At 63.3% G+C, this 114260-nt stretch carries 102 protein-coding genes; 46 read left to right on the forward strand and 56 right to left on the reverse strand.

All coding sequences use genetic code 11. The annotated features are described in order from the left end of the window. Window positions 1-146: 146 nt before the first annotated feature. A complete protein-coding gene (xdhC, locus tag N5A92_RS22285) occupies window positions 147-959 on the forward strand; it encodes a xanthine dehydrogenase accessory protein XdhC (RefSeq protein ID WP_260906429.1) in 813 nt (270 codons plus the stop codon). A gap of 110 nt (window positions 960-1069) precedes the next feature. Here the strand turns inward: xdhC and N5A92_RS22290 are convergent, their stop codons facing one another. Then, entirely contained in the window at window positions 1070-1258 is a 189-nt protein-coding gene (locus N5A92_RS22290) for a BrnA antitoxin family protein (protein WP_260906431.1), read from the reverse strand. 1 nt (window position 1259) lies between these two features. After that, a complete protein-coding gene (locus N5A92_RS22295) occupies window positions 1260-2180 on the reverse strand; it encodes a LysR family transcriptional regulator (protein ID WP_260906433.1) in 921 nt (306 codons plus the stop codon). Between the two features lie 348 nt (window positions 2181-2528). Here N5A92_RS22295 and N5A92_RS22300 point away from each other — a divergent pair, with 348 nt between their 5' ends. From N5A92_RS22300 to N5A92_RS22315, 4 genes are all read left to right on the forward strand, one after another. After that, window positions 2529-3743 carry a urate hydroxylase PuuD gene (locus tag N5A92_RS22300; RefSeq protein WP_260906434.1) on the forward strand — a complete coding sequence of 405 codons (1215 nt, stop codon included), beginning with the start codon at window positions 2529-2531 and terminating at the stop codon, window positions 3741-3743. Window positions 3744-3753: 10 nt separating this feature from the next. Beyond that, window positions 3754-5058, forward strand: a complete 1305-nt coding sequence (guaD, locus tag N5A92_RS22305) for a guanine deaminase (protein ID WP_260906435.1) — start codon at window positions 3754-3756, stop codon at window positions 5056-5058. 122 nt (window positions 5059-5180) lie between these two features. After that, on the forward strand, window positions 5181-6449 hold the full coding sequence (locus tag N5A92_RS22310) for a glycerate kinase type-2 family protein (protein WP_260906436.1): 1269 nt from the start codon (window positions 5181-5183) through the stop codon (window positions 6447-6449). Window positions 6450-6490: 41 nt separating this feature from the next. Then, entirely contained in the window at window positions 6491-7009 is a 519-nt protein-coding gene (locus N5A92_RS22315; protein ID WP_260906437.1) for a GrpB family protein, read from the forward strand. Between the two features lie 18 nt (window positions 7010-7027). On the opposite strand, the gene N5A92_RS22320 is transcribed toward N5A92_RS22315, so the two are convergent. The 3 genes from N5A92_RS22320 to N5A92_RS22330 all read right to left on the reverse strand — a co-directional run bounded on the left by N5A92_RS22320 (window position 7028) and on the right by N5A92_RS22330 (window position 9802). Continuing rightward, complete coding sequence (locus N5A92_RS22320; protein ID WP_260906438.1) at window positions 7028-7648, reverse strand: UdgX family uracil-DNA binding protein; 621 nt, start codon at window positions 7646-7648, stop codon at window positions 7028-7030. A gap of 71 nt (window positions 7649-7719) precedes the next feature. Beyond that, complete coding sequence (locus N5A92_RS22325; RefSeq protein ID WP_260906439.1) at window positions 7720-8688, reverse strand: WD40 repeat domain-containing protein; 969 nt, start codon at window positions 8686-8688, stop codon at window positions 7720-7722. A gap of 49 nt (window positions 8689-8737) precedes the next feature. Further along, entirely contained in the window at window positions 8738-9802 is a 1065-nt protein-coding gene (locus tag N5A92_RS22330) for a CobW family GTP-binding protein (protein ID WP_260906440.1), read from the reverse strand. A 165-nt stretch (window positions 9803-9967) separates the two neighbouring features. Here N5A92_RS22330 and N5A92_RS22335 point away from each other — a divergent pair, with 165 nt between their 5' ends. Beyond that, the gene (locus N5A92_RS22335; protein ID WP_313958446.1) at window positions 9968-10678 is read left to right on the forward strand and encodes an intradiol ring-cleavage dioxygenase; all 711 of its coding nucleotides are present in this window, start codon (window positions 9968-9970) and stop codon (window positions 10676-10678) included. Between the two features lie 7 nt (window positions 10679-10685). Here N5A92_RS22335 and N5A92_RS22340 read toward each other — a convergent pair whose 3' ends face one another. Beyond that, window positions 10686-11423 carry a creatininase family protein gene (locus N5A92_RS22340; protein WP_260906611.1) on the reverse strand — a complete coding sequence of 246 codons (738 nt, stop codon included), beginning with the start codon at window positions 11421-11423 and terminating at the stop codon, window positions 10686-10688. A 205-nt stretch (window positions 11424-11628) separates the two neighbouring features. Between N5A92_RS22340 and N5A92_RS22345 the strand changes: the two genes are divergently transcribed. Continuing rightward, window positions 11629-12099, forward strand: a complete 471-nt coding sequence (locus N5A92_RS22345) for a MarR family winged helix-turn-helix transcriptional regulator (RefSeq protein ID WP_260906441.1) — start codon at window positions 11629-11631, stop codon at window positions 12097-12099. A 133-nt stretch (window positions 12100-12232) separates the two neighbouring features. After that, window positions 12233-13252 carry a LacI family DNA-binding transcriptional regulator gene (locus N5A92_RS22350; protein WP_260906612.1) on the forward strand — a complete coding sequence of 340 codons (1020 nt, stop codon included), beginning with the start codon at window positions 12233-12235 and terminating at the stop codon, window positions 13250-13252. Window positions 13253-13427: 175 nt separating this feature from the next. Here N5A92_RS22350 and N5A92_RS22355 read toward each other — a convergent pair whose 3' ends face one another. After that, window positions 13428-14336 (reverse strand): LysR family transcriptional regulator, encoded by a 909-nt coding sequence (locus tag N5A92_RS22355; protein ID WP_260906442.1) that lies wholly within the window; start codon window positions 14334-14336, stop codon window positions 13428-13430. A gap of 572 nt (window positions 14337-14908) precedes the next feature. Further along, window positions 14909-15337: a MerR family transcriptional regulator gene (locus tag N5A92_RS22360; protein ID WP_260906443.1), complete on the reverse strand. Its 429-nt coding sequence runs from the start codon at window positions 15335-15337 to the stop codon at window positions 14909-14911. Between the two features lie 80 nt (window positions 15338-15417). On the opposite strand from N5A92_RS22360, the gene N5A92_RS22365 reads away from it, so the two are divergent. Continuing rightward, the gene (locus tag N5A92_RS22365) at window positions 15418-17598 is read left to right on the forward strand and encodes a heavy metal translocating P-type ATPase (RefSeq protein WP_260906444.1); all 2181 of its coding nucleotides are present in this window, start codon (window positions 15418-15420) and stop codon (window positions 17596-17598) included. Between the two features lie 511 nt (window positions 17599-18109). After that, window positions 18110-18760, forward strand: a complete 651-nt coding sequence (locus N5A92_RS22370; RefSeq protein ID WP_260906445.1) for a glutathione S-transferase family protein — start codon at window positions 18110-18112, stop codon at window positions 18758-18760. 105 nt (window positions 18761-18865) lie between these two features. Here N5A92_RS22370 and N5A92_RS22375 read toward each other — a convergent pair whose 3' ends face one another. From N5A92_RS22375 to N5A92_RS22410, 8 genes are all read right to left on the reverse strand, one after another. Beyond that, a complete protein-coding gene (locus N5A92_RS22375; RefSeq protein WP_260906446.1) occupies window positions 18866-19792 on the reverse strand; it encodes a metal ABC transporter permease in 927 nt (308 codons plus the stop codon). Window positions 19793-19803: 11 nt separating this feature from the next. Continuing rightward, a complete protein-coding gene (locus N5A92_RS22380; RefSeq protein WP_260906447.1) occupies window positions 19804-21015 on the reverse strand; it encodes a metal ABC transporter permease in 1212 nt (403 codons plus the stop codon). A 138-nt stretch (window positions 21016-21153) separates the two neighbouring features. Beyond that, window positions 21154-21966 carry a metal ABC transporter ATP-binding protein gene (locus tag N5A92_RS22385; RefSeq protein ID WP_313958447.1) on the reverse strand — a complete coding sequence of 271 codons (813 nt, stop codon included), beginning with the start codon at window positions 21964-21966 and terminating at the stop codon, window positions 21154-21156. 14 nt (window positions 21967-21980) lie between these two features. Further along, the gene (locus N5A92_RS22390) at window positions 21981-22955 is read right to left on the reverse strand and encodes a metal ABC transporter solute-binding protein, Zn/Mn family (RefSeq protein WP_260906448.1); all 975 of its coding nucleotides are present in this window, start codon (window positions 22953-22955) and stop codon (window positions 21981-21983) included. 579 nt (window positions 22956-23534) lie between these two features. Next, window positions 23535-24950 (reverse strand): mannose-1-phosphate guanylyltransferase/mannose-6-phosphate isomerase, encoded by a 1416-nt coding sequence (locus N5A92_RS22395; protein ID WP_260906449.1) that lies wholly within the window; start codon window positions 24948-24950, stop codon window positions 23535-23537. Window positions 24951-25092: 142 nt separating this feature from the next. Beyond that, window positions 25093-25752 carry a DUF599 domain-containing protein gene (locus N5A92_RS22400; protein WP_260906451.1) on the reverse strand — a complete coding sequence of 220 codons (660 nt, stop codon included), beginning with the start codon at window positions 25750-25752 and terminating at the stop codon, window positions 25093-25095. Between the two features lie 75 nt (window positions 25753-25827). After that, window positions 25828-27186, reverse strand: a complete 1359-nt coding sequence (locus tag N5A92_RS22405) for a GH1 family beta-glucosidase (RefSeq protein WP_260906453.1) — start codon at window positions 27184-27186, stop codon at window positions 25828-25830. A gap of 53 nt (window positions 27187-27239) precedes the next feature. Further along, window positions 27240-28322 carry a substrate-binding domain-containing protein gene (locus N5A92_RS22410; protein WP_313958451.1) on the reverse strand — a complete coding sequence of 361 codons (1083 nt, stop codon included), beginning with the start codon at window positions 28320-28322 and terminating at the stop codon, window positions 27240-27242. A gap of 312 nt (window positions 28323-28634) precedes the next feature. On the opposite strand from N5A92_RS22410, the gene N5A92_RS22415 reads away from it, so the two are divergent. The 5 genes from N5A92_RS22415 (at window position 28635) to rlmN (ending at window position 35037) form a co-directional block, all read left to right on the forward strand. Continuing rightward, a complete protein-coding gene (locus tag N5A92_RS22415) occupies window positions 28635-29990 on the forward strand; it encodes an ABC transporter substrate-binding protein (protein ID WP_260906456.1) in 1356 nt (451 codons plus the stop codon). Window positions 29991-30295: 305 nt separating this feature from the next. Further along, window positions 30296-31303 (forward strand): carbohydrate ABC transporter permease, encoded by a 1008-nt coding sequence (locus tag N5A92_RS22420; RefSeq protein WP_260906614.1) that lies wholly within the window; start codon window positions 30296-30298, stop codon window positions 31301-31303. Next, on the forward strand, window positions 31300-32436 hold the full coding sequence (locus tag N5A92_RS22425) for a carbohydrate ABC transporter permease (protein ID WP_260906457.1): 1137 nt from the start codon (window positions 31300-31302) through the stop codon (window positions 32434-32436). Before N5A92_RS22420 ends, N5A92_RS22425 begins: the two co-directional genes overlap by 4 nt. Window positions 32437-32603: 167 nt before the next feature. After that, window positions 32604-33692, forward strand: a complete 1089-nt coding sequence (locus N5A92_RS22430) for an ABC transporter ATP-binding protein (protein ID WP_260906458.1) — start codon at window positions 32604-32606, stop codon at window positions 33690-33692. 118 nt (window positions 33693-33810) lie between these two features. Beyond that, window positions 33811-35037: a dual-specificity RNA methyltransferase RlmN gene (rlmN, locus tag N5A92_RS22435; protein ID WP_260906459.1), complete on the forward strand. Its 1227-nt coding sequence runs from the start codon at window positions 33811-33813 to the stop codon at window positions 35035-35037. Window positions 35038-35141: 104 nt separating this feature from the next. Here the strand turns inward: rlmN and N5A92_RS22440 are convergent, their stop codons facing one another. Then, window positions 35142-35783 (reverse strand): LysE family translocator, encoded by a 642-nt coding sequence (locus N5A92_RS22440; protein ID WP_260906460.1) that lies wholly within the window; start codon window positions 35781-35783, stop codon window positions 35142-35144. A gap of 197 nt (window positions 35784-35980) precedes the next feature. Between N5A92_RS22440 and N5A92_RS22445 the strand changes: the two genes are divergently transcribed. From N5A92_RS22445 to N5A92_RS22460, 4 genes are all read left to right on the forward strand, one after another. Then, window positions 35981-37108: a TRAP transporter substrate-binding protein gene (locus N5A92_RS22445; RefSeq protein WP_260906461.1), complete on the forward strand. Its 1128-nt coding sequence runs from the start codon at window positions 35981-35983 to the stop codon at window positions 37106-37108. Between the two features lie 71 nt (window positions 37109-37179). Next, entirely contained in the window at window positions 37180-37800 is a 621-nt protein-coding gene (locus N5A92_RS22450; protein WP_260906462.1) for a TRAP transporter small permease subunit, read from the forward strand. Beyond that, window positions 37797-39212 carry a TRAP transporter large permease gene (locus N5A92_RS22455; protein WP_260906463.1) on the forward strand — a complete coding sequence of 472 codons (1416 nt, stop codon included), beginning with the start codon at window positions 37797-37799 and terminating at the stop codon, window positions 39210-39212. The genes N5A92_RS22450 and N5A92_RS22455 overlap by 4 nt, the downstream gene beginning before the upstream one ends. Window positions 39213-39224: 12 nt before the next feature. Beyond that, window positions 39225-39395, forward strand: coding sequence for a hypothetical protein (locus N5A92_RS22460; RefSeq protein WP_260906464.1), 171 nt, complete (start codon window positions 39225-39227; stop codon window positions 39393-39395). 3 nt (window positions 39396-39398) lie between these two features. Here N5A92_RS22460 and nagA read toward each other — a convergent pair whose 3' ends face one another. Together nagA and N5A92_RS22470 are read right to left on the reverse strand one after the other, a co-directional pair. Beyond that, window positions 39399-40559: an N-acetylglucosamine-6-phosphate deacetylase gene (gene nagA / locus N5A92_RS22465; protein ID WP_260906615.1), complete on the reverse strand. Its 1161-nt coding sequence runs from the start codon at window positions 40557-40559 to the stop codon at window positions 39399-39401. Next, entirely contained in the window at window positions 40556-41587 is a 1032-nt protein-coding gene (locus N5A92_RS22470; protein WP_260906466.1) for an SIS domain-containing protein, read from the reverse strand. The genes nagA and N5A92_RS22470 overlap by 4 nt, the downstream gene beginning before the upstream one ends. Window positions 41588-41765: 178 nt before the next feature. Between N5A92_RS22470 and recQ the strand changes: the two genes are divergently transcribed. After that, complete coding sequence (gene recQ / locus N5A92_RS22475) at window positions 41766-43568, forward strand: DNA helicase RecQ (protein ID WP_260906468.1); 1803 nt, start codon at window positions 41766-41768, stop codon at window positions 43566-43568. Here recQ and N5A92_RS22480 read toward each other — a convergent pair. The 6 genes from N5A92_RS22480 to bhcA all read right to left on the reverse strand — a co-directional run bounded on the left by N5A92_RS22480 (window position 43565) and on the right by bhcA (window position 50416). Further along, a complete protein-coding gene (locus tag N5A92_RS22480; RefSeq protein WP_260906470.1) occupies window positions 43565-44614 on the reverse strand; it encodes a polysaccharide deacetylase family protein in 1050 nt (349 codons plus the stop codon). The two genes, recQ and N5A92_RS22480, sit on opposite strands and share 4 nt — an antisense overlap. Before the next feature lie 282 nt (window positions 44615-44896). Further along, window positions 44897-45616 carry a hypothetical protein gene (locus N5A92_RS22485; RefSeq protein WP_260906472.1) on the reverse strand — a complete coding sequence of 240 codons (720 nt, stop codon included), beginning with the start codon at window positions 45614-45616 and terminating at the stop codon, window positions 44897-44899. Between the two features lie 466 nt (window positions 45617-46082). Continuing rightward, window positions 46083-47048, reverse strand: a complete 966-nt coding sequence (gene bhcD, locus N5A92_RS22490; RefSeq protein WP_260906474.1) for an iminosuccinate reductase BhcD — start codon at window positions 47046-47048, stop codon at window positions 46083-46085. 10 nt (window positions 47049-47058) lie between these two features. Then, entirely contained in the window at window positions 47059-48213 is a 1155-nt protein-coding gene (locus N5A92_RS22495; protein WP_260906475.1) for a DSD1 family PLP-dependent enzyme, read from the reverse strand. Between the two features lie 31 nt (window positions 48214-48244). Next, the gene (bhcB, locus tag N5A92_RS22500) at window positions 48245-49198 is read right to left on the reverse strand and encodes a beta-hydroxyaspartate dehydratase BhcB (RefSeq protein ID WP_260906477.1); all 954 of its coding nucleotides are present in this window, start codon (window positions 49196-49198) and stop codon (window positions 48245-48247) included. A 15-nt stretch (window positions 49199-49213) separates the two neighbouring features. Further along, window positions 49214-50416: an L-aspartate--glyoxylate aminotransferase BhcA gene (bhcA, locus tag N5A92_RS22505; protein ID WP_260906479.1), complete on the reverse strand. Its 1203-nt coding sequence runs from the start codon at window positions 50414-50416 to the stop codon at window positions 49214-49216. A 229-nt stretch (window positions 50417-50645) separates the two neighbouring features. Here bhcA and bhcR point away from each other — a divergent pair, with 229 nt between their 5' ends. Beyond that, window positions 50646-51470 carry an HTH-type transcriptional regulator BhcR gene (gene bhcR / locus N5A92_RS22510; RefSeq protein ID WP_260906481.1) on the forward strand — a complete coding sequence of 275 codons (825 nt, stop codon included), beginning with the start codon at window positions 50646-50648 and terminating at the stop codon, window positions 51468-51470. A gap of 17 nt (window positions 51471-51487) precedes the next feature. Here the strand turns inward: bhcR and N5A92_RS22515 are convergent, their stop codons facing one another. The 6 genes from N5A92_RS22515 to N5A92_RS22540 all read right to left on the reverse strand — a co-directional run bounded on the left by N5A92_RS22515 (window position 51488) and on the right by N5A92_RS22540 (window position 57911). Continuing rightward, on the reverse strand, window positions 51488-52780 hold the full coding sequence (locus N5A92_RS22515) for an NCS2 family permease (RefSeq protein WP_260906483.1): 1293 nt from the start codon (window positions 52778-52780) through the stop codon (window positions 51488-51490). A 342-nt stretch (window positions 52781-53122) separates the two neighbouring features. Further along, window positions 53123-53977, reverse strand: a complete 855-nt coding sequence (locus N5A92_RS22520; RefSeq protein WP_260906485.1) for a sugar phosphate isomerase/epimerase family protein — start codon at window positions 53975-53977, stop codon at window positions 53123-53125. Window positions 53978-53979: 2 nt separating this feature from the next. Then, window positions 53980-54753 (reverse strand): ATP-binding cassette domain-containing protein, encoded by a 774-nt coding sequence (locus N5A92_RS22525; RefSeq protein WP_260906486.1) that lies wholly within the window; start codon window positions 54751-54753, stop codon window positions 53980-53982. Beyond that, the gene (locus N5A92_RS22530) at window positions 54750-55742 is read right to left on the reverse strand and encodes an ABC transporter permease (RefSeq protein WP_260906487.1); all 993 of its coding nucleotides are present in this window, start codon (window positions 55740-55742) and stop codon (window positions 54750-54752) included. Before N5A92_RS22530 ends, N5A92_RS22525 begins: the two co-directional genes overlap by 4 nt. A 57-nt stretch (window positions 55743-55799) precedes the next feature. Beyond that, complete coding sequence (locus N5A92_RS22535; protein WP_260906490.1) at window positions 55800-56777, reverse strand: sugar ABC transporter substrate-binding protein; 978 nt, start codon at window positions 56775-56777, stop codon at window positions 55800-55802. Between the two features lie 75 nt (window positions 56778-56852). Beyond that, entirely contained in the window at window positions 56853-57911 is a 1059-nt protein-coding gene (locus tag N5A92_RS22540) for a LacI family DNA-binding transcriptional regulator (RefSeq protein ID WP_260906492.1), read from the reverse strand. A gap of 124 nt (window positions 57912-58035) precedes the next feature. On the opposite strand from N5A92_RS22540, the gene N5A92_RS22545 reads away from it, so the two are divergent. The 7 genes from N5A92_RS22545 to N5A92_RS22575 all read left to right on the forward strand — a co-directional run bounded on the left by N5A92_RS22545 (window position 58036) and on the right by N5A92_RS22575 (window position 65859). Continuing rightward, window positions 58036-59067 carry a hydroxyacid dehydrogenase gene (locus tag N5A92_RS22545; protein WP_260906493.1) on the forward strand — a complete coding sequence of 344 codons (1032 nt, stop codon included), beginning with the start codon at window positions 58036-58038 and terminating at the stop codon, window positions 59065-59067. 95 nt (window positions 59068-59162) lie between these two features. Then, entirely contained in the window at window positions 59163-60272 is a 1110-nt protein-coding gene (locus tag N5A92_RS22550; protein ID WP_260906495.1) for an NAD(P)/FAD-dependent oxidoreductase, read from the forward strand. Between the two features lie 272 nt (window positions 60273-60544). After that, entirely contained in the window at window positions 60545-61027 is a 483-nt protein-coding gene (locus N5A92_RS22555) for a MarR family winged helix-turn-helix transcriptional regulator (protein WP_260906497.1), read from the forward strand. A gap of 10 nt (window positions 61028-61037) precedes the next feature. Then, window positions 61038-62750, forward strand: coding sequence for a thiamine pyrophosphate-requiring protein (locus tag N5A92_RS22560; protein ID WP_260906498.1), 1713 nt, complete (start codon window positions 61038-61040; stop codon window positions 62748-62750). 181 nt (window positions 62751-62931) lie between these two features. Further along, window positions 62932-63969, forward strand: coding sequence for a TRAP transporter substrate-binding protein (locus tag N5A92_RS22565; RefSeq protein ID WP_260906500.1), 1038 nt, complete (start codon window positions 62932-62934; stop codon window positions 63967-63969). 44 nt (window positions 63970-64013) lie between these two features. Next, window positions 64014-64517, forward strand: coding sequence for a TRAP transporter small permease (locus N5A92_RS22570; protein ID WP_260906502.1), 504 nt, complete (start codon window positions 64014-64016; stop codon window positions 64515-64517). Between the two features lie 19 nt (window positions 64518-64536). After that, the gene (locus N5A92_RS22575) at window positions 64537-65859 is read left to right on the forward strand and encodes a TRAP transporter large permease (RefSeq protein WP_260906504.1); all 1323 of its coding nucleotides are present in this window, start codon (window positions 64537-64539) and stop codon (window positions 65857-65859) included. A 7-nt stretch (window positions 65860-65866) separates the two neighbouring features. Here N5A92_RS22575 and N5A92_RS22580 read toward each other — a convergent pair whose 3' ends face one another. Further along, a complete protein-coding gene (locus tag N5A92_RS22580; RefSeq protein ID WP_260906506.1) occupies window positions 65867-66766 on the reverse strand; it encodes a LysR family transcriptional regulator in 900 nt (299 codons plus the stop codon). A 204-nt stretch (window positions 66767-66970) separates the two neighbouring features. Here N5A92_RS22580 and N5A92_RS22585 point away from each other — a divergent pair, with 204 nt between their 5' ends. From N5A92_RS22585 to N5A92_RS22595, 3 genes are all read left to right on the forward strand, one after another. Continuing rightward, window positions 66971-67909, forward strand: coding sequence for a DMT family transporter (locus N5A92_RS22585; protein WP_260906507.1), 939 nt, complete (start codon window positions 66971-66973; stop codon window positions 67907-67909). 50 nt (window positions 67910-67959) lie between these two features. Continuing rightward, window positions 67960-68598: an NAD(P)-dependent oxidoreductase gene (locus N5A92_RS22590; protein WP_260906508.1), complete on the forward strand. Its 639-nt coding sequence runs from the start codon at window positions 67960-67962 to the stop codon at window positions 68596-68598. Between the two features lie 135 nt (window positions 68599-68733). Continuing rightward, a complete protein-coding gene (locus N5A92_RS22595; RefSeq protein WP_260906509.1) occupies window positions 68734-69819 on the forward strand; it encodes an NAD(P)H-dependent flavin oxidoreductase in 1086 nt (361 codons plus the stop codon). Between the two features lie 17 nt (window positions 69820-69836). On the opposite strand, the gene N5A92_RS22600 is transcribed toward N5A92_RS22595, so the two are convergent. Continuing rightward, window positions 69837-70916 carry an ornithine cyclodeaminase gene (locus tag N5A92_RS22600; RefSeq protein ID WP_260906510.1) on the reverse strand — a complete coding sequence of 360 codons (1080 nt, stop codon included), beginning with the start codon at window positions 70914-70916 and terminating at the stop codon, window positions 69837-69839. 4 nt (window positions 70917-70920) lie between these two features. Further along, window positions 70921-71841 (reverse strand): arginase, encoded by a 921-nt coding sequence (rocF, locus tag N5A92_RS22605; protein ID WP_260906511.1) that lies wholly within the window; start codon window positions 71839-71841, stop codon window positions 70921-70923. A gap of 132 nt (window positions 71842-71973) precedes the next feature. Between rocF and N5A92_RS22610 the strand changes: the two genes are divergently transcribed. After that, window positions 71974-72411, forward strand: coding sequence for an Lrp/AsnC family transcriptional regulator (locus N5A92_RS22610; RefSeq protein WP_260906512.1), 438 nt, complete (start codon window positions 71974-71976; stop codon window positions 72409-72411). Window positions 72412-72442: 31 nt separating this feature from the next. Continuing rightward, window positions 72443-74203 carry a M14 family metallopeptidase gene (locus tag N5A92_RS22615; RefSeq protein WP_260906513.1) on the forward strand — a complete coding sequence of 587 codons (1761 nt, stop codon included), beginning with the start codon at window positions 72443-72445 and terminating at the stop codon, window positions 74201-74203. 4 nt (window positions 74204-74207) lie between these two features. Here N5A92_RS22615 and xylB read toward each other — a convergent pair whose 3' ends face one another. The 6 genes from xylB to N5A92_RS22645 form a co-directional block, all read right to left on the reverse strand. Next, window positions 74208-75686 carry a xylulokinase gene (gene xylB / locus N5A92_RS22620; protein WP_260906514.1) on the reverse strand — a complete coding sequence of 493 codons (1479 nt, stop codon included), beginning with the start codon at window positions 75684-75686 and terminating at the stop codon, window positions 74208-74210. Between the two features lie 7 nt (window positions 75687-75693). Then, window positions 75694-76683 (reverse strand): sugar-binding transcriptional regulator, encoded by a 990-nt coding sequence (locus N5A92_RS22625; protein ID WP_260906515.1) that lies wholly within the window; start codon window positions 76681-76683, stop codon window positions 75694-75696. Continuing rightward, window positions 76680-77480: an HAD-IIB family hydrolase gene (locus N5A92_RS22630; RefSeq protein WP_313958448.1), complete on the reverse strand. Its 801-nt coding sequence runs from the start codon at window positions 77478-77480 to the stop codon at window positions 76680-76682. The genes N5A92_RS22625 and N5A92_RS22630 overlap by 4 nt, the downstream gene beginning before the upstream one ends. After that, window positions 77477-78307: a carbohydrate ABC transporter permease gene (locus N5A92_RS22635; protein WP_260906516.1), complete on the reverse strand. Its 831-nt coding sequence runs from the start codon at window positions 78305-78307 to the stop codon at window positions 77477-77479. The genes N5A92_RS22630 and N5A92_RS22635 overlap by 4 nt, the downstream gene beginning before the upstream one ends. Window positions 78308-78310: 3 nt before the next feature. Next, a complete protein-coding gene (locus N5A92_RS22640; protein WP_260906517.1) occupies window positions 78311-79237 on the reverse strand; it encodes a carbohydrate ABC transporter permease in 927 nt (308 codons plus the stop codon). A 247-nt stretch (window positions 79238-79484) separates the two neighbouring features. Further along, on the reverse strand, window positions 79485-80828 hold the full coding sequence (locus N5A92_RS22645) for an ABC transporter substrate-binding protein (protein WP_260906518.1): 1344 nt from the start codon (window positions 80826-80828) through the stop codon (window positions 79485-79487). A 157-nt stretch (window positions 80829-80985) separates the two neighbouring features. Here N5A92_RS22645 and N5A92_RS22650 point away from each other — a divergent pair, with 157 nt between their 5' ends. The 5 genes from N5A92_RS22650 (at window position 80986) to N5A92_RS22670 (ending at window position 85488) form a co-directional block, all read left to right on the forward strand. Beyond that, window positions 80986-82116 (forward strand): ABC transporter ATP-binding protein, encoded by a 1131-nt coding sequence (locus tag N5A92_RS22650; protein WP_260906519.1) that lies wholly within the window; start codon window positions 80986-80988, stop codon window positions 82114-82116. Window positions 82117-82228: 112 nt separating this feature from the next. Continuing rightward, the gene (locus tag N5A92_RS22655) at window positions 82229-83533 is read left to right on the forward strand and encodes a sn-glycerol-1-phosphate dehydrogenase (protein ID WP_260906520.1); all 1305 of its coding nucleotides are present in this window, start codon (window positions 82229-82231) and stop codon (window positions 83531-83533) included. 25 nt (window positions 83534-83558) lie between these two features. Continuing rightward, window positions 83559-84125, forward strand: coding sequence for a 6-phospho-3-hexuloisomerase (gene hxlB, locus N5A92_RS22660; protein WP_260906521.1), 567 nt, complete (start codon window positions 83559-83561; stop codon window positions 84123-84125). 46 nt (window positions 84126-84171) lie between these two features. Next, the gene (locus N5A92_RS22665; RefSeq protein ID WP_260906523.1) at window positions 84172-84942 is read left to right on the forward strand and encodes an SDR family NAD(P)-dependent oxidoreductase; all 771 of its coding nucleotides are present in this window, start codon (window positions 84172-84174) and stop codon (window positions 84940-84942) included. 189 nt (window positions 84943-85131) lie between these two features. Continuing rightward, on the forward strand, window positions 85132-85488 hold the full coding sequence (locus N5A92_RS22670; RefSeq protein WP_313958449.1) for a DUF2231 domain-containing protein: 357 nt from the start codon (window positions 85132-85134) through the stop codon (window positions 85486-85488). A gap of 61 nt (window positions 85489-85549) precedes the next feature. On the opposite strand, the gene N5A92_RS22675 is transcribed toward N5A92_RS22670, so the two are convergent. After that, window positions 85550-86482: a polysaccharide pyruvyl transferase family protein gene (locus N5A92_RS22675; RefSeq protein ID WP_260906524.1), complete on the reverse strand. Its 933-nt coding sequence runs from the start codon at window positions 86480-86482 to the stop codon at window positions 85550-85552. Window positions 86483-86715: 233 nt separating this feature from the next. On the opposite strand from N5A92_RS22675, the gene N5A92_RS22680 reads away from it, so the two are divergent. Further along, window positions 86716-87531 (forward strand): metallophosphoesterase, encoded by an 816-nt coding sequence (locus N5A92_RS22680; RefSeq protein WP_260906527.1) that lies wholly within the window; start codon window positions 86716-86718, stop codon window positions 87529-87531. Here the strand turns inward: N5A92_RS22680 and N5A92_RS22685 are convergent. The 11 genes from N5A92_RS22685 to N5A92_RS22735 all read right to left on the reverse strand — a co-directional run bounded on the left by N5A92_RS22685 (window position 87510) and on the right by N5A92_RS22735 (window position 98791). Next, window positions 87510-89792, reverse strand: coding sequence for a Wzz/FepE/Etk N-terminal domain-containing protein (locus tag N5A92_RS22685; RefSeq protein ID WP_313958450.1), 2283 nt, complete (start codon window positions 89790-89792; stop codon window positions 87510-87512). The two genes, N5A92_RS22680 and N5A92_RS22685, sit on opposite strands and share 22 nt — an antisense overlap. Before the next feature lie 75 nt (window positions 89793-89867). Continuing rightward, the gene (locus tag N5A92_RS22690) at window positions 89868-90764 is read right to left on the reverse strand and encodes a UTP--glucose-1-phosphate uridylyltransferase (RefSeq protein WP_260906530.1); all 897 of its coding nucleotides are present in this window, start codon (window positions 90762-90764) and stop codon (window positions 89868-89870) included. Between the two features lie 16 nt (window positions 90765-90780). Further along, the gene (locus N5A92_RS22695) at window positions 90781-91752 is read right to left on the reverse strand and encodes a glycosyltransferase family 2 protein (protein ID WP_260906531.1); all 972 of its coding nucleotides are present in this window, start codon (window positions 91750-91752) and stop codon (window positions 90781-90783) included. Next, window positions 91742-92686 (reverse strand): glycosyltransferase family 2 protein, encoded by a 945-nt coding sequence (locus N5A92_RS22700; protein WP_260906617.1) that lies wholly within the window; start codon window positions 92684-92686, stop codon window positions 91742-91744. The genes N5A92_RS22695 and N5A92_RS22700 overlap by 11 nt, the downstream gene beginning before the upstream one ends. 14 nt (window positions 92687-92700) lie before the next feature. Next, window positions 92701-93729: a glycosyltransferase family 2 protein gene (locus tag N5A92_RS22705; RefSeq protein ID WP_260906532.1), complete on the reverse strand. Its 1029-nt coding sequence runs from the start codon at window positions 93727-93729 to the stop codon at window positions 92701-92703. After that, window positions 93726-94898, reverse strand: coding sequence for a glycosyltransferase (locus tag N5A92_RS22710; RefSeq protein ID WP_260906533.1), 1173 nt, complete (start codon window positions 94896-94898; stop codon window positions 93726-93728). Before N5A92_RS22710 ends, N5A92_RS22705 begins: the two co-directional genes overlap by 4 nt. Window positions 94899-95022: 124 nt before the next feature. Beyond that, entirely contained in the window at window positions 95023-95808 is a 786-nt protein-coding gene (exoK, locus tag N5A92_RS22715) for an endo-1,3-1,4-beta-glycanase ExoK (protein WP_260906534.1), read from the reverse strand. Between the two features lie 127 nt (window positions 95809-95935). Continuing rightward, window positions 95936-96349 carry a hypothetical protein gene (locus tag N5A92_RS22720; RefSeq protein ID WP_260906535.1) on the reverse strand — a complete coding sequence of 138 codons (414 nt, stop codon included), beginning with the start codon at window positions 96347-96349 and terminating at the stop codon, window positions 95936-95938. Window positions 96350-96388: 39 nt separating this feature from the next. After that, a complete protein-coding gene (locus tag N5A92_RS22725) occupies window positions 96389-97219 on the reverse strand; it encodes a sulfotransferase family protein (protein WP_260906536.1) in 831 nt (276 codons plus the stop codon). Between the two features lie 68 nt (window positions 97220-97287). Next, on the reverse strand, window positions 97288-98283 hold the full coding sequence (locus tag N5A92_RS22730) for a glycosyltransferase family 2 protein (protein WP_260906619.1): 996 nt from the start codon (window positions 98281-98283) through the stop codon (window positions 97288-97290). A gap of 211 nt (window positions 98284-98494) precedes the next feature. Beyond that, window positions 98495-98791 carry an exopolysaccharide production repressor protein gene (locus tag N5A92_RS22735; protein ID WP_260906538.1) on the reverse strand — a complete coding sequence of 99 codons (297 nt, stop codon included), beginning with the start codon at window positions 98789-98791 and terminating at the stop codon, window positions 98495-98497. Window positions 98792-99387: 596 nt separating this feature from the next. Between N5A92_RS22735 and N5A92_RS22740 the strand changes: the two genes are divergently transcribed. From N5A92_RS22740 to N5A92_RS22750, 3 genes are read left to right on the forward strand one after another with little or no spacing between them, the layout of a single operon-like run. Next, window positions 99388-100068 (forward strand): sugar transferase, encoded by a 681-nt coding sequence (locus tag N5A92_RS22740; RefSeq protein WP_260906540.1) that lies wholly within the window; start codon window positions 99388-99390, stop codon window positions 100066-100068. Window positions 100069-100072: 4 nt separating this feature from the next. Continuing rightward, a complete protein-coding gene (locus N5A92_RS22745; RefSeq protein WP_260906542.1) occupies window positions 100073-101362 on the forward strand; it encodes a polysaccharide biosynthesis/export family protein in 1290 nt (429 codons plus the stop codon). Window positions 101363-101394: 32 nt separating this feature from the next. Beyond that, entirely contained in the window at window positions 101395-102633 is a 1239-nt protein-coding gene (locus N5A92_RS22750; RefSeq protein ID WP_260906545.1) for an O-antigen ligase family protein, read from the forward strand. A 105-nt stretch (window positions 102634-102738) separates the two neighbouring features. On the opposite strand, the gene N5A92_RS22755 is transcribed toward N5A92_RS22750, so the two are convergent. Together N5A92_RS22755 and N5A92_RS22760 are read right to left on the reverse strand one after the other, a co-directional pair. Beyond that, on the reverse strand, window positions 102739-104343 hold the full coding sequence (locus N5A92_RS22755; protein ID WP_260906546.1) for an ABC transporter transmembrane domain-containing protein: 1605 nt from the start codon (window positions 104341-104343) through the stop codon (window positions 102739-102741). Then, window positions 104322-105404 carry a P-loop NTPase family protein gene (locus tag N5A92_RS22760; protein ID WP_260906547.1) on the reverse strand — a complete coding sequence of 361 codons (1083 nt, stop codon included), beginning with the start codon at window positions 105402-105404 and terminating at the stop codon, window positions 104322-104324. The genes N5A92_RS22755 and N5A92_RS22760 overlap by 22 nt, the downstream gene beginning before the upstream one ends. A 695-nt stretch (window positions 105405-106099) precedes the next feature. On the opposite strand from N5A92_RS22760, the gene N5A92_RS22765 reads away from it, so the two are divergent. After that, window positions 106100-107308: a PqqD family peptide modification chaperone gene (locus N5A92_RS22765; RefSeq protein WP_260906549.1), complete on the forward strand. Its 1209-nt coding sequence runs from the start codon at window positions 106100-106102 to the stop codon at window positions 107306-107308. Window positions 107309-107327: 19 nt separating this feature from the next. Here N5A92_RS22765 and N5A92_RS22770 read toward each other — a convergent pair whose 3' ends face one another. Together N5A92_RS22770 and N5A92_RS22775 are read right to left on the reverse strand one after the other, a co-directional pair. Continuing rightward, the gene (locus tag N5A92_RS22770) at window positions 107328-108119 is read right to left on the reverse strand and encodes an anti-sigma factor family protein (RefSeq protein ID WP_260906550.1); all 792 of its coding nucleotides are present in this window, start codon (window positions 108117-108119) and stop codon (window positions 107328-107330) included. Further along, entirely contained in the window at window positions 108119-108652 is a 534-nt protein-coding gene (locus N5A92_RS22775) for an RNA polymerase sigma factor (RefSeq protein ID WP_260906551.1), read from the reverse strand. The genes N5A92_RS22770 and N5A92_RS22775 overlap by 1 nt, the downstream gene beginning before the upstream one ends. A 114-nt stretch (window positions 108653-108766) precedes the next feature. Here N5A92_RS22775 and N5A92_RS22780 point away from each other — a divergent pair, with 114 nt between their 5' ends. From N5A92_RS22780 to N5A92_RS22790, 3 genes are all read left to right on the forward strand, one after another. Next, complete coding sequence (locus tag N5A92_RS22780; protein ID WP_260906553.1) at window positions 108767-110308, forward strand: S8 family serine peptidase; 1542 nt, start codon at window positions 108767-108769, stop codon at window positions 110306-110308. Between the two features lie 77 nt (window positions 110309-110385). Further along, window positions 110386-112296, forward strand: coding sequence for a putative bifunctional diguanylate cyclase/phosphodiesterase (locus N5A92_RS22785; RefSeq protein WP_260906556.1), 1911 nt, complete (start codon window positions 110386-110388; stop codon window positions 112294-112296). A gap of 319 nt (window positions 112297-112615) precedes the next feature. Then, window positions 112616-114259, forward strand: a complete 1644-nt coding sequence (locus tag N5A92_RS22790) for a tetratricopeptide repeat protein (protein WP_260906557.1) — start codon at window positions 112616-112618, stop codon at window positions 114257-114259. The last annotated feature ends 1 nt before the right edge of the window (window position 114260 follow it).

Here is a 114260-nt window from a genome sequence, read left to right on the forward strand (position 1 = left end):
TTGGCGAAAGAGGATGCGACGGCTGATCTCCCCCCTCGTGAGGGAGATGGCCGGCAGGCCAGAGGGGCGCTCGAAGGGGCGCCGATTTGTCCGCACAAAGCTGGCACGCAAGTTGACGCCAAAAATCTCTGTCGGCCCTTCCCATTATGACCTTCCTCGCCAAATCCCTCTCGACCTTCCTGAAAGGCGCGCCTGCCGCGGCCATCGTGGAAGTGCGCGAGGCCAAAGGCTCCACCCCCCGCGAGAAGGGCGCCTGGATGCTTGTCGCGCCCGACGCCATCTTCGGCACGATCGGCGGCGGGCAGTTGGAGTTTCTGGCGATCGCCAAGGCACGCGAGCTGATCGCCGAAAATGTTGCCAGCGGTGCGCTTGATATTCCGCTGGGGCCGGAGATTGGCCAATGCTGCGGCGGCCATGTGGCGCTCGACATCCGCATTGCCGGCTCTGACGATCGCACCGAACTCCTGAAACGTGCCGGGGAGGAGGATGCCGGGCGCCCGCACGTCTATCTCTTCGGCGGCGGCCATGTGGGCCACGCGCTCGCTGCGGCGCTGTCGCTTCTTCCCGTGCGCACGATCGTCGTGGAGACGCGAGCGGAAGCGCTGGAGGGCATGCCGGAGGAGGTGGAGAGGCGGCTGACAGCCGTGCCCGAGGAAGCCGTTCGCGAGGCGCCCGCGGGCGCGGCCTTCGTCGTGCTCACCCACGACCACGCGCTGGATTTTCTGATCGTCGCCGAAGCGCTAAGGCGCGACGACGCTGCCTATATCGGTATGATCGGCTCGAAAACCAAGAAGGCGACCTTCAAGAGCTGGTATCTGAAGAACGGCGGCGAAGAAGCCCGCCTCCCCCGCCTGGTGACGCCCATCGGCGGGGAAGAGGTGCGCGACAAGCGCCCGACGGTCATCGCGGCGATGACGGCGGCGGAGGTGATGCGGGCAGTGGCATCGCACGAGGCCTGAGAGAAACGGAAGTGCGTGCCTTCACCCTCGTGGTTCAACAAGCTCACCACGAAGGCAAGGCGACCGCAGTGCAAAGCTCGACGGGAATGGGTAGGCGCAAGTGGAAGCCCTCATGGTGCGCTTGTCGAACCACCAGGGCGGGATGTCGGCTTCTCGTCTCTGCCATCCTCGGCCTTTTCATCAACCCGCACAAACCGGAGAGGTTTGAACTGGCTGAGATCATACTCGGTCAGATCGGCGTTCTCGATGAACGCCTCCACCTCCTCGTCTGTCTTGAAAACAGGAATCTTCTTCTTCATCTCACCGCCCCTCCAATATCTCGCCGATAATCCGCTGGCAGCGTGTGGCCATGAAGTCCAAGAGCAGGCGCACCTTGGGGTCCTGGAATTTTTTGTGCGGGTAGACGGCGGCAAGCTTGACGGAGGGGGGTGGCGTGTCCGGGAGGATGATTTTCAGCCGGCGGTCGCGCAGGAAGGGCTCGATCTCAAAGCGCGGCTTGTTGATGATGCCGTGGCCGGCCAGCGCCCAACCCGTGATCACGTCGCCGTCGTCGGAATCGAATGGGCCGCTCACCTCGAATTTCTTGGGCCCGTCGGCGGTCTGAAGCGTCCAGAAATATTCGCGCGCGCCGGGAAAGCGCAGCAGAAGGCAGTCGTGCCCATCATCCACGAGCTGCTCCGGCCGCTCCGGCTCGCCGCGCCGCTCGAGATAGGCGGGCGCTGCCGCCAGCACGCGCTCGCAATCCATGATGCCGCGCATGCGCAGACTGGAATCTTCCAAAAGCCCTAGCTTGAAGCCGACATCGATGCCCTCGCGCATGATGTCCACCTCGTGGTCGGAGAGCCTAAGGCGCACCTCGATATGCGGATAGAGCTGGTGGAACTCGGGAATGCCGCCGGCGATCAGCCTTTTGCCGATGCCGAGAGGCGCGGTGACGCGGATCGTGCCGCGCGGCTGGCCGGAAAGCGCGGCCACGGAAGCCTCCGCCTCCTCCACTGCTTCCAACACCTTTTTCGCGCCACCATAGAAGGCGCGCCCGTGCTCGGTCGGCGTCAGTTGCCGTGTCGTGCGGTTCAGGAGTCGCACGCCGAGGTACTTTTCCAGTTCCTTGACACGATTGGAGGCGACCGCAGCCGAGATGCGCATGTCGCGCCCGGCCGCCGAAAGGCTGCCAAGTTCCACCACGCGCACGAAGACAGAGATGTTATCGAGATAGGCCATAAGGAATTTCGAACCTCCCGCGCCATTATTTTCCAGAAAATTTTGAAAGTCATCGTGCCCGGCGTCCCTTTTTCTTTAGAGTGGAAGCCGTATTACGATGACCCGAAAGATTGACCGTCGGCAAAGGGTCGATGTTCAGGCATGGATCCTCGGGTCAAGCCCGAGGAAGACGACGGCAGGGGCGTTTCCGCCAATCGCCGAGGTCTGAGATTTGCGGGGGGACATCCCCACTTCGTCATCCTCGGGCTTGACCCGAGGATCCATGCCTGAACAGTCCCGACGGCAACGGCGGATTGGATTTAAGGCGGCTATAGCAAGACAGGCTTTAGGCCGAAGCGGAGAACGGGAATGAACGATTTCGCCGTTATGTGGGACTGGCTGTCCTTCGCCGTGCGCTGGCTGCATGTGGTGACGGCCATCGCCTGGATTGGTTCGTCCTTCTATTTCATCGCCCTCGACCTCGGCCTCGTGAAGCGTCCCGGTCTGCCCGAAGGCGTCTCCGGCGAGGAGTGGCAGGTGCATGGCGGCGGCTTCTACAACATGCGGAAGTATCTGGTGGCGCCGGCCTCGCTGCCCGAGCACCTCACCTGGTTCAAATGGGAATCCTACGCCACCTGGCTGTCAGGTTTCGCGCTGCTTGCCATCATCTACTACGCGGGCGCCGACCTTTATCTGATTGACCGCAATGTGCTCGACGTTTCCGTCCCTGTCGCCATCCTCATCTCGCTTGCCTCCATAGGCATCGGCTGGCTCATCTACGACGTGCTGTGCAAGTCGCCGCTGGGCAAGAACGATACCGCCCTGATGCTGGTGCTCTATGTCGTGCTGGTGGCGATAAGCTGGGGCTATACGCAGCTTTTCACCGGGCGCGCGGCCTTCCTGCATCTGGGCGCCTTCACCGCCACGATCATGACGGCGAACGTCTTCCTCATCATCATTCCCAACCAGAAGATCGTGGTGGCGGACCTGAAGGCGGGACAGGCGCCGGAGCCGAAGCTGGGGGCGCAGGCGAAGCAGCGCTCGCTGCACAACAACTACCTCACCCTGCCGGTGATCTTCCTGATGCTGTCGAACCACTATCCGCTGGCCTTCGGCACCAGGTTCAACTGGATAATCGCCGCGCTCGTCTTCATCATCGGCGTGCTCATCCGCCATTATTTCAACACGATGCACGCCCGCAAGGGCAACCCGCACTGGACGTGGGGGCTTTCCGCCTTGCTCTTCGTCATCATCATGTGGCTTTCCACCGTGCCGGAGGTGCTGACGGGCGAGCGGCGCGTTTCGGCGGTTGAGGAGCGCTTCGTCGCCTCCACCCACTTTGCCGCCGTGCGCGACACGGTGATGGGGCGCTGCGCCATGTGCCATGCGGCCGAGCCCGCCTATGAGGGCATCCGCATGCCGCCGAAGAACGTGGAGCTCGACACCGACGAAGCCATTGCCGCGCATGCCCGCGAAATCTACCTTCAGGCGGGCCAGAGCCATGCGATGCCGCCGGGCAACGTCTCCGGCATGACGGAGGACGAGCGCCGCCTGCTTGTCACCTGGTTTGAGGAAGCGCGATGAGGCGACGGACATGAAGAAGACGCTCATTCGCGGGCGGCTGCTCACCTTTCTGGCCGAGCCACGGGCGGTCGACGACCATGGCTCCTATGTTTACGAGGGGGACGGCGCCTTGCTGGTGGAGGACGGCGTCATCGTCGCCTCCGGCGCCTATGCGGAGATCGCGCCAGACGCAGGCGGCGCCAAGACGATCGACCACCGTCCGCATCTCCTGTTGCCGGGCTTCGTCGACGCCCATGCCCACTTCCCGCAGATGCAGGTGATCGCCAGTTTCGGCACCGAGCTGCTCGACTGGCTCAACACCTACACCTTCCCGGCGGAGACGAGGTTCTCCGATCCCGCCCATGCGGCCCGCATCGCCGGTCTCTATCTCGACGAGTTGGCCAGCCACGGCACCACCACGGCGGCCGTCTACTGCACTGTGCATCCCGAGTCGGCGGAGGCTCTGTTCGCCGAGGCTGAGCGACGCAACATGTGCATGATCGCCGGCAAGGTGATGATGGACCGCAACGCGCCCGAGGCACTGACCGACACCGCGCAAACGAGCTATGACGACACCAAGGCGCTGATTGCCAGGTGGCACGGTAAGGGGCGGCTCAACTATGCCATCACCCCGCGCTTCGCCATCACCTCCAGCCCCGAGCAGATGGAGATGGCGCAGGCGCTGGCGGCCGAGCATCCGGACCTGCATATCCAGACGCATCTTTCCGAGAACCACGCCGAGATTGCGTTTTCACAAGAGCTTTATCCCGACTGCACGGATTACACCGGTATCTATGAGGCTTACGGCCTGTTGGGCGCCACGAGCCTGTTCGGCCACTGCATCCACCTTTCCGAGCGTGAGGCCGACGCGCTCTCGGACTCCGGCTCGGTGGCCGTCTTCTGTCCCACCTCCAACCTCTTCCTCGGCTCCGGCCTGTTCGATTACCAGCGCTACCGCCGGCGGGAGAAGCCGTTGCGTATCGCCGCGGCAACGGATGTCGGCGGCGGCACCAACTATTCCATGCTGCGCACCATGGACGAGGGCTATAAGGTGATCGCGCTCAAGGGCGAGAAGCTGAATCCCCTCGCCTCCTTCTGGCAGATCACGCGCGGCAACGCCGAGGCGCTGTCCCTGGACACCCGCATCGGCACGCTGGAGGCCGGCACCGATGCCGACCTCGTGGTGCTCGACGCCCACGCGACGCCGGCGATGCGCCTGCGCATGGAAACGGTCGAGACCCTTGCGGAAGAGCTCTTCGTGCTGCAAACCCTTGGCGACGACCGCGCCGTGGTGGAGACCTACGTCGCGGGCGGGGCGGTGAAGAGCAGGCTTTAGCGGCCCCCGAAGGCGACACCAACATCTTACCTGGAACAACGCGGAAGCTAAGTGTTAGAACCGCAGCCAAGAAAGACCCTCGCATGCGACTGCCTCGTGCATGTGGGGATCGGGAACAGTTTATGGCAACACTCGACTCAAAACCCCTCTTCGAAAGCCTCTTCCGCGCCGCCATCGCCGCCGCCGACCCGCGGCAGATCATCCCTGCCTTCCTGCCCCCTCGCCCCAGGGGCCGCACCATCGTCGTCGGTGCCGGCAAGGGGGCGGCGCAGATGGCGCGGGCCTTCGAGGAGGCGTGGGACGGCGCGCTGGAAGGCCTCGTCGTTACCCGCTACGGCTACGGCGCGCCGACGGAGCGTATAGAGGTCGTCGAGGCGGCGCACCCGGTGCCCGATGCGGCGGGACTGAAGGGCGCACGGCGGCTCCTGAAGCTCGTGGAGGGGCTGACGGCGGACGACCTCGTGGTGGCGCTTATCTGCGGCGGCGGTTCCGCGCTTTTGCCCGCCCCACCGTCCGGAATGACGCTCGAGGACGAGATCGCCATCAACGAAGCGCTGCTTGCCTCCGGGGCGCCCATCTCGGCCATGAACACCGTGCGCAAGCACCTCTCCGCCATCAAAGGCGGCCGGCTGGCGGCGGCAGCGCACCCGGCGCGTGTCGTCTCGCTGATCGTCTCCGACATTCCGGGCGACAACCCGGCGCTCGTCTCCTCCGGCCCCACCGTGCCAGATGCGGCGAGCCGGCAGGACGCGCTCGCCGTGGTGGAGGCGTGGCGATTACGGCTGCCTCCGGCAGCGCTCCGCCATCTGCATTCGTCGCAGGCGGACGCGCCGAAGCCCGAAGACCCGCACTTTGCCGGCAACGAGGTGCGCATCGTCGCCTCCGCCGCGCGCTCGCTCGAGGCCGCAGCGGCGGCCGCCCAAGCACACGGCATCACACCGGTGATCCTCTCCGACGCCATCGAGGGCGAGGCGCGCGAGGTGGGACGGGTGCATGCGGCAATCGCCCGCGAGGTGGCGCTGCGCGACCGGCCGTTCAGGAAGCCGGTGTTGATGCTCTCGGGCGGTGAGACGACCGTAACCATCCGCGAAAAGGGCGGGCGCGGCGGGCGCAATACGGAATTCCTGCTGGCGCTGGCGCTGGGGGTGGAGGGCGTGGCCGACATCGCCGCCTTCGCCGCCGACACGGACGGCATCGACGGATCGGAGGACAATGCCGGCGCCTTCGCCGACCACACTACAGCCGTCCGGCTGCGCGCGGCAGGTCAGGATCCGAAGGCACTGCTTGCGAAACATGATGCCTGGGGCGCCTTCGATGCGCTGGGCGACCTTTTCGTGCCGGGGCCGACGGGGACGAATGTGAACGATTTGCGGGCGGTGCTGGTAAGGTGAGGTATTAAATTCCTCCGTCACTCGCTCGAACGGACGGCGAAATGCTGGGGTTGAAGCACAACACGAATATCCTCGTGGACTATGATCCGGGTTGGGAAACGGAGTTCGCCGGGGAGCGTGATCGCCTCGCCAGTGCCCTGGGTTCCGTCGCGCGCGGGATAGAGCACTACGGCTCGACTGCGGTGAGGGGAATGCGGGCCAAGCCTATTCTGGATATCCTCGTAGGGGTTGCGCCACTATCCGACTGGCGCAAATGCCACGATCCTCTCCTCGACCTGGGCTACGATTATGCCGAGCATGCCGGTGTGCCGGGGCATTACATCTTTGGCAGGGGCCGAGATCGGACGGAGCGGACGCATCTCGTGCATGTGGTCGAGTTCGAGGGTGAATCCTGGCGCACGAACCTTGCATTCAGAGACGTCCTTCGCCGCGATGCCGGCTTGCGTGGGGCCTATATCGAGGAAAAGGAGCGCGCTGCGGCCGCCGCGCCTGACGGCCGCGCTCGCTATAACGAACTCAAGCGGGCCTTTATCGACACTGTCAAAACCGGGCTGAGGTGAATGCGGGCGAGCGCCTGCTCAATCCTTCATCAGCTTCTTCACCTTGCGCATTTCTTCGGCAAAGCGCGCGCGTTCGGCATGCCGGGCTTCCCGATCAGGGATGCGCAGGAGCGACGACGGGTGCACGGTGATGAAGACCGGCACGCCCTCCGCGCTTTCCACCGTGGTGCCGCGCAGCTTGGTAACGGGCACCGGCTTGCCGACGAGCGCGCGGGCGGCGGTCGCGCCGAGCGCCACGGCCACGTCGGGCCGGATCGCCGTCAGCTCCTGGTCGAGCCACCAGCGGCAGGCGCGGATTTCGCCGGCATTGGGCTTGGAGTGGATGCGGCGCTTGCCACGCGGCTCGAACTTGAAGTGTTTTACGGCGTTGGTGACGTAGGTCTTCTTGCGGTCGATGCCCGCTTCCTCGAGGATCGTGTCGAAGAGCCGGCCTGCCGGCCCGACGAAGGGCCGCCCTTCGATATCCTCCTTGTCGCCCGGCTGCTCGCCAACGAACACCACCCGCGCCTCGCTGCCGCCCTCGCCGAAGACCGTCTGCGTGGCGTTCTTGTAGAGGTCGCAGCGCGTGCACCCTTCCGCCTCCTCACGGACGTCGTCCAGCGGAGCGGGGTTGGTCCTTTCATCAGTTTCCGCTGCCATCGGATTCCCCTTTCACCGCCCTTGCCAAAGGCGAAAGGGGGAGAAAGGTTCCCGGCACTGCTGGCGAACCGCTACGCCGAGATATCCACCACGCCGCATTCTCCCGTCTCAGAGCCGAAGGCGAGGCGGCGGCCTTCCGCATCCCAGCTCATCGCGGTGACGGCGCCCTTGCCGGCGCGGCGCAGGAGCACTTCCTTTGAATCGGCGAAGCGGGCGGCGAGCACCATGCCGTCGGCATAGCCGATCGCTACGATCTCCTCGACGGGGTGGCAGCAGACCTGGGTGACCATCGTGTCGCCGCGCGTGCCGAGTTCCAGCGGCGTCTTGCCCATGGGGCCGTCCTTTGCCTGGAAGGGCCAGACGATGGCCGCCGGCGCGCCGGATGTGGCGAGCCACCTGCCCTTTGAGCTCCATGAAAAGCTCTTCACCTTGACGGGGTAGCCGGCCATGCGCATGTGCTTGCCGTCGGCAAGCTTCCAGCCGTGCAGCGCGTTTTCCTGCATGGTGGTGACGAGGAACCGGCCGTCGGGCGAGAAGGTGATGCCCATGTGGGCCCCCGCCCATTCGAGCTCGGCCGGCTTGCTCTCGGTGGCGGGGAAATGCAGAGTGGCGCCGTTGTAGCGCGCGACGGCGAGGCGCATGCCCTTGGGCGCAAAGGCGAGGCCTTCGACCGAGCGCGGGTGCTGGAATTCGCGCAGGCGCCCATCTGCGAAGCGTACGTAGGCGATACGGCCGCTGGCGAAAGCCACCGCGCCCTGCGGCCCGGCGGCGACGCTGGTGATCCACTTGCGGCCGATCTCCGCCAGAAGCTCGATCGAGCCGTCGGGTGAGACGGCGGTGACTTTGCCGTCCTCGCCGCCCGTGAGGAGCCGGCCGCCGTCGCAGGCCGCGGCGAGAAGGCCGTCATGGGCCTCCACCCGTTTGTGGCCATGGTCGAGCCGGTGGACGACACCGTCGGCGAGCGCGAAATGGGGGATGTCCTTCAGCCAGGCAGTGGCGACGCAATGGCCGTCGAGATCAAGTGGGGCGACGGTGGGCATGGGTCAGGCCTGCAATTGAAGAGAAGGCATAGAGGACAAAATCCGTGCTCTAGACTTGGCACGCCTCAAAGCCGTGCTTCAGCCGCTCCGTGTCGAGTTCCCGCCCGATGAAGACGAGCCGGCTTTCGCGCTTCTCGCCTTCCTTCCAGGGGCGCTGGTGATCGCCTTCGACGATCATGTGCACACCCTGCACCACGTAGCGCTCGGGATCGTCGGAAAAGGCGATGATGCCCTTGAGGCGCAGGATGTTTGGGCCGTCGATCTGGGTGGTCTGCTCGATCCAGGGGAAGAACTTCTTCGGGTCCATTTCGCCGCCGCGCAGCGAGATCGAGGTCACGCCGACATCGTGAATGGCGGAGAGTTCGCCATGATGGTGATGATGATGGTCGTGCCCATGATCATGGTCGTGATGATCGTGGTCGTGATCGCAGTCCGGCCCGCAGACGTGGTCGGGATGGTCGTGGTCGAGGAATTGCGGGTCGTTGTCGAGCGCACGCTGAAGATCAAAGGCGCCGCGGTCGAGCACGTCCGAAAGCGCCACGCCGGCGCGCTCGGTCTTGTGGATGCGGGCCGACGGGTTGATGGCGCGGATGGCCGCTTCCACCGCCGCCAACTCCTCCTCGCTAACGAGGTCCGTCTTGTTGAGGACGACCACGTCGGCGAAAGCGATCTGGTCTTGCGCCTCGTTGGAATCGGCAAGCCGGAGCGGCAGGTGCTTGGCATCGACCAGCGCCACCACGGCGTCGAGCTTGGTCTTGGCGCGCACGTCGTCGTCCATGAAGAAGGTCTGCGCCACGGGCGCGGGGTCGGCAAGGCCCGTGGTTTCGACGATGATGGCGTCGAAGCGGCCGGGACGGCGCGTCAGCCCCTCCACCACTCGCACGAGGTCGCCACGCACCGTGCAGCACACGCAGCCATTGTTCATCTCGTAGATTTCCTCGTCGGACTCGACGATGAGGTCGTTGTCGATGCCGATCTCGCCGAACTCGTTGACGATGACGGCATAGCGCTTGCCGTGATCTTCCGAGAGAATGCGGTTCAGGAGCGTGGTTTTGCCGGAACCGAGATAGCCGGTGAGCACCGTGACCGGGATTTGCGCAAGCTGTTCGGACATAAATTCCCTCGGGGGCGATGAGTGGTCGTTGCCGCCCATATAAGACCATGCGGCGCATTTTGCACGTGCCGGATCGGCCGGCGCACCTAACGAAGAGTTCATTCGTCTTCGCCGCACCCCGCCGCTATTGTCCATTACGGGAAGCGGGTAGCAAGCAGCAATGGTATGGCGACCATGACGACGATCACCAGGCGAAGGGCCTTCGCCCTTCTTGCCGTCACAGCCGGCGGCGGCACGTTCCTCTCCGCCGATCTGTTCCTTCGTTCGCGGCCCGGGGCGGCCGCCCAACCGCTGATCACCGGCGCCGGCGTCTGCTCGATCATGCCGGAGACGACGGAGGGTCCTTTCTATTTCGATCCCGACCTCGAGCGGGCCGATGTCACGGAAGGCCGCCCCGGCCTGCCGCTCACCGTGCGGCTGCAGGTGGTGGACGCCTCCTGCGCGCCCATTCCCGGCGCGCGCGTCGACATCTGGCATTGCGACGCCGAGGGCGCCTATTCGGGCTACCCGCGCCAGCCGGGCGGCCGCGATATGACGGGCGAGACCTTTCTGCGCGGCACGCAGTTTGCCGACCAACAGGGCGTCGCCGCCTTCTCGACCATCTATCCCGGCTGGTATCCGGGGCGCACGCCGCACATCCATTTCAAGGCGTTCCCGGATGAGCGCAGCGTGCTGACGGGACAGATGTTTTTTCCCGACGATTTCAGCCGCGCCGTCTACACCGAGCTTGCGCCCTACAACGCCCGCCCCCTCGACGGCGCGACCTTCAACGACCGCGATGGCATCGCCCGGCGCGCCGGCTCTGCCGCACACGCAGAGATGGCGCGATCGGGCGGCGCGGCAGAGGCCGCGCTTGTGGTCGCGGTGGCGGCGTGAGGCTGGGCTATTTCAGGAGCGCCAGGTCGAAGCGGTCGACATCGGCAAGGAGTTCGAGAACGCCGGATACGGCGTGATCGAGGATCTTCTCGCCGGCCTCTGCCGTGGCGGTGGCCGCGTTGCCGACCGCGCCCTTCGAAGAGAGATCGCGCATCATCCAGCCGAAGGCGTGTGGGCCGTAGGCGCGCAGGTGGGTGAAGTCGCGCTGGAAGCGGGCCTGCGCGGAAGGGAAGCCCGCCGCCTTCTCCATCGCCACGAGGTCAGGCCTGAGCGCCAGCATGACTGAGGTTTCGATGAAGCCGCCATGGATGCCCAGCGCCCGCTCCTCCTCCGAAACGAGGCCGGACGGGTAGCCGAAACGCGTCCAGCTTGTGGCGACCGCCAGCATGCGGCGGCGTGAACGAAGCTCGGTGGCCACGACCGTCATCAGCGGAGAATTGCCGCCATGGGCGTTGAGCATGACGAATTTGGGTATTCCCGCTTGGGCAAGGTCCTCACCAATACCGATCCAGCGCCGCACGGCCTCCTCGAAGCCGAGCGAGACGGTGCGCGGATCGTCCGCATGTTCGATGGAGTAGCCGACTTTCTCCACCGGCAGGATGTCTATCGGCAGGCCGCCCGCCCGCGCCTCGACACGGGCGGCGACCGCCTTGGCGATCATCCAGTCTGTCTCCGGCGGAAGGTGCGGCCCGTGCTGCTCGGTCGCACCCAGCGGCAGGACGGCTATTCTTTCACGCTTGGGCAGAGCGCATCTCCCTCTGTCATAAGATTGATATGCCAGTTTGGCATTAGCCCGGAAACGATTTGGCGAGTGGACCAAAGTACCGCGCCCCGTGCGATGCGACAAGCCGAGGGCCCGTTGTCAAGATCGTTTGCCGGACTATCTTTTCATAAAGGGGACGGAGCCGGTGCGGCGGAAGCACGCCGGCTAAGGGTATAGGAAAGAGCAGATGTCGAAATCTTCGAAAGGTTCGATCATCGGCCGGCTACAGGCTGCGGCACGCCTTTCGCGCACCGCCCTCGCCGAACGGCTTCTCGACCAGGGTCTTTACGCCGGGCAGGACAAGATCATGCTTGCGCTCAGCCGCGAGAACGGCCAGACGCCGAGCCAACTCGCCGAGAAACTGGGTGTTCGCCCGCCGACCGTCACAAAGACCATCAACCGGCTGGCCGCGCAGGGCTTTCTGGAAAAGCGCGCGTCGGATGAAGACGCCCGGCGCGCCCATGTTTTCCTCACCGCAAATGGCGAGCAGGCGATCCGCGCCATTGAAAAATCGGTACGCAGGACGGAAAAACAGGCCCTGAAGAGCCTCGACAAGAAGGAGCAGAAGGCGCTCCAGAAACTTCTGGAGCGCATCGAGGCGAACCTGTCGAAAAACGGCCCCCCTCTGGGGGAAGAAGACGTCGAGGAAGAGGCGTAGCGCACTTCTTCCATGACGTTCCCGGCGAGCGTGGCAAAAAAGCTTTGACCTTGGCGGCGGCGATGGCATAAGCGGTTCTTAAACAGTTTAAAGAGCCGTGAGTGGGATATGTCCCAAGGCCGGGAGGCGCGCGCTGGCGCAGAAGATCAAGCTTTCGACGATTGCCGACGCACTTGGGGTTTCGACGGCAACCGTCTCCCTGGCGTTGCGGGATAGCCCACTTGTGGCGGACGCGACGCGCCAGCGCATCAAGGAGCATGCGCGCACCATCGGCTATATCTACAACCGGCGTGCGGCAAGCCTGAGAACCTCGCGTTCCGGCATCGTCGGCGTTGTCGTGCACGACATCATGAACCCCTTCTTCGCCGAAATTCTGCGCTCCATCGAGAGTGAGCTGGACCGCTCGCGCCAGACCTTTCTTCTGTCGAACCATTACGACCAGCTCGAGAAGCAGCGCACTTTCATCGACACGCTGCTGCAGCTCGGCGCCGACGGCGTCATCATGTCGCCGGCGATCGGCACGCCGCCCGAGGACATCATGCTGGCCGAGGAGAATGGCCTGCCCGCCGTGCTGATCGCCCGCTCTGTAGACGGGGCGCGGGTGCCGGTCTTCCGTGGCGACGACGCCTATGGCATCGGGCTTGCCACCAACCACCTGATCTCACTCGGCCATACGCGCATCGCCATGGTCGGCGGCACAGACCACACCTCGACCGGCCGCGACCGCTATCGCGGCTATGTGGTGGCGATGCAGAAGGCGGGGCTGGAGGTAAAACCGGAATGGCGCTTTCCAGGCCCGCGCACGAAGCAGGCGGGCTTTGAGATGACGGGTGCCTTCCTGGCACTCAAGGACAAGCCGACGGCGGCGGTGTGCTGGAACGATCTCGTGGCCATCGGCCTGATGAACGGCATCGCCCGCGCCGGCCTCACGCCCGGCGTGGACATCTCGGTGACCGGCTATGATGATCTGGAGGAAGCCGCCATCGCCACGCCGGCGCTGACCACGGTATGGAACGGCCAACGCGAGGTCGGCCGCCGCGCCGCCCGCGTGCTGCTCGACCGGCTGAACGGCGTCGAGGTTGACCCCACCCAGGTGCTCATTAAGCCGGAGTTGCACGTGCGCCAGTCTTCAGTGCGGCCGGTGGAGCGGTAAGGGGCGGCGCCCTTCACTCCCCCTCGAGGGTGGGGGGACCGAAGCGGTAGCGACGAGACGAGTGGGGTTCTCGCGGCCGGATGCCGGCGTTTGAGTGCTCTGATATTGGAACGGCGGCGTACGGTATGGACCGAGCCCGCCGGCAAGCCGACGGGCCCAACCTCCCCTCACGCAGTTACTGATGCGCGGCCAGGCTTGGCCGGGCGACCTCGAGCAGCGGCGGCACGCGTGCGAGCTCGTCCTTGAGGAGCTCGAAGATGTCGAGCGCGGCGCGCAGGTTGAAACGGCGCTCGTCGAAGAACATGCCGTAGCGGGCGTCCAGTTGTCCCGGCAGGATCTGCGCGCAGCCGTTGAGGTTCACAGACGGGCTGTCGCGCACATATGCAGGCAGCGGCGATAGCGCGATGCCGCTGGAGACGAGGCGGATGGCCGTCATGATGTCGTCGACCTCGCCGACCACGTCGTAGACCACCTCCTGCCGGCGCAGCCACTCGCGCGCCACCCCGCCAGGCGGCGAGTGCGGCGAGGGAAGGACGAGCGGCAGGCCCTGCCCGTCATGCTTCATGAAATCGAGCAGGTGCTTTTCGCCCACCCATTTCATGGAGAACTCGGTGGTCAGGTCCGGTGCGATCTCCGACGGGTAGAGGGCGCGGAACACGGCGTCGAGCTCGCCCTGCTCGTACATCTCCTCCAGCCGCCGCGAATCGGCGATGCGCAAGGTCAGGCTCTCCCTCATCTTGCCGAGCGTGTTCCGGCGCTCCACCAGGAGCGGTGCGCAGTAAGTGCAGATGCCGACCTTGAGCTTGGACATGTTCCTCTCGTAGCCGACGGTTTTCAGCCGTCTTTCCAGATCGAGCACCTGGCGGATAAGGCGCGAGATCTCCTCCTTGACGATGATCTTGTTGCCGACCTTCTTGATAAGCGAGGTACCGATCGCCCGTTCGAGCCGTCCCAGATGCATGCTGATGGCAGGCTGGCTGATTCCCAGCTTCAGCGCCGCGCCGGTGAGGCTCTTTGTCTCGATCACCGCCTCGGCGGCGCGCAGCGTTGCAAACGATAGTCCATCCTGTCTGTGGCCGCTCATTTCCCGCCTCTCTTTCCATTGGGAGTGAAGGATTCTTCCCTCGTTGCGCCTGTGCTTTTGGTTCCCTGTTTCACGCCTTTTCCTCTTGCTTCACGATGCCCGCAGACATGCGGGGTCCCTTCCTGCGGGCGCCGAGCGCCCGAAGGTTGTGAATTTCGACTATCGTTGCCGTTTAACTGCACCGCCGATACGAACGCCGGCAGTCCCCTTGTCTCTCCCGTCTAGCAGCGGGAGAACAACTATTGGTAGAATGCGCGGCTTAGCTTTCCGCCTCACTCAGAACTGTTTCACACCCAAGCGCCCCCTTTGCTCACCCACGGAATTTAGGGAAATTAACGCAAGAGTTGTGTAATTACAACCTAAACGGGCATACAGCGCGGCACGCCCTGGCCGAAAGTGGTCGGAACTATGATAAATGTTTGATATGTTTGAAAAAACTTCCTGTGGAAATAAGGTGTAGAAAGCATCTCCCAAAGGGTAAATGACGCCCAAATGAAGGCCGGGAAATGCAACTTTTACGTTTAGTATACGCGCTCGGGAGGAGTACTCTCAGGGTATGATTCGCCCACAATTCAATGGGTATCGCTTCGGCATTTGCCGTGGTCGGCCAAGACGTGGATGACCTGGCACTCGCACACCTTCCCGTGGCCGCACTCCTCCACCATGCGCCGCAACTCGCCGCTGAGTGCCTGCAGCTTGGCAATGCGCATTTCGATCTCACGCAGGTGGCGAATAGCGATGCTGTCGGCTTCGTGGCAGGAACGCTGCGGCTGTTCCGTCAAGGCAAGGAGCTCGCGGATGTCGTCCATCTCGAAGCCCAGTTCCCGCGCGTGACGGATGAAGCTGAGGCGGCTCAGGTCCTTCTCGTCGAACTGGCGCCGGTTGCCCTCGCTGCGCGGCGGCGCGGGCATGAGGCCGATCTGCTCGTAGAAACGGATGGTGGGGACCTTCACTCCGCTCTGCCGGGCGGCTTCACCGATGGAAATGGCTCGCGCTGTCACTTTTTCGCTTGCTCCTATAGTCGCTAGAGGAAGTAAGGCTTTGCTTGGACGCAATCAAGGATTTCACAGGGACCAGGTGAATGGCCGAAACGACGAGCAGGAGCCGCTATCGGGTCGACGGCATGGATTGCGCCGGCTGCGCGCGCAAGATCGATACGGCGGTGCGCCGTATCAGCGGCGTGGAGGACGTCGCCGTCTCCGCCACGACCGGCACGATGACGGTGGACCATGCTGACCTCGCCGAGGTGCGCCCGGCGATCGAAAGGCAGGTTACGCGGCTGGGCTACGGGCTTCGGCCGGCGGCCGGGAAGGACGGAGCGGGTGCCGGTGATACGTGCTGCGGCGGCTCGGCCCAGACCGTCTCCACTCCTCGCCCCGACGACACCGCCGAAGCGCCCTGGTGGAACCAGCCGCGCGTCCGGCTGACGGCTTTCTGCGGCCTCGCACTGGTCGCGGCCTTTGCCGCGGCACATTTCTTCCCCGAGTTGAACGGCTGGCTTTACGCGGCGGCCATGCTGGTGGGCCTGGTGCCGATTGCCCGCCGCGCCTTCACCGCCGCGCTCGCCGGCACCCCCTTTTCCATCGAGACGCTGATGTCGGTGGCCGCCGTCGGCGCTGTCATCATCGGTGCGGCGGAAGAGGCGGCGGTCGTCATCTTCCTGTTCCTCGTCGGCGAACTTCTGGAAGGAATTGCGGCGGGCCGTGCGCGCGCCAGCATCCGCGCCCTGAGCGCCCTCGTGCCGAAGACGGCGCGCCTGGAGCGGGCGGACGGGCGCATCGAGGAGGTGGAGGCCGACAGGCTTTCCATTGGCGATGTGATCCTAGTGCGGCCGGGCGACCGCATTGCGGCCGACGGTGCGGTGCTTTCCGGCGCGAGCGCGGTGAACGAAGCGCCGGTGACGGGCGAAAGCACGCCCGCCGGCAAAGAGCCGGGCGATGTTGTTTTTGCAGGAACGGTGAACGGCGACAGCGTGCTGCGCATCCGCGTGAGTGCGGCAGCCGAGGACAACACCATCGCCCGCGTCGTCAAGCTGGTCGAGGAGGCGCAGGAGAAGAAGGCGCCGACCGAACGCTTTATCGACCGTTTCTCGCGTTACTACACGCCTGGCGTGGTGCTGCTTGCTCTGCTCGTGGCGACCGTGCCGCCGCTCGCGGCAGGCGAACCCTGGCTTGAATGGGTCTACAAGGGCCTCACCATCCTCATCATCGGCTGCCCCTGCGCGCTGGTGATCTCGACGCCGGCAGCGATCGCCGCCGCCCTTTCGGCGGGCGCGCGGCATGGGCTGCTGATGAAGGGCGGCGCCGTACTGGAAGACGTCGGCCGCCTGCAGGCGATCGCCTTCGACAAGACCGGCACGCTGACGGAAGGCCGGCCGCAGGTTACGGACGTCGTGGGCTTCGAGGAAGATGCGGCGGAGGTGCTGCGTCTGGCAGCGGCGCTGGAGTGGAACTCCAGCCATCCACTGGCGCTTGCCGTCCTCGAGCGGGCGAAGGCTGGCAGCATTGATGTTCCTCCCGCCACAGACGCTTCCGCGCTTGGCGGAAAGGGCGTGACCGGAACCGTGGGAGGCAAAACCCTCCTCTTCGGCTCGCCCAAGGCCGTGGGCGAAAGGCGGGCGCTCTCAGCTGACCAAAGGCAGGCAATCGCCGCGCTGAACGACGAGGGCAAGACGGTTTCCGTGCTTCTGGTGGACGGCAAGGTCGCCGGTGCCATCGCCATGCGCGATGAGCCGCGCGAAGATGCGCGCTCCGGCCTTGCCCTGCTCAAGGCGGCCGGTATTCGCACGGTGATGCTTACCGGCGACAACCGCCGCACCGCCGAAGCCATCGGTCGCGACCTCGGCGTCGAAGTGCGTGCGGAGCTGATGCCCGAAGATAAGAGCCGCATCGTCGGGTCGCTGAAGGACGAAGGCTTGAGGGTCGGCAAGGTGGGCGACGGCATCAACGACGCCCCAGCGCTTGCCACCGCCGATATCGGCATCGCCATGGGCGGCGGCACAGACGTAGCACTGGAGACGGCGGATGCGGCGATCCTGCACGGACGGCTGCACGACATCTGGGCGATGGTCGCGCTCTCCAGGCGGGCGATGGCCAACATCTGGGAGAACATCTCCATCGCCATCGGGCTGAAGCTGGTGTTTTTCGTCACCACTGTGCTCGGCATCACCGGCCTGTGGCCGGCCATCCTGGCCGACACCGGCGCAACGGTGCTGGTGACGGCGAATGCCATGCGGTTGCTTGCGTGGAGGGCGCGCGAATGAGCGGGCAGCCTTGTTGTGGGTGGCGAGCAGTCACCCGCTGCAATCAGCACGAACGGTCGCTGTGCGGAACAACGCCACCGTTCATGCGATAAAGGCCCCACGAGAACATCGAGCGAGAATGCCTGGTCGCGGATCTGCCGGTCCAGCGCCATCACACTCGCTCTTCGGCGTCAGCCGTTGTGACGGCCAACAGCAGTCGCGTCCTGCCGGATCAGAGCAGGGCGGACCGGCCGGAGGAACGTCCCGTTCGACTTCCCCGACCATAAGACGATGGCGGACGCACCACCAACATTGTCTTGCAACGCAAATATCCGCGGTACGGCGAGGGCCCGATGACGCGTTGGGACCGGGAAATCCCGTGGCCAAAAGAACAAGGTCGGGTGTCGGGAGACGCGCCGGCCGTTCGTCCTCTAGATGCGAAACGCAAAAACTGGAGAGGGACTATGAGAAAGGTTATCGCCATTACTCAAGTCGCGCTGGACGATATCATGCAACCACCAGGAGCATTCCAATGATCCCTACCATCACCGCCTTTGAACGGTCGCCCGATCGCGGCAAGGGACTGGCGCGCGACATGCGCGTTCGCTGGGCGCTCGAAGAAGTGGGCCAGCCTTACGACGTTCGTCTTGTTTCGTTCAAAGCGATGAAGGAACCTGCGCATCTCGCGCTTCATCCTTTCGGGCAGATTCCAACCTATGAAGAAGGCGATCTCGCCCTGTTCGAGACAGGGGCGATCGTGTTCCATATCGCCGAGCGCCATGCCGGCCTGCTGCCAGACGATGCGAATGCCCGGGCGCGCGTGATCACGTGGATGTTTGCCGCGCTCAACACGGTGGAGCCGCCGATCCTTGAACGCGAGACCGCCAAGCTCGTGGAGCATGATAAGACGTGGTACGAGGAGCGCCTGCCTTTCCTCGAGGATCGCGTCCGTAAACGGCTGGGCGAACTTTCCGGGCGCCTTGGCGATGCCAACTGGCTCGACGGTGGGTTCAGCGCCGGTGACCTTCTAATGGTGTCGGTGCTGCTCAGGTTGAAATCATCGGGCATTCTGGACGAATATCCGAACCTCTCGGCCTATGTCGCCCGCGGCGAAGCGCGGCCCGCCTACAAACGTGCTTTCGACGCTCAGTTGGCCGTTTTCACCGCCGCATCGACCGGCTGACAAAGGTCCGCTCTTGGCTCAATAGAGCCCCCATTGTGTCCGCCGGCTACGGCCGCAAAGGGTCGCAACCGGTAGAGCAGGGCGCCAAACGTCAGTTTTCGATCACTAGCTCCCCTTCGGCGCTCCGACCCGCGCGCGGTGTGGGGCGAAGAGACAGGCGAGCGCCAGGATGAGGCCGGAGACGGTGGCGATCATGCCGGCGGCGCTGACGGCGTTGTCGGAGCCGAGCCATAGGGGGCCGTAGCCGGCGAGCACATAGCCGAGGATGGCCGAAAGCGTGGCGAAGGCGACGCTCCATAGCACCTGGACTTCGAGCCGGTTGGTCATCAGCCTGGCGGCGGCGGGCGGGCAGATGAACATGGCGATGACGATGATGGAGCCGACCGCGTCGAAGGCGGCGACGGCCGCCACGGCGGCGGTGATGACGAGGCCGAGGCTGAGAACCGCTGTCGGGATGCCCACCGCGCCGGCGAAACCCTCGTCGAAGGTGGAGAGCTTCAAGGGCCGCCAGAAGATGAGGGTGAGAGCCAGGATCAAGACAGCGGCGGCAGCCATGCGGAAAAGCTCCGGCGGCAGATCGGCAAGCGCGGCCGGATCCGTGAGCGACCCCCAGCCTTCGGCCGAGAACCAGATGAGGCTCTCCAGATTGCCGTAGAGCGCGTGCTCCACGTCGAGATGGACCCCGCTGGTGTCGCTCTGCTCCAGTAGCAGCACACCGGCGGCGAAGAGCGAGGTGAAGACGACGCCCATGGCCGCTCCAGGCTCGATGCGTCCGACGCGCCTGATGGCCTCGATGAGGATGACGGCGACCACCGCTGCCCCTGCCGCCCCGAAAAGCATGGGCCAGGTGGAGATGACGCCGGTGACGAGGAAGGCGACGACGATGCCTGGCAGCACCACGTGGCTGATGGCGTCGCCAATCAGCGCCTGGCGCCTGAGAATAAGGAAATTGCCCGGCAACGCGCAGGCGATCGCAGCGAGGATGCCGATCAGAAGCGGCGTGAGGCTGAGCTGTACGAATTCCGCGCCCATCACAGCACTCCTCAGGAAACCGGCGCCGGCGGGCCAAGCCGCCGGTCGAGCTCGGCGATCTCGTCGCGCGTCAAAACGGATTCGATGGGGGTGAGCCCGTCATAGCGCCCCGACACCGCCTCGTCCTGGTAGATCTGGCGGACGAGCGCCCAGCGCTTTTCGTCGCGCAGGGTCTTGGCGGCGAGCGCCCTGCCCTCCTCCGTCGCCACGGCATCCTGGCGGATGAGCTGCTCGCGACGCAGGACGGTGAGCGTCAGCGGATCGAAGATGGCCTCGCCGTGAGCAAGCGCCAGGAGCCCCTGCCGCCGGTGTACGCGCAACTGGAACCGGCGATGGCGGATGAGCGCCGCCAGCACCCCGCGGCCCGGCGCGAAGAGGAGCGACAGGAGGAAGAGAGTAAAGCTCACCAGAACGATGATGGGGCCCGTCGGCAGGTTGGGGGCCGATGCCGACAGCGCCGCCCCCAGATAGCCGGAAAATCCGCCGACGGCGCCGGCGATCAGGAGAACCCTGTCCGTCCGCTCCGTCCACAGGCGGGCGGTGACGGGCGGGATGATGAGCATGGCGACGATGAGGATGAGACCGACGAGCTTCAGCCCGATGACGGTGACCGCCATCACAAGCCCCATCATCGCCAGGTCCATGCGCCGCACGTCGATGCCCGAAGCCGTGGCGAACCCGGCGTCGAAGGCAACCAGCGTCATCGGCCGCCTCAGGAGCAATACGAAGGCGACGGCGACGGCGCCACCCAGCGCGATGACGACGGCATCCTGGAAGAGCATGCCGGCGGTCGAGCCGAGCAGGAAGCTTTCCAGCCCTGCTTGATAGCCGCTGGTCATGGTTTGGATGATAGTGAGAAGCACGATGCCGAAGCCGAAGAAGACGGAAAGAATCGCGCCGATGGCGGCGTCCTCGGCAAGCCGCGTGCGGCTGGCGATCCATTGGACGGCGAGGAGGCCGAGGCTGGCCGAAAGGGCGGAGCCAAGGAGGAGGCCCGGAAGGTTGCGACCGTCGCCGCCGAAGGCCACCATCACCATGAAGGCGATGCCGACGCCCGGCAGCGTTGCGTGCGCCACCGCATCGCTCACCAGTGCCCGCTTGCGCAGGAAAAGGAACGTGCCGCCGGAGCCTGCGGCCATGCCAAGGAGCGCCGCGCCGAGCGCCACCAGCGCTGCGTTGTAGCCGGCCTGGAGAAGGAGCGCATCTAGGAAGAGGCTGGGCATGGATTAGGGCCGTGGAAGGTGGATACTGCGGGGGAATCCTCCCGCGGAAGGGCTGGCACTCCGTCGCGCCCGGACACTCGAATCCACCTGGACTGGGCACGCGCTGGTATCGTCAGGGGTGCAAGCATTCCAAACACCTTATGCCGCCGGCAGCTTCAACTGGTCGATATGCGCCGTCGCCAGGCGGCCGCCGTAGGTCTTTTGCAAGTTATCGGCGGTGAAGGTGGTGGCGACGGGGCCTTCGGCGATCTTGCGCACGTTGATGAGGAGCACGTGGTCGAAATAATCGGTCACGGTCGCCAGATCGTGGTGCACGCAGACCACGGTGCGCTTCTCCGCCTTGAGGGACTTGAGCACGTCGATAATGGCCTTCTCCGTGGCGGCGTCGACGCCGGCGAAGGGCTCGTCGAGCAGGTAGAGCTCGGCGTTCTGCGCCAGCGCGCGGGCGAGGAAGACGCGCTGCTGCTGGCCGCCGGAGAGCTGGCCGATCTGGCGGTCGGCGAAATCCGCCATGCCGACACGCTCCAGGCAAGCGATCGCCCGCTCGCGGTGGTGGCGGCGCACGAGGTGCAGCAGGCCGAGCTCTCGGTAGAGCCCCATCAGGACGACGTCGATAACGCGGGTCGGGAAGTCCCAGTCCACGGAGGCACGCTGGGGCACATAGGCGATGCGGTGCATGACCTGCGCCAGCGGCGCGCCGAACACCAGCACGCGTCCGGAAAGGCGCGGCACGATACCGAGCGCGGCCTTCAGGAGCGTCGACTTGCCCGCACCGTTGGGACCGATGATCGCGGTCATGGATTCGGCCGGCACCGTGGCATCGATGGAGAAGACCGCCGGCTTCTCGCCGTAAGAGACCGTCAGCTCCTGCATGGCGAGGGGGCTGTCCGCGGGGGCCGGATGGGTGACGCGTTCTCCCGCCTCGCTGGCCAGTTCGAGCGCCGTGTTCATCTTCGCCTCATCCCTCAACTGCCCACCGCCAGACGACCAAGCATGCCGCGCTCCGGAGCCTTTCCACCGAGGGCACGGGTGATCGTCGTCACGTTGTGATCGATCATGCCGATATAGGTGCCCTCGTAGGAGCCGTCGCGGCCCATGGCATCGGAGAAGAGCTGGCCGCCGACCGCGACCTGCTGGCCTTTGGCCGCAGCACCCTCGATAAGGGCGCGCATGTTGCGGTCGGAGACGGAGGACTCGACGAAGACGGCGCCTATCTTCCGCTTCACCAGCGTGTCGACCAGCTCGGCGACGCGGTTGAGACCGGCCTCGCTCTGCGTGGAGATGCCCTGGATGCCGAGAACCTCGAAATCATAGGCGCGGCCAAAATAGTTGAAGGCGTCGTGGGCCGTCACCAGGACGCGGCTTTCCTGCGGCACGGTGGCGAGCACTTCCTTCGCGTAATCGGAAAGGGCGGCAACGTCCTTAAGGTGGCTTTCGGCATTGGCGCGGAAAAGCGCTTCGCCCTCGGGACGCGCGTCAATCAGCGCATCGCGCACCCTAACGACCACCTTCGACCACAGGTCCGGGACCATCCACACATGCGGGTCGTAGCGGTTTTCGTAGTCGTCATGGGCAAGCAGCACGTCGCGCGGCAGTTCCTCGGCGACGGCGACCACTGGGCGCCGCGCCTCCAGCGAATGCATGAAATCCTCCATCTGGGCTTCCAGATAGAGGCCGTGCCACAGCACCAGGTCGGCGCGCGTCAGGGCGAGGATGTCGGTGCGGGTCTGGCGGTAGGCGTGCGGGTCGACGCCCGGCCCCATCAGCGCCCGCACCTCGACGAGATCGCCGCCCACCTGGCGCGCCGCATCGGCGATCATGCCGGTGGTGGCCACCACCTTGAGCGGGCTTTGCGCCCCGGCCACCGAGACCGGCAACGCCGCAGCGGCAAAAAGCGCGGCCGCTGCCGCCAGCATGGTACGCCTGATCCAGTCCGCCATATCCGTCCTTTCGGGATATTCTTCTGCAAGTGCAAGTTATTTGCAAAACCCGCACAGGCCTCTCATGTTCCGAAAGTAATGCAATTGCGAATGATTTGCAAGTAGGAAAACCAGCCCCGTCTTGGCGGGGTTAAGGCGGCGCTTTGGCCAGGGGTTTCCAGCGCGTCGTGCCGTTCGACACGCATACCTTCATAACGAACAGATTACGGTGCCACAAAAATCGTGAGAATCAGACTATCGACACGGCGTCGATTTTGCTTCAGGGGAAATCCGTACTCGTAATATTTACTGTAAACATATTATATAACTATCTGATGACGTATACATTTTTAAGGATCGCCAACCGAAGAGGTCGCCTGACTTTGCCTCCTCCCTCTGGATGGCTACTGACACGGCTGGTGAGAATAAGTAAGCGGGTACGCCGATTGGGCGGTTATTCGTTTACACAATAAATAGTGATAGTCTGGGAATCGTTTTAAGAACCAGTAGATTGCCAACTGTCTAACTCCCGGAAAGGGGCTGCGGCGGCGCCGATGCTTCCGCAGCCCTTTTTTCTTTCCGGTTGTTCTCCGGCAGGCTTCATGAACGCCCGTAGACATCGTCGAAGCGCACGATGTCGTCCTCACCCAGGTAATCGCCCGTCTGCACCTCGATCAGCACAAGCGTCATGATGCCCGGGTTTTCCAGGCGGTGCTGAGCGCCGCACGGGATGTAGGTGGACTGGTCGGTGGAAAGCATCATCTCCTTGTCGCCATTGACGATGCGCGCCGTCCCCGACACCACAACCCAGTGCTCGGCGCGGTGGTGGTGCATCTGCAGGCTGAGTCGGGCGCCGGGCTTCACCTCAATGCGCTTGATCTTGAAGCGCGGCCCCTCCTCCAGCACCGTATAGGCCCCCCACGGGCGGTAGACGGTGCGATGGACGCGATACGTCTCGTCGCCCTCTTCCTTGAGCCGGTTGTAGAGCAGCTTCACGTCCTGCGCCCGCTCCTTCGTGGTCACCAGGAGGGCGTCCGGCGTATCGGCGATGATCAGGTTTTCTACGCCGACGACGCCGATCAGCCGGTCGCTGCCATGGATGACGTTGCCGCTGGAACTTATCGCCATGACGGGACCGAGCGTACGGTTGCCGTTTTCGTCGCCCGCATATTGCGCGCCGAGAGCGGCCCACGAGCCTATGTCGTTCCAGCCGATGTCGCACGGCACCACCGAAGCGTTCGGTGCCTTCTCCAGGACAGCGTAGTCGATCGAGTTGGAGGGCACCTTGGCGAAAAGCGCGGCGTCGAGCTCGATCCGCTCCACGTTCTTGCCGTCGATGCGCACGGCCGCGTCCAGGCTTTCCCGGCAGCCTGAGAGGATATCCGGGCACAGCGTCTCCATCAGCCCGATCATGGTTTGTGCCTGGAAACAGAACATGCCGGAATTCCAGGAGAATCGTCCGCTTTCCAGATATTGCTTCGCCGTCTCCGCATCGGGCTTCTCCACGAAGCGCAGGACATCCGTGCCGTCGGCCTCGATATAGCCGTAGCCGGTCTCCGGCCTGTCCGACTTTATGCCGAACGTGACGACGCGGCCTTCACGGGCAAGCTTCTCCGCCCGGCCCACCGCCTCGGTAAGCGCCGGCACGTCGGCAATCACGTGATCGGCCGGCAGCACGCACAGCACCGTCTCGCCGCCCAGCGCGTCCGCGGCCTCGAGACAGGCGGCGGCGATGGCGGCCGCCGTGTTCCGGCCTTCGGGCTCGAGGAGGAAGCGGCCATGGCCGAATTCGACGCCAAGCTGACGGTACTCGTCCTCGATGGCGAAGAACAGCTCGCGGTTGGTCACGGTAATAAGCTCACCGGCAACAGGCAGAGCCAGGGCCCGCAGAAGCGCATGCTGGATGAGCGAGTGCCCGTCGGCCAGCCGGATGAGCGGCTTGGGATGATTCTCCCGTGACAGCGGCCACAGGCGGGAACCCGCTCCGCCACATATGATAACCGGTACAATACTCATTCCGCCCTCTGCCTCGCCCTTCTGGTTTAAACGCCCCATCGCATCACCAATAACATAAAGAGGCTAGGCTTAGTGCATCGTACTTGCGGAGAGTTCAGCACCTAAAGACTACCTCTTTTACGCAGTACCCGCATTGTTTCGCTCAATCCAGCTTCAAACGGGCGACCAGATTGCGCGAGGCCGAAAAGAACTCGCGATAGAGGATGACGACGAAGATCAGCACGGTAGCAGCGATGGAGGCGACAGGTGAGACGAACCAGGCGAGCATGCCGAGCGCGAAGTAATAGGCGCGGATGCCCTGGTTGAAGTTGCGTGCGCCAAGCGTGTTGAGCGCTGCGATCACGAACACCTCCTCCGGATCGCTTTCCTCCGCATGGTCGGCCGCACCCAGCATGATGCAGAAATGGTTGAACTGCCTGAGCGACAGCGTGAAGGAGAGAAAAGCGAGCACGAACATCAGGAGCAGGACAGCCAGGTGCACCTCCACGTCCCGCTTGGTCAGCGCCTGATCCGGCTGGATGGCGGCGACGGCCTCCACCACCGAATTGATCTGGCCGAAGACGGCGAACAGCGCCAGGATGATCAGCACCGTCGTCGAGGCGAAGAAGGCGACCGCGCTCATCAGATTGCCGGACAGGATCGCGTCGAGCGGCGTCTCCCGGCGCACCGCGTTCTCGACCCAGCGGCGGCGCTGCGCGCCCATGATGATCGACAGCGACGGCCGCACCACCTCGATGCGGCTGGCCAGAAAAGTATAGAGAATCCAGCATAGAAGCGGAAACAGGGAGCCGGCCAGCGTCACGTCTCTTCACCCCAGGACAGGTTGCGTTGTCCCTTTCTAAGCGGACGCGGTGGGAGGCGCAAACGAGAGCCTCTCTCAAGCGGCCGCCAGTGCTTTCTTCAACGCGTGCCACGACGCTTTGGGCGTGCGCTCCAGCGTCTCGAAATCCACATGCACGAGGCCAAAACGCTTTTCGTAACCGAGCGCCCATTCGTAGTTGTCGAGCAGCGACCAGATGAAATAGCCCTTGAGCGGTATGCCGTCATCAACGGCGCGGCGAACCTCCGCAAGGTGGCGGTTGAGGAACTCGATCCGGTCCGGATCGTCTGCTTTGCCGCCCGCAAGACGGTCGGGTGAGGCCATGCCGTTCTCGGTGACGTAGATCGGCAGGCCCTTCGCATAATCTTCATGCACGCGGCGCATGAAGAAGGAGAGGCCTTCGGGATAGATCTCCCAATCCATCAGCGTCTTCGGCAGCGGGCCTTCCACCTCCTTCAGCGCCGGGAACTGGCTTGAGCCGTCGGGGGCGATCAGCTTGCGGGTGTAGTAGTTGATGCCGACCCAGTCGACGGGCGTGGCTATGACGTCGAAATCGTCCTCGTAATCCTCCGGCATGTGCGGGCCGAGGCCGGCCAGGACCTCCGGCGGATAGGCCTTCTTGAAAACGCCGTCGAGAAACCATCGATTATAGATGCCGTCGTAGAGATTCGCGGCCGCCTTGGCTTCCACGCTGTCGTCGGCGGGCGCGGCATATTCGAAATTGGTCACAAGGCCGAGATTGGTCATGCCGAGCGCGCGCATGGCCTCGATCGAACGGCCGTGCGCAAGTAGCACATGATGCATGGCGCGCGCGGTGGCGCGGATGTCGCGCAGGCCCGGCGCGTGCAGCCCCATGAAATGGCTGAGCCAGGCCACGCACCACGGCTCATTGATGGGCGCGGTCGCCGCCAGCCGGTCGCCGAGGCGGCGGCCGACCACCTCCGTATAGTCGGCAAACCAGGAGGCGATGTCGCGGTTGCGCCAGCCGCCGAGATCGGCCAGCGGCGCCGGTAGGTCCCAGTGGTAGAGCGTGGCGAAGGGCTTGATGCCGCGCTCGAGCATGCCGTCCACCAGCCGGTCGTAGAAATCGAGGCCTTCCGGGTTGGGCTGCCCCCTCCCCTCGGGCAGAACGCGCGCCCAGGACATAGAGAAGCGGTAGCAATCGAGGCCGGCGCCGCTGACAAGGTCGAGATCCTGAGGCCAGCGATGGTAGTGATCGCAGGCGACCGAGCCTTCCTCGCCACGCGCGGTGTTGCCCGGCGTCGCGGCGAAGGTGTCCCAATGAGAGGTGCCGCAACTGCCGAAGCTCGATCCTTCGATCTGATAACTCGACGCGGCAACGCCGAACTGGAAGTCCGGTGGGAAGTCCGAGCGCGTGTAATCGATTACATCCCTGGCGGCTTGGCGTTCGGCCATGATGTGTTTCCTTCACAAGTTCGGATTGGGCCTATCGGGTTGCGTGGGCGTTATCAGCTTTTGGCCGCCGCCGGAAGGGGCGTTTGCTCCACCGGACAGCGTGCCGTGGTCTCGCCGATGACCAACTCGGCCTCCCACAACTCATGCCGCCGGCCGCCGTCGGGCGCGGCGATCTGCTCCAGGAGCATTTCGGCAACCCGCCGTCCGGCCTCACGGATGGAGGAGCGCATGGCGGTGAGGAAAGGCACGTCCCGCGCCTTGCCGTCGCTCGCCGGCTGCAGAAAGGAAAGACAGTCGTCGAAGGCGATGATGGAGACGTCCGCACCGGGCCTGATGCCGAGCTCGGCCAGCGCCCGCACCACGCCCATCGCCGGCAGCACACTGGAGACGAGAATGGCCGTCGGCGGGCGCGGCGAGGAGAACAGCTGCCGCGCCACACGATGGCCATAGGGCTCCACCATGTCTTCGCTGAAGATGAGGGACGGATCCTGTTCCAGCCCGCGGTCGGCGAGGACGGATTCGTAGCCCTGGCGGCGCCGGCTGGCGAAGTTCATGGCCTCCAGCCCGTTGATCAGGGCGATGCGGCGATGGCCGAGGTCAGCCAGGAAGCCCGTCGCCCGGCAGAAGGCGCGCCGGTTATTGACGTCGAGCCAGGAATAGTCGCCGGTGCCGTCGTCGCTGCGCCCGTGCACGACGAAGGGCAGCCCCAGCGATTTGAGAAGCGGAATGCGCGGGTCATTCGTCAGCGGCCCGTGCACGACGACGCCGTCGACACGGCTGCGGCTGGCGAAATCGCGGTAGACGTCAGCCTCTTCAGCCTGCGCAACCACGCGCAAGAGCATTTCGTAGCCGAACTGCGCATACACCTCGCCCGCACCGGCCAGAAAGTCGGAAAAATGCGGGTTGATCATCATGTGCTCGGCCAGCGGCACCACATGTCCTATGGCGCAGGCCTTGCCCGTGGCGAGGCTCGCGGCACTCGCGCTGGGGCGGTAGTTGAGCCGCTGCGCCGCCTCTACCACCCGCGCCCGCGTCTTCTCGTTGACTTCGGGAAACCCGTTAAGGGCGCGCGAGACGGTGGTCTGGGAAAGGCCCAGAACCTCCGAAAGCCTGCGTAGATTGACCGTTTCACGCATACTCACCGCCGCCGCATCTCCTCCTCAAAGCGCTTTGGGAATATTTCCCATACCAGATGCCAAATCAAGCCCGCGTTGTGCGCCCGCCTGACACGGCGCTCCTGAAAGGTCCAATGGAACCGAAAAGAAACGGTGAGATAGCAGGTCACTTCATCGACCGTCTTGACTCGGTTCCGTCGACGCTCAATGCTAGATGTCCCAAAGCGCTTTGAGCTTTGGGAGTAATGCCGCTAGGTGGCGGTGTAAGGGCACCGCCGGGCACTAATGAATTTATGGGCCTTTGGAAGACAAGGGCGGCTTGTGGAGGAGACGATGAAGAGATTGACTGTTGTCGGCGCCTGCGCGCTGGCGCTTTCGTGCAGCGCCGCCGCGGCGCAGGAGCTCAAGTTTGCACCGGGCGAGGACGACCGCCTCAACTGGCAAAGTTTCGAAGATTTCTCCGCCGAATACGATCTCTCGGGTGAGCGGATGACCCTTTTCGGGCCGTGGCTCGGCCCTGACAAGGAGCTCATCGAATCTATCACTGCCTACTTCGAAGAAGCGACCGGCGCCGATGTTGCTTACTCGGGCTCCGACTCCTTTGAGCAGCAGATCGTCATCGACGCCCAGGCGGGCAGCGCGCCGAACGTGGCGGTGTTCCCGCAGCCCGGCCTTGCCGCCAACCTGGCGGCGCAGGGCCATCTGACATCGCTTGGCGAGGAGACCGCGACCTGGCTGCAGGAAAACTACGCTGCCGGCCAGTCCTGGGTCGATCTCAGCACCTATCCCGGCGAGGACGGCGAGCCGCAGCTTTTCGCGTTCCCCTATAAGATCGATGTGAAGTCGCTCGTCTGGTACGTGCCGGAGAATTTCGAGGACGCCGGCTACGAGGTGCCGGAGACCATGGAGGATCTGAAGGCGCTGACGGAGCAGATCGTCGCCGACGGCGGCACGCCCTGGTGCATCGGGCTCGGCTCCGGTGGTGCCACGGGTTGGCCCGCGACAGACTGGGTCGAGGACATGATGCTGCGCACGCAGCCGCCGGAGGTTTACGACCAGTGGGTGACCAACGAGATGCCTTTCGACGATGAACGCGTCGTCGCGGCCATCGAGGAATTCGGCTGGTTCGCCAAGAACGGCGACTTCGTGGACGGCGGCACCGAAGCCGTCGCCTCGACCGACTTCCGCGACAGCCCGAACGGGCTCTTCTCGTTCCCGCCGAAGTGCTACATGCACCATCAGGCTTCCTTCATCCCGAGCTTCTTCCCGGAAGGAACGGAACTCGGCGTCGATGCCGACTTCTTCTACTTCCCGGCCTATGAGGGGAAGGATCTCGGCACGCCGGTTCTGGGTGCCGGCACCCTCTTCGCCATCACCTCCGATTCGGAGCCGGCGCGCGCCTTCATCGAATTCCTGAAGACGCCGATCGCCCATGAGCTGTGGATGGCGCAGTCCGGGTTCCTGACGCCTTACACGGAGGCCAATCGCGAGGCTTACGCCAACGAGCCTCTGAAGAAGCAGGGCGATATCCTGACGAGCGCGACCACCTTCCGCTTCGACGGCTCGGACCTGATGCCCGGCCGCATCGGCGCCGGCGCGTTCTGGACCGGCATGGTGGACTATGTCGGCGGCGAGTCTGCCGAGAGTGTCGCAGAGGATATCCAGCGGGAGTGGGAAGCGATCAAATAGCCGCGCGAGCGGCTGCCGGGACGGGGCGCTTTTGCCGGGCGCCCCGCCCGCAATAAATCCACCGGGGAAGACGGAGCGCCGCACCGGCTTCCTCAATAAAAAAGCGAGAGCGGACCTCGCGGCAGGGAGACAAAGCGTCCGCTCCAGCCGGAGTGCTGAAAGTGGCAGTATCGACGACGACGGCGCCATCTGCAGCCGCATCGGATTTGGGATCGCTCCTGACGACGGCGCTCCTTACCCTCTTCATCATGGCGGTGGGCATCATTGTCAGCGTGGTTTTCGCCGTTGGCGCCTACGGTCTCGTCATGCTCATCCTGCCGGCATACAAATTGATCGGCGCCGTGGCCGTCATGATCCTCGGCGTGGCCGCCTGCTTCGGCTACTACTGGGGGTCAAACCGTCTTCTCGACACCATCTACCCCGCCTACGGCGCCAACATCGGCGCCAATATCACCAAGGCGAATGCCATCCGCCCCTGGCTCTTCCTCGGGCCGGCAGTTGTCATCCTGACCATCTATCTGGTCTATCCGGTTTTCAACTCCGTCTGGCTGAGCTTCCACGGCCCCGCCGGACGGAACTGGATCGGCGCGTCGAACTATCAATGGCTGGCTGGCGACGGCGGCTTTCGCGAGAGCATGCGCAACAACATTCTGTGGCTCTTCGTCGTGCCGGCGGCAGCCACTTTCTTCGGCCTGATTGCCGCCGCACTCACCGATCGTATTGCTTGGGGCAACGTCGCCAAGAGCCTGATCTTCATGCCAATGGCGATCTCCTTCGTCGGCGCCAGCGTGATCTGGAAGTTCATCTACGACTATCGTCCGGAGGGCTCCGACCAGATCGGCGTTCTGAACGCCGTCGTCACCTTTTTCGGGGGGGATCCGCAGGCCTGGATCACCGTTCCCTTCTGGAACAACTTCTTCCTCATGGTGGTGCTCATCTGGATTCAGACGGGCTTTGCCATGGTCATCCTGTCGGCAGCGCTGCGCGGCATACCGGAGGAGACTATCGAGGCGGCCATCATCGACGGCGCCTCTCCCTTCCAGATCTTCTATAAGATCAAGGTGCCGCAGATCTGGGGCACCATCGCCGTGGTGTGGACGACCATCACCATTCTGGTGCTGAAGATCTTCGACATCGTCCTGGCCATGACCAACGGCCAGTGGGGCACGCAGGTGCTGGCCAACTACATGTTCGACTGGATGTTCCGCGGGCTCGATTTCGGCCGCGCCTCCACCATCGCCCTGGTCATCATGGTGCTGGTGGTGCCGATCATGATCTGGAACATCCGCGAAGCACGAAAGGATGTGCGATGAGCACGGTAGTCGGCCAGCGCCCCGCGCTTACCTGGGCAGTCAACCTCGCCGTCCTCCTGCTTGTCGTGATCTGGACGGTGCCCACATTCGGCATCCTCGTTTCCTCCTTGCGCGACAAGGACCAGATTGCCGTCAGCGGCTGGTGGACGGCACTTTTTCCCTCCGAGCAGAACATTGTCGCCCGCACCGCCCCGCCGGCGGAGGCCGAGCGGGAGGGCGACAACTGGGTGCTGCGCGGCAACGTTTTCGAAAGCGGATCAGGCCGCATAAGCGCCTTCGGCGTCTCCATCCAGCAGCCATCGGAGTTTGAGCCGGGCGAGGTCGCGGAAATGCGCGGCGGCGGCACGGCCACCGTGGAGGAGAACGGCGACTACGTCGTCACCTACTCGGAACAGCCGGAAGACACGCGCGGCGAAAGGATTTTCGTCACCGCGCGCGAAGCTCCGAAATTTACCTTGGCGAACTACAGGACGGTGCTGCTCTCCGAAGGTATCGGTCAGAGCTTCATCAACACGCTCACCGTCACCATTCCGGCGACCGTGATCCCCATACTCATCGCGGCTTACGCGGCCTACGCGTTATCCTGGATGCAGTTCCCCGGGCGCGCGCTTCTTCTGGCGGTCATCGTCGGCCTTCTGGTGGTGCCGCTGCAGATGTCGCTCATCCCACTGCTCAGGCTTTATAATGACGTCGGCATCGGCAAGTCCTATATCGGCATTTGGCTGGCGCATACGGGCTTCGGCCTGCCGCTCGCCATCTATCTTCTGCGCAACTACATCTCCGGCCTGCCGCGCGAGATCATCGAAAGCGCGAAGGTGGACGGGGCTTCGGATTTCGAGATCTTCAGGAAGATCGTCCTGCCGCTGTCATTCCCGGCGCTCGCCTCCTTCGCCATCTTCCAGTTCCTGTGGGTGTGGAACGACCTGCTGGTGGCCACCGTCTTCCTCGGCAACAATGAAGAGCAACTGGTGATGACCGGGAGACTGCGCGAGCTTCTCGGCTCCCGCGGCGGCAATTGGGAAATCCTCACGGCCTCGGCCTTCGTCGCCATCATCGTGCCTATCGTCGTCTTCTTTACGTTGCAGCGCTATCTCGTGCGCGGGCTGCTTGCCGGCTCCGTCAAAGGAGGTTGAGGCGCCATGCAAGGGGCGAGCGGCGAAGAACCCGCATTCGGGACTCTTGGAAGCCCCCGGAGGCGCAAGGATGGATTTGGCAAAGACGGCAGCCACGAGATAAAAGTGCTGAACCGGCGGCTCTTCGGCTGCCGGTTGGCCAGGGCATATGACCGGGGAGGAGAGTGATGACCGGCGTTCTGATGAAGGACATCAAGAAGAGCTACGGAATGACGGAGGTCATCCACGGCATTGACCTGGAGATCAAGACGGGAGAGTTCGTCGTCTTCGTCGGGCCGTCCGGCTGCGGTAAGTCCACGCTTCTGCGCATGATCGCCGGCCTCGAGACCATCACCGGCGGCGACATGTATATCGGCGAGGAGCGGGTGAACGACATCCCGCCTTCCCAGCGCGGCATCGCCATGGTGTTCCAGTCCTACGCGCTCTACCCGCATATGAGCGTCTACGACAACATGGCCTTCGGCATGAAGATCGCCAAGGCGCCGAAGGCCGAGATCGAGAAGCGCGTGCAGGAGGCGGCCGAGATTCTCCAGCTCACGCCCTATCTCGACCGACTGCCCAAGGCGCTGTCGGGCGGCCAACGCCAGCGGGTCGCCATCGGCCGCGCCATCGTGCGCGATCCTAAAGTCTTCCTCTTCGACGAGCCTCTGTCGAACCTCGACGCGGCACTCCGCGTAGCTACCCGTATCGAGATCGCCAAGCTGAAGGAATCGATGCCCGACTCCACTATGATCTACGTCACCCACGATCAGGTGGAGGCCATGACGCTGGCCGATCGTATCGTCGTCTTGTCGGCCGGCCATATCGAGCAGGTGGGCGCACCGATTGAACTCTACGAGAAACCGGCCAACCTGTTCGTCGCCCAGTTCATCGGCTCGCCGGCCATGAACATCCAGCCAGCCAAGATCGACAAGGCCGGCGAGAAGACGACCATCAGGCTCGGCAAGACACGGGCCGACCTGCCCATCCCCTCACCGGCAAACATGGCCGGCCAGGAAGTGCGCCTGGGCGTGCGGCCGGAGGATCTCACCATCGCCTCCAACGGCGGCGGCCTGTTCGACGGGCGGGTGAACATCGTCGAGTCCCTCGGTGAGGTCACCAACGTCTATCTCGACGTGGAGAACGTGCCCGACCCGGTCATCGTGAAGCTGCCCGGCGTGCAGAGGTTCGGCCGCGGCGAGACGGTGTCGCTTGCAGCCGAGCCTGCCAAGCTCCATCTCTTCAACGAGGCCGGACGGTCGCTGCTTTATCTGTGAAGCCCCTCCCCCTTCGTCGTGGGGAGGGAAAGGGTGACGGCGCGGCGAAGCCGTGCTATGAGCGCGCCGAAGTGAACGGGCGGCCCAAGGCGCCGCCCGAAACGCATTTGAATGCACCATGACCCTGACAATCGATACATCGACCCCTGAAAGCCGCACGCGGCTGCGTCCCGAGATACAGGCGGAGAAGAAGCCGCTGATCGGCCTATCGCGCGAAGAGCTGGGCGAAGCCCTTGCCTCCGTCGGCGTGCCCGAGCGGCAGGTGCGCATGCGCGTGCGCCAGCTCTGGCACTGGCTCTACGTGCGCGGCGTTTCCGACTTCTCGCGCATGTTCAATATCTCAAAGGAGCTGCGCGGCGCCCTTGACGAGACCTTCACCATCGCCCGCCCAGAGATCGTCGAGGAACAGATTTCACAGGATGGCACGCGCAAGTGGCTCCTGCGTTTCCCGCCGCGCGGCGCCGGCCGCCCGGTCGAGGTGGAAACGGTGTATATCCCCGAGGAAGGCCGCGGCACCCTGTGCATCTCCTCCCAGGTCGGCTGCACGCTCACCTGCTCCTTCTGCCACACCGGCACGCAGAAGATGGTGCGCAACCTGACGCCGGGTGAGATCCTCGACCAGCTGCTGGTTGCCCGCGACCGGCTGGGCGACTTTCCCGATGCCGACACGCCCGATGGCGCGATCGTGCCGGCGGAAGGCCGCAAGGTGACGAATATCGTCATGATGGGCATGGGCGAGCCGCTCTACAATTTCGAGAACGTGAAGCAGGCGCTGCTCATCGCCTCCGACGGCGAGGGCCTGTCGCTGTCGAAGCGCCGCATCACGCTGTCGACGTCCGGCGTGGTGCCGGAGATCTACCGCACGGGCGAGGAGATCGGCGTCATGCTGGCGATCTCGCTCCACGCGGTGCGCGACGAACTGCGCGACGAGTTGGTGCCGATCAACAAGAAGTATCCGCTGAAGGAGCTTCTGGACGCCTGCCGGGCCTACCCCGGCCTGTCGAACGCGCGGCGCATCACCTTCGAATATGTGATGCTGAAGGGCGTGAACGACACGCTCGCCGACGCGCGCGAGCTGGTGCGGCTCCTGAAGGGCATCCCAGCCAAGATCAACCTGATCCCGTTCAATTCGTGGCCTGGCAGCGCCTATGAATGCTCGGACTGGGAGCAGATCGAGAAATTCGCCGAGATGGTCAACCGCGCCGGCTACGCCTCGCCCATCCGCACGCCGCGCGGCCGCGATATCCTGGCGGCCTGCGGCCAGCTCAAGTCGGCTTCGGAGCGCATGAAGAAGGCCGAGCGGTTGAAGCTGGAAGCGATGATGATCGCCGGGCACGGCGAGTAACACTTCCCTCCCCCTCGCGAGGCCACGCGACCATGGTGCGCAGGACAGCGCCGACATTGCGGCCGGCATTCACGACGTGTGATCCCCGCGCGCTGCGGGAAAGGTCACCGCGCTTGCGCCGTCAGGATCTTCACTGCAAAAGCTGAGAACACGCCGGCAAACAGGTAGTCCACTGCCCGCGTCACCTTCGGGCTCTTCCTGAGCAACTTGGAAAAACCGTCCGCCGCAAGCACCATGGGCGTGGTGATCGGCAGGGCGAGGGGGATGAACAGCAGGCCTAGGAAGAGCAGCTTCGAGGAGGCGTGCGGATCGCTGGAGGAAACGAATTGCGGCAGGAAGGTCATGAAGAACAAGATGATCTTAGGGTTGAGCAGGTTTATGCCGAGACCGGTCGCCCAGTTCTTGAACAATGACCGGCCGGCACCCGCCTTCGTTTCCGGCGAGAAGGCGGAGCCGCGGCGGATGGCCTGCCAGGCGAGCCAGACGAGATAACCGGCGCCGAATATCTTCAGTGCAAGAAAGGCTTGCGGCGAGGCGACGATCAGCGCCGACAGCCCCAGCGCCACCAGAAGCGTGTGCACCAGGATGCCGGTCATGGCGCCGAACATGCAGGCGAAGCCCGCTGCCCGCCCCTGCGACAGGGCGCGGCCGACGAAGAGCGTCATGTCCGGACCGGGCGTGATCGCGATCACGAAGGTGGCGGCGGCAAACTGCAGGATGATGGCAAGATCAGGCACGAAGACCATGACGGGTCCCTTGATTCCGGAGATGCGCGACAGGCTATCGCGCCTTCCGGCGCCGCGCCAGCCTTATACGACTTTAGTATTATAAAGGCCGAAGCCGCTTCCGCTCCGCCCTATTTTTCCTGCATGATTGGAAGGATGGCTTGATGAGCTATGCTCGACAACAACAATAATGAGCCACCAATAAAGGGAGGATTATGATGAGTGACAAGACGCTTTCACGCCGCAAGTTCCTCGGCACCGCAACCACTGCCGCGGGCGCGGCGGCTGCTGGCTCTCTGGCGGCTCCGGCCGTTCTCGCACAGTCTCCGATCACGCTCAAGATGCAGTCGTCCTGGCCGTCTTCCGACATTTTCCAGGACATGGCCGCGCAATATGTCGAGCGCGTCGACGTGATGTCCGGCGGCCGCCTGAAGATCGATCTTCTGCCGGCGGGTGCCGTGGTCGGCGCTTTCCAGGTTCAAGATGCTTGCCATGACGGCGTCATCGACGCCGCCCACACGGTGCCGGTCTACTGGTACGGCAAGAACAAGGCGGCATCGCTGTTCGGCACGGGTCCGGTGTTCGGTGCCGATGCCAACCAGATGATCGCCTGGATGTATCACGGCGGCGGCGACGAGTTCTACCGCGAGCTCGTCCAGGATGTTCTGGGCCTCAACGTTGTCGGCTTCTTCGCCTTCGGCATGCCGGCGCAGCCGCTCGGCTGGTTCAAGCAGCCGATCGAGAATGCCGACCAGATCCAGGGCCTGAAATACCGTACGGTGGGCCTGGCCGCCGACCTGTTCCAGGCCATGGGCGCCAGTGTGGCGCAGCTTCCCGGCGGCGAGATCGTGCCGGCGATGGAGCGTGGCGTCATCGACGCCTTCGAGTTCAACAACCCGACCTCGGACATGCGCTTCGGCTCGCAGGACGTGGCCAAGAACTACATGCTCTCCTCATACCATCAGGCGAGCGAATCCTTCGAGTTCATCTTCAATCGCGACCGCTTCGAAAGCCTCGATCCCGACTTGCAGGCGATCCTGAAATACGGCGTCGAGGCGGTGCACCTGGCGAACTTCGCGCTTGCCATGGACCAATATTCGAAGGACCTGGAAGCCCTGCAGACGGAACACGGCGTCAGCGTGCAGCGCACGCCGGAGGACGTGCTTCAGGTACAGCTCGAGGCCTGGGATCAGATCCTGCCGGACCTGATGGAAGATGAGTTCTTTGCCAAGGTCGTGGACAGCCAGAAACAATGGTGCGAGCGCGTGGTCTTCTACACGCTCATGAACTCGCCGGACTACAAGCTGGCCTACCAGCATTACTTCCCGGACAAGATAAACTTCTAACCGATGTTGAATAGTCACGGGGCGGTGTCGCCCGCCCCGTGACTATCGCCTTCCGCGGATAGAGCACTTCCATGCATCGATACATTCAGTTTGCCGACACGGTGTCCGCGTGGTTCGGCAAAGCCTTTGCCTGGTGCGTCGTGCTGATGACCTTCGCCGTCAGCTACGAGGTTGTCGTGCGCTATTGGTTTAGAGCGCCCACCGTTTGGGCCTTCGATCTCACCTACATCATGTACGGCACGCTATTTATGATGGCCGGCGCCTACACACTGTCGCGCAACGGCCATGTGCGGGGCGATTTCATCTACCGCCTGTGGCATCCCAAGACCCAGGCCAAGGTGGAACTCGTGCTCTACTTCCTCTTCTTCTTCCCCGGCATTCTGGCGCTGGTCTTTTCCGGCTGGCGATACGCCAGCCGCTCGTGGCGCTATCTCGAAGTCAGCACCATGAGCCCGGCCAACGTGCCGGTCTATCAGTTCAAGTCGATAATCATCGCCGCCGGCATTCTCCTCGTCATCCAGGGCATCGCCCAGGTCTTTCGCTGCATCATCACCATTCGCACAGGCGAGTGGCCGCGGCAGAAGGAGGACGTGGAGGAGCTTGAGACCATACTGCAGAAGGAACGAGCCGAGGCGCTCCGCCACGGCAGTGAAGCCGTGGATGTGATCGACCCGAGGGAGCCGCGGTCATGACCGACCCGCAAGTCGCCGTGGCCATGCTCGGCATCTTCATCTTCATCATCCTGCTCGGCTTTCCTATCGCCTTCACGCTCATGGCGATGGGCATCGCCTTCGGCTACTACGCCTATTACGACGCCGACCGCATGTGGATCGCCTATACCCGTGCCGTTCAGGAGGACGCGGACACGCTGACGCTGATCCAGCACTGGATCGGCGGCTTCTTCAACAACCGGGTTTTCGACCTCTTCGTCAACCAGACCTATTCGGTCATGGCCAACGACGTCTTGACCGCCGTGCCGCTGTTTCTCTTCATGGGCTATCTGGTTGAGCGCGCCAACATCGTCGACCGCCTGTTCCACACGCTGAGTGTGACAACCCGGCGCCTGCCGGGCTCGATGGCGGTTGCCGCACTTATCACCTGCGCCCTTTTCGCCACCGCCACCGGCATCGTCGGCGCCGTCGTCACGCTGATGGGCCTGCTCGCCTTCCCGGCCATGCTGAAGGCGCGCTACGACACGCGCTTCGCCGCCGGCGTCATCTGCGCCGGCGGCACGTTGGGCATCCTCATCCCGCCCTCCATCATGCTGATCGTCTATGCGGCGACGTCTGGCGTCTCCATCGTCCGGCTTTATGCCGGGGCGCTGCTGCCAGGCTTCCTGCTGGCGGGTATGTATCTGATCTATATCGTCGGCCGCGCTCTGTTGCAGCCGAAGCTCGCGCCGCAGCCCGAGAAGATGGAGGATATTGGCCTCCTGAAGGTCCTCTGGATGCTGCTTACCTCCTTCCTCCCGCTCGCCACACTCATCACGGTGGTTCTGGGCGCCATCCTGCTCGGCTTCGCTACGCCGTCGGAAGCCGCCGCCGTGGGCGCGCTGGGCGGGCTTTTGCTGGCAATCGCCTACCGCGCGCTCACCTGGCAGCGCCTGCAGGAATCGGTGTATCTGACGGTGCGTACCACGGCGATGGTCTGCTGGCTGTTCGTCGGCTCCTGGGTCTTCGCTTCGGTTTTCTCCTATCTCGGCGGCGAGCAGCTCGTGCGCGAATTCGTCGAGGGGCTGAGCCTGACGCCGCTGCAGTTCCTGCTTCTGGCACAGCTCATCATCTTCCTGCTTGGCTGGCCGCTGGAATGGTCGGAGATCATCATCATCTTCGTGCCGATCTTCCTGCCGCTCCTGCCGCTGTTCGATATCGACCCACTGTTCTTCGGTATTCTGATCGCGCTTAACCTGCAGACCTCGTTCCTGACGCCGCCCATGGCGATGTCGGCCTACTATCTGAAGGGGATTGCGCCGCGCAACGTGCAGCTCACCCAGATCTTCGCCGGATCGCTGCCCTACCTGGCAATGGTATTCCTCACCATGGTGGTGCTCTACAACGTGCCGGCGATCATCTACTACCTGCCGCAGCTGATATACGGGCGATAGGGAGGAAGGCCGATGTTGCTCGACCGGATCGTGGCCCTTGTCGCCCTGGCGACACTGGCAGGCTATCTCGGCATATTCGTCTTCTCAGTGCCGCGCGCGGCGCTCTTCGTGGTGACGGGGGTCGTGCTCTGCCTTGCCTTCTACGACTTCTGGAACCAGATCTTCCGCCAGGGGCGGAAGTAGACGCTATTGCAGCCGTCCGGCGATCCAGACCCGCTGCGCATTGAGGCCGTCATCCAGATGCACGAGATCGCCGCGCGCGCCAGGCATCAGCAACCCGTGCTCGCTTTCGATGCCAAGGAAGGTCGCCGGATAGACGCTCGCCATCTTAAGTGATTCCTCCACCGGCAAACCCAACACCTCGACGCCGAAACGCACGGCCGAAGCCATGTCAAGATCGGAGCCGGCGAGCGTTCCGTCCTCGAGGACAAGCTTCGAGCACACAGCCCCGGGCTCGCGCCGCACCGTGCGCCCGTTGAGCTGAAAGCTCTCCGCCTCGCTGCCCACCAGCGCCATTGCGTCGGTGACGTGGTAGAGGCGCCTCGGCCCTCGCTTGGCGCGAAGGGCCACGCCGAGTGCTACCGGGTCGACATGATGGCCGTCAGCGATGATGCCACACCACACATGGCCGGCGTCGAGCGCGGCGCCCACCAGCCCCGGCGTGCGATGGGAAAGCCCGCTCATGGCATTGAAGAGGTGGGTGACACCGCGCACGCCGGCATCAAACAGCCGTTGCGCCGCTTCGGCCGTGCAGTCGGTATGGCCGAGGCTCACGATAACGCCGCCCTTTGCCAGCCGCTCCACCTGCGCCGCCGTCACCTGCTCCGCCGCCACCGTCACATGCAGAACCGGCAGCGCTTCGGCCGCGCGGCAGAGGGCTTCGACATCGGCCTCCTCCATCGGCCGCATCAATTCGGCCATGTGCGCACCACGCCGCGCCGGCGCCAGATGCGGCCCTTCCAGATGCAGGCCGACGACGCCTTCCGCTGTGCGACAGGCTTCTATGGCACTGGCGATCGCCGCCTCTGTCACCGCGTGCGTGTCGGTGATCAGCGTCGGCAACAGGGCCGTGGTCCCATAGCGGCGATGGGCAGCGGCGATGGCGGTCATTGTCTCAGGCGAGGGATCGTCGTTGAGCATGCGCCCGCCGCCGCCGTTGACCTGCACATCGACGAAACCCGGTGCCAGGATGCCGCCGTCAACCCGCGTGATGTCGTCGAGGCCGGAGATTTCGGCCTCCGGCACGACCGCCTTCACGCGCCCTGCTTCGACGATAACGGCATGACCTTCCAAGAAGCGCTCGCCGTCGAACAGCCGCGCGCCGGCGAGGATGGCGTTGCCCATCAGATGGTCTCCGTCACCTTCTTGAGCTTGTCGGGCGAGTCCGGGTCGAGCCCGCGCTCCCGCGCCAGGCGCTCGACCAGGCGATAATAGGCAACGAGGGCCACCAGCGGATCGAGACGGCCGTGGCCGGTGGAGGGCACAGCGATGGTGCGTGGCCCAAGCGCCCGCGAGGAGAAGGCGACGACGGCGGCGCCTAGCCTGCTGAGCTTGTCCACGGCCTCGATACTGGAGGCAAGCGCTTCGTCCTCCGGCAGAAAGGCGAGGATGGGAAAGCCTTCGCCGACGAGTTGCATCGGGCCATGCATCAACTCAGCCAGCGAAAAGGCCTCGGCGTGCAGCTTCGCCGTTTCTTTGGCCTTGAGTGCGGCCTCGAGCGCGATGGCAAAGCCCGGCCCCCGCCCCGCCGTATAGAGGGACCCGGCCCCGGCAAGCAAAGGCAAGACGGGTGCATGGTCGGCCTCGCATGCCGCCTCCAGCGCCTCCGGCAGGCGCGCGAGGCCGGCGGCCAGGCCGGCGTCGCCGGTGGCGGCCTGTGTGACGGCGGCCAGTGCAGCGGCCGAGGCGATGAAGCTCTTGGTGGCGGCCACGCTCCGTTCCTCGCCCGCGTGGATGGGCAGGACAACGTCGGCGCCATGCGCCAGTGGACTGTCGGCGACATTGACCACCGCCACCGTCAGCGCCCCGCCGCGCTTGGCCTCGTCCTGCACGGCGATGATGTCCGGGCTTGCGCCGGACTGGGAAACGGTGATGTGCAATCCGCCGGTGAGATGCAGCGAAGCGCGGTAGACGGAGGCGACGGAAGGCCCGATGGAGGCGACCGGGATGCCGGCCGCGATCTCAAACAAATATTTGAAGAAGCTCACCGCGTGATCGGACGAGCCGCGCGCCGCCACGGTGACGACCGGAGGGCGGCGCTCGCCGATCAGCCGGCCGAGCTCCTTGAACGTGTTGTCTTCCCGCGAGAGGAGCCTGGCGACCGCCTGCGCCGCTTCCCCCGTCTCGCTGAACATCAGCGAGGGTTCCCCGTTCATCGGATTCGCCTCCTGCTGGCATGCCGGGATGTTGCCGCCGCGCCATCCCGAAATGGTGACAATCGGGTACATAGCGGCTTCGCAGTTGAGTTTCACGTCCTAAAGCCCCTCTCCGGGTGCAAAAAGAAGATGAGCCTGTTATGAGGACGGAATAGCCCTCTTATACATCCTTATCCGAATGACGCTCGAGCCCCTGCACCTTCTGAAGACTGTCTATGGCTACGACGCATTCCGCGGGCGGCAGGCGGAGGTGATCGCTCATGTGATCGCCGGCAACGACGCCTTCGTGCTGATGCCGACGGGCGGCGGCAAGTCGCTCTGCTATCAGATTCCCGCCCTGTGCCGACAGGGAATGGGGCTCGTCGTCTCGCCGCTGATCGCGCTGATGGCGGACCAGGTGGCGGCCCTCTGCCAAGCCGGCATGAGGGCGGCCGCGCTCAACTCCTCGCTCGCGTTCGATGAGCGGGCCGATATCTGGCGCGCCGTCGAGACAGGGGCGCTCGACCTGCTTTATGTGGCGCCGGAAACGCTCCTGAGACCTGAAATACTGGAGCGGCTGCGCCCGGTGCCGCTGTCGCTCATCGCCATCGACGAGGCCCACTGCCTCTCCCAATGGGGCCACGATTTCCGGCCCGAATATCGCAAGCTCGACTGTCTGGCTGAGCTCTTTCCCGGCACGCCGCGCATGGCGCTGACGGCCACCGCCGACGCACCCACCCGCGCCGAGATCGTCAGCCATCTGAGGATCGGCGAGGAGAACAGCTTCGTCGCCGGCTTCGACCGGCCCAACATCCGCTACGCCATCACTGAGAAGGACAGTCCGAGCAAACAGATGCTCGCCTTTCTGGAGAGCCGCAAGGGCGAGAGCGGCATTATCTATTGCCTTTCCAAGCGCAAGACCGAGGAAACCGCCGCCTTTCTCAACGAGCGCGGTTTTACGGCACTTGCCTATCACGCCGGCCTGGACAAGGCGGTGCGCGACGCCAACCAGACGCGCTTCCAGCGCGAAGAAGGCGTCGTCATGGTCGCCACCATCGCCTTCGGCATGGGCATCGACAAGCCCGACGTGCGTTTCGTCCTCCACCTCGACCTGCCGGGCAGCATCGAGGCCTATTACCAGGAGACCGGCCGGGCCGGCCGTGACGGCCTGCCGGCGGAAACGCTGATGCTCTATGGCTATGACGACATCGCCCTGCGCAACCGCTTCATCGAGGAATCGGACGCGCCGGAACAGCGCAAACGCATGGAGCGGCAGAAGCTGGACGCGCTTCTGGGCTTGACCGAGACCGGCCAATGCCGCCGCCAGGTGCTGCTCAACTATTTCGGCGACACGCACGAACCCTGCAACAACTGCGACAACTGCGCGGCCCCGCCCGAACTCTTCGATGGGACGATTGCGGCGCAGAAGGCGCTCTCCTGCATCTATCGAACGGGCGAGCGCTTCGGCCAGGCCTATATCGCCGCCGTTCTGCTCGGCGAGGAGGATGAGCGCATCACTCGCTTCGGCCACGACCGGATATCCACCTATGGAATCGGCAAGGAGCACGACGCGCGCACCTGGCGCTCCATCCTGCGCCAGCTCGTCGCCCACGGGCTGGTCTCCGTCGATCTCGCCGGGCACGGCGGCCTGTCGATCTCAGACCGCGGCCGCGATTTCCTGCGCGAAAAGCCGACCCTGATGCTACGCGTGCCGAGACGCGCGATCAGGACCAGCAAGAAAGCCGCCCGCCGCGAGGCCGCCAACAGCATGGAGCCCGCCGACCGCACGCTCTTCGAAGCGCTGCGCGAGAAGCGGCGCGAACTCGCCCGTGACCAGGGCCTGCCGCCCTATGTGATCTTCCACGACAGGACGCTCATCGAAATGGCTGCCGCCCGCCCGGCCAGCCGGCTGGAGCTCGCCGCCATTCCCGGTATCGGCGAGGCCAAGCTGGAGCGCTACGGCGATGCCTTTCTCGGTGTGATTGCGCGGCACGAGGATTAGCGCTGCATAAGCTTGAACGGCAGGCCGGAGATGAGCGCTTTGACGTGGCGCTTTGCCTGGAAACGGCCGTTCAGCGAGACGCGCGGCAGTGCCGTCGGCCGTTCGAGGCTGGCGGGGCCTAGAACGCCGGGCTGGGTCGTCACGGCGACGGGGAACCCCGCCTCCGCCACCGCCCGCACCTCGCGTTCGCCAAGTGACCAGGGCTGGCCATAGGGATAGGCAAAGGAGCGCGTAGGGCGGCCGACATATCGTTCGACGGCGCGCGCCGATCCCTCGATCTCCTTGCGCAGCCGCTCTGGGCTGACGCGCCGGAGGTTGACGTGTGTGAGCGTGTGGGCGCCGAAATGGGCAAGGGGATCCTCGCCGAGCGCGCGAAGATCGGCCCCGTCCATGACGAGTTCGTCAACGATGGCAGCGGGTTCGATGCCCGCGGCGCGGGCCGCGCGGTCGATCCGCTCCACCGCTTCGTCCTCGTCGGCAGTTGCCACGAAAGCCTCGAGCCGCGCGAAGGCGGCCCGCTTCTGCGCGGCGGTGGTGGTCGCAACGTCTTCGGAGCCGTTGCCGAAATCGAATGTCAGCGCCGCATGCTTCTCCACGAGCGCGGCCGCTGTCTCCCACCAGATGGTGCGCGTGCGCTCGATGAAGCCTGCGGTGAGGAAAATCGTGTAGGGAACGTCGAACTTGCGGAAGACGGGCGCGGCGTATGTGGCATTGTTGCGGTATCCGTCGTCGAGCGTGAAGGCAGCGAATTTCCGCTTGTCCGCCGGATCGGACAAGAGCGCCGGCAGGTCGTGGAGGTGGACCGGCACGAGACCGCACTCGCGTGCCGCGACGATGGCCTGCGCCAGGAAATCGGGGGTGACGGAGAGATGGGCGTTGGGAGCAAAACGCGGACCCGCAACGGGCCTTACGTGATGCAGCGTGAAGATGACGCCGCGCCCGCCTAGAGCGGGAAACAGGGCCTGTGCGCGGGAGTGGGCAACGGTTTCGAGACCGGTTCGAATGGCCGCGTATTTGAGGAATTCCCGGGCTGAATGGAGAAGCACGGGGCGGCGCGCCCTACCGATCCGGCGAAAAGCGGGATAATCCGCGTGACCGTTTCCAGACATAGCCCTTCCAGTCCGCCCTGGCCTAACACGCCGTTCGAATCCGGCATCACCGATAGACCAAAAACCTTTAGGGGCAGTTTCGGACATCCGGTTGTTTGTGGAGCCTCCTTTCTTGCTTCCTACACACGCCAAATCCCCCTGCCGCTACGGGGGATCTAGGAGAAAAACTAAGAATATGGGAAGAACGGCATCAGGAGGCAGCATGGCGTTGCACCCGCATCAGCCGGATCGGGCGGCCGCTGTTGCGGCCGCCCGTAGAGCGTTCTGCACTACCTTACGCCACCGGCAATACCGTGACGTCGTCCTCCACCCAAACCTTGGCGGACCCGATCGTGTAGATATCATAGGTGACATCCGGCCAGCGCTGAGCGCGTGCTCTTGCTTGGCCGTGTTATGGAAGCCATCAAGCTCGATCACGTCATCCCTGTCGCCTTCGATGCGCAGGGCTTCGGTGCCGATATTGCTGCTCAGCTTGTTCACATCGTCGAAGGTCAGCGTCAGCGTGTTTTTGCCAGAACCACGCAGGTCAAGTACCTCGATGTCGGTAATATTCTTGTCGCCGAGTTTCGACAGCTCCTTCTCACCCGTCACCAGAAGCCTGTCGACGCCATCCCCGCCGTCGATGCTCTCGAAGTTGAGATCGGGCACGAAGATCATATCGTCACCGCTGAGCGCCCGGATCTCGTCGGCCCCGCCCTTGCCGATGATACGGTCAGCGCCGTCGGCGCCATCGAGCCTTTCGCCCCCAGCCGTACCCTCTTGCGTCTTGAAGGCAAAATGCTTATCGATCAGGGCCGCGTAGTTTTCAAAGGTGTGACCGTCGGTGCCCCATTCGACCTTCGTTCCGACCGCGTCCTTCGGCAACTTGAACTCCATCACGTCGTCGTCGTGGAACTGGCCGTGCGCGAGGAGGGCGGTGCGCTCTTTCTCAACCGACACCGCTGGGCCGAGCGTCAGTCAGGCTGCCTGCCGAGGCGACGCTCGTATCCAGATCGATGCCGGACCAGCTCATTGGAGTCGGCTTGCCGAACAAGGCGAAGCTGGCAGTGCGGACAGAGCTGACAGCTTCGGGAAAACAGAATTTCCCCAGGCCCTGATGTGATGACGATGGCCACGTTCCGATGCTCGTCGATCTTGCGAAGCGTTCGTTCGTCGCCGCATCCATCGCAGCGCCAAACCTGTTTCGCCTTGTTTTCCCCCGCCATTGCTTTCCTACGTGTCGATCAGTCGCTTCCGGCATTTCGCCGCCTGCGAACTCGGGCACATAGGCTGCAAAGCGCCTCCGGGTTCATGGGCTCGCCCATGCGTGCACTCCGGAAGCGGATGTAGCCCCCTATCCCTGAATGTAGGGCAGAAACCTTGCGCCCGGCTTACGTCAGGCTGCTCAACGGAAAGCGCGCTTCGTCTACAGATGCAGCTCGATGGCAAGGCCCTTGTCACGGGCGCTGGATGCGGCGACGGAGGCAAGTGCCAGATCCTGCAGGCCGACACCGGTGCCATCGAACAGGGTGATCTCGTCCGGTGACGAGCGGCCGGGGTGTGCGCCGTTGACGACGGCGCCGAGAGGTGTGATCCGCGCTTCCTCGATCAGGCCGGCCTCCGCCGCGTGCTGGCATTCGCCAATGCTGACCGCCTGGGTGACTTCATCGGTGAACAGCGTTGCGGCGGCAACGAGTTCGGCGGCAACCTCTTGCTTACCCTTGGTGTCGGTCCCCATGCAGGCCAAATGCACGCCCGGCCGCACGTGATCACGCGTCAGGATCGGTGCGAAGCTCGAGGTGATGGTGATGACGACGTCGGCCTCCGCCCCCAGCCGCTCGAGCGTGACCGCCTCGAAGGGCAGGCCGAGCTCCGCCGCGGTTTCCTCCAGCCGCGAGAGCATTTCGGGATGCGGGTTCCAGCCGATCACCTTCTCGAACTCCCGCTGCGCCGCCGCCGCCCGCATCTGAAAGGTAGACTGAAAGCCGGCGCCTACCATGCCGAGCACCCTGGCGTCCGGGCGCGCAAGATAGCGGATGGAGACGGCCGAAGCCGCCGCGGTGCGCATGGCTGTCAGATAGTTGCCGCCGACCATCGCCTGCGGCCGTCCGGTATCGGGATCGAAGAGGAAGACGGTCGACTGGTGGTTGGTCAGACCCCGCTTCTCATTGCCCGGCCAATAGCCGCCCGATTTCAGCCCCAGCACACCATGTGCCCGGTCGAAGCCCGACTTGAAACCGTAGAGCGCGTCGGCATGGCCGATCGCCTCGCGGATAACCGGGAAGTTATATGCCTCGCCGCTGGCCATGGCGGCGAAGACGCCCTCCACGGCCGTAAAGGCATCCTCGCGCGTGATGAGATTGCGGCAGGTTTCTTCCGTCACGACCAGCATGGACGGCGCCTCAGTAGGCCATGCCGCGCGCGGTGACCGGCCATAGGCATTCCACCTTGCTGTCGCGGATACCGACATACCAGTCGTAGACGTTGCAGGTGGGGTCGCAATGTCCGGGCACGAGCTTCAGCTTGTTGTTGAGCTTCAGCACGTTGCCGGGATCGGCGATGACGCCATGCTCGTCGGAGCATTTGATGTATTCGACATCGTCGCGCCCGTAGATGACCGGTAGGCCGGAATCCACGCTCTGCGCCTTGAGGCCAGCGTCGCAGATCGCCTTGCCGGCCTTGGTCTTGGACATGATTGATGTCCAGATGAACAAGCTATTCTCAAACGCATGAATGAAATCGCCGTCCTCGTCCCGCACCCGCTGGTAGTCGGCATCCATGAAGATGTAGGAGCCGCATTGCAGCTCGTTATAGACACCGGACGTGCCCTCGAAATAGTAGGAGCCGGTGCCGGCGCCGCCGACGATCTTGCACTCCAGGCCTTCCATGTTCAGCATTGCGACGGTGGCAGCGACCTGGGAGATGGCCGCTTCGATCTTCGCCTTGCGCTCTCCATAGTCATGAACGTGCTGGGCCGCGCCCTGGTAGGCCTGCAGGCCGGAGAATTCCAGCCCCGGGGCCGCAGTGATCTTCCTTGCCAGATCGATCACCGGCTCGCCCCACTGCACGCCGCAGCGCCCTGCCCCGCAGTCGATCTCGACGAGGCACTCGATCGTCGTGCCGTGCCTTTGGACGGCCTTGGAGAGGTCGTCGACATTGCCAAGGTCGTCGACGCAAACGAGTGTGCGCGCCCGGCCCGCGAGCTGCGCGAGGCGATCGATCTTGACTGGGTCGACCACCTGGTTCGACACCAGCACATCCCGCACGCCACCGGCGACGATCGCCTCTGCTTCCGACACCTTCTGGCAGCACACGCCGACTGCCCCGCCGAGCTCCATCTGGATAAGCGCGATGTCGGCGGACTTGTGGGTCTTGGCATGCGCCCGATGGCGCACGCCCATCTCTTCGGCAAAGCGGCGCATGCGCTTCACATTGCGCTCGAAGGCGTCGAGGTCGATGATCAGCGCCGGCGTCTGCACCTCCTCCAGGCTCATGCCGACGGCGGCCGGAACATTCAGGCCGACGACGGGCGTGGCGGTCTTGTTGAGGGCGTTCATGGTGTTCCTCCTTGTCCTTCAGGCACCACTTTCAGGCCGCCATCCAGGGCAGCTTAACCAAGTCGACATTGCCGCCGGTGAGAATGACACCGACGCGCTTGCCGGCAAAATTGTGCTTGTTCTTCAGGATCGCCGCCAGAGGGACGGCGCTCGATGGTTCCACAACGATCTTCATGCGCTGCCAGATAAGCCGCATCGCCTCGACGATCTCGTCCTCGGTGGAGAGGAGGATGTCTTCCACGTGGCCGGAGACGAAGTGCCAGGTTAGCTCCTTGAGCGGCACCTTCAGCCCGTCCGCCACCGTCTGCGGTGCGTCATCGGCAATGATGTGCCCTGCCTTGAGGGAACGATGGGCATCGTTGGCGTTCTTCGGCTCGGCCGCATAGATCTTCGTTTGCGGGGCAATGGCCGACAGGGTCAGGCAGCAGCCCGATATCATCCCGCCACCGCCGATGGGGACAATGACGGCATCGAGCGGCCCCAGTTCCTCGACGATTTCCTTCGCGCAAGTGGCCTGGCCGGCAATCACGCGGGGGTCGTTATACGGGTGCACGAATTCAGCGCCGGTCTCAGCCACCACTTCGGCGAACACGGCCTCGCGCGAGGATGTGCTTGGCTCGCATTCGATGATCCTGCCGCCATAACCTTGCACGGCTGCCTTCTTGGGCTCCGGTGCCGTTTTCGGCATGACCACGGTGACCGGAATTCCACGCTTGCCGGCGGCGTAGCTGAGCGACAGCGCGTGGTTTCCCGATGAATGGGTGGCAACGCCCACCGCGGCCTTCTCCTCATCCAGGCCAAAGACCGCGTTGGAGGCGCCGCGCGCCTTGAAGGCGCCGGCCTTCTGGAAGTTCTCGCACTTGAAGAACAGGCTGGCTCCGGTGAGGCTGTCGAGGAAGCTGCTGGTGAGGATCGGCGTGCGGTGGACATGCGGCGCGATGCGCGCATGCGCGGATATGACATCGTCGTAGGTGGGAATTTCCATCCGCTTCGGCTCCCTTCAAGCTGCGGCGGAGACGGCCGAGGCGTCGTCCTCAGTCTGGCCGGCCCGATAGAACTCCTGCGCGGCGCGTACGCCGGAGCCGAGTGCGATCGGCAGGCCCAGATCGGCCATGACCATTTCGGCGGTTGCTATACCGGAGAGCGCCATGACATCCGTCATGCTGCCCAGATGGCCGATGCGAAATACCTTGCCCGCCACCTCGCCGAGGCCGACGCCGAAGGCGACCCCGTATTTTTCGGCGGCGTGGGTGACGATCCTGGTGGCGTCGAAGCCCGCAGGCACGGTGACGGCGCTCACCGTGTCGGAGTAAAGGGAGGGCTCCCTTGCGCACAGGGAGAGGCCCCACGTGTCGACCGCTTTGCGGACGCCTTCGGCGATCCTGTGGTGGCGGCTGAAGACGCGGGGCAGCCCCTCCTCCTCCAGCATTGCAATCGACTGGCTCAGACCGCGAATGAGATTGACGGGCGGTGTGTAGGGAAAGCCGCCGGCGGAAGCGCTTTCCAACATATCACGGAAATCGAAGAAGCAGCGAGGGCATCGTGCCGAGGCCATTGCCTCCATTGCCTTCGGGCTGGCGCCGAGGATGGCGAGGCCCGCCGGCAGCATGAAGCCCTTTTGCGAGCCGGTGATGGCGATATCAATGCCCCACTCGTCCATGCGGAAATCCATGGATGCGATGGAGCTGACACCGTCGACATAGAGAAGGGCGGGATGCTTCGCGGTATCGATGGCGCGTCGGACGGCGGCTATGTCGCTCACGACGCCGGTGGCTGTCTCGTTGTGGCAGACGAGCACCGCCTTGATCCGGTGCTCTTTATCAGCCTTCAGCGCACGGTTGAATTCCGCGGCTGGCGCACCGGCGCCCCACGGCGTCTCGATAACCTGGACATCGAGGCCGTGCCGCTTGCACAGGTCGATCCAGCGGTGCGAGAACATGCCGTAGCGCGCCGCGAGAACCTTGTCGCCTGGAGAGAGCGTGTTTGTGATCGCCGCCTCCCAGGCGCCTGTGCCGGTGGCGGGGAAGAGAATGATCTCCGCGTCCTTCGACTGAAGGATGCGCCGTACACCCTCAAGCGCCGGCTTGTACATCTCGGCGAAAGCGGGCGAGCGGTGGTCTATCGAGGGATAGTCCACAGCGCGGCGGAGCCTCTCGGGGATGTTTGTGGGCCCCGGAACGAAGATCGGATTTTGGGTGGACATCGGCTTTATCTCCGAAACCTGGCCGCGAGCGGCGGTGTTTTCAGCAGACAGATTAAGGCTGGCACTGACGCGAAGGCAATTTTTTTGAAAAATATTTTCACTTTTTCAATATCTCGATTAATGGATTGTTTTGTTTGCCTCTTATCTTTTTTCATCCTGCGAAAATCATTTCTGAAATCTTGACGCCGCGGCGCGGGCGCGTACTCTGCGCGGCAACTGGGAGAAAACCATGCCGCCCCATATCAGCCGCGCCCGTGGAAGGCCGCGCTCGTTCAACGACACGTCGAAAAATACGCTCATCCAATCGCTGGAGCGCGCCATGGACGTGCTCAAGGTGGTGGCGAAGGGCCGTGGGATGTCGCTGACGGAGATCGCCGAGGCGGCCGACCAGTCGGCGTCGACGGCATACAGAATCCTGATCACGCTGGAGAAACATGGCATCGTCCAGTTCGATGAACCGGCGCAGCTCTGGCAGGTGGGACTGGAGGCCTTCCGCATCGGCAGCAGCTTCCTCGGCCGCACGCACGTTGTCGAGCAAAGCCGGCCGGTGATGCAGCGGATCATGACGGCAACGGGGGAGACCGCCAATCTGGCCATCGTCGACCAAGGCGAGGTGATTTTCGTCAGCCAGGTCGAAACGCATGAGCCGATCCGCGCCTTCTTCCGGCCCGGCACGCGCGGCCCGATCCATGCCTCAGGCATCGGCAAGGCGCTGCTCGCCTTCTTTCCCGAGGCGCAGATTGAAGCCGTTCTCAAGAAGCGGGCGCTCACCGCCTTCACGGAAAAGACGATCACCTCGAAAGAGGCGCTCCTTGCGGAACTGGAGCGCATCCGCGCCCGTGGCTGGTCGATCGACGACGAAGAGCGCACACCCGGCATGCGCTGCATCGCTGCGCCGATCTTCAACCAGTTCGGCGAGGCGACGGCCGGCGTCTCGCTGTCCGGCCCATCGGTGCGTGTCACGCCTGAGCGCGACGCCGAATACGGTACCCTCGTGCGCAAGGCGGCGGACGAGATCACCCGGGCCATCGGTGGGAGCGGACCGAAGCCCTAGCATATCCGGCCTCCACTCTATTCGGAGAGGAAAGTGAACCGCAGGACGAACAGCGCAGCGACGCTCCAGGTTGCCGGGTGCACGGCGCGCGGGCGCCCAGCGAGGGTGTTGATCACTGCATAGCTGACAAAGCCGAAGGCCAGACCGTTGGCAATCGAATAAGTGAACGGCATCATCATCGCCGTCAGCGCGGCCGGCACCGCCTCGGCCGTCTCTTCCCACTCGATCTCGACCAGTTCACGCATCATCAGGGCGGCGACGTAAAGAAGCGCCGGCGCCGTCGCATAGGCGGGCACCGAGCCGGCAAGCGGCGAAAACATCAGGGCGGCAAGGAACAGAACCGCGATAACCAGCGCCGTGAGCCCAGTACGGCCACCCGCCTGGACACCTGAAGCGCTTTCGGCATAGGCCGTCGTGCTGCTCGTTCCAAGGAGCGAACCGGCGACGATTGCCGTGCTGTCGGCCATCAGGGCGCGGCCCAGGCGGTTGGGCCGGTCGGGCTTCATGAGCCCGGCGCGCTTGGCCACGCCGATCAGCGTGCCCGTGGCGTCGAAAACCTCGACCAGGACGAACACGAGAATGACATGCAGGAGCCCGGCGGAGAGCGCACCCCAGATGTCGAGTTGCATGAAGGTGGGCAGGATGCTTGGCGGAGCCGACACCACGCCCTGGAACTCGTTGAGGCCCAGCAGCATCGACAGGACGGTGACCGCCAGAATGCCGATGAGGATGGCGCCGCGAACGTTGAGAGCGTCCAGCCCGGCGATGATGAAGAAGCCGAGAATGGCAAGCATCGGGCCGGTCTGGGAGAGATCGCCGAGGGTGACGAAGGTGGCCTCGGAGGCGACGACAATGCCGGAACTCTTGAGCGCGATGATGGCCAGGAACAGCCCGATGCCGGCGACAATGGCACAGCGCATGGAGTGTGGAATACCCGAGATAAGCCACCGTCGCACGCCCGTCACCGTCAGGATCAGGAAGATGATGCCGGAAACGAAAACCGCCCCCAGCGCCTGCTGCCAGGTGAACCCCATGGCGCCGACCACGGTGAAGGCGAAGAAGGCGTTGAGTCCCATCCCCGGCGCCATGCCGATCGGCCATTTTGCAAACAGCGCCATGACGAGGGTGCCGAGCGCCGCGGCGAGGCAGGTCGCCACGAAGACGGCGCCGCGATCCATCCCCGTCGTGGAAAGGATCGCCGGATTGACGAAGATGATGTAGGCCATCGTCAGGAACGTGGTGACGCCGGCGATCACCTCGGTGCGTACCGACGTGCCGTGGGCCCGCAGATCAAAGAGCTTTTCGAACATTTCTCCTCCCACCTGCGTTCGGCGAACCGGCTGCAGCGTTTGCGTTGGTGAATAGGCCTGCCTGTCAACCGCAGAGCGGAACGCCGCTCCTTAGGCGCCTCACCTTTCCAACGGCGTCGGTATCCTCATCTCCCGAAGCCGTATGAGCGACACCACGGACGGCCTCCGGGCATCGACGCGCCGGACAGACCATCCAAGGTTGCCAGCAGCAGGAGGCTAAAGCCGTCCGCGCAAACGACAAGAACGTGGAGGTGGAAGGAGTTTCAAAAAAAGATGGTGAGAGGCGGAGAGGAAGCCTTTGTGGCTGCACGGAGATGCCCCGCCCCTTCGCTTTCGCGAAGATCAGCCGAGCGTCAGCCCCGCCTGCCGTGCCACATCCCGTAGAAACGGCAGCCCAACGTCGATAACATCCTGCGGGTTTTCCGACACCGGCCGCCATACGGCGAGGCCGCCGGCGATGTCGGCGTCGACGTGGTTCATACTTTCAAGCGCGATCGGTCCCTTATAGCCGATCGCAGCCATGGCCTCGAAGGCGGCCGGCCAGTTGACCATCCCGCGGCCGGGGACGCCGCGATTGGCCTCCGAGACGTGGACATATCCCAGATAGGGGGCGGCGGCGCGGAAGCCTGCTTCGAAACTCTCCTCCTCGATGTGCATGTGGTAGGTGTCGAGATGGATGAACATGTTCTCCGCGCCCACGCGCTCGATGATCCTTGCCGCGTCGACGCCCCTGTTGATCAGATGCGTTTCGTAGCGGTTGCACGGCTCGATGCCGAGCCGCAGGCCGTGGCCGGCAGCCTGTGCTGCCGCCCTTTCGAGGAAGCGGCAGATGCCATCGATCTCGGCCTGCGTGGGAGCGCGGCCCGTCGTCTTGCCGATCGTGCCGTAGGTAACGCCGCAAAGCGCGCCGCCGCCCACGGCCTGCGTGGCACGGAACGCGGCTTCCAGGAAATTCAGCGCCTCGTCTGGCCGCTCCACCACGTCCAGGCTTGCCGGCAGGCCCAGGGAGCAGATGAGCTCGACATCGTGCCGTGTCGCGAAGGCGGTCGTGGCCTCCACGTCGAGTTCCTCCGGTCTGAGCAAGGGGATCTCGAACAGGCTGACGCCGTGCGCCTTGAGTATCTCCATCTGCGGCTCGATGCGCGCGACCTCCCACATGGGCGAAATCGCGAAGGTATGCAGTCCGAACGTGTTCATTACTATCCTCTTGCTTCGTGGGAGGCGGCCGCGGCCATATCTCCGCCGCCGACGATGCGGCTCACGACCTCGCTCATGTTGGTATTGCCGGTGACGAGATCGGCCTCGGCCCGCCCATGACGCAGCACCACGATCCGGTCCGTCACCGAAAGAACGTCGTTGAGCCGGTGCGATATCAGGATGACCGCGATGCCTTCCGATTTCAGCCGGCGGATCAGGTCGAGCACACTCTGTACTTCGCGCACGGCGAGCGCGGCCGTCGGCTCGTCCATGATGACGAGCTTAGGATTGAAGGTGAGCGCCCGGGCGATGGCAACCGTCTGCTGCTGCCCTCCCGAGAAGGAGCCGACGGAGCGGTTGATCGACGGCAGATGTGCGTTGAGCCGCTCGATCATCTGCGCCGCCTGGCGGTCCATCGCCGCCTTGTCGACGAATGGGAAGAGACCGAAGAGCTTCCTCGTCGGCTCGCGGCCGAGGAAGATGTTGCTGGAAACGTCCTGCTGCCTGGCGAGCGACAGGTCCTGATAGATCATCTCGATGCCCAGGCGCCGGCGCTCGCCGGGATCGAGATCGAGGATGCCCCGGCCGTCGAAGGTGATCGAGCCGGCATCCGCCTGGTAGATGCCGGTAATCGTCTTCATCAGCGTGGATTTGCCGGCGCCGTTGTCGCCGACCAGGCCGACGACCTCGCCGGCCTCCACAGAAAGATCGACCCCGTGCAGCACGTCGATCGCGCCGAAGCTCTTGCGGATACCCTCAAGCTTGAGAAGCGTCATACCCGGCTCTCCTTCCTGACCTGGTACTGGTCGATGAAGACGGCGAGGATCAGCACCGCGCCGATGGCCATCTGCTGGTAGTAGGACTGCACGGCGAGCAAGTTGAGGCCATTCTGCAAGACGCCCATGATGAGGGCGCCGATCATGGTGCCGAGGATGGAGCCGCGCCCGCCGAAGAGGTTCGTGCCGCCGATGATGGCCGCCGTGATGGCAGTCAGCTCATAGTTGAGACCGGCGGTGGGATCGCCCGAATTGATGCGCGCGGAAAAAAGCAGGCCGGCGAGGCCGGCCAACGCGCCGGAGAGCGTGTAGAGGATGCGCCGCTGCCGCTCGACGCGGATGCCGGCTGCCCGCGCCGCGGATTCGGAATCGCCCAGCGCCAGCGTGTGCCGGCCGAAGCGCGTATAGGCCAGGACGCAGTGGGCGATGAAAGCCGTGGCGATGAAAATGATGACCGGCATGGGGATGCCGAAGGGCCGGCCCTGGCCCAGATAGAGCATGAATTCCGGCAAGCCGTAGATGACGCGGCCGCCCGAGATGACGAGCGCCAGCCCACGCGCCAACCCCAGCATGCCGAGCGTGACGATGAAGGCAGGCACGAAGGCGCGCGTGACGAGCTGGCCGTTGATATAGCCGGCAATGCCGCCCGCCAAGATGCAGGCGAAAACGCCCAGCACCGATGGCGCACCTAGATTGACGGCAACGAAGGCGCCGACCACGCCCGAAAGCCCCATCACCGAGCCGAGCGACAGGTCGAGCCCGCCCGAGCCGATGACGAAGGTCGCAGCGATGGCCAGGATGCCGATCGTCGAAGTGGCGAGCAGGATGTTGAGGAGATTGCTGAAGGACAGGAAGTACGGCGACAGGACCGCCATAAGGGCGCTGAGCGCCACCAGCACCAGGAGCGATTCGAGCCTGATGTGCAGGCGTTCGACCGAGGCACGCTGGGCCCGCGTCCACACGCCCGGTGTTGCAAGATCAGAAGACATTGTGCCTCGACCGGAAAAGGGGCTGGCGCTTTTTGCGCCAGCCAGGTTTCGGGAGGATTATTTGACGTACTCGAGCAGCGGCTCACTGCCGTCATCAAGCACCTCTTGCGTAAGCACGAGAGTCGGCACGGCAATGTCCGACGGCACCTCTTCGCCGGCCAGCGCCTTTTTGACGTTTTCGACCGCCTGCTTGCCCACGAGGTAGGGAAGCTGAGCGACGGAGGCGTTGAGCCGCCCATCCTTGATCGACTTCACCGCGTCGGAGTTGCCGTCGACGCCGATGATGACGATCTGGTCGCCCTTGCCTGCAGCGTAGGCCGCTTCCACTGCGCCCAGCGCCATGCCGTCATTGGCGGCGAAGATGGCGACGAGATCCGGATTGCGGGTCATGATGTCGTTGGTGATGGACGCCGCCTTGCCGCGGTCCCAGTCGCCGGGCAGGGAGGCCACGATTTCCAGCCCCGGCGCCAACTCGGCAAGCTTCTCGGCGAAGCCTTCGGCACGCTTCTGGCCGGTGATGTTGCCCGACAGGCCCTCGATGACCAGTACTGCCCCCGTGGCATCGGCGCCGAGCTGGGAGACGAGATACTCCGCCCCTTGCGCGCCGGCCGCCACATTATCGGAGCCGATGCGGAAGGTGATCTCGATCCCCTCCTTGTCGAGGATCGCCTGATCGAGATTGCCGTCCAGGTCGACCACCTTGATGCCCTGTTCCTGCGCGGCCTTCAGGCACGGAAGCAGGTTGGTGGAATTGATGGCGGCGGTGATCATCGCCACCGGTTGCCGCTCGAGCATCGTATTGCATACGTTGAGCTGCGGCTCCGCGGCCTGGTCGCTCTCGACCGCCTGCACGAAATAATCGACGCCTGCTTCCTTGGCGCCATCCTCGACGCCCTGCCCCATCGCGCCCCAGAAGGGGTTTGAGAGCGTCTTCATCAGAACGCCGTACTGGCCGTCCTGTGCCTGGGCGCCCAGCACGGAGAGCGACAGCGCCGCCACCGAAACCAGGCTCATTCTCAACATCTTGCCTATCATTGACTCCTCCACAGACTTGCGACGCCGCCTTTTCAGGCCGAGTGCGACGTCATTTTCGAGTTCCGACAATCGGGGTTATTGTCCTGCTCCTCCCCCGGGATGCGGACCGCTGCTCGGCGCTCCAACGGATTCCCGCACCAATAGCTGGCATCGTTCGAGCCGCGCCGTCGGCGGCCCGGTCTCGCCGTCTATGCGACGAAAAAGCATATCCATAGCCTGGGCGGCGATCTGGTCCACCGGCTGCACGACGGCAGCGATGGTCGGCCACGTGACCGACATCCATTCCGCATCGTCGAAGCCGACCAGCGAGATGTCATCCGGGCAGTGCCAGCCGCGGCGGCGGAATTCGCTGAGGGCGACGAGGGTCCCCTTGAGAAAGAGGGAAAAAACCGCAGTCGGCCGCTCGCCGCGCGAGAAGTAATCACGGATGGAGGCGCGCAGCGGCTCCACGTCGCTCTCGCACAGGATCACGTCGATCTGCACCTTCGGGTCGAGCGCCTCTGCCGTCCTGCGGAACCCTTCGAGGCGCGCCCGCACGCACGCCCCCTGCTCTCCGAGACCCACCACCAGCACATGGCGGTGGCCGCGCCCGATGAGCTCGCGCGCAACTTCCGCGCTCGCCGACATGCTGTCGGCCGAAACCGTGTCGAAGGATTCGTCGGAGAGGACCCGGTCGATCATCACGCCGGTCATCCCGTGCGCCTGCATCAATTCGCCGCCCCGGCCATGCTCGTCGCGCACGGGGGCCAGCACGACACCGGCCACGCGCCAATCCTGCATGCGCCTCAGGATTTCCGCTTCGCGCTCTTCCGACTCGCCGCTCGACGCCGCCACCAGCGTATAGCCGCGCAGTTCCGCAAGACGCTCCAGATGCGTCACCATGGAGCCGAAGAACTCGCTTTCGAATTCCGGCAGGATCGCCCCGATGATGCGGCGCTTGGCACGCCTGAGGTCGGAGGCAAGCGGGTCCGCCCGGTAGCCGAGCCGCTCCACCGCCTCGAAAACGCGCTGTACGTTCTCCGGCTTCACTGTCGAGACGCCGTGCATGACCTTAGAGACGGTCGCCGCCGACACGCCCGCATGGTTCGCCACGTCGTGGATCGACGGCCGCTTGTGCACGGCACCGCTGGACAAACGCTCCTCCCAAAGCTTGCTTCCAAGCCAAAAACTATTGATAAATCGATTTTTCAATGCTGTAAATCGTTTCATCGCGGAAAGAACGCCTGATATGGCTCGCGGATCGCGCAGGGAGGAAATTATGGGCGAAGCACCACGGCCGCTGGTCATCAGCGCGCCGGAACCGCGCACGCTGGACCTGATCTTTACACCTGAGGCCCGACGCCGGCTGCATGAGGACTATGATATCCGGGAGATCGAGGCCGCGCAGCTGCACCGCCTCGATGAGGAGGTGCTTGGCGCCGCACGCTACATCATCGGGCAACCGCCGATCCCGCCGGAAACGCTCGACCGGATGACAAGCCTGCGTTGTGTCTTCAATGTCGAGACGAATCTCATCAACAACATGCCATACGAGACGCTCTTCGAGCGCGGCATCCACGTGGTGACCACCGGGGCTGTGTTTGCCGAGCCGGTGGCAGAGATGGGGCTGGCGCTGGCGCTCAATCTCGCCCGCGGCGTCGTCGACGCGGATATCGCCTTCCGCCAGGGCCGCGAATTGTGGGGCGGCGACGGCAACGCGTCGGCACGCCTCGTCTCGGGCTCCGAGATCGGCATCGTCGGCTTCGGCGATCTCGGCCGCGCGCTCAACCGCGTGCTTGCCGGCTTTCGCGCCAGGGTCCGTGTTTTCGACCCGTGGCTGCCGCCCTCCAGCCTGCGCGAAGCGGGCGTGGAGCCGGCCTCGCTCGACACCGTTCTTTCTGAAAGCGACTTCGTCTTCGTCGTCGCGGCCGTGACGAGCGAGAACCGCGGCTTCCTCGGCGCCGAGGCCTTTCAGAAGATGCGGCCCGGTGCCGCGTTCATCCTACTGAGCCGGGCCGACGTGGTGGACTTCGACGTCTTGATGGAGGCGGTGCGGCGCGGCCATATCGTGGCGGCAAGCGATGTCTTCCCCGAAGAGCCCCTGCCCACCGATCATTCCGTACGCTCCCTCGACGGCTTCCTGCGCTCCGCGCACCGCGCCGGCGCCCTCGACATCGTCTTCAAGCGCATGGGCGACATGGTGCTTGAAGACATGACGCTGATGGACCGCGGACTGCCGCCGATGCGCTGCAAGCGCGCCGAGCGCGAGACGGTTTCGCGCATGCGCTCCAAGCCCGTCGAGAGGAACTGAACGGCGAGCCGGCCAGCATCAGTGGCATTCCGACACGCAACGCCGGCACGACGGTGGCTTACGTTCGGCTTCGGGCGCGTGATAAGACGAGTTTCATGAGCGAAGCGTATTCAACTGATATCGTCGTTATCGGAGCGGGGATCGCCGGGGCGGGCATCGCCGCCGCGCTCACGTCAGAGCATGAGGTCCTCCTTCTCGAGCAGGAAGACCAACCGGGCTACCACTCGACCGGACGCTCGGCGGCAATCTTCGTTCAGAACTACGGCAACGATGTCATACGGGTGCTGAGCCGCGCCAGCGCACCGCTCTTTGCCGACGCGGACGCAGCGCTTTTTCCGGCGCCGCTTCTGAAGCGGCGCGGCATCCTCTTCGTGACCGACGGGGCGGGACGCGCCGAGCACGAGCACCTCCTGGGAACGGCGGCCGGGCTAGAGGAGATAACGGCGGATGAGGCAGTTGCCCGCGTGCCGCTCCTGAAGCGCGAATGGATCGCCGCGGCGGCCTATGAGGCCGATGCCATGGATATCGATGTCGCAGCCCTGCACCAGGGCTGGCTGAAGGGCGCGAAACGGGCCGGTGCAAGGCTCCTCACCGGTGCCGCGCTGCGCAAAGGCACGCATTCGCGCGGCGGATGGACGCTCGAAACTGCCGTCGGAGAGGTCACTGCACGTGTCGTCGTCAACGCGGCTGGCGCCTGGGCCGACCATGTGGCGGCCGCCTGCGGCGTCGCCCCGTTGGGACTGGTGCCCATGCGGCGCTCGATGGCCGTACTGCCGGCGCCCGAGGGGTTCGACATCCGCGACTGGCCATTGGTCGCCGAGACGGCCGACAACTGGTACTTCAAGCCTGACGGAGGGCGCCTGCTGGTGTCACCTTCCGACGAGGATCCGGTCGAGCCGCACGATGCGTTCGTCGACGACATGGTGCTGGCGGAGGGGCTTTATCGCTACGAACAGGCGGTGAGGAGCCCGGTTACGCGGATTGAATCGAGCTGGGCCGGGTTGCGCACCTTCGCACCGGACCGCACACCGGTGGTCGGCTTCGACGCCGGGGCCGAAGGCTTCTTCTGGCTTGCCGGGCAAGGCGGCTATGGCATGCAGACCGCGCCGGCGCTTTCGCGGCTCGCCGCCGGCCTCGTCAGCGGTGACACACCACACGACCTTGCCGCGGTCGCCGCGGCCATGTCGCCATCCCGCCTGCGCTAACCCGTCGCCCCAGCCCTTCCAGGAAGACGGGTGCCAACGGCGTCCCAGTTCAGCCACTGTCGTGAAGGCTGGCGCGTTCGCCAGCACCTTGGCAACCAGCGACGGAACTCCACCGGACTTACCGATCTGCATCGCATCCAGAGCGATCAAACTGGTTTGATACAAAACTACATTGATGAATCTCGGCCTTTGCCATATAGTTCTCGTCGAGGCGCGGTTAGCCGTGAGGAGGCGCGCGGTGGAGACCTTCCCCGCGCGAAGTATCGGGAGCGATGGACAAGACGGACATTTCCAAAGCCCAGACCCGGGTGAAGGATGACGCCGAGCCGGTGCTGCTGGGCGAGCTGGAAAACTATGTCGGCTTTCATCTGCGGTTGGCGCAGAGCGCTTCCTTCAAGGCCTTCCGGCGGCTTACGGGCGAGAGCAGCCTGCGGCCCGGCTGGTTCGCGGTACTCGCCATCATTCACCACAATCCGGGTATCACACCAATGGCGCTCAGCCGCGCCAGCGGTCGTGACAAATCAACGATCACGCCGGTGCTGAGAGAGCTGCTGCACGAAGAACTCGTCCGGCGCAGCACGAACCCTGCGGACAAGCGCAGCTATGCGCTGTTTCTAACGCCGGCCGGCGAGGAGAAGCTGGCGCATCTAGCGGCCTGTGCGGCTGAGCACGACCGGGAACTGGACGAGATCGTCGGCGACAAGAAACAGGAGATGATCCGGCTTCTGCGCCGGATCGTCGCCGTACTGGATTGAGGATGGCAAGATGTACACGGCCAGCACAGCATTTCTCGAAGCGCTGAGTGAAGCAGGCGTCAGCCACATCTTTGCGAATTTCGGCAGCGACCACCCTGCCCTCATCGAGGCAATCGCCGAGGCACGTGCAGAGGGACGGAAGGTGCCGATGATCATCACCTGCCCGAACGAGATGGTCGGCATGAGCGCCGCACACGGCTTTGCGCAGGTCTCCGGTCAGGCGCAGGCAGTGCTCGTGCACGTGGAGTGCGGCACCCAGGCGCTGGCCGGCGCTGTCCACAACGCGGCCAAGGGGCGGGTGCCCATGCTCGTCTTCGCCGGCGCCTCGCCCTTCACCCAGGAAGGCGAATTGAAGGGTAGCCGCAACGAGTTCATCCAGTGGATCCAGGACGTACACGACCAGCGCGGCATCGTGCGCGGCTACATGAAATACGACAACGAGATCAGGACCGGCAGGAACGTCAAGCAGCTCGTGCACAGGGCCCTACAGATCGCCAGCTCTGACCCCCGGGGCCCGGCCTATCTCATGGGTGCGCGCGAGGTGATGGAGGAGACGCTTTCCTCGCCCGTCGAAATCGATCCCGATGCGTGGCGTCCACTCGCCCCTTCCCCGCTCCCCGACGAGGCTGTGGAGACGCTGCTGACGGCATTGGAGGGGGCAGAACGTCCGCTCGTCGTCACCTCCTATCTGGGACGCAATCCGAAGGCGGCGGAGCAACTTGTCCTGTTGTGCGAGGCGTTGGGCGTCGGCGTGCTGGAATCGGTACCGAACGCGATGAACTTCCCGCACGACAATCCCCTTTACCAGGGCAACCAGTGGAACGAACCGCACCAGAACGCTACCCTCGCCGAAGCCGACTGCGTCCTGGTGATCGACAGCGACGTGCCGTGGATCCCGACCGTCAGCCGCCCGCGCGAAGGGGTGCCGATCTTCCACATCGATGTCGACCCGCTGAAGGAGAACATGCCTTTGTGGTACATCGGTGCGCGGGCGAGCTTTCGCGCCCACGCCGAGACGGCGCTGCGTCAACTCAATACCGCCCTGGCACGCCGCAAGCCGGACCAGGCGCGGGTGCATGCCCGTTCCGAGCACTACCGGCGCACCAGCCGCGAGCGCGTAAAGGCGCTGGATGCGCTTGAGAAGGCCGACGGCGCCATCACACCGGAATTCCTGACCGCTTGTGTGCGCCGCCATATCGATGACGACACCATCGTGCTCAACGAGGGCATCACCAACTATCCGACGATCTTCAATCACCTGGCCATGCGCCGGCCCGGCTCGATCTTCACGGCCGGAGGCGGCTCGCTCGGCTGGAGCGGCGGGGCGGCGATCGGCGCCAAGCTCGCCGCGCCCAACAAGACGGTGGTCTCGCTGACGGGCGACGGCTCCTATATGTTTTCGGTACCGTCCAGCGTTCACTGGATCGCCGCAAATTACAAAACGCCGTTCCTGCAGATCGTTTACAACAACCGCGGCTGGAAGGCGCCGCGCTTTTCCACGCTCGCCGTCCATCCGGACGGTTACGCGAGCCGCGCCAACGACATCGACGTCGCCTTCGATCCGCCGCCGGATTACGCCGGCATCGCCGCCGCCGCCGGGGCAGGCTATGCGCGCAAGGTGGAAGGGCCAGAAGAGGTGGAGGAGGCGGTGGGGGAAGCTTTCGAGACTGTGCGCAAGGGGGAGAGCGCGGCGGTGCTCGACGTCTGGCTTCCACATTTGTGAGTTTGAGAAAAAGGAGGAACGGCAGAAGAGGCACGACGTACGACAGGATGGAAAACCTTTGCGTCCTGTGGCAGCATAGTTTGTCCTAAAACAATTGCGGCCCGCGCGGTCGTCAGCGAGAACTAGGCGCCAAGCCTGGCGGGAGGGGCGCCACTCGGCGCTGGAAAAGAGGAGGAGACATATGAAAAGGCGCGAATTCCTGATTACCACCGCCGGGGCTCTGGCAACGCCGGCGCTGTTGCGTCCCGGCTTCGCCCAGGAGGCGGAGGTGACGCTGAAACTGCATCACCTGCTCGGTCCGCAGGCGCCCGCCCACACGCAGATGCTGGAACCCTGGGCTCGCTCTATCGAGGAAGATTCCGGCGGGCGCGTGAAGATCGAGATCTATCCCTCGATGTCGCTCGGCGGCGCACCGCCGCAGCTCGTCCGGCAGGTGGCCGACGGCGTGGTGGACATCGTGTGGACGGTCAACGGCTATACGCCGGGCCTCTTCCCGCGCTCGGAAATCTTCGAACTGCCGACCATCTTCACCAACGACATCGCGGCGACCAATCTGGCCATGCGCGAGCTGTTCGACGAATTCCTGGCGCCCGAATACGAGGCCATGCACGTGCTCTTCAACCACGTGCACGCCGGGCAGGCGCTGCACATGGCGCGGGAGCCGGTGCGCACCGTCGCCGACACACGCGGTAAGAAACTGCGCGTGCCGGGGCCGACCGGCAACGAGGTCGTGAAGGCCATGGGCGCCACTCCGGTCACCATGCCGGTGCCCGATCTGCCGCAGGCGCTTTCCACCAACGCGGTGGACGGGGCGCTGATCCCGTGGGAGATCATTCCCGCCCTGCAGCTTCAGGACGTGACGGAATACCAGATCGAAGGGCCGAACATGACACGCTTCGGCACCACCACTTTCCAGGTGTCGATGAACAAGGCCCGCTGGGAATCGCTCCCCGACGATCTAAAAGAGGTCTTCGCGAAGAACTCCGACGAGGAGTGGCTGCGGCAGGTGGCGCAGATCTGGCGCGATGGGGACGACAAAGGCATTCAGATCGCCGTCGACGCGGGCAACGAGTACATCGTGCTCACCGATGAGGAGATGGAGACCTTCAACGAGGCGCTCGCACCCGTGGTCGACAAGTGGATCGCCGAGCACACGGACTTCGACGCCGCCGCGCTCGCTGAGGCCGCCAAGGCGGCGATAGCGAACAACGCCTCTTGAGTGGCGAACGCCAAGACCGGGACCCCGGCGGCCAAGGGGCGAGGATGATATCCTTCCTCGCCTCCCTCATCCGCTATTGGGCATTGCTCGGCGGGCTGATCACCGCCGGGCTTGCCGTGATGACCGCCGCGAGCGCGGCGTCGAACCTGCTCTTTGCGGCGCCCTTTCCGGCCGACTACGAGCTGGTGAAGCATTTCGTGGCGGTCGTCATCTTCATGTTCCTGCCCTATTGCCAGCTCACCGGCGCAAACGTGACCGTCGATATTTTCACCGAAAACATGAGCGAGGGGAAAAAAGCGGCGATGGCTATGCTCTCGGCGCTCTTTGCCGCAGCCTTCGCGCTCCTCCTCCTCAGGCAGATGTGGCTCGGTTTTCTCGGCTATCTGCAATATCCGGAGATAACGCCAGTGCTTCGGCTGCCGCTATGGACTGCCTTCCCACCGATCCTCGTTTCACTCGTGCTCCTCCTGGTGGCCGCGCTCATCACTGCGTTCAACAGCTGGCGCGTGATGCGCAGCAGACCGGCCTTGCCGCTCGGCGAGCGTTGAAGGATGACCGCATAACGCCATGATGGACAGCTTTGCCCTCGGACTTGCCGGCCTCCTTGCCCTTCTGGCCCTGATCGCCATCCGCGTCCCGGTTGCCTATACGATGGTCCTTGTCGGCATCATCGGCACAATGCTGCAGACAGGGCCGGCAATCGTGCTCAACCAGCTCAAGGATCTGGCCTACGCCCAGTTCTCCAATTACGACCTGACCGTGCTTCCCATGTTCATCCTGATGGGCGGGCTTGCGGCGCGGATTGGCCTTTCGAGCGATCTTTTCCGCGGGGCGAACGCCTGGCTTGGGCGCTTTCCGGGCGGCGTAGCGATGGCGGCGGTCGCCGCCTGCGCCGGCTTCGGCGCGCTTTCCGGCTCCTCCACGGCCACCGCATCGACTATGGGCCAGGTGGCGCTGCCCGAGCTCAGGCGCTACAAGTTTTCGCCGGCGCTCGCCACTGGTACGGTCGCCGCTGGCGGCACATTAGGCATCCTCATCCCGCCGTCGGTGGTGCTGATCGTCTATGCCATCATCGTCGAGGCGAACATCGTCACCATGTTCGCCGCAGCCCTGCTGCCGGGCATCCTGGCGATGGTGCTGTTCATTGCCACCATCGCAATCTACGTCTGGGCCATACCGGGCGCCGGGCCCACCGGCCACAAAGTGCCGCGTGACGAACTCCTGCAGGCGACTTTGGCCATTGTTCCGGTGATCGTCATTTTCGGCATCGTCATCGGCGGCATCTATGCCGGGATATATAATCCGACGCCCGCCGCCGCCATCGGCGTCTTCCTGGTCGGCGTCTACGGCATTGTGCGCGGGCGGCTCGACTGGCTGGGGTTCCGCGGCGCGCTCCTGGAGACGGCACGCACCAGCGGCATGATCTTCCTCATCCTGCTGGGCGCCGAACTGCTGAAGATCTTCATGGCACGCGCCGGCGTTCCGCAAGCAGCGGCGGCGGCCTTGCACGACAGCGCGCTGCCGGCGCTCGCCATTCTCGTGATGATCATCGTCGCCTTCCTGATCCTCGGCTGCCTGATGGACAGCCTGTCGATGGTCATCCTGGCGATCCCTTTCTTCTGGCCCATCGTCTCGGGCCTCGAGTTCGGTCTCGGACCGCAAGAGCTGAAAATATGGTTCGGAATCATCATCCTCGTCGTGGTGGAGCTGGGGCTGATCACGCCGCCCGTCGGTCTCAATGTCTTCATCATAAACTCCCTGTCGCCGGACGTGCCTATGCGCGAGACATTCAAGGGGGTCATGCCCTTCTTCGCGTCCGAGATCGTCCGCGTTACGCTGCTCATCGCCTTCCCGGGGATCACGCTGCTGCTGCCGAGGCTCCTCCAATAGGCGGCGGCTAAAGGTTTACCCCCTCGCCCAATTCCTCGACGAGGAAGTCGAGAAAGGCGCGCACCTTGGGGACGACGTGGCGTCGCGACGGATAGACGGCGTAGACGGAAAGCGCGACCGCCGACCACTCGTCGAGAACAGTGCGCAGGCGCCCCTGCTCGACGTCTTCACGAACGTAGGACCAGGGGATCAGGCTGAGACCGAAGCCCGCGCGCAGGGCATCGCGGACGGCCAGGCTCGATGTCACCTTATAGCGGCCGGTTATGGGGACGCGGATTTGGCGGCCGGCCTTCTCGAACGTCCATTCATTGGCATGGCCCGACAAGGTGAATTGGATGCAGCTATGGTGCGTGAGGTCTTCGGGTCTCGCAGGTGTGCCGGAGCGTTCGAGATAGGACGGCGCGCCGCAGACGACATGCGGAATGGTGGTGAGCCTTCGCGCGATCAGGCTTGAGTCCTCAAGGCTGCTGCTGGCGCGGATGGCAATGTCGAAACCTTCCTCAACGATGTTGACCCTGCGGTCATCGAGCCTCAGGTCGAGGGTAAGGTTCAGGTAGCGGTCGAGGAAGCCCGGCAGCGCCTTTGAGAGACAGACCAACGTCAGCGTCACCGGCGCGCTGACCCGCAAAAGACCGCTCGGGCTCTCCTGTAATGGCCCGAGCGAACTGTCCGCCTCCTCCAGCTCGTCCAGGATGCGCGCGACCTGATCGTAATAAAGAGAGCCCGCCTCGGTGAGGCTCATGCGCCTGGTGGTGCGGTTGAGGAGCCGCACGGCGAGATTAGCCTCCAGCTCGCCAACGTTCTTGCTGATGGCGGCGGGCGAGAGACGGAGCTGTCGCGCCGCTTCCGCAAAGCTGCCAAGCTCCACCACGTGGCGAAAGACCTTCAATGCGGTCAGGCGATCCATCTTTCTTCACCTCAGGTGAGCCGGCTAGTAGCAACCATTGCGCCATACCAGACGGTGTCGGCAGACTCTTCACTGGCAGTGAATAGTCTCTGAATGCAACAACGTATTATCCCGTTGCAGAGGATCAATTAGCTTTGGAGTTGCGTTGGTTGGGAAACGCCCACCTTGCGGTGCACGAGAGCCAGGAATGAGAGGCGGATGACGATGTCCGAGTTAACACAAGGCGCACGCGGCACGCACGCTGGAATGCTCCTGTGGGCGCTGATCGTGGGGTTGTCGTTCCCGGCCGTCGGCCTGATGAGCGAGGGGCTCCCGCCGCTGCTTCTAACGGCGATCCGCTTTGCCATCGCTGCTCTCGCCATAGGAGCACTCATCTGGCGGGCGCCCGATCGTTGGCCGAACGTTCCTGGGCTCGCGCTCTATGCCGTCATGGGACTGTGCCTTGCCGGCTTCTTCGGTGCCATGTTCTGGGCCGCGCATCGCACCACTGCGCTGTCGATGGCAACTCTCTATGTCAGCGTCCCGCTGCTCGCCTATTGCCTCGGTCGCGGGTTTGGCGTGGAAAGCCCTGCGTGGCGCCTGCTTGCCATCCTGGCTCTCGGCGCGATCGGCGCGATGGGGCTTGCCCTGGCGGAAAGTGGCGCTGCGCTCGACGGGCTGCAGTTCGGCATCGCCGAAGCAGCATTCTTCCTCGGCTGCGTGGCTTCCGCACTGTACCCGGTCTTGAGCAAGTGGGGGCTGGCGCGGGGCTGGCTTTCCGATCGGGCCGCACTGCGCACCTTCTGGAGCCTGGTTACCGGCGGCGTGCTGATCGGCTTGGTGGGGCTGGTCGTGGAGGCGCCGAGGGCCCTCGCCTCCATGACGCTTTTCGATTTCCTGCTGGTGGCCTATCTGGGCGTATTCTCCAGCGGCGTCACCTTCTGGCTGATGCAGCGGGCGACCGCCGTGCTGACCCCCGGCGCGGTCACGGCTTACACCTATCTCGTTCCGTTCGTCTCCATGCTGCTCCTGTTTGCCGGCGAGCCCGAGCGCATAGGCTGGCAGTGGCTGCCGGGCAGCCTGATGGTGGTACTGGCGATCGTGCTTCTGCTGCGCCGCACGCCATCCAAATCGTCCCGATGGCGGCCGGCGCCGTCTTCCTGACGGCCTCCCGCCCACCTCCATCACCAACCAATCCGAGAGGAATTAGACCGATGCGTATCACCGTCTTCGGAGCAACCGGCAACGTTGGGCGCCACGTCGTGGCCGAGGCACTCGAGCGCGGCCACGATGTCACGGCGGTCACGCGGGACCCTGCACGGTCCGCCGACCTGCCCGCAGCGGCCACCGCCCGTTCCGGCAATGCCGCAAATGCCGATCATGTCGCCACTCTGAGCGCCGGCCAGGATCTGGTGATCAGCGCCACCCGCCCGGCATCTGGCAGCGAGCCCGAGCTGGTTGCCACTGCCGAGGCGCTTCTGGACGGGCTCGCTCGCACCGGCGTGCGGCTGCTGCTCGTCGGCGGTGCCGGCAGCCTGATCGTTCCCGATACGGGCGGCTGCCTCGTGGACGATCCGCGATACATCTCCGCAGGCTTTCGGGATATCGCGCTGGCGTGCTGCGACCAGCTTGAGGTCTGCCGCGTCGACACCGCAGTAGACTGGGCCTATCTAAGCCCGCCGGCACTGCTAGAGCCGGGGGACCGCACCGGCCGCTTTCGGCTGGGCGGCGACGAGTTGCTTGTCGACGCCGCCGGCCGTTCGGGAATTTCCGTGGCGGACTTGGCGGTGGCGCTGCTCGACGAAGCGGAGCGGCCGAGACACCGCAGGGCCAGGTTTACCGTTGCCTACTGAGCGTGCTGAAGCCGCGAGTTGGCCGGGATGGCTCCGCCCACCGCACGACACAACTGCGGGAGGAGAACATCCATCTTGACGCCTCCTATGGCCGTGCGATCCTCTACAGGAACACTCGGTCTGGGGAGAAAGCACATGTGGCCCGACGCGCGAATTCTCGACCTCTTTTCGATAAAGCTACCCATCATCCAGGCGCCAATGGCGGGATCGTCGGGCGCGGAGCTCGCCATAGCCGTTTGCGAGGCGGGCGGGCTGGGATCGCTGCCATGCGCGATGCTGAGTGCGGACCAGATCCGCACCGAGATGGACATCATACGCCAGAACACGCGCGGGCCGGTCAATCTGAACTTCTTCTGCCACATACCTGCCGCCGACACGGAGCGCGAGGCGGCATGGCGGCGGCGTCTGGCGCCATATTATCATGAGCTCGATCTCGACCCCGACGCCGCACCCACCGGATCGGGGCGCACGCCCTTCGACGAGGCTGCCTGTCAAATCGTGGAGGAGTTCAGACCGGAGGTCGTGAGCTTCCATTTCGGACTACCGGAAGAGCCCCTCCTCGGCCGCGTAAAATCGAGCGGAGCGACCGTCCTCGCCTCGGCGACCACCGTCGAAGAAGCGCGGTGGCTGGAAGCGCACGGCTGCGACGCGATTATCGCACAAGGCGCCGAGGCCGGCGGCCACCGCGGCGTGTTCCTCGGCTCGGACATCGAATGCCAGCCGGGAACCTTCGCCCTTGTGCCGCAAGTGGTCGATGCCGTGTCCGTTCCCGTCATCGCCGCCGGCGGCATTGCCGACGGGCGCGGGATCGCCGCGGCATTCGCGCTGGGCGCGACGGCGGTGCAGATCGGCACCGCCTATCTGCGCTGCCCGGAATCGCTGGCTGGCGAGGGCTACCGCTTAGCACTATCGACGGCGCGCGACGACCAGACCGCGCTAACGAACATCTTCACCGGACGACCAGCCCGCGGGATCATGAACCGCTTCATGCGCGAGGTCGGCCCCATGAACGCAGAGGCGCCGGTTTTTCCCACCGCGACGGCGGCGATGATGCCGTTGCGACAGAAGGCCGAGGCCGCGGGATCAACCGGCTTCTCCCCGCTGTGGGCCGGACAGGCGGCGGCGTTGGCAAGACCCCTGCCGGCGGGCGCGTTGACACGAGAGCTTGCCGAAGAGGCACTCCAGGTATTGGATCGTATCCGGGTCAGCACCCTGCCGTAGTCCACCTGGAACGGCTCCTACAGGATCAAGCCCTTCTCCCTTTGCGCCAGCAGGGACGAGCCGGGGAAGCGCAGGAGCATGCCGAAGAGGTCGCGCGGCTCGTCGGGATCAGCCAAGAGATCGAGCTCGGTGTAGAGGCCGGTCTGTTCAATCTTGTCGCGCACGTATCGTAGCGCGGAAAAATCCTCGGTGGCGAAACCGACTGAATCGAACAGGGTGATCTGCCGCGCCTCGCACCGGCCGATAGCCTTGCCGGCAACCAAGCGCCACAGCTCTTCCACCGGATGATCCTTGTCGAGCTGCTGTATTTCGCCCTCAATGCGTGTTTGCGGCGGGTATTCGACGAAGATGTCGGAGCGCAGGAGGATGTCGCGGTGCAACTCCGTCTTGCCCGGACAGTCGCCCCCAACGGCGTTGATGTGGACGCCCGCACCCACCATGTTATCTGTCAGAATCGTCGCATACTGCTTGTCGGCCGTGGCAGTGGTGATGATCTGCGCTCCCTCCACCGCGTCCTCTCCGCTGGCGCAGGCCGTCATTTCGAAGCCCAGGCCGGCGAGATTGCGCCTGCATTTCTCGGTCGCCCCGCGGTCGATGTCGTAGAGACGCAGCTTGCGGATGCCGAGAAGCGCCTTGAACGCCATGGCCTGGAACTCGGCCTGCGCACCATTGCCGATCAGCGCCATGCAATCCGCCCCCCTAGGCGCCAGATATTTCGCTGCAAGCGCCGAGGTCGCCGCAGTGCGGAGCGCCGTCAGGATGGTCATTTCCGAGATCAGCAGCGGGTAGCCGTTGCCGACATCGGCGAACACGCCGAAGGCAGTCACGGTCTGCCGCCCCTCACGGGTGTTCTTCGGATGGCCGTTCACGTATTTGAAGCCGTAGTGCCTGCCGTCGCTCGTCGGCATCAACTCGATGACCCCTTCGCGGCTGTGCGAGGCGACGCGGGGCGTCTTGTCGAATTTCTCCCAGCGGCGAAAATCCTCTTCGAGATAGGCGGTAAGCTCGTCCATGAAGCGCTCGACGCCGATCTCGAGAACGAGCTGCATCATGTGATGCACGCTGACGAAGGGTACGAGGTTGAGGTGGTCGGCCATGGGATCAGTGGCTCCTTGTGGGGCGATCCATGATGCGGCGGCCCATCAGGCTTGCCGTGAGGTCGACGAGAAGGGTTGCCGTGCGCCCTCTTTCATCGAGGAATGGGTTTAGCTCGACGACGTCGAGACTGGAGACGAGGCCGCTGTCGTGCAGCATCTCCATCGCCAGATGCGCCTCGCGAAAGGTAGCGCCGCCGGGAACGGTGGTGCCGACCGCCGGTGCGAATGACGGGTCGAGGAAGTCGACGTCGAGGCTGACATGCAGGAGGCCGTTCGCCGCCGCCACCCGCTCCAGAAAAGTGCGGAGCAGCGACGCCACGCCGTGTTCGTCGATGGCGCGCATATCGTGCACGGTGACACCGGCGGCGGCAAGCGCCTGGCGCTCGGCGGGATCGACACTTCGCAGGCCGAAGGTGCAGACATGGCGCGGGTCGACCGGCGCCGCCAGCTTGGGGAAATAGCCTTCGAACCCCTTTTGGCCGCAGGCATAGGCAAGCGACACGCCGTGCAGATTGCCGCTTGCCGTGGTCTCGAGTGTGTGGAAATCGGGATGGGCGTCGAGCCACAGGACGAAGAGCGGCCGTCCCATCTCGGCCGCACGCCGCGCGACGCCGGAGACCGATCCCGCGGAAATACTGTGGTCACCACCCAGAAAGATGGGCATACCCTCGCCGCTTGCCATATACGCCGCCTCGGCGATGGCGGTTGTCCAGGCGACGATCTCCGGCAGCGCACGAAGCGCAGTGTTGTCGTGGATGAGCGGCTGCGGCGGTGCTGGTGTGACGGTACCGAGATCGCTCACCTCATGTCCGAGATCGGTCAGCGCCGCGACAAGACCCGCCGTCCGCAACGCGCTCGGCCCCATCTCGCAGCCCATCCGGCCAGCCCCGTCTTGAACGGGTATGCCCAGGATCTTGCAGTGCATCGCCCAACTCCGCCAATGTTGCGAACGCCCGCCATTCGATCTCGATTTACCGTCAGAATGAACAAGCCAATTTGACATATATATCGAAACTATTTACCGATTTGGCAATGATCGCCACCATATCGGCTAACGATGGATCAGATCGACGAACGTCTCATCACGCTTCTTCGCCACGACGCGCGGCGGGGCATATCCGACCTGGCGCTCGATCTCGGCGTATCGCGGGCTACGGTGCGCGCGCGCATGGTGCGTCTCGAGCAGTCAGGCGCCATCATCGGCTACACCGTCGTCCTGCGCGCGGATGCGGTCGATTCTCCCGTGCGCGGCATCATGATGGTGGAGATCGAGGGGCGTATGGCAGATCGAGTCATCCATTCGCTCAGCGGACTTGCGGAGGTCTCGGCGATCCACACAACCAATGGACGCTGGGACATCATAGTCGAACTCGGCACAGCGGCCCTCGCCGATTTGGACGCCGTGCTGCGGCGCATTCGCTTGATTCCGGGTATCATGGCCAGCGAGACAAGCCTGCTCCTGGCCACACCCCACAGCACGAAGGCGCGGCTCTGATATTGGCGTTGCGAGTAATCGATCCTTCTCGATGATCCTAGACGAAACAATTCCACGAACGCTGGAGACCCTCGTCTCCCAATTGACGCGGCCTGCCTATCGCGGAGCTCGGGTTGAAGCGTGGCTCTTCGAGGATGAAGCCGCACGGCGCGCGTGCGAAGACCGGCTTGCGGCCGCCGGCGTGGAAGCCCGCCTGCGCAGTGCCTACAAACCGCTTCTGCATTTCTTTCTGGAGGAGGTGGACCTGGCCGCCCTGTCGGGCGTCACGATCCGCTATCCCCGTCATCCGAACGCACCGGGCCGACGCTTTCTCCTGGAGGCCTATCCTCTCGCCGCCCTCCTCAAGGATGCGGAGACCGTCTTCGAAACCAGCGACCAGGACGGGCTGGAGTATTTCCTCACCCTCGTCCGGAAGGATGGAGCGGTGGAGGAGCATCGCATTTTCGCTCCCAACCGGCTTCATGTCGATCCGCTCGGACAAACCCTGCTTTCACCGACAGGCTGGCTCAAGATCACCGGGGGAAAGGACGGCAGCGACACGGACTGCCGTCTTGCGACCGATTACGAAAGCGCGTTTGAGCTCGTGATTACCGCCGTCGGCACGCATTCCTGGCCGGCGCACGAGCCCTATTTCGAGGAGCTTCGCATCAGGATCGATCTGCCGGGGCAGGAGCGGCCGCTTGACTGCGGCGACGAGGCGGTGAGCCTTCATGAGGCGTTGCACGAGGATGTCTGTTTTTCGCTCCTGCAGATTCTTCAGCACCATGCGGGACGCACGGCCGGGGACAGGACCTTCCAACCCGGACAGATCGTTCCCGATGTCCGCGCATACGGTGACACGCTGCGGGTGCGGGTTAGCGTCGAACCCTTGACGACCGGGGAGGCAGTCGTTCCCCGTCAGCCGCTCGCCACTGCATCCGCCCCGTTGGGTATTGCCCAGATCCAGTATGAGCTTGCCGCGCGCGGCGGAACGGGTTTCGAGGCGCGCTCCCGCGCCGGACGGGCGGTTCAGGGGGTTTATCGTCGCGGAACGGAAGCGGCCGTGCTGATCAGCGCAGGTCAACATGGCAACGAGACATCGGGCGTGGTGGGGGCGCTGCGGGCAGCCGATGCGCTTGCCGCGCGGCCCGGCACGCATTTCGCCGTCATCCCGCTCGAGAACCCTGACGGCTATGCCCTCCATCAGCGCCTGAGCGCGCATCAGCCGCGTCACATGCTCCATGCGGCCCGCTATACCGCATTTGGAGACGATATCGAATATCGGGTGAGCGAGCCGTTGCATGAACTTGCCGCACGGCGTGAAGCGTTGAGGCTCACGGATGCGAAACTCTACATCAACCTGCACGGCTACCCGTCGCACGAATGGACGCGTCCGCTTTCAGGCTACATTCCGCGAAACTTCGAGACGTGGACGATTCCCAAGGGCTTCTTTCTGATCATGCGCCATCACGAGGGTTGGCGCGAACCCGCTTTGAAGCTCGTCGACGCCGTGACCGCGAGGCTTGCCGCTCTTCCGGGGCTGATGGATTACAACCGGCAACAACTCTTCCTGTTTGAAACGCACGCCGGCGAGACCGGGTACACCATGGTCAACGGCTTTCCCTGCCTGATCGGCGAAGAGGATCGTCATGCGGTGCCGATGACGCTGATAACGGAGTTTCCCGACGAGACGATCTACGGAGAGGCTTTCGTCTTCGCTCATACGGCGCAGATGGAAGCCGTGCTGGCCGCCTATGAGGCCTATAATACGCTTCAGGTGTCGGCCTCAGATAAGCCGCCGCGCTCCTATTGAGCGCTCAGGTGACACGATCCAGCGCCGTATCCCTGAGCTTTTCGTATTTTGCGCGCCGATCGCCTAAAAGGGCAGCGAGATCGGGTTCCGGCTCGATCATGCGGTCGAGCTCAGGTTCTGCCGCCAGGAGGTCTAGCGGATCTTCCGGCTGATATGCGGCGGCCATCGCCAGCTTTGCGGCCCCCATCGCGGCCGCATTCGCACGGCCCTTAGAGAGAATGATCGGTATGCCATACAAGGCGGCGATCATGCGCGGCCAGATACGTGACTGCGATCCGCCGCCGACCACCTGCAACTGCGAGCAGGTTATGCCGTGGTCGCGCTGGGTCTGGACCACTTCCGCGAAATGAAAGGCAACGCCCTCGAAGACCGCCCAAGCCAACATCTCCCGCGTTGTCGAGAGTGACAGCATGTCCGCCAGTCCGCGCAGGCGCGCATTCTTGTGCGGTGTGCGCACGCCGTCGAGGTAGGGCAGGATCACCGGCGCACCGGCGATCCGCTGGGGGTCGTTCTCAAGAAGTGTCTCGGCTTGGCCGTCCAGCTCGGCCTCGTGCGTCCCCATGATCGTCGCCATCCAGTTGACGGCGCTGGTCGCGCTCATGGCGACGCCTTGTGAGGAAAACTGGCCGGGGGCGGCGTGTGGCGGGGTTTGCACGCCTTTTCCGGGGATTGGCCGGAATGTCGGCGTCGAAACGCACAGAACGCCCGAGGTGCCGATCGTCAGGACACCGCGTTCGGGACGGGCCGCGCCGACGCCGATCTTGCAGGCCAAATTGTCGCCGGCGCCGCCGGCAACGACGACGGGTCCCTGGATGCCCCACCGTTCACATAGTTCGCGCCGCAGCTCGCCCGCCGGCTCCCAGGCATTGATGAGCCTCGGCAATTTTTCCAGCGCGAAGCCTGCTGCCTCGGCGAGATCAGATGCGAAGGCCATCCGGCGGTTGTCGAAGAGAAGCGTGCCGCTGGCGTCACTGGGTTCGCTGGCCCGCTCTCCTGTCAGCTTCAGCCGCACATAATCTTTCGGCAGGAGAAGGCAGTCGGCCTTTTCGATCGTCTCCGGCTCGTGCCGTGCCAACCACATCAGCTTCGGAGCGCCGAAGCCGGGATCGGGATCGATGCATGAGCGCTGCCCCATGTCGGGCACGGCCACCTGCAAGCGACGGGCCTCCTCGACCGCCCGTCCATCGTTCCAGAGGATCGCGCGCCGGACCGGCCGGTCGTCCTTGTCGATGAGGACCGTGCCCAGCATCTGGCCCGACAGACCGATGCCGCTGAGCGCTGCCATCTCGGCAGGCCGCACCGCCGCAAGTTCATCGAAAACAGCGCACAAAGCGTCCCACCACTCGTCCGGGTGCTGCTCGGACCATCCGTCCTGCAGGCGTGTTACGGAGAGGTTTCTCGTCGCTGTCCCGAGCACCTGGTGATCGTCGTTGACGAGGATCGCCTTGACGCCCGAGGTTCCGATGTCGATGCCCGCAAACATGGCTTGACTAGCCCTCCGCCGGCTCAAGGCCCGCCAACACGCCTTCCGCCGTCGCCTCGTCCGTGACGAGACCCACGAAGGCGCCGGTCAGAAGAGCGGCGCGGATGATCGGTATCTTGCCGGGTCCTCCTGCGGCAAGGATCGCATTGCCGATGCGCCCGACATCGGCCGCCCCTATGCCGATGATGCGGTCGTTGATCGGGTGATCGACCAGTTCGCCCCGGGCATTGAGAAACTGCCCCTGAATGTCGCCGACCGCACCGGCCTCTATCAATTCCTCGATGCTGACATCGGAGGGAAGCGCATAGCGGATCAACAGCGAATCGCGCGACATGTCGCCCGTGCCAAGGGCGCAGGCATCTACCGAGCGGATGCGCTCGAACACGTCGTCGAAGAATTCGGTATCGATTATGGCGTCGCGCGCAGCCTTCGACGGCGCATAGATTGGTGCGGTGAAATAGGTGCGCTGCGCGTCGAACTGCGATGCGAAAGCCTTCACGATGTCGAAGGAATTGACGTCCGACCCCTGCGACAGCCCACCGAGCAACGAGACGAACTCAAGATCGGGCCGCGCTGTCGGGCGCAGGAAGCGCGAGGCGTTGTAGATGGTCATGCCCCAGGACAGACCGAAGCGCTTTACACTGGTGTCGGCCAGGAGGGGGGAGAGCTCCATGGCGAGCGCGGCGCCGACCGTCGTCTGCACCTTGGTCTTGTCCTTCGGGCTCGGCACAATTCGCACGCGCTCCAGGCCGAACCGCTCGCGCATCTGCGCTTCCAGCTCGACCGAGCGCAGGAAGGGCGATTCGATCGATATGCGCACAACGCCCTCCCGGCGCGCATCGCGCAGTGCCTGGTTGATGCGCAGCCTGTTCGTGGCCAACCGGTCGGCCACCGCCTGCTGGTTGATGCCCTCCACGTAGTAGTGCCAGGCGACGCGGGCCAGGAAATGCGCTTCCTCGTCGGGCGGGGTGGCTTCCTCGACCATCAGATCCTTCATTTCCTGACCTCCAGCAGTGCCGCGGCAACCTCGCGGAACCCAGTAGCGTTCTTACTGGCGGTAATCCAGCGAGGAGGGGTTTGCAGCCGGAAGTCGCGCACGTTGGCGACGCCGATGCTGTTGCGGAAGAAGGCGAACATCGGTTGATCGTTAGGGCTGTCGCCGACGAAGACCGAAAGCGCGTTCGTGTCCGGATCGTCGATAGAGACGCCGAAATTCTCCTTGAGGCAGATGCGGGCCATGGAGAGCTTGTCATAGACGCCGAACCAGCCATTCACATGGATAGAAGACACCTTGGCGGTGGCGCCGCCCTCTTCGAAAAGCGTTACGATGCGTTCCACCGCCTTGTCGTCCAGCGGGGCGACGTCCTCGCGGAAGTCGATGGCGAGGTCGGCGACCCTATAGTCCTGGTCCGACGCGACCCCTGCTCCCTCGACCTCGGCGAGGATGCGGTGCCGCAGCGTCTCCAGGCGCTCCCTGTCCGCCTGCCGCTCCGCATCCGTTTTGGCAAAGCCACTGCGCATCTTCCGGTTCTCGCGGTCGTAGGCGAACCAGAATGCGCCGTTCTCCCCCACAACGGCATCAACGGGCCACATGCGCGCGATGTGATCGCACCAGCCGGCGGGCCGACCTGTAACGGGGATGACCTTCAGCCCGGCCTCCGACAGTGCCTCGAGGGCTGCAAGGCTGCTGCTTGGCAGAAGACCGTCGGTGGTCATCGTGTCGTCGATGTCGGTCAGGACGAAGCGCACCGCGGCACGTTCGGCGGTCGGAAACTCCCGCAGCGGCCGCATCATTTCACGGCGCCCATCGTCAGCCCGCGCACGAGCTGTTTCGAGGCGATCAGCGCAAAGATGATGACCGGCACGACAATCAGCGTCGAAGTGGCCATGATCTTGCCGTAGGGTAACGAGTAGCCTTCCATGAAAGACACGGCCACGGCGGGCGCCGTCTTGGCCACGTTGCGCGTCAGCACGAGCGCATACATCAACTCGTTCCACGAGAAGATGAAGGAGAAGATTGCCGACACGGCGATGCCGGGCGCGGCCAGCGGCAGGCACAGCGAGAAGAAGATGCGCCACTGTGAAGCGCCTTCCAGAATCGCCGCCTCGTCAATCTCGCGCGGGATCGAGCGGAACTGGTCGGTGCAGATCCATATGACGATTGGGAGATTGAACGTCAGATAGATGAGGATCAGCACGATGTGCGTGTCGAGCATGCCGAAGCTGCGCACGATCAGGAAGAAGGGCAGCGCCAGCACGATGGGGCTGACCATGCGGTTGGTGATGAACCAGAACCACAATTCCTTCTTGCCCCGAAACTCGAACCGCGCCAGCGCATAGGCGGCGGACGTCCCGAGGAGGATGGCCAGGAAGGTGGTGCAGACGGCGACGATGAGCGAGTTGATGAGGCTCCTGGCGACAGCGTCCTCGAACAGAACCTCGTAGTAATTCGAGAAAGACACGTCGAAGATCCAGGCCGGCGGCGTCTGCAGCGCGACGATCTGCGTTTTCAGGCTCGTCAGCACCATCCAGTAGAACGGAAACAGGCAGAACAGGATGATCGCTGCCAGAAGGACCACCTGGGCGGCAAGGGACGGCGTGGTGGTCGTGTGCTCACGCATCTCTCAAACCTCCCGGTAGAAGAAGCGGATATAAAGCCGGCTGAGAACGATCGTGATGACGAGGAGGATCATCGCCTGGGCGGAGGCCAGCCCCTGATCGAAAGCACGGAAGCCGACGCGCTGAATAAGCAGACTGATAAGTTCGGTGGAAGAACCAGGCCCGCCGCGCGTCATGGTGAACACCATGTCGAATTGCTTGAGCGTGTCGGCGGTGCGCAGGATGAGGACGGCGGTGAGGCCGGGAATAAGAAAAGGCAGTTGCACGTAGCGCAGCACGGTCCACCAGCTTTTCGTTTCCAGCCGCGCGGCCTCCTCGATCTCTCCGGGCACGGTGGTCAGCCCTGCCAGGAGCACCAGCGCGCAAAAAGGCGTCCATTGCCAGACGTCCCAGAAGACGATGGCCGCGAAGGCATTCGTCGGGTGACCTAGCCAGTTGACTGGCGCGATACCGACGAAACCCAGGAGTTGGTTCACGACGCCGTATTTCAGATTGAACATGATCTGGCCGAGAAGGCCGACGACAGCGTATGTGGTGGCCATGGGAATGACCAGCGACAGCCGCGCAATTGTCTTGAGAAACGTCAGCCCCGGACGGTGCAGGATAAGGGCGATACCAAGTCCCGCCGCAATCTGCACCGGGAGTGCCAGGATGAGCAGCAGAAAGGTGCGCCCCATCGCATCCCAGAACACCGAATCCGTGAGCACGGTCGCATAATTTTCCAGACCGACGAAGGGCGTACGCTGCAACCGCGTCAGATTGTAGTCCCGCATCGACGTCCAGATTGCGAAGACGAGCGGCGCTATGCCGATAACGGCCAGCGTGATCACGGCGGGGCTGAGAAAGCTGAACATTGTGCCACGAGAGGCGGTCCCGGCGTTCACCGTCTCTTCCGGCACCCCCCGTTCAAGATCTTGTGTCTTCTGCAGCATCTATATCCTGATCTCCCGCGCAGCGCTGGACATAGAACCCGCCTCCAGACCCCGCACTTCGTTCGTCACCGGGCATTGAACCCGTTCTCCCCCAACCCGGTAGCGAGAATGCACATATTACCGGAAGATGCGGTGCGTTCCGACCGGAGATCCGGCTTCGGGGAATGCTCAGCCGGCAAGGAGGAGAACCGGCTGAGCACCACGCCGCGGCACGGCGCGACCGCCGTGCCGGAGAGTTGTTGCGCGCCTACTGCACCAACGGCTTTTCACCGTCATAGTAGCCGGCTTCTTCCAGGACCGCTTCCATCCGGTCGCCGATTTCCTTGGCACCCTCTTCCGTGGAGACCTCGCCAAGCATCATCTTGGTGCCCCACTCCTGCACGATCTCCGTGATCTCCGGCCATTCGGCGAAGCGGGGACGGAACTCCGGCACACCTTCCTGCCAGCTTTCCACGAGTGCCGGCACGAAGTCGTATTTCTCCGCAACGCCTTCCATCTCGTAGACGGACTGGCGCGCCGGCACGCCGCCGAGTTCCAGATATTCCGCCGCGTTCTCCTTCGAGGTGATCCATTGGATGAACAGCCAGGCGGCCGCCTGTTCGTTCTCGTCGGCCTGCGAGGCGACGGCTAGTGAGAAGCCGCCCAGCGCCGGCTTGCGGCCAGCCGGACCTTCCGGCTCGGGCGCGACCGCGAGGCAATCGCCGATGGTCGAGGTATCGGGGTTCTTCAGCGTCGAATAGAAGGACGACCACTCGGTGATCATGGCCACATCGCCCTGCGCGAGCGCGTTGACAGCCTCTGCGTGGTCATAGGCGACAATGCCTTCCGGCATATACTGCATCAGGTCCTGCCGGAACTTGAGACCGGCCTGGCTTTCCTCCGACATCAGGTTGGACCTGAATTCGTCGTCGAGGAAGGAGCCGCCGAAGGGCCACAGCACGCGCGCGAAACTGTCCGCCGACTGCGTCTCATTTCGCTTCGACTGCAGCGCGAAGGCATATTTGCCGTCCTTGGTCAGCGCCGGACCGTATTCGTCCTTCAGTTCAGTCCAGGTCTGCGGAGGGCCGTCGAAGCCAGCCTCCTCCAGCATGCAGCTGTTGTAGAACAAAAGCCCGGAATAATTGTCGAAGGGCAGGCCGTATAGCGTACCACCCCATGACCCGAAGGCGTCCAGCACCAGCGGGAAGAAGTCGTCCAGATCGAGATCGGGATCGGCGAGCGCCGGATCGTTGATGAACTTCTCGGCCGGCACGATCCACTCGTTCTCGGCGAAGTTGCCGATCCACACGAGATCGACCAGCGCAATATCGAAGTCGCCGCCGGCGACGAAATCGCGCACCTGTTCGCCAAGCGCGTTCTCATAGGGCATGTCCGTGACATTGACCTTGATGCCCGTCTTTTCCTCGAACTCCGGCAGCATCTTCTTCGCTGCCTCGTAGCCCGGCCTCAGCAGGAAGACGACATCCACCGTCGTGCCCGCATAAGGCTCGGCGGCTTCCTCCAAGGACCAGGCGAAAGCGGTAACGGGCGAAAGCGCAAGCGCCAGGGCGGCGCCTCCCATCAGCCCCTTGATCGTTGACTTCATACTCATCTGTTTCCTCCCAGAAGCGTCATACCAATCGATCTTTACATTTACATTTTTTCATTTACATTTGTAAAAGTCAATCGCGGAAACGCCGTTGCGCCACTACGATCGCGAATAGCCGCAGTGGGCTGTTTCAGGCGCTCAAAGCAGGGAGGAAGAGCGGGTGGCGTCCGTAAAAATGCGAAACATCAACAAGTACTACGGCGATTTCCATGCGCTGATCGACATCGACCTCGACATTGCCGACGGCGAATTCGTCGTCTTCGTCGGCCCGTCCGGCTGCGGAAAATCGACGCTCCTGAGAACGCTCGCCGGCTTGGAAGGCAGCTATACGGGCGTGATGGAGATCGGCGGGCAGGACATCAGCAAGGCCGCGCCCTCGGACCGCGGTGTCGCCATGGTCTTTCAGTCCTACGCGCTCTATCCGCATATGAACGTGCACGACAACATGGACTTCGGCATGAAGGTCAACAACGTGCCCAAGGCCGAGCGGGAAGAGCGCATCGCCAATGCCGCGCGCATCCTGCAACTCGAACCGTATCTCGACCGCAAGCCTGCGCATCTTTCCGGCGGCCAGCGCCAGCGTGTGGCTATCGGCCGAGCCATCGTGCGCCAACCGAAGGTGTTCCTGTTCGACGAGCCGCTATCGAACCTCGACGCCAAGCTGCGCGTGCAGATGCGCATCGAGCTCGAGAGCCTGCACAAGCAGCTCGGCGCGACCATGATTTACGTCACGCACGACCAGGTGGAAGCCATGACCATGGCCGACAAGATCGTCGTCCTGAATGGCGGCCGCATCGAGCAGATCGGAACACCGATGCAGCTCTATCACACACCGGCAACGCGCTTCGTCGCTGACTTCATCGGCTCGCCTTCCATGAACTTCCTGCCCGTTTTGCTGGGGAGTTCGGAAGGCAGCGCTCCGGTTGGACGCTACGGTGAAACCGAGATCAGGCTTCCCGAAGGCGTGCAGGGCAAGGCTTCAGGAAATATCACGCTCGGCGTCAGGCCGGAGCATCTGGATATCGCACCCGCCGATGCTGGGCCGGAGGTTGGCAGGAATGGGCGGGCCCATGTTTCGGCCGGTGCGCTAGGCGGCACGGTCGCCGTCAAGGAAACCCTCGGCGGAGAAACGATCCTCTATGTGGACACGCGGGAAGGCGACCGCGTGACCGTTAAGGTGGACGGTGATACGGCGATCGACCGGGGGACCGCGGTGACAGTGTCCATTCCCTTTGAACGTATCCATTTATTCGACGCCGGCGGCGCAACGCTGACCAATCGTGAAGGGTGAAATGAACGGACCGAGTTCCCAGCCAATTGAGGGAAAGGCACGCGCGGACGACGTAAGCGACCGGCGTTACACGATTCCTGCGGTCAAACATTCGAAGGCAATAGAAAGCGTGGTGGCAGGTCATGTGTGCCTACAGGAAGCCGGGGCGGTATTTCGCCGGCACTTCGGCGCAGCGCCGGCGCTGATCGTTGCCGATGAGAATACCTATCCGGTTGCCGGTGAGGCGGTGCGCGCTGCTCTTGTCGAAGCGGGCATCAACGTCGAAGCGGAGATATTGCCGGCGAAACCGCGCCTGGCACCTGATCGCCTGACCGCCGAGCGCATCGCGGCACGGGTCGGAGAAATGGGTGCCGCAAACAACGGGGGTAACCCGGTCCCTGTGGCGGTCGGTTCGGGTGTCATCAACGATCTGACACGCTATGCGGCTTTCTCCGCCGGTACCCGCTTCATGAGCGTGCCGACGGCGGCATCGATGGACGGTTACACGAGCGCCGGCGCTCCCCTGTCGGACGAGGGCTTCAAGATCACGATTCAGTGCGCCCCACCCCGTGTCATCCTAGCGGACCTCGATGTCATCGCCGGCGCGCCGGCCAGGATGAGCGGTTGGGGCTATGGCGATCTGGCAGGCAAGGTGCCGGCGGGGGGAGACTGGCTTGTCGCCGACGCGCTGGGGGTGGAATCCCTCGACGATACTGCCTGGCCGATGGTGCAGAACGAGCTGCGCGGCTGGCTATCGGACCCGGAGGGCGTGCATCGTGGCAATGGCGCAGCCATCGCCGACTTGTTCATCGGCTTGGCCGTCTCGGGCGTAGCCATGGAGGTCTACGGCTCATCGCGCCCTGCATCCGGTGCAGAGCACCAGATCGCCCATATATGGGAGATGGAGGATCTTTCCCACGAGGGGGAAAAGGTCTCCCACGGCGCCTGCGTTGCAATCGGCAGCCTGTCGATGCTGAGCCTGTACGACTGGCTGCTTGATCAGGATATTTCAGCCATAGAACCGGCGGTGATTCCCCCTCGCGCTCCGGATTGGTCCGCCGTTGAAGCGGCCATCGACGAAGCCTTCCCCAACGCCAACATCGCCCGGCGCGCAAAGGAGGAAATGCGCGAGAAATGGGTCGAGCGCGAAATCTTGGCTGGTCGCCTGGCAAAGCTAAGGGATGGCTGGCCAGCGTTGCGCGATGTGCTATCTTCCCATCTCATGCGCGAAAGTCAGATGCGCGACCTCCTGGCGGCCGCCGGCGCACCGGTCACCACGCGTGAAATCGGGCTTTCGCCAGAGCGGCATCGGGCCACTATACGCAATGCCCGCTGGATCCGCAGGCGGTATACCCTGCTCGACCTGCTCGCCGATGCCGGACTTCTTGAGCAAGCCGTGGAAGCCTGCTTTCCTGACGAAGCTCCACTCTATTCCTGACTTCCGCGACTGAGGGAGGCACGCTTTGATCGACATCGCCGAGGCAGGTACAAAAGCCACAAGTGAAATCGCGCGATCGCTGGCGCAAATCGACGAGGATGCGGCAGCCCGCGCCGTCGCCATGTGCGCCGATGCGCGGCGCATCGCCCTCTACGGCGTCGGGCGCGAGGGGCTGATGATGAAGGGCCTCGCCATGCGGCTTTTCCATCTCGGCCTGGACGCACATGTGGTTGGGGACATGACCACACCCCGGCTGGGCGAAGGCGATCTCCTGATCGTCAGCGCCGGGCCCGGCTATTTCTCGACGGTCTCAGCGCTCGTGGCAACTGCGCGTGCGGCCGGCGCAAAGACCCTGTGCATCACCGCACAGGCCGACGGCGAGAGTGCCCGCCTCTGCGATGCTGTTCTGGTCCTGCCTGCGCAGACGATGGCCGACGACACGGGCAGGGAGGCAGCAATCTCGATCCTGCCCATGGGAAGCCTCTTCGAAGGCGTCCAGTATCTTGCCTTCGAGCTCCTGATCATGGCGCTCAGGGAGCGGCTGGGCGAGAGTGCCGAGACCATGCGGGCACGGCACACAAACCTTGAATGACGTACCGCCCGTCTACCTTGGTTTCATGCCGGAGGCTTCTGCGCAGATGAACGAATGGCACGAACGTTTTTCCATCGCCGGCAAGCATGCTCTCGTGACGGGCGCGAGCAAGGGTATCGGTGCGGAGGTTGCGCGTGTCTTTCTCGATGCCGGTGCCGATGTCGCCGCGGTCGGGCGCGATCGTGCCGGACTGGCTGCGCTTGAAGAAGATGCCGCTTCCGCCGGCCGTGACCTCTTCTGTATCGAAGCCGACCTTGCCGACACCGAGGGACCAGTTTCGGCGGCGCAAGCGGCGCTTGATCACTTCGGCACGATCGACATCCTCGTCAACTGCGCCGGCGTCGCGCATGTCGCTCCGATCTTCGATCTCTCCGTCGAGGATTGGAACACGACGATGAATGTGAACCTGCGCGCGCCTTTCCTCATCGCGCGCACTGTCGCGCCTGCCATGATTGCCCAGCGCCGAGGTAAGATCGTCAACGTCTCCTCGCAGACGGGCGTCGTTGCGCTGGAGGATCATGCTGCCTACGCCAGTTCGAAGGCGGCACTCAACGCGCTGACAAAGTCGATGACCGCCGAATGGGCGCGCCACAACATCCAGATCAACGCCATATGCCCGACCGTAGTCATGACGCCCATGGGACGGCGCGTGTGGAGCCCTCCGGAAAAGAGCGGCCCGATGCTCGCCAGGACGCCAGCCGGAAGATTCGGCGAACCGGTCGAGATCGCTGACTGTGCCCTCTACCTGTCCTCCCCGGCTTCCGACCTGATCAACGGTGCGCTGATCATGATAGAGGGAGGTTACACCTCGCTTTGAGCAGTCATGCTATCGGGTCACCCACTGGAACGTGAAGGTCATGCTCGCGTTTCCATGGATAATCCGAAGGAGGAACAACCATGGGCCACTCGTATCCCCGGGCGACCGCACAGATCGGTGGGCATCCGATCCATCCCATGCTCATTCCGTTTCCTATAGCCTTTCTGGTCTGTCTTTGTGTGCGACGTAATGTTCTGGTTCACCGGCGGCACCGGTTGGGCGACCGCCGCGACGTGGCTCCTCGGTGCCGGTATAGCGACTGCGCTGCTCGCTGCCTTGGCCGGCTTTACCGATTTCCTGGCGAATGGCGAAGTGAGAGCTATAACTGCCGCGTGGCAACATATGATCGGCAATCTGACGGCGGTCTTCCTTGTCCTCATAAACTTTCTCTTGCGCCTTGGCGGCGGCGCCGAGGCAGTTCTGCCGTGGGGGCTTTTGATCTCAACCGCGGTCGTACTGATTCTGCTGTACACTGGATGGAAAGGCGGTCATCTCGTGTACCAGCATCGTGTCGGGGTGAACCCGCCATCCGAAGAAACGCACTGACAGTCTTTGCACGACTCGCTCATCGCAGACGCTTGCGAACTCAGGACTTCGAGAAGACCGGTTAGGCCGCTCCAGGCGAATGAGCTCCATCCGGCATCAGATTTTCGGATTTGAGATGCCGAAGCCTGACCGCCTCCACGGCGGCGACCGCGCGTTCAGTCGCGCGTGCGATCGTCGTATCGGCGCTCAATTGCGGCTCCTGTTCTGCAAGCCGCTGCAGGCTGCGGGCGGCGGCATGCTTTAGGGCAAGGTTGAAAGGCCGCGCCACAACCGAGCGGTCGAAGCTGCGGCTCCTGCGGCCCGCTCCCTGACCGCCCGAGAGCGCCGACCAGGCCTCGCGCGTCGTGGAGGGAAAGAGTGCATGCGCCCTGAGTGGGATTTCCAGCGACTCGGCCCAGTCGGTCCACTTGAAGCGGTGTATTTTTGCAATGGGTGTGACCGCTACCCACGGCGTTCGCAGGGCATCGGCCACGATCGCGCCGTGCATGGATTCGGTGATGACCAGGCGCGCGCCCTGTATCTCGCTGAGCACTGTCTCCACATTGCTCGACGGATCGACAAAGCGGATTCCGGCAAGCGCGCAAGTTTCCTGCCAATTGCCCCGGTCGAGACTCTGGAAATGCGGAATGAAAATAACGGGCGTTTCCGGCGCCGGCTGTGGAAGCTCCACCGCCCGCAAAAGCACCGCGCCGTCGGTGATGACTTTCTCGCGTGGTATCTTCAGAATATCCGCCGTACGTGGACCGCGCACGAAAGCGAGTTCCCAAGAGCCGTCATGCACATTGGGTGGGCCGGTATAGCCGCCATAGCCGGAGCCGACGACGATCTTTAGGGCCTCTCGTGGATAGCTGTCGTAGAGGATCGAACCGATGCCTATGAAAAGCTCGCGCTCATCCTCGTCGAAGAACCCTTCCTCCAGGAGGCGCGGCCAGACATATGCGTTGAGATCGTCGCCGAAATTCAGAATCTTGCACTGGAAGTAGGTGAGCTTCATCCACGTCTCCTGTGAGATGTCGCACCTGATTGCGCACACGCAGGCGTCTTCAATGCCATCATCACACCCATGACGCTTTCGAGCCCGGCCGCAACCTCTCTTAACGCCTGCAGCCGCCCGATGCGGTCAAACGCTGAAACCTCTGACTGGTCGCCCATCCGGCGTGCTTGGGATAAGAAGAAACCTGGTTCCGCGAAGGGGTGCCTGCCATAACCGACCGTATGAGGATGCCGATGAGCAAACTTGCCGGCTTTTTCAAGCTGAGTAGCCGTATGGCGCCAGAGCGGCGTGCGAGGCTGCGGCTGAACGAGTCGGATACGGCGATTTATGCCATCGGCGACGTGCATGGCTGCCTGGAGCAGCTTGTGGACCTGGAGGAAAAGATCATTGCGGACGCGCAAACGCTGCCAGGAAAAAAAATGATCATCATGCTGGGCGATTATATCGACCGGGGACCTGCATCCTCGCAAGTGCTCGACCATCTGGAGGGGCCGCCGCCGGAAGGCTTCGATCGCATCTGCCTTGCGGGCAACCATGAACTGCTCATGCTCGCTTACCTTAAAGGGCGCTGCGCGCTTTCGCAGTGGTTGGAACTCGGCGCTGACGCCACGCTCCTGTCTTACGGGATCGATCATGACCGCCTGGCGCACGTCTACCGGCAGCCAAGCGAGATCGATACGGTCATCCGCAAGGCAATACCGCGCTCGCATATCGCCTTCCTCCGGTCTCTGCCGGTGTTGGTCGAGACGCCGCGGCTCATCTTTGTACACGCCGGCTTTCGTCCTGAGGTTCCGCTCGACCGCCAATCGGATGACCAGCTCGTCTCCATCCGCTCGGCCTTCTACGAGCGCTCGCATCTGCTCGAGCGAATTGTGGTGCACGGGCATACCCCGGTCTCGGAGCCTCGCCTCGAGGGCAGGCGGTGCGATATCGATACCGGCGCCTACCTCGGAGGGCCGCTGACGGCCTTGCGCATTTGGCGGGGCAAGGGACGCTTCCTGCAAAGCCGCGCATCCAAGATGTCTCCTCATTCGAAACGGTCACCGTAGTAGGCGGTGTAGCGGCCCATGTAGCCTTCCGCCCCGCCCGGTGCGGCATAGCGCGAGAGTTTCTTCATATCGGCCTTGTTGAGGATGACGCCGATCGCCTTCGAAGCAATCGGGCGCTCCGACTGGAGCGTGGAACGCAGCAGGGCGCGCGGCGTGGCGCCCCATTCGGCCACGATGATGAAGCCATCGGCCATCGGCTCGAATGCCTTGGCGTCGATCACCGGCCCGAGTGGCGGCAGGTCGATGACGATATAGGCAAACATACGCCGCGCTTCCTCGATGAGCCGGTGCATGCCGGGGCTCGAAAGCAGCTCGCTCGTGTGTGCGAAGTGCCTGCCGTTGGCGGGTAGAATGGCGAGCTGCATGCTGCGGTCTATACGCACGTAACTCGGCCAGTGCTTCTCGCCCATGACTGCTTCGGCAAGCCCTCCGCCGGGTGTTCCCGAAAGGCCTCGGCTCAGGCCGCGGTGGCGCAGGTCGCCATCGATCAGCAACGTCTTGGCCCCACTGGCAGCCGCGAGGCTGGCGAAATTTGCCGCCGCCGTCGTCTTGCCCTCGTTGGGAAGAACCGAAACGAAGCCGATCACCTTGCAACTTGTGCCCTGCAGCAGAAGATCGGCCGAAAGCCGCGCGTTGCGCATGGTCTCGGCGAAGGATGATCCCGGCGCGTCCTTGGTGGCGCGCAGAATGCCAGGTGACATCGTGACCGCCTTGTCGCTCTCCGGCTTGCTCGCTCGGTCTTTTTTCCCTCTCCGAGCCGCCCCTTGGAGACGTGGCAGATAACCGAGAAACTTGAGGCCGAGCGCGTCCTTGACATCTTCACCGGTGCGGAAGAAGCGCTCCCGGAATTCCTGCAGCACCGCCATACCGCCACCGGCGAAAAGACCCAGGACGAGCGACATGGCGAGCACCATCGTCCTACTCGGGCTCGAAGGCCCGACGGGGTCTTCGGCTTCCGAGATCACACGCGCCTTGGCAATCGGCAGCGAACGCTGTTGCGAGGCTTCTTCGAAGCGTGCCAGATAGGTCTGATAAAGATTGGCGAGGGTCGTCGATCTCTGCTCGAGTTCGCGCAACCTGACCATGGCCCTGCCCGTCTGCGAGCTTTCATCGGCCATTGTTCCGACATTGCCGCCCAACGATTCCTCGCGGGCAAGAGCCACGTTGTACTCGTTACGATAGGACTCGGTGAGCTGCTGGAGTTCGCTGAATATCTGCCGCTCGAGCTCGGCTCTTTCGCGGCGCAGGTTGACGAGCTGCGGGTGATCCTCCCCAAATCGCCCTTCGACGTCCTCAGCACGGCTGCTGATCGTCAGATAGCGGGATTTCAGTTCGTTGATGAGAGCGCTGTTCGGCTGGTCCGGAGGGATGGTGGCATTGCGCACGGCATTCTCGGGACCGCTATCGATGATGGACTTGTATTGCTCGTAGCGCGCGCGCGCATTCGCCGTCTCGGCCCGCGCCAGAATCAACTGGCTGTTCAGGTCCGACAGCTGCTGTTCGGAGATCAGTTCGCCGCTGGCGGCGGTCAGTCCGTTCTCGGCCCGGAATTCCTCGACCTCGAGGGCGGCGGCCTGCGAGCTTTGCCGCAACTCGTCGAGCCGGCTCTGCAGCCACACCATGGCGCGCTGAGTGGCATCGAAATTGGCTTCGAGCTGATCGGAAAGATAGGCATCGGCATACGCACGCGCGATCGACCCGGCCAGTTTCGGATCATAGGCCTTGACAGACACTTCGAGAACGAAACTGCGCCCCGCCCGTTCGGCCGACATATATTGCTGAAGAAGCGCGGCAGCCTTGCCGATGGCCGCCTCCTCTGCCGCTGCCCCCGTCAACTCGGGCCTTGGTGACGCAAATATGCGCAGCGCCGCCTTGACCCTCGACTTCAGCCACGCCACAGGAGGCTGCGGCGGATTGAGGAAGACCTCATTCTCGTGCAGCCCCTCGGCGAGAACGACAGTGCGGGCGAGCCGTGCCGATCTTAGGATTTCCACTTCACTCAGGATCATGGAATCGTTCCGCATGCTGCTGGCTACAGACGGTTCCTCCTGCGTGAATTTCGCCAGCTCCTCATCGATCAGGATGCGGGTGACAGCGGTATAGACGGGCGGCGTAACGAGCAGATAAGCAACACCGAGCGCCAAGCCCAGCGCAGCGATGAGTGCGATCAGCCAGGCGCGCCGCCGCAGGGCGGCAAACAGGACGTCCAGATCGATGAAATTCTCTTTCTGCTCATCGCTCTGGAAAAGGCTGCTGTCCAATTGCTGACTTCTTTGATGCATCAATCACCCGCATTGCGCTGCTTCGGCAATTCGCCGCCCGTCAACGCGCGATCTTCACGCCGCGTCGCTGCGGAGTTCCTGCGCCGATACCATTTCCGCGATCGGCTCGAGCACGAGATCGCGAATGTCCGCGCGAGCGAGTGCGAAAGCCACGTTCGCTTGGATGAAGCCATCCTTCGATCCGCAATCGAACATCCGGCCCTTGAACGGTGCTGCGTAGAATTTCTGCATCTCCATGAGACGATGCATCGCATCGGTCAGCTGGATTTCGTTGCCTGCGCCGCGCTTCTGGTTGCTTAGGAGCTCGAAAATGTCCGGCTGAAGGATGTAACGGCCGTTGATGTAGCTGTTCGAGGGCGCGACCGACGGGTCCGGCTTTTCCACCATTTCGGTGACTTCGAACCCTGTTCCGATGGGCTTTCCCTTGCCGACTATGCCGAATTTATGGGTCTGAGCAGGGTCGCACTCCTCGACGGCGATCACATTGCCGCCGGTCTCGGCGTAAAGCTCCATCGCGCCGGCGAGGCATCCCCGCACACCATAGGAGACCATGTCGGGCAAAAGGACGGCGAAGGGCTCGTCACCGACCAGGTCGCGTGCACACCAGACGGCATGCCCCAGCCCATCGGGCGATTGCTGCCGCGTGAAACTTACCGCGCCGGCAGGAAGCTGCAGCTCATCCAGCTCGGCAAGCTGCTTCGATTTTCCTCCCCTCTTCAGCGTCTCGCTGAGTTCAGGCTGAATGTCGAAATAGTCGTCGATCGCGGTCTTGTTGCGCCCGGTCACGAAGACGATGTGCTCGATGCCCGCCTCCAGTGCCTCGTCGACCGCATATTGGACGACCGGCCGGTCGACGACCGTGAGCATCTCCTTTGGTACGGATTTGGTCGCCGGCAGGAACCGCGTGCCAAGCCCCGCCACGGGGATCACTGCTTTTCTTACCTTCCGCATTGGCCTTTTTCTCCGTTCACGATTGTACTTCCCCGTGCCCTTGCGAAGTCCCCCAGCTTAACTGCGTTGCCATGCGGCGCAGCCTGACGCCAATGGGCATGCGCAAATGGCGCAGCGCCGCGGGATCGCGAACCGCGGTCCGGACCGCCTTCAGGAGCGCCTTTTCCTTCAGGTGATGAACGACAGACAGAAAGGACGCTGCTTGGCGAAGGCTCCGACTGCGTTCTCGCAGCGCCTGCTGTGCTGCAGGGTCCAGATCGTACGCGCGCTCGAAGCCGGCATCGGCAGCCAGCATCGCCTCTATATGCCGTATTTCGAGAACGCGAGAGATCGACCCGCCGCGCACATTGTAGACATAGCCGGCCTGCGGCTCGACCGCGCAGCGTGCGCCCTTGGCAAGGGCTGCCGCCAGGAAGAGATAGTCTTCGCCGATGCGCAGGTTTTCGTCATAGCGAAGGCCGTGGGCTTCAAGGAACGCGCGCTGGAAGACCGGCTTTGTGTAGCCGAAATTGTACTTCGTTTTGAAAATGCGATTCGAGCGGATGAAATCGGGGAGTGTGAGTTGCCCGAGCTTCGCGAGATCCTGCGGAGAAAACATCATCTCGTGGCGCGCTTGGTCTTGCTCCGCCACGAAAAGATTGTCGACGACCACCTGCGAGCTATCCCGCTTCGCCCGCTCGATCATCCGAACAAGCCTATCCGGCTGCATTGTGTCGTCGGAGTCGAGCACGGCGATCCAACGCCCCTGCGCCTGCTCCAGGCCGGCATTGCGCGCGCCTCCCGGACCGCGATTCTCGGCAAGGTCGATGAGCTTTACCGATGTATCGGGAAACGTACGGACGACTTCCGCCGTCCGGTCATCGGAAGCATCGTTGACGACGAGAACCTCAACGGCGATCTCGCGCTGACCGAGCGCACTGCGGATCGCGCCGACAAGTGTCGCCTCGGCATTGAAGGCGGCGATAATGATGCTGACGTCAGGCTGCATTGCCATGCTCCGCCGCCGGAGAGACTCTGCCATATTGGTGAATTTCGCGCAGACCAAGCAGGCCGGCTGTTACCCCGACATGCATAGTGCCGCGCAGGATGGATGGGTTCCTCAGGGTTGGGAACGGGCAGAGGGCGGAAGCGACGGCGAAACAATATCCGGCTTTCAGGCTTGCAAGCCCGACATGAGCGAGCCGCTGCCCTGCCGCCGATCTGTCGGCCAGGAGCCGCCCGTGTGTTTGGCCGGTGCGAAAGCGGCGCTTGGCCAGCCACGAAAAGCGCGCTCGGTTTTCCGGCACGACCTCTTCGACCCAAGCTTTGGGTGCATAGGCGATTTTGCCGCCGGCCTCGTGAAGCCGCATGAAGAAATCCGTATCCTCGCCGCCCGAGCGCCCGAAGGACAAGACAAAGCGCCGCCCTTCCACGAGTGGCGAAGAAGCCTTCAAAAGAACGTTGCATGTATAGCCCGTACGGATTTCCCCCTTTACCCAGACGGGAAATGTCGAATGGCTGTCGGCATGCCGCATCCACCCCGGCGCATCGGGACCGTAGACTGCTCTGACTGGGCCGAGTACCGCGTCGGCGCCGGTCGCCAGGGCCACGTCCAGAAGGTGCCTTAGCCAGGGACGCGTGACGGTTTCATCGTCATCGATGAAAGCCAGAAAATCTCCCCTGCCCGCTTCGAGACAGGCATTGCGGGCGATGGAGATGTTCCGGGCGGGCGCATGGATATAAAGCAGCTCGTGCGGAAAGCTCTCGGCCATAGTGTGGACGCGGGCCCGAGCGCTCGGCTTCACATCATTATCCGCCACGATCACCCGCAGCCGGGCACGATGCGGTACGTCGAGCTTTGCAACGGAGGCCAGCGCGTCAGCGAGCACATCTCTGCGGAACGTGCAGATGCAGATGTCAATCAGCAGCGGCGGGGGCGCCATAGCAGATGCGGTGCTCATGTCGTCCGCTTCCCTCGTCTGCGGGAATTGAGCACCTGCAGCCAGAAGCCGACTGACCATGCAAAATGCATGATCATGACGGCGATGCTCGCAAGCAGTGCGCGCGGATCGCGCTGTCCGATGCCCAGCGCCACGCCGTATGCAAGGCAGATGATAACCCATAGAGAGAGCGGCACGGCCGCCCACCAGCGAAACAGAGCGAGCAGCGCGCCCGCGGCGAGCGGCAGAACCATCGCCGGCAGAAGCTGCCGCAACTTCGGCATCGCACTGTGTTTGAGGATGTTGCGGGCGCGGCCCTGCCCATAGTTGAGATATTGGCGGAAAAGGCCGGCAACGGTGTCGCGCGGATAGTAGGTCATCCTGGTCTTGTCGGTCAGCCAGATGCGGTATCCGGACGCGCGCAGGCGATGATCCAGCTCTGCATCCTCGTTATAGCCGAAGGTCTCGTCATAGCCGCCCACGGCGCGGAAAGGCTCAATACGCATGAGAGCGTGGTGCCCATGGTCCACCCACTGCCCCTTCGCGCCTTGACGGTGTTTCGATCCGCCATTTCCGAGCCTGGAGTTCTGTGCGATAGCCGCTGCCCGCTGGAACAGGCTGCGCCCCTCGGTGACCATCGCGACCACGACAGAATCTGCGCCCGTCGTCTCGGCCTCTGCGATCAGGCGATCACAGAAATCGTCCGGGTAGTCCGCATGGGCATCGATACGGATCAGGCAATCGACCTCGTCACCAAGTTCCTCAACGGCTAGGTTGATTGCCGCCCCCTGACGCTTCCGCTCATTGTGAAGAACGACCACGCGCGGGTTTGTCTCGGCGATGCGGGCAAGGATTTCGAGAGTGCCGTCAGTGCTGCCGCCATCGGCGACGACGACCCGCATTCCCTGTCGGGCAGCCGCTGCCTCCAGTCCCTGAAGCAGGCGCCCTATATACGCCACCTCGTTGAGACACGGTATCACCACCATGGCACGCAGCCGCGCAACGGGCTCGGCTTTGCCTGCAATTACGGGTGCTTCACAATTCATGCTGCCGCCTCCAACAACGCATCCGCAGCCCTCGCCCGCTTAAGTCCCGCAAGCCGCGCTACCAGCGCACGGCAATCCCCAAGGCCGCAGATCCAGGTTTCAGTAGGTTTTGCCGATAGACGCGCACGGTGCTCGGCGAACGACGTTGCGTCCATGGAGCCGAGCAAGACCGCAAGCGCATCGGCGGATGGTTCCAAAAGCGAAAGGCCAATCCCCTGTTGTGTGAGAAACCGGCCGGTCTCCGTGCCCTCCATGGCAATCGGCACCGCGCCGTGGCGGCAGCCCTCATAGAGCCGGTTCGGCAACAGCCATTTCGAGTTCAGCCCGGCCTCGAAGAAGTCGATGGTCCAGGCGAAGTGCACGGCGCCGTAGATCGCGGCGAGATCGTCAGGATTGCGGTACGGCCCCTCGAAACGCATATAAGGCTCGGCGGCGACCGTCGTTTCGAAATCATGGAACTCCGAATATGCGGGACGGCCGCGCAGGATGACCTCAAATCGCCCTTGCATGCGCCGCGTGAAGGCTGACAAAAGCTCGAGCGAGCGCCGGCATCGCAGAGCGCCAAACCAGCCGATCTTCCACGGCTCACCAAGCGGCGGCACATTCGGCACCGATGCGGGCTGCATGTCGCTGAGTTCCAGAACCTTGTTTTCAAGGAGCAGGACCGGCGCATCGACCTGCCCGCGCGGCTCGAAATACTCGCGCAGAAAGGCCGGCGAGCTGGTGATGAGAAGCGCCGCAGCGCGGCCAAGCCGCCGCTCGGCCATGCGCATGGCGCGACCGGCCGCATCCTGCCTGAGCAGCAGGCGGTGGATGTCGAGGCATTCGTAGACTATCGGGACATCACTCCCGAATTGTGTGCGCAGCCGTCTGGCGAGAGCCAGCATCTCCAGATTGCGCGCGACAATCACGTCGGGCTTGCGGATATGCTTGAACTTTGTCCCGAGTGCCAGTTTTGCGCGGGCAATCGCGGCCAACCGTTGAGCGAACCTGCCGTCATGCGTCATACCGAGATCAACCGGCCTGACGCCTCCGATTTCGGGGATGGACTCGCGGCTGCGGCGGAAGCCGGCGAGCACCACTTCGGCGCCACCCGCCTGCAACATGGCCACGCGCCGCGCTGTCGCAGGGTCCGACAGGTCGTGCACGAGATAGAGGACGCGCAACATGGGCAAAATCACCGCGATCTGCCCCCCACTCAAACGTTATCGAAGATGATAGTGCAGCGCAACATTTCATCCTGCACCGCAGCAATCCAGTCCGCTATTGCGGTGGCGGTACCCGACCGAGATATCAATCCAGCGCACATACGACCGACTCCGGAAACTGACAATCATCACCCGCCGCCGTGAAGGCGACGCGCTCGAAATATGCAGACAGGGTGCCTTCCGGCGGCTCGAAAGAGCCCAGCCAGGACGACATGTTGTCGCTTGCCCAAAGGCTCAGATAGATCTTTGACGCGTGGGTCGGGACGAGGACAGGATCGCTCACCTCGTGAACGAGCTCGCCGTTGATGAACCAGCGAATTCGGCCCTCCTCCCAGACGAATGCGTAGTCGTTAAAATCCTCGTTCGCACCGCCGGGGACAGGCACGAACTTCTCATTTCCGCCCTTGCCCGAAATATATTGGTTGAGCTGTACCTTAGAGGGATCCTTGCCCAGGAACTCGAAGTCGATTTCATCCCAGGGCTGGTCGTGTACCGGGCCGATATAAGTGAAGAAGGCGGTGTTCATGCCGGAGCCGGCGGCCGCCTTGATACGGGCTTCATAGGTGCCGTAACCGAAGCGCTTTTTGGTCTGTATCTCGCCACAGGCGTAGGCGCGGTCACCGGTCTCGCGCTTGGTAAAGTCGAGCCTCAGCGTGCCACCGGAGACCTCAACCTGATCCTTCGACCAAGTGCAGTTCTGGTGCTCACCGTTGGCCCAGCCGTCCGCCACATACCAGCGGGCGCTATCCATGCTTTCGAAATCCTCCACGAAGGAGGTTCCGCCTTCCTGCGCCTGCAAAGATCCGGCGGTCCCGAAAGCACATAGAAGCGCGAGCGGCAGGCGAGTTAGGTGAATAGGCGAATTGTCCATTCTTTCACGTTCTCCCGTCGATACGGCCACGCTCGCAGTTGCGGTTGCGCTCGTCTCGGTCCGGCCGCAGGGTGGCTGATATTTCGATCACAATGAGGCAAGAGCGGCTTGTCGGGCCACTTGCCGATCAATCATGTGCAGGCTGAGCAACATTTCCTGATGAGGTGGAACCAGTACCTCCTTCCCGCTTTTCCGGATCGACGCCCGAAAGCGCGTCATGAAATGCTCTCGCTTCCATCTCGGCGCCTTCCACGAATGCAATCTGCTTTTCGAGCGCGGCAACGCGCGCGTGGTAGCGCTGCATCGTCACTGTCAGATTGTCGGCTTTTGAAGCCAGCTCCTCACCGCCGCCGTTCTCGAACGCTTCGAGCGCGAAGGCAGCCGAGGTCTGCGCCTTTTCGTAGCGTGCCTCGAGCCCGCTACGCTCTGCATCGATCTCCGCGTGTAGTTGACGGAGGAATTGAAGCAGCCTGTCTATACGGCCACGGTCGGTGTCGCGGTCGCGCTGCGGATTTCGGGTCCGAAAGCTGAGTAACGCCATGGAGTTTCCTCACGGTGGGCCGGAGAGCGTGTTCGACCGTCAGCTTCTGTCGGCATCTTCCCCGACTACGGCGTGGATCTCGGCAATCTGCTCCTCGGAAAGATCTTTCTTCCAACGACTGAGCGAATCAGACTTGACCTCGGGATGTGGGATCGGCTCATCCAGCTTGAGAAATTCCTGCAGCCGCACGAGCTCCCGCGTCGTCTCAGTCTGGAGCTCGTGGTAGCGCATACGGATCATGCGATCGCCAAGAACGCCCTCCAGTTCGTCGAGCCGGTGCAAATGCGCACGCCATCTCACGGCACAGCGGCCGGCAAGCGACATTTGCGCATATGCTTCCCGGTTCTCCTCGCTGACACCAAGAAAGCGGTTCGGTACCGGGTAGGCGTCCCACTTTTCTGCCCAGTGGCGGACGCCCTCGTGGCGCAGGCTGCTTGCCACCGTTCCGAAAACGTCGCGCAGTACGCCGATGAAGCGAGCGGCAGGAAAGGCTTCGGCCAGCTTCTCGGCCAGCCAGATATTCGGATGGCTTTTATCGAGCAGCCGCTTCGGCCGCGCGCTCGCCGCTTCGAGCCGATAACGCCGCAGCAGAGAAGGCAGAAGCCGGTCCTCCGCTGTCGGGTCGATGGCCATTTCGGTGACCCATTCAAAGATGGGCGGCTTTTCGATGAGGGTGTGCAATGCCGCATGCGGTTCGAGAATCCAGGCGACCCAGTGGGTACCCGAACGTCCCGTACCGAGCACGAAGACAGGATCAGGCTGGTAATGGGTATCGAATGCAAGGCGGGCGCGCTGACCTGCCAGGCGAAGGAAATCCGTAATGCTGTCGGGATGACCGCTGGATATATTTTGCGGCAATTGAATCGTCATGTGATGCACTCCGTTTCATATTGCCCTCCCCACCGCGCGGAACATCACGCGGCCCAAGTTGATCTCGTTCAATCCGGCATCGCCAAACGTCCCCGAAGCAGGTAGCGCGGCATTTTGGCCGGAACCGATTGCCGACGCCGGTCCTTACGCCTGCGCATAAGTCCTTCCGCCTTGTCGGCAAAAATCCCGCCGGCAATCCCCGGAAGAGACATCGGGTGTGCGCATGCATCCAGCATCGCGGCAGTCAGTCCCGACGCAGCCTTGACGTCGAGAAACCGCCGCAGTTCATAACGAGCACGCACGTGGCGCGAATGGCGCTTGACGAGCTTGCTCGCGCAATCCGGCAGGGAAGGCGACTGGATAAGCGCCTGGTCTGCCTCCCACAGTCGCTTCAGATCGTCCGTGGAGTGCTGTCCGCTCAGTGAATCGGGCCGGACGACGGCACCGTAGCCGCAGGCGCGGACGACCTTATAACGAGCGCCTTTCACCAGCGCGCGCGCATAGAGGTCGTAATCCTCCCCGAGCCGCAACCGCTCATCATAGCGCAGACCATGACGATCGAGGAAAGCACGGCGCATAACAGGTTTCAAAAACCCGATCTCACCACGACGCACACCGCGCCTGGCAATGTTGCCTTCTATGAACGCTCGCAAATCTAGGAAGTATGGCTCCGGCGCGAAACGCGGCACGTCCGGCTCACTGTCGTCGGCGTCGATGAACGTTATATTGTCCGCGACAAAGTCCCAGTCATCACCATCGAGAAGCGCTTCGAAGCGGCCCTTCAGGAAGAAATCGTCCGCGTCCAGGATGGCAATCAGAGGCGCCGTGGAGTTGGCTACAGCGTGATTGCGCGCGAAGGCGGGGCCGCAGTTCCGAGAAAGGCGCAGCACATGCAGACGGCCGCTTCCGTCATCAGACTGCTGCGCTGCGCCGGCGGTATCGTCGGTGGATGCATCGTCGACAACGATCACTTCGCCCACCTTCGTCTCGCGCAACGCAGAGGTGATGGCGCGGGCAATTGTATTGGAGGCGTTCCTGGCCGCGATGACCACGCACACCATCATCTCCGGAGCCGATGAACCCACGTCAACCTCGTATAACGAACGTTGGACAGTGACCGCGCCACATAGGGCGCCACCACGCGCAAAGGATCGGTTCCTCCCAGAAAGTGGAGGTAGGGTGTACGCACAAAAGGGGGATTGCAATACGGCAGAGGTATGCTGCAGCAGCAGAATTGAATAGAGCGATACTCGCTGGGTGAGGGTCTCTATCTATCTATAGTTGCGACGACCTCGTCACGCCGGAGACCTGATCCGGGCTTCCTACCGGCTTTCCGTGCTTCATGGAAGCCGCCGTTTTCTCGCCTTCGGGCACTTCACCGTCGCTCTCTCCGCCGCGAGACGGCCACAGGACCATTATCAAAATAGTTGCAAAATAGCCGGTCTGGATAATTACGGCGCATGCCAGTGTGGAGAGAAACGTCGTCCATGCAGATTGCGTCACGATATATGTCGTGATTGCAAACGCGGTAAGAGCGATGAGCATGCCGCGAAGGAAAAGTGGGAAAGACATGTCTAAGCCCGGCTAAGCCTTGCGTGTTTGCGCCCGAGGCAGATCATCTCGCCATCCTCCCGCAGCAACGCTCATGTCTTCTTGCCGCCGTCAACGCCGCCAATGAGTTCCACATTATCGACGCGGGCTCGAATACAAAGCGTCCGTTACTTTATATATGGAACCAAGAGGCGTGAGGCAATATGAGGCCGTGCTTTGCACGGGATTCGCAACCCCTTTGTCAGATGGATTCCGTGCTCTGCCGCCTCCGCCGACGCAATGATGTCCTACTCGATTGAACATCTTGATCTAGTCTGAACAACCTACTGGTGAGCACCGGCGAAGGATTCGCCATTCTCCTCATTATTACAGTATATTACATAAGCTCAATATGAAATTTCACAATAACTAAATGTACAGACCCGATATATACACGAAATGCGCCAGTATCCGCCCTGCCTGTTCAAGTGCCCAAGAAATGTATCGATACGTTAGATAATATGATTCCGATTTTGTCATCCTGCCAAACTTTCATCGTGTGCTTTGCATAAACAGCAGGCTATCTTGCTGCATCGCAGCATTTGCCTCACACCCACCGCCACTGACTGGGGACGCACATGAAGCATGCGACAGGGTCAGCCGATCTATCTGTTGGAATCCGATACAGCGCCGAAGCAAGACCCGTCCTGGGCGGCGGATTCAAACGCGGCTTCGATGTCGCCGCCGCCTTGATGGCCATCCTCTTCCTAAGCCCGCTACTCATTATGCTCGCCTTGCTGGTTAAGCTCTCCGACGGCGGGCGCGTGCTTTACGCCCATCCGCGCATCGGCCGGAATGGCAACACCTTCAGATGCATGAAGTTTCGCACGATGGTCGAAAACGGCTCCGAGGTGCTCGCCGCCCATCTGAGCCGGAGCCCGGCTGCCCGCGCCGAATGGAATGCGACACGCAAGCTGCAGGACGACCCCCGCATCACCCAAGTTGGCGCGGTGTTGCGCAAATTGAGCCTCGATGAGCTTCCGCAGCTGTTCAATATCCTACGCGGAGAGATGAGCTTCGTCGGTCCCCGGCCGGTTGTGCTGGACGAGCTCCATATGTACGGCCCCGCGGCAGTCTATTATCTGCAGGCGCGCCCCGGGCTGACGGGGCTCTGGCAGATCAGTGGGCGCAACGATGTCTCTTATGGCCAGCGTGTGGATCTCGACCAGCACTATGTCGAAAACTGGTCGTTCGCTTTCGATCTGCTGATCATCATAAAAACCTTGCCTGCAGTTATTTCCTCGCGCGGGAGTTATTGACGCCATGCTACATCGTATGGGTCCGTATGCAGGAGAGGCTGCATCGAAGAGCTCCATCCCGCTCTTTCGTTCGCGGCTCGTCTCCGTGCTGGCCGCGATTATGACACTTCTGCTTCCGGTGGTTTCCGGAGCCGAGGAATATTTGCTCGGGCCCATGGACAAGCTGCACATCCGGGTCGCGGAATGGCAGAGTGCCGATGCTTCGGCACGCGATTGGTCGTCGGTGAGCGGTGACTATACCGTCGGTCCTTCCGGATCGATATCGATACCCTTCATCGGGGAACTCCCGGCAACCGGCAAGACCACCGCCGAGCTCGCCGCCACGATCGGCGACGAACTGCAACAGACGCTCGGTCTGCTCACCCGACCCGACGCGTCGGTCGAGGTAGCGGAGTTCCGCCCCTTCTTCATTTCCGGCGATGTTCAGGCTCCTGGCAAATACGCCTATGATCCCGGCCTGACGGTGCTGAAGGCGATCAGCGTGGCAGGAGGCCTGCGCCGCGCGCAAAATGAGGGCATGCGGGTCGAGCGCGACTACATCAATGCGCACGGGAACCACGAGGTTTTGGCTGCGGAGCACAACAGGCTGATTGCGCGCCGCGCCCGGCTGATGGCCGAAGCCGAGGGCGCGACAGCAATCGAGCCTCCCGAAGAGCTTGCAGGAAGCGCCGAAGGCAAGCGATTGATCGCCAAGGAGACAGCCTTCATGAAGGCGCGCGAGGAGCAAATGGAGCGTTCGCTCTCTGCGCTCGACGATCTGAAGAAGCTGCTCACGGGCGAGATCGAATCTCTGGAGAAAAAGATCGCAACGCAGAACCGCCAAATCCAGCTTTCGCGCGAGGAGCTCGAGGGGATCGGCGGCCTCGCTGAGCGCGGGCTTGTAGTCAATCAACGCATTCTAGGCGCTGAACGCTCGATTGCAGACTTGGAAGGCAAGGTTCTGGATATGGAAACCGCCAAACTGCGGGCCAGGCAGGATATCAGCCGAGCGGAGCGCGATGCGGCCACGCTCCGCGACGAACGCGAGGCGGAGATTGCCCGGCAGCTGCAGGAGACGGAGGCCGAGATCGAGGCGCTGGACCTGAAGATTGCGATGTATCGCGGACTGATGACCGAAGCGGCTTCGCTGGCTCCGGAGGCGGCTTTGAGCACGGCGACGGCCTCGGCCGAGGTCAGCTACCGGATCGTGCGCTCGGTCGACGAGGAAACACAGGAAATTGCCGCCGACGAGAACACGGCAGTCCGCCCCGGCGATGTGATCAAGGTGGACGTCGTCCCGCCGTCGGTCCAGTAGCTGCAGCCGCGGCTCTCCACGAAAACCGCGAAATGAAGATTCCCGTTGCCCTCTTTGTCAACCCCGAGCGGAATTTCGCATACGGGTCCTTCGCGGTTGCCGTTTCGCTCTTTGTCTTTGCTTATTCGACGCGCTTTGGACAGGTGCCAATCCTCGTCTACTACGCCCTGTGGCTGCCCCTGCCTTTCATCGATCCGCAGCGCTATCTCAGGGGCAATGCGCATCTCCCCTGGATCGTCGCCTTCGGCGTCTTCGCTCTCCTATCCGCCTTCTGGTCGGCAGCGCCAAGCGCGACCGCCCGGGCAGGTGTACAGTACCTGACCCACATCGCGTGCGCGCTGATCGCGGCGCGCAGCGTGAGCCCGCGCACGTTGACCCTCGGCGGGCTGGCCGGCGTTGCGCTGGTGCTCGCCTATTCGCTCGCCTTCGGCGGCTTTCATTACGACCCGATAGACGGCACCTACAGTTTCGTCGGTGCATTCTCATCGAAGAACCAGCTCGGCTTCTTCGCCTCACTCGGTATCTATCTGGCCTTCGCGGCTCTCCTCCTGCTGCGCGAGCGCGGTCTGACTGTGGTCATGGCGCTCTTCGTTGGCGCCTTGTCAGGCTATTGCCTGCTCGCCTCTCAATCCGCCACTTCCATCATCACCGTGACGATTGCGCTTGCCGCCAGCCTCGCCATGAACACGCTGCAGCTATTCGCACCCATACCGCGCAAGCTGCTCTTCATCGCCGGCACCGCCCTCGCACTTCTCGGCTTGTTTGCCGCCCTTCAGCTTGGTGCGTTCGATGCGGTTCTTAGCATCTTCGGCAAGGATGCAACCCTGACCGGCCGCACCTATCTCTGGTCGGAAGGTATGGCCGCCGCGCGCGAACACCCGCTGTTGGGTATCGGCTATCAGGCCTATTGGGTCCATGGCTTTCCGGACGCCGAACGGCTCTGGGAAGAATTCTACATCACCGCACGCACCGGCTTCCACTTCCATAACACCTATATCGAGACGCTCGTCGAAGTCGGCGCGATCGGCTTGGTCCTTCTCGTCATCCTGCTGATCGGCATTATCGCTGGCCACACCAGCAAATTGCTCGGTAACCGGCATGATCCCGCTGCGTGGCTTATGTTCGGCCTCAGCGTGATGCTGCTTCTCCGCTCGCTCTCAGAGGTCGACGTGATCACGCCCTATGTCGTCGGCTCCTTCCTTCTCTACTATGCGGCAGGCACAGCCTTCGACCTCTCCCGTCGCACAGCGCAAAGCCCCATCCCCAGTTGAGCAACCGGTATCTTTTTCGGCTGCCACTACGTCGTCAAAGAAACCGCAATCGCCGATATCAACCGCCTTTCAAAGCGGCGGCATGATATGCCGGCTCTCAATAGCTCATTCCAGCGTCTGATCTGTCTCACCGGAACCTCTGTCCAGAAGCCATACCTTGTCGGCGGCGATCGTTTCACCACTCTGGCACGACACGATGACGATGGACTGTGCTGCTCTCGCGTAGGCTATGATTGTGTCGAGCAAGTCCTGATCGTTGCAGACTTCATCATCGTCGATCAGCAGGACGGATGCTGAACGGATCATCGCTCGCGCAGCCCGGATACGGGACGCTTGCGCGGGGCTTGGTGCGTGAGAGGCTCTGGTATGCAGCTGAGGATTTTCCGAACCGCCATCAGCATCGACCCTGCACGATTTCGCAATGGAACCGATCTCTTCTTGAGATGTGCCCGAGGGTGCGCCGATCACGATATTCTCCATCGCGGTTCCGCGAACAAGCGGAATGGCCGGAGACAAAAGGCTGACCGCTCGCCGCCAGTCGCGGCGCGAGACCTGATGCAGAGGAACGCCGTCGAGAAAAACGGAAAGATCTGCATCCTCTTCCAGGCCGGCGACACTGGCGAGAAAGGCGCTGCGGCTTGTGCGAGTACCGCCGCAGAGCAAAACCAGTTCGCCTGGTGTGGCTTTCAGAACCACTAGCGACCCGCCATCCGGGCGGTGCTCGATACACAGCCGACGCCCTGCCGAGGTGCGCGGCAGAGGCATCGGCATCTCCGGGTCGGAAAGGACTGGCATCGCAAGGATAGAAGCGATCCGACGCCGGGACTCGACATAGGCAAGCCGATAATCGGCAGCGCGCGCAAGATCGGAGAGATACGCAACGATCAGGCTGGAAAGAAGGAGAAGCGCGCTCAGATCGGCCACAGGCATTGCCGGACCGGCAGCGACTGCATAGCCCACGAGAATTGCGATCATGGCCGGGGTGACGAGTTCGCTGGCTGCGCGGGCCACGCCCGACCAACTGGCCCGCCGGATGAGCCATGCATTCATCCTGTCCGATTCACGGTCGACCTTGCGCATCACTGGCCCGCTTCTGCCGAAATGAGCAAAACTCGTCCGGCCAAGAACCACCTCCCCGAGATGACCCGCAAGCCGGCCACGCCACCGCCGACTCTCGCGAATGGCATGCTGTAGGAACGGCAGGGTGAGGATAGTGATGGCCAGCCACAGAAGAATGCCGGACAGCAGGTAGGGAGCGACGCTGGGGGCGAGCCAAAAGCCGCCCAGCGCTATCAGGATAATAGAAGGCCCCGCGACGAGAAACGAAGCGATCCCGTCAGCGAGCCAGGACCTGATGGCGGAAAGATCCGTGATGAGGCGGGTCATCACGAGGCCAAGCCGTGTCCGGCTCGCCGACGGCGGCAACGCGAGAAGGTGCCTCACCAATTGCCCTCGAACTTCGCGCACATACCCAAGCGCGAGCTTGGCTCCTTGTCGGCGCTGCATCACCCTCAAGACAAAGAGGGTGATGCCGAGAAAGAGGCTGGCAGCGGCGATCAGCCATCCATGACCACCCGCCAGTCCACCCGAAGCCACCAGATCGACGACCCAAACCAGCGCAAGCGAGGCCGCTGCCTGGCTGAAGCCATTGGCGACGAGCCCCGCCATTGCGCCAAGGCGCCCACCGATCAGGAGACTTGGTGGGCGCACACCGCACCTCCCATAACTTTCACCGGCGATATCATCGGGCTTTCCGGAACCATGCTCGCCGCAATGGTCGGATCCGAGAGCTCTTCGATCCCATAGACCGGCACATTGGCGATGCTTGCCTCTCGGCATGCCAGCGGCGAACGTGTCAATCGGCCGCTCATCCCGAGCACGTCGTAACCGAGGGAGCGCAAACGCTCGCATCCGGCAGCGGCTCCCATCGCGTCGCCGGCGGCAAAGAGTGCACCGCGGGCAAGCTTCCGGAATTCCAGCGACTTGGCGAGCGCTGCCGTTTCGGGCTGGAATAGCCCGTCTGCAACCTCCAGAACCGCGACATCAGCACCGGAACCAGCAAGGGACCGCAACAAACGCTCCGCGCCCCGGATGATGGCATCAACCGGTGTCAGATAGGTCGTGACGAAACCTGCATCGGTGAAATCGAGCGCCGCACAGGCACCGGCGTCCGACATTGCCCAAAGATCGTTTCCAGCACCAGTGCCGGTCACCTTCGCCGCGCCGACAGAAAAACCAGCCCTCGCAAGCCCACGCACGAGGCTTGCGGCTGTTGTCGTCTTGCCGGCATTCATTGACGTTCCGAAGACCATGATAGCCGGCGGCAGGCGCAATGTGGGTTCGGGCGCTATGGCAAAGTCAGCGATGTTGACGACTTGGCCATCGACATCAGCGACCAAACCGATTGGTACGATTCCAGTCGGCAGCGCAATCCTATCGTGCCAGCCGGCGGCGCGAGACGCCACGCCTCCTGCGGCAACCATATCGCAGGGACCGAGATCGGACGGCACAAGGGCCTCAAACTGGTCGGGTGCATAGCGGTTGCCGTAGGCGAGAAGTACCTCGTCCCCGGGGGCAAGTGCCGCCTTGCGTCCCGAGGGCAGTTCGATCGCCTTGTGATGGCCGAGCGTGTCGATTCTGGCGAGGACCAAATCTCCCGACCTCGGCTCAGCAGGAGGAGGAACCAGAATCTGCATGTGCTTGGTGGGCACACGACGCGTGGTAAACGCCCGCTTGGCTTTGGTGATGCGTTTGCAATCAAGAAATTCCATGGTGGTCTCCCGTGGATGCGCGTTGCGCCGGTACCCAGGGAGAACGTGCGCTGCGCAGCATTATTCCCGCGCAATCAAAACCCAATGTCTTTCGGCTCTTTCCAGCTTCATTGGCAGTACGGCGACAGCCCAATTCGAACGAGGGGAATAAGCGGCCTTCCCGCCCGTTCTCCTCGCGAGGCCGGCAAATGCGGACCTGCCAGACAGCATTGTCTTTCGCCGGACTCTCAACTGAAGAACGATGGAGGTTTCCATGAAAGACGACAACACAACACCTACCCTTGCGAACAACGACGGGGCAATCGGACGCCGTCGCGCCCTAAGGCAGATCGGCCTCCTGGCCGCAGCCGCATATTCCGCTCCCGTATTGCTGCAGGTCAGCCAAGCACGAGCTTCGGGAGGCTCAGGAGGCGGATCCGGCGGTGGTTCGGGCGGCGGATCCGGCGGAGGCAGGGGATCTGGCGGAGGTAGCCGAGGCGGCTCCAGTGGCCGTGGCGGGCGCGGGTCAGGCGGATCCGGTGGATCCGGTGGATCAGGCGAACGCGGACGCCGTCGGGCGCACTCCGCCGACCCCGTCGGGCGCGGGCTACGAAAAATCGGGCATAGCATTGGCCGGATGTTCCGCCTCTGAACCCTTCGCGCATGAGCTGGAGGCAGCGAACTGCCTGCTGCCTCCAGTTCTTAGGAGAACCGAAATGCTTGCACGCTGTGCCCTGATCGAAAGACCGCTCCTTTTCGACGCCACTGAAGAGGTGTTTGAGGTGCTCCTCTCGATCACGGACGGATGGCAGTTTGAAAGCATACTGGAACCCGCCGAAGCGTTGATCCGTGTAGTGCGCGGCGGAAGCGGCTTTAGGATCGAGGAGGAAGACCACCAGCCTTTTTGCGAGGATAGCGCCGTCAGCGCAGCGTGCTGCCTGGTCGCAATTCTCCTCAACCGTCTGGTCGAAAACGATGCGGACTGCCTGTGCCTCCATGCCGGCGCGGTTTCCATGGGTGGGCAGACACTCGTCTTTCCAAATACGCACCGCGCGGGCAAAAGCACGCTTGCCACGGCGCTGGCGTTCCAGGGCGCAAAGCTTGTTTCGGACGACATCCTCCCGCTCGACTGCACAGGCGCGAAGATACGCGCCATTGCCTCCGGCGTCGCACCGCGGCTGAGACTGCCGCTCGCTCCTTCTCTGGGCCTGCGCTTTGGCTTTTCGGCCTGGCGCTTGGCTGGCGCGGATGACGGCTACTACCGCTACATCCGACTGCCTTCTTCGAGCCGCGCCCCGCTCGGCGCACGCCGCGAGCTGGGCGCCTTTATCTTTCTCGAACGCGGCGCCGAACATGCCAAGCGCCAGCTCTTTTCCGTAAGCAAGGCAAGCGCGATGCGCATGCTGCTCCTGCAGAATTTCGGTACCGCCGCACCCCCAGGGACAATTCTGGACCGCATCGACCGGCTGACCGACGATAACCCCGCCTTTCTGCTGCGCTATCGCGATCTCGCGGATGCCGTTTCGCTGCTCCGCCGCCATTTTCCAGGAACCGTGGCAAGCCGCACGCTGTGGTCGGGACTGAAACATGCCGAGCCAGCGCTCAGCGAAACGGAGCGCCTCGAAGCCAGACAACCCGATCCCTTCCGCTTGGCCAACTGCGCCATCCGGCACAGCGAAGGCATAATTCTGCGGGAGGCTGAAGGCTTGATCTTTCTTGTCGATGGGGAGAACGGTGGGATTTTCGCCCTGGATCAGGTGGGCGCGGCAATCTGGAAGTTTCTGGAGGAAGCCGCCTCGCTGCGCGAAATCACAGATGCGGTCAGCGCAGCCTATCCCGATATCGAACCTGGGCAGATTGCTACCGATGTGGAAAATCTGATCCGGGCACTATGGGCAAAGCAGTTGGTGCAGTTGGCAAACTGAAAGCGCTGCCTTGCCGATCTCAGCGCAGATCAGCGAGCGCTTGCGCCTCTTCCTCTTCCGACAGAGCAGGCCCGGCATTGATCGCCGACAGATAGGCTTCGAGGGCTTCCATCGAGGACGCAGGCGCGTATCCATCCTCGCCAAGTGGTGCCGTAACAGCAATTTTTGTTATCCACTCGCTGGCTTCGTGGCAGGAGACGGCCACCAGCGATGAACCTTGGGCCGGATCGATTTCATATTCGCGGCAGAAGGTGCCATCCTGATCCCTGAAGGAAGAAACAATGCGGATCCGCCGCTCTTCTCCGGCAAGCTGGCGTTCCTCGCCGGAAGCCAGTGTTTGCAAGGCTTTCTGAACGGCCGGGTCGGTCACGCCCGCCACGCGGGCCTCTTCGGGATCACCCGCACTGCCGAGCTGATAGCCGACAATCCCGGCTGCGATCGCAGCGACCAGTGAGGCTGCGAGCGGCAGTGTCCAAGTCTCGGCGCGCCGGGCGGAGTGGTTTTTCCGCACGCTGCCAAGCTGCACCACCTGGCCGGGCTCAGCTTCGGCATCGTTTGCTGAAGCCTTACGGGACTCTTCGACCATCGCCCGCACGTCCTGTTCCAGCTTGTGCGGAACCGGCTGGTCGAGCAAAGACGCCATCTCTGCCTTCGCGCGTGCCCGGGTCTCCATGAACATGGCAACCCGCGCCATCAACTCATCGTCGTGATTGACAGCATCCTCGACGGCCGCGGCAGTGGCCTCGTCGAGTTCGCCATCGGCGAAGGCCATCAATGTCTCGTCGTCGAACGCGGGTTTCGTCATCACCATTAATCCCTTTGCTCGGGAGAACGGTCAGAGCTGGCATTTATTCCTGTGAGTTCCGCCAATCTTTTCCGTCCGCGCGCAAGCCGGCTCATAACCGTTCCGATCGGGACGCCGAGCACTCCGGCGGTTTCGCGATAGGACAGATCCTCCACGCAGACCAGCATGATCACCTCCCGCTGCTCGTCCGGCAAACGTTCGATGGCCCCGCTTACCGTAGCGAGCGTCAGCCGCGCTTCGGTCGTGCTATCGCCATCCTCACCGACGATGTCGACGCGCTCTTCAATGTCGTCGGTCGGGCCAGCAGTCTTCTCGCGCCGCAGGCGGTCGATCCACAGATTGCGTATAATGCGGAATATCCAAGCATCAAATCGCGTGCCAGCCTGAAAGCTTGCCGCGTTCGCGAGTGCCCGCTCGCAAGCCTGCTGGACTAGGTCGTCGGCCAGGTCGGGAATGCGCGTAAGCGATAGTGCAAACCGCCGCATGTTCGGCAGCAGGGCGATCAGCTGAACGCCGATGTCTTGCTCGCCTGCCGTCATCGGCCTCCCAATCCAGTCGATGCTGAAAAATAATAGCCGACCGAGGAATAGAATAGCTCTTCGCCCGTTTCCAGTGCAGGTTTGTAGAACTCCATCGAAGATGGAAGAAAAGCCGTGGCGGCAACGGTGGAAGAGACGATGAGCGGACTATTCTTTGAGCGGTCACGGAAAGCGTTGACTTTCCTGCTGTTTCTCTCGGTGTTGGGCTCTTTCGCGCTGCCTGATCCGGGACCTTTTCAACTCATCACGCCGGCACTCGCTGACGACGATGATGATGGCGACGACGATGGTGACGATGATGATGACAGTGGCGGTGGGAGCCGAGGATATGGCGGCAGTAGCTCATCACCTGTCTTTCGCGCGCCGAGCCCGCCACGCATTTTTCGCGAGTTGGTGCGTCCCTTTCGCAACCGCCCGGCCGCCCGTCCCCGCCGCACAGCGCCCCCGCCCCCGCAACCACGCTATGCGGAACGCCAGATCGTCGCGATGGGTCTTTCGGACGAGAACCTGGCCCAGCTGGAGGCCGATGGCTATGTAGTTCTGGAGCAAAGTGCCCTTCCTTCAATCGGCCAATCCATTGTGAAGCTTGAGGTACCTGCGGGTACGGATCTGGAAGCGGCGCGAGAAGAGGTGCGCGTGCTCGACCCGACCGGCCAAGCCGATTTCAATCATTACTACCGCCCCGGACAAGCTGACGAGCAAGCACGCACCTGTCCCGATGGGCTCTGCTGGGCGCCTCTCCTGGTGAACTGGCCTGTCCGCAACGTCAAAGCGCGCAACGCCTGCGAAACGCCTGTACGCATCGGCATGATCGACACCGGAATTAATCCGGACCATGAAACCTTTGCCGAAAGCGCGATCGAGGTCATGCGTATTGGCGACGAGCAGGAACCTGCTTCCGGGCGCCAGCATGGCACCGCGGTCGCCGCGCTCCTTGTCGGCTCCCGGTCAAGCCGAACGCCCGGGCTTTTGTCCAACGCCGAACTGTTCGCCGTGGACGCATTCAAACAGGCAAGCAGCGGAAGCGACCGCGCCGAGGTCTTCGATCTCGTCATGGGGATCGACCATCTGCTTGCGAAAGATGTGTCCGTCGTCAACATGAGCCTTGCGGGCGATGCGAATGACCTGCTGCGCCATTCCATTGAATCGGCCATTGCAGAGAACAAGGTCGTCTTCGTCGCGGCCGTGGGCAATGATGGCCCGCGCGCTGAGCCCGTCTATCCCGCTGCCTATCCGGAAGTGATCGCGGTAACGGCCGTCGATCGCCACAAACGTCCCTACCGGCGCGCCATCCAAGGCAAACACGTCGACATCGCTTCCCCCGGTGTCGATGTCTGGACCGCGGCCTCCATCCGCGGCGCGCGGCCCAAGACGGGAACCTCTTTTGCTGCCCCCTTCGTTTCTGCCGCGGCCGCTATAGTGAAGACCAAAACCCCCACCCTTACGCACCAAGAGGTGGAGCAGCGACTTGCCGCCTCAGCCGAAGACCTGGGCGAGCGGGGTAAGGATCCCGTGTTCGGCTGGGGGCTTTTGAATACTTTTGAGATTTGCGGCTTTGAAAGCGAGAGCAGGCCGATCGACCGCAGTAGAATCAGATCATCCGCTCAGCCTTACAATGCGGACAGCGTGCGATCCAAAATGCCAATAAACCGTTGAAACCATTAACCTGTCCTTCAGCGTGCCTAGCCTAGGTCTCTTGACGCAATGAGTGTGCGAGGCAAGCTGACCCAACCATGGCCTTTGAGATAGAGGACGCGCTGGAAGGCAGAATTCTCAAGGATCAGCTTGCTGACCTGAGGCATGGCCTCTTCGTGTCCATGCCGATAAGCACCGTGTTGTCGGGGCTGATTTTGGCTGTTCAGGCGCTTTCCGGTAGCGGCTTTGCAGCCGCGATCTGGTTCCTGGTGGTCAATGCGATAAACGGTGCCCGCCTCGCCCTCGCCCTTCGGCCAGCACCCTGGGCAGGAAAGCACGAGGACGATCTGGAGGGTGTTTCACGGCGGCTTCGTCTCTATGGCATTCTCGCTCTTCTATCCGGCTTTGCCTGGTCCCTTCTTGCCGTCCTCACAGCTGGATATACGGTTCCTCAAGCACCACTTCATCTGATCATCCTTGCCGGAATCTCCGCTGGTGCGGTCACATATGGCACTTCGTATGCCGCAGCACCGATCAACTTCATCACACCGCCGCTCTTGATCACGGCGGGGTGCCTCGTGGCGAAGGGGGGCTTTGAAGACTACATCCTGGCTTTTGCGGTCCTGCTTTTCCTCGGCGGATTGGCTAGAAGCTCGTTTGTCGGGCAAGCCCGCTTCCGCGAGGTAAGCCGCCTCAAACACGAGGCGGAGCAGATCGCCGCGGAAATGAAGCGGAAGTCCAGGGAGGATCCCCTGACGGGCCTTCTCAACAGGCGGGGGCTGGAAAACATTGTCGACCAGCTCGGGAATGCCGGCGGTCCCTTTGCAACGATGCTGATCGATCTGGATGGGTTCAAATCCGTCAACGATACATATGGCCACAAGATTGGTGACGACCTGCTCGTTCAGATCGCCCGCAGGATAGAGGAGGAAGCACAGGAGGGTGCAATACTCGCCCGCATCGGCGGCGACGAGTTCGTGCTGCTTCTTCCCTCAACTGAGCGTTCGCATTCTCCGAGTGAGCTTGCATCCCGGATCATAGCTAGGATTGCCAGTCCCTATTCTGGGGTTGCGTCCGTCCAGATCGGCGCATCCATCGGAATCTATCTATCAGAACGACCCAGGCTGACGGAGATGCTGTTGCGGGCGGATATCGCCCTTTACACGGCCAAACGTCGCGGCAGGAACGAATTCTGCCTGTTCGATAGCGAACTCGATGCAGAACTACAGCGGCGCCAGTGCATCGAACGGGATCTCCGTTCGGCGATCGAGGCAAAAAGCATTGGCACATGGTTCCAGCCCATCGTTCAGCTCGATACCGGTGCCGTGGTCGGTTTCGAGGCATTGCTGAGATGGTCCCACCCGCTTCACGGTGCGATTTCTCCACCCGAGATCGTGACGGCCGCGCGCGAAACCGGAATGCTTCAGCTGCTTACGGAAACGGTGTTCCTTGGTTGTTGCGCCCTGATCGACGGTCTCGCGAAGGCTGGCCGCCAGGAAATTCGTGTCGCAATGAATGTGTCGCCGCGTGAACTGGAGGCCGGCAATATCGACGATCTGATATTGAATGGCCTGGACTCGAAGGGACTTCCTGCGACGATGTTCGAAATCGAGATCACCGAAGAGGCCCCGGTGGACCGGGACAGGGTGGACGAAAAACTCGGTCGTCTTTCACATGCCGGCATTTCGATCGCGCTCGACGACTTCGGCACCGGTTTTTCCACGCTGGCATCGCTCAAGGACGGTCGTATAGGCAAGGTCAAAATCGATAAGGGATTCATCCGCGGCCTGGCCAAATCCCCGGAAGACCAACTGCTTGTCAAAGCGGTTGTCGATCTCGGCCGGACCCTCGGCATAGAAGTCATGGCGGAGGGGGTCGAAACAGAAGAGGATCGGCAATCGCTGCAGGCGCTTGGCTGTAGAATGGCTCAGGGCTTCCTGTTCTCAAAGGCGATGCCTCCAAGGTGGGCACTCGAGTTGACGATGACAGAGCACGCGAAGCAGTTGTGAAAGGCAGCCCCTGCCACTGCGCATTCCAGCGCAATTCCTGAGATACCTTAGGCATCGACAGTCGTCATATAATCGGCCGGCGAACGTCCGCATCATGACTTCGTTCCACCGAATGCCGGCTTCCGACTTGCGATTCCACATCGCCCACGCGGTGGTCCGAAGTGTGGTGGATTTGAACCAAACGTGAGATGCCGCGAGCCCCTCAAAAAGCTATGGCTTTGAAATGAAGCCATTTTTCCAGTTGGCGCGTCGATTGCTCCTCCATTTTGCGTCCCGGGGATTCAGGGACATTTGCCCAGCAATTAAGGAGAAGCATGCGATGCAACGGGATATCCGGAAGATTACAACCACCCCTATAGCGGCGCTCGCCGTTGCTGTCTTGATGGCCACGACGGCGATAACGGCCCCGGCCCAGGCAGCGCAGGTTCAGGAAAATGCGAAGGAGGCCAAGGCCGCCTCCGCCGGGCAGGCGGGCGACGCCGCCGTTTCCTCGGCAGCCGCCAGGACCTTACGCCTTATTGAACAGGCAAGAGGAGAACTGGCGAAGAAGGACGTCGACGGCGCCGACCGAAAGCTCGGCAAGGCGCTCGGCCTCCTGGACCTCGCTCAGTCCTCACTCCCGGGCAGGACCATGAAGGATAAGGCGTGGACCACGCACCACGGGACCCATGTCTATCGGGAGGTGGACTTGCCGCTGAACACGACACGCCGCCTGGTCATAGAGGCGCAGGAAGCCTTGCGCGGGAACGACATCGACGCCGCAGAAGCGGCGCTGACGGCCGCCGAGGACAACGCCGTGTATCTGTCCGTCACGGTTCAGGAGCCGCTGGTAAAGGCGCACCAGTCTCTCTGGCGGGCTGCGAAGGAGTATGCCGCTGGTGCCTTTGGTGCGGCAAAGTCCGATCTCGATCAGGCGATCGGATACCTCAACCATGCCGGGCAGAACATGAATGAGGAGACGCACAAGGCTGCGCAGGCGTTGTCTGATCAGGCACAGTCGCTGAAAGCGGATATGGAGACGAAGTCTTCGGACGTGCCCTCACGGCTGGACGAGTTGTGGCAACGAGCAAAGGCTGTTTCGGAGCGAAGCATGGATTATCTCGCGGCCGGACTGCAGCGCGCCGCCACCCAGTCCGACATGAAGGCGGACCTGATCGAGGCAAAGCTGCACCTTTCCTATGCTCAAATTGCCCGCTTCACGACGCACGATCCTCAGCAGGCGGCGGAGGAGCTGGGGCTGGCGCTGAGCTATATGGATCGGGCGGACGATCGCGCACCCGAAGCCCAGGCCACGAAAATTCTGGCCTTGCGCAACAGCATCGAGAAGGTCGCGGCGGAGCCTCCGGCAGGCCAGAAGGAATCGCAGTTCTCCGACCTTCGGGGCGAACTCGGCCGCATCATAGAGGCGCGAGCGGGCTCGGAGGATGACACGGTCAACGGCGGAATAGCTGCCCTGACGGCACAAAACTACGACGTAGCGCTCCAGATACTGAAGCCACTGGCAGAGGCAGACAACGCGGAAGCAGCCTTCTGGCTCGGCGATGTGTATGAAGAAGGCCTTGGCGTACCCAAAGACGTCGACACCGCTCTCACGTGGTACACGAAAGCCGCCGAGGGCGGGTGGACCGCCGCCGACAGCCGGCTGGGCCAGCTCTACTTCAATGGTACGGAGACGCTGCAGGATTTTGCCAAAGCGCACAAATGGCTGGAGCGGGCGGCCCATGAGGGCGATTCCACTGCGCAGCAAAATCTCGGGGAACTCTATGCCAATGGCTGGGGTGTGAAGAAGGATCCGATCTGGGCCTATGTCTGGTACGAGATCGCTGCCCGCGAAGGCAATTATGAAGCAGCGCAGTTGCGCGACACGCTGGTCAAAACGATGAGCGAGAAAGACATCGCAGAAGCGCAAATACTCACCCCGCAGGTCGTGTCTGACGTGCTCCATCAGGCGAGCGCCGGCTGAG

Origin of the sequence: Chelativorans salis (genome assembly GCF_025336525.1) — a bacterium.
Taxonomy (GTDB): domain Bacteria; phylum Pseudomonadota; class Alphaproteobacteria; order Rhizobiales; family Rhizobiaceae; genus Chelativorans; species Chelativorans salis.

What these genes read in the sequence shown, in the direction of transcription:
- N5A92_RS22395 (WP_260906449.1), bottom strand. Translation starts at nt 24,950, where the DNA reads ATGAGTATTGTACCGGTTATCATATGTGGCGGAGCGGGTTCCCGCCTG.
- N5A92_RS22785 (WP_260906556.1), top strand. Translation starts at nt 110,386, where the DNA reads ATGGCCTTTGAGATAGAGGACGCGCTGGAAGGCAGAATTCTCAAGGAT.
- N5A92_RS22405 (WP_260906453.1), bottom strand. Translation starts at nt 27,186, where the DNA reads ATGGCCGAACGCCAAGCCGCCAGGGATGTAATCGATTACACGCGCTCG.
- N5A92_RS22710 (WP_260906533.1), bottom strand. Translation starts at nt 94,898, where the DNA reads ATGTTGCGCGTCCTCTATCTCGTGCACGACCTGTCGGACCCTGCGACA.
- N5A92_RS22790 (WP_260906557.1), top strand. Translation starts at nt 112,616, where the DNA reads ATGCAACGGGATATCCGGAAGATTACAACCACCCCTATAGCGGCGCTC.
- N5A92_RS22670 (WP_313958449.1), top strand. Translation starts at nt 85,132, where the DNA reads ATGTTCTGGTTCACCGGCGGCACCGGTTGGGCGACCGCCGCGACGTGG.
- N5A92_RS22675 (WP_260906524.1), bottom strand. Translation starts at nt 86,482, where the DNA reads ATGAAGCTCACCTACTTCCAGTGCAAGATTCTGAATTTCGGCGACGAT.
- N5A92_RS22645 (WP_260906518.1), bottom strand. Translation starts at nt 80,828, where the DNA reads ATGAGTATGAAGTCAACGATCAAGGGGCTGATGGGAGGCGCCGCCCTG.
- N5A92_RS22320 (WP_260906438.1), bottom strand. Translation starts at nt 7,648, where the DNA reads ATGGCAGCGGAAACTGATGAAAGGACCAACCCCGCTCCGCTGGACGAC.
- N5A92_RS22530 (WP_260906487.1), bottom strand. Translation starts at nt 55,742, where the DNA reads ATGTCTTCTGATCTTGCAACACCGGGCGTGTGGACGCGGGCCCAGCGT.
- N5A92_RS22610 (WP_260906512.1), top strand. Translation starts at nt 71,974, where the DNA reads ATGGATCAGATCGACGAACGTCTCATCACGCTTCTTCGCCACGACGCG.
- exoK (WP_260906534.1), bottom strand. Translation starts at nt 95,808, where the DNA reads ATGGACAATTCGCCTATTCACCTAACTCGCCTGCCGCTCGCGCTTCTA.
- N5A92_RS22750 (WP_260906545.1), top strand. Translation starts at nt 101,395, where the DNA reads ATGAAGATTCCCGTTGCCCTCTTTGTCAACCCCGAGCGGAATTTCGCA.
- N5A92_RS22720 (WP_260906535.1), bottom strand. Translation starts at nt 96,349, where the DNA reads ATGGCGTTACTCAGCTTTCGGACCCGAAATCCGCAGCGCGACCGCGAC.
- N5A92_RS22520 (WP_260906485.1), bottom strand. Translation starts at nt 53,977, where the DNA reads ATGAACACGTTCGGACTGCATACCTTCGCGATTTCGCCCATGTGGGAG.
- N5A92_RS22445 (WP_260906461.1), top strand. Translation starts at nt 35,981, where the DNA reads ATGAGTGACAAGACGCTTTCACGCCGCAAGTTCCTCGGCACCGCAACC.
- N5A92_RS22420 (WP_260906614.1), top strand. Translation starts at nt 30,296, where the DNA reads ATGCTCATCCTGCCGGCATACAAATTGATCGGCGCCGTGGCCGTCATG.
- N5A92_RS22295 (WP_260906433.1), bottom strand. Translation starts at nt 2,180, where the DNA reads ATGGCCTATCTCGATAACATCTCTGTCTTCGTGCGCGTGGTGGAACTT.
- N5A92_RS22300 (WP_260906434.1), top strand. Translation starts at nt 2,529, where the DNA reads ATGAACGATTTCGCCGTTATGTGGGACTGGCTGTCCTTCGCCGTGCGC.
- N5A92_RS22460 (WP_260906464.1), top strand. Translation starts at nt 39,225, where the DNA reads ATGTTGCTCGACCGGATCGTGGCCCTTGTCGCCCTGGCGACACTGGCA.
- N5A92_RS22725 (WP_260906536.1), bottom strand. Translation starts at nt 97,219, where the DNA reads ATGACGATTCAATTGCCGCAAAATATATCCAGCGGTCATCCCGACAGC.
- N5A92_RS22415 (WP_260906456.1), top strand. Translation starts at nt 28,635, where the DNA reads ATGAAGAGATTGACTGTTGTCGGCGCCTGCGCGCTGGCGCTTTCGTGC.
- N5A92_RS22690 (WP_260906530.1), bottom strand. Translation starts at nt 90,764, where the DNA reads ATGCGGAAGGTAAGAAAAGCAGTGATCCCCGTGGCGGGGCTTGGCACG.
- N5A92_RS22365 (WP_260906444.1), top strand. Translation starts at nt 15,418, where the DNA reads ATGGCCGAAACGACGAGCAGGAGCCGCTATCGGGTCGACGGCATGGAT.
- N5A92_RS22345 (WP_260906441.1), top strand. Translation starts at nt 11,629, where the DNA reads ATGTCGAAATCTTCGAAAGGTTCGATCATCGGCCGGCTACAGGCTGCG.
- guaD (WP_260906435.1), top strand. Translation starts at nt 3,754, where the DNA reads ATGAAGAAGACGCTCATTCGCGGGCGGCTGCTCACCTTTCTGGCCGAG.
- N5A92_RS22570 (WP_260906502.1), top strand. Translation starts at nt 64,014, where the DNA reads ATGATATCCTTCCTCGCCTCCCTCATCCGCTATTGGGCATTGCTCGGC.
- N5A92_RS22550 (WP_260906495.1), top strand. Translation starts at nt 59,163, where the DNA reads ATGAGCGAAGCGTATTCAACTGATATCGTCGTTATCGGAGCGGGGATC.
- bhcB (WP_260906477.1), bottom strand. Translation starts at nt 49,198, where the DNA reads ATGGAAATTCCCACCTACGACGATGTCATATCCGCGCATGCGCGCATC.
- xdhC (WP_260906429.1), top strand. Translation starts at nt 147, where the DNA reads ATGACCTTCCTCGCCAAATCCCTCTCGACCTTCCTGAAAGGCGCGCCT.
- N5A92_RS22775 (WP_260906551.1), bottom strand. Translation starts at nt 108,652, where the DNA reads ATGACGGCAGGCGAGCAAGACATCGGCGTTCAGCTGATCGCCCTGCTG.
- N5A92_RS22315 (WP_260906437.1), top strand. Translation starts at nt 6,491, where the DNA reads ATGCTGGGGTTGAAGCACAACACGAATATCCTCGTGGACTATGATCCG.
- N5A92_RS22335 (WP_313958446.1), top strand. Translation starts at nt 9,968, where the DNA reads ATGGCGACCATGACGACGATCACCAGGCGAAGGGCCTTCGCCCTTCTT.
- N5A92_RS22545 (WP_260906493.1), top strand. Translation starts at nt 58,036, where the DNA reads ATGGGCGAAGCACCACGGCCGCTGGTCATCAGCGCGCCGGAACCGCGC.
- N5A92_RS22585 (WP_260906507.1), top strand. Translation starts at nt 66,971, where the DNA reads ATGTCCGAGTTAACACAAGGCGCACGCGGCACGCACGCTGGAATGCTC.
- N5A92_RS22385 (WP_313958447.1), bottom strand. Translation starts at nt 21,966, where the DNA reads ATGAACACGGCGCTCGAACTGGCCAGCGAGGCGGGAGAACGCGTCACC.
- N5A92_RS22705 (WP_260906532.1), bottom strand. Translation starts at nt 93,729, where the DNA reads ATGAATTGTGAAGCACCCGTAATTGCAGGCAAAGCCGAGCCCGTTGCG.
- N5A92_RS22635 (WP_260906516.1), bottom strand. Translation starts at nt 78,307, where the DNA reads ATGCGTGAGCACACGACCACCACGCCGTCCCTTGCCGCCCAGGTGGTC.
- N5A92_RS22440 (WP_260906460.1), bottom strand. Translation starts at nt 35,783, where the DNA reads ATGGTCTTCGTGCCTGATCTTGCCATCATCCTGCAGTTTGCCGCCGCC.
- recQ (WP_260906468.1), top strand. Translation starts at nt 41,766, where the DNA reads ATGACGCTCGAGCCCCTGCACCTTCTGAAGACTGTCTATGGCTACGAC.
- N5A92_RS22730 (WP_260906619.1), bottom strand. Translation starts at nt 98,283, where the DNA reads ATGATGGTGTGCGTGGTCATCGCGGCCAGGAACGCCTCCAATACAATT.
- N5A92_RS22355 (WP_260906442.1), bottom strand. Translation starts at nt 14,336, where the DNA reads ATGAGCGGCCACAGACAGGATGGACTATCGTTTGCAACGCTGCGCGCC.
- N5A92_RS22325 (WP_260906439.1), bottom strand. Translation starts at nt 8,688, where the DNA reads ATGCCCACCGTCGCCCCACTTGATCTCGACGGCCATTGCGTCGCCACT.
- N5A92_RS22700 (WP_260906617.1), bottom strand. Translation starts at nt 92,686, where the DNA reads ATGGCGCCCCCGCCGCTGCTGATTGACATCTGCATCTGCACGTTCCGC.
- N5A92_RS22600 (WP_260906510.1), bottom strand. Translation starts at nt 70,916, where the DNA reads ATGGCCGACCACCTCAACCTCGTACCCTTCGTCAGCGTGCATCACATG.
- N5A92_RS22630 (WP_313958448.1), bottom strand. Translation starts at nt 77,480, where the DNA reads ATGATGCGGCCGCTGCGGGAGTTTCCGACCGCCGAACGTGCCGCGGTG.
- N5A92_RS22310 (WP_260906436.1), top strand. Translation starts at nt 5,181, where the DNA reads ATGGCAACACTCGACTCAAAACCCCTCTTCGAAAGCCTCTTCCGCGCC.
- N5A92_RS22375 (WP_260906446.1), bottom strand. Translation starts at nt 19,792, where the DNA reads ATGGGCGCGGAATTCGTACAGCTCAGCCTCACGCCGCTTCTGATCGGC.
- N5A92_RS22455 (WP_260906463.1), top strand. Translation starts at nt 37,797, where the DNA reads ATGACCGACCCGCAAGTCGCCGTGGCCATGCTCGGCATCTTCATCTTC.
- bhcD (WP_260906474.1), bottom strand. Translation starts at nt 47,048, where the DNA reads ATGCTGGTCGTGACGGAAGAAACCTGCCGCAATCTCATCACGCGCGAG.
- N5A92_RS22560 (WP_260906498.1), top strand. Translation starts at nt 61,038, where the DNA reads ATGTACACGGCCAGCACAGCATTTCTCGAAGCGCTGAGTGAAGCAGGC.
- N5A92_RS22515 (WP_260906483.1), bottom strand. Translation starts at nt 52,780, where the DNA reads ATGTTCGAAAAGCTCTTTGATCTGCGGGCCCACGGCACGTCGGTACGC.
- N5A92_RS22430 (WP_260906458.1), top strand. Translation starts at nt 32,604, where the DNA reads ATGACCGGCGTTCTGATGAAGGACATCAAGAAGAGCTACGGAATGACG.
- N5A92_RS22290 (WP_260906431.1), bottom strand. Translation starts at nt 1,258, where the DNA reads ATGAAGAAGAAGATTCCTGTTTTCAAGACAGACGAGGAGGTGGAGGCG.
- xylB (WP_260906514.1), bottom strand. Translation starts at nt 75,686, where the DNA reads ATGTTTGCGGGCATCGACATCGGAACCTCGGGCGTCAAGGCGATCCTC.
- rlmN (WP_260906459.1), top strand. Translation starts at nt 33,811, where the DNA reads ATGACCCTGACAATCGATACATCGACCCCTGAAAGCCGCACGCGGCTG.
- N5A92_RS22595 (WP_260906509.1), top strand. Translation starts at nt 68,734, where the DNA reads ATGTGGCCCGACGCGCGAATTCTCGACCTCTTTTCGATAAAGCTACCC.
- N5A92_RS22495 (WP_260906475.1), bottom strand. Translation starts at nt 48,213, where the DNA reads ATGAACGCCCTCAACAAGACCGCCACGCCCGTCGTCGGCCTGAATGTT.
- N5A92_RS22590 (WP_260906508.1), top strand. Translation starts at nt 67,960, where the DNA reads ATGCGTATCACCGTCTTCGGAGCAACCGGCAACGTTGGGCGCCACGTC.
- N5A92_RS22525 (WP_260906486.1), bottom strand. Translation starts at nt 54,753, where the DNA reads ATGACGCTTCTCAAGCTTGAGGGTATCCGCAAGAGCTTCGGCGCGATC.
- N5A92_RS22370 (WP_260906445.1), top strand. Translation starts at nt 18,110, where the DNA reads ATGATCCCTACCATCACCGCCTTTGAACGGTCGCCCGATCGCGGCAAG.
- rocF (WP_260906511.1), bottom strand. Translation starts at nt 71,841, where the DNA reads ATGCACTGCAAGATCCTGGGCATACCCGTTCAAGACGGGGCTGGCCGG.
- N5A92_RS22735 (WP_260906538.1), bottom strand. Translation starts at nt 98,791, where the DNA reads ATGTCTTTCCCACTTTTCCTTCGCGGCATGCTCATCGCTCTTACCGCG.
- N5A92_RS22575 (WP_260906504.1), top strand. Translation starts at nt 64,537, where the DNA reads ATGATGGACAGCTTTGCCCTCGGACTTGCCGGCCTCCTTGCCCTTCTG.
- N5A92_RS22665 (WP_260906523.1), top strand. Translation starts at nt 84,172, where the DNA reads ATGAACGAATGGCACGAACGTTTTTCCATCGCCGGCAAGCATGCTCTC.
- N5A92_RS22555 (WP_260906497.1), top strand. Translation starts at nt 60,545, where the DNA reads ATGGACAAGACGGACATTTCCAAAGCCCAGACCCGGGTGAAGGATGAC.
- N5A92_RS22390 (WP_260906448.1), bottom strand. Translation starts at nt 22,955, where the DNA reads ATGGCGGACTGGATCAGGCGTACCATGCTGGCGGCAGCGGCCGCGCTT.
- bhcA (WP_260906479.1), bottom strand. Translation starts at nt 50,416, where the DNA reads ATGTCCACCCAAAATCCGATCTTCGTTCCGGGGCCCACAAACATCCCC.
- N5A92_RS22760 (WP_260906547.1), bottom strand. Translation starts at nt 105,404, where the DNA reads ATGGAATTTCTTGATTGCAAACGCATCACCAAAGCCAAGCGGGCGTTT.
- N5A92_RS22695 (WP_260906531.1), bottom strand. Translation starts at nt 91,752, where the DNA reads ATGCAGCCTGACGTCAGCATCATTATCGCCGCCTTCAATGCCGAGGCG.
- N5A92_RS22535 (WP_260906490.1), bottom strand. Translation starts at nt 56,777, where the DNA reads ATGATAGGCAAGATGTTGAGAATGAGCCTGGTTTCGGTGGCGGCGCTG.
- N5A92_RS22330 (WP_260906440.1), bottom strand. Translation starts at nt 9,802, where the DNA reads ATGTCCGAACAGCTTGCGCAAATCCCGGTCACGGTGCTCACCGGCTAT.
- N5A92_RS22770 (WP_260906550.1), bottom strand. Translation starts at nt 108,119, where the DNA reads ATGGTGATGACGAAACCCGCGTTCGACGACGAGACATTGATGGCCTTC.
- N5A92_RS22450 (WP_260906462.1), top strand. Translation starts at nt 37,180, where the DNA reads ATGCATCGATACATTCAGTTTGCCGACACGGTGTCCGCGTGGTTCGGC.
- N5A92_RS22425 (WP_260906457.1), top strand. Translation starts at nt 31,300, where the DNA reads ATGAGCACGGTAGTCGGCCAGCGCCCCGCGCTTACCTGGGCAGTCAAC.
- N5A92_RS22765 (WP_260906549.1), top strand. Translation starts at nt 106,100, where the DNA reads ATGCTTGCACGCTGTGCCCTGATCGAAAGACCGCTCCTTTTCGACGCC.
- N5A92_RS22625 (WP_260906515.1), bottom strand. Translation starts at nt 76,683, where the DNA reads ATGAAGGATCTGATGGTCGAGGAAGCCACCCCGCCCGACGAGGAAGCG.
- N5A92_RS22470 (WP_260906466.1), bottom strand. Translation starts at nt 41,587, where the DNA reads ATGAACGGGGAACCCTCGCTGATGTTCAGCGAGACGGGGGAAGCGGCG.
- N5A92_RS22745 (WP_260906542.1), top strand. Translation starts at nt 100,073, where the DNA reads ATGCTACATCGTATGGGTCCGTATGCAGGAGAGGCTGCATCGAAGAGC.
- N5A92_RS22565 (WP_260906500.1), top strand. Translation starts at nt 62,932, where the DNA reads ATGAAAAGGCGCGAATTCCTGATTACCACCGCCGGGGCTCTGGCAACG.
- N5A92_RS22410 (WP_313958451.1), bottom strand. Translation starts at nt 28,322, where the DNA reads ATGCGTGAAACGGTCAATCTACGCAGGCTTTCGGAGGTTCTGGGCCTT.
- N5A92_RS22640 (WP_260906517.1), bottom strand. Translation starts at nt 79,237, where the DNA reads ATGCTGCAGAAGACACAAGATCTTGAACGGGGGGTGCCGGAAGAGACG.
- N5A92_RS22615 (WP_260906513.1), top strand. Translation starts at nt 72,443, where the DNA reads ATGATCCTAGACGAAACAATTCCACGAACGCTGGAGACCCTCGTCTCC.
- N5A92_RS22680 (WP_260906527.1), top strand. Translation starts at nt 86,716, where the DNA reads ATGAGCAAACTTGCCGGCTTTTTCAAGCTGAGTAGCCGTATGGCGCCA.
- N5A92_RS22380 (WP_260906447.1), bottom strand. Translation starts at nt 21,015, where the DNA reads ATGCCCAGCCTCTTCCTAGATGCGCTCCTTCTCCAGGCCGGCTACAAC.
- N5A92_RS22580 (WP_260906506.1), bottom strand. Translation starts at nt 66,766, where the DNA reads ATGGATCGCCTGACCGCATTGAAGGTCTTTCGCCACGTGGTGGAGCTT.
- N5A92_RS22740 (WP_260906540.1), top strand. Translation starts at nt 99,388, where the DNA reads ATGAAGCATGCGACAGGGTCAGCCGATCTATCTGTTGGAATCCGATAC.
- bhcR (WP_260906481.1), top strand. Translation starts at nt 50,646, where the DNA reads ATGCCGCCCCATATCAGCCGCGCCCGTGGAAGGCCGCGCTCGTTCAAC.